Genomic DNA, 110,348 nt, shown 5'->3' with positions numbered 1-110,348 from the left:
GCCGCAACGATCCATGCCCCTGCGGCAGCGGCAACAAGTTCAAGAAGTGCCACGGCGCCTGAAGCGCGTCCTGACGCTCCCGTAGAAGGCCCGCCCAGCGCGGGCCTTCTGCTGTCTGTCGCAACGGACTGCCGGCCGCCGCAAATCCCGCCGTGCGTGGCTTGCATGCCCATCGTCAGCTCACTAACGTAGCGCCTTTCCCGCGACCCATTTGTGCAGGAGCACGCCCCTCATGGCCCCGCGAGCCTTCCGCCGGCTTCCCAGCTTCGGCCTTGCCGCCACCCTCAGCGCCGCCGTCAGCCTCGCCGGCTGCCAGAGCTGGCTGAACGACCACTACGCCGACAGCGTGACGCCAACCAGCGGCGTGCAGCCGATCAAGGGTCTGGCGGACAACGTTTCGATCCGTCGCAACAGCCTGGGCATGCCGCTGATCGAGAGCAGCAGCTTCCACGACGCGCTGTTCACCCTGGGCTATGTGCACGCCAGCGACCGCATCAGCCAGATGGTCGGCCTGCGTCTGATGGCCCAGGGGCGCCTGTCGGAAATGGTCGGCCCCGGCGCGCTGGAAACCGACCGTTTCATGCGCACGGTGAACCTGAAGAAAGCCGCCGATGCCCTTTATGCCGGCTCCTCGCCGCGCATCAAGCGCTTCTTCGAGACCTACGCGCGCGGCGTCAACGCCTACCTGTTCCGCTACCGCGACAAGCTGCCGATGGACCTGGCCGAGTCCGGCTACCGTCCCGAGTACTGGAAGGCGGAAGACTCCGCGCTGGTCTTCAGCCTGCTGAACTTCGGCCTGGCGGTGAACCTGCAGGAAGAAATCGCCTCCCTGGTACTGGCGCAGAAAGTCGGCGCCGACAAGCTGCCCTGGCTGACGCCGATCTATCCCGACGAGCCGCTGCCCTTCGAAGAGGCCGAGAAGCTCAAGGGCCTGCGCCTGGAAGGGAAAATCGCCGGCCTCGACGCCCTGGACCGCGCCGCCGGCCAGGTCGCCGCACTACAGATGATGGGCGTCGCCGCCTCCAACAACTGGGCCATCGCCCCGCAACGCAGCCGCAGCGGCAAGAGCCTCCTGGCCAACGATACCCACCTGCCGCTGTCCATGCCCTCGGTGTGGAACTACGTGCAGATCCGCGCGCCGAAATTCAGCGCCGCCGGCGTTTCCATCGCCGGCGTACCGGGCGTGGTGGCCGGCTTCAACGGCAAGCTGGCCTGGGGCATGACCATGGTCATGGGCGACAACCAGGACCTCTTCCTGGAACAGGTGAAGCGCCAGGGCAGCAAGCTCTACTACCTCGCCGACGGCCAGTGGAAACCGTCCGTCGAGCGCAACGAGACCTTCTTCATCAAGGGCCAGAGCCCGGTCCGCGAGACCATCTACGAGACCCGCCACGGCCCGCTGCTCAACAGCGCCCTGGGCGAGCGCAAGCACGACCTGCAGCCGCTGCCGCTGTCCAGCGGCTACGGCATCGCCTACCAGAGCATCCAGGGCGAGTCCGACCGCACCCTCGACGCCTTCTTCGACCTGTCCCGCGCCAAGAGTGTCGAGCAGGCTTTCGACGCCACCCGCGACATCCGCGCGATGGCGCTGAACATCCTGTTCGCCGACGAGAAGCACATCGGCTGGCAGGTCACCGGGCGCTTCCCCAACCGCAAGGAAGGTCGCGGCCTGCTGCCCTCCCCCGGCTGGGACGGCCGCTACGACTGGGACGGCTACGCCGATCCGATCCTGCATCCGTCCGACCAGGACCCGATGCAGGGCTGGCTGGGCACCGCCAACCACCGCAGCGTGCAGCCCGGCTACGGCGCCCAGCTGTCCAGCTCCTGGTACTACCCGGAGCGCTACGAGCGTATCGCCCAGCTCGCCGGCGCCAGCAAAAGCCACGACTACCGCAGCATGATCGCCATGCAGTACGACCAGACCACGCTCTTCGCCGGCAAGCTGCAGTCGATGCTGGACGCACCGGGCATGGCGCAGCCGCTGAAGAAGGCCATCGACGCGCTGCCCGACGACCCGCGAGCCCGCGCCCGCGAAGCGCTCGACCGGATCATGGCGTTCGACGGCAAGCTGGCCGCGACTTCCTCGGATGCGGCCCTGTACGAAGCCTTCCTGCAGGAAAGCACCAAACAGATTTTCCTCGACGAACTGGGCCCGGAAGGCAGCCCGTCCTGGAAGGCCTTCGTGGAGAACGCCAACCTCTCCTATTCGGCCCAGGCCGACCATCTGCTGGGCCGCGACGACAGTCCGTTCTGGGATGACACCCGCACCCCGCAGAAGGAAGACAAGCCGGCGATCCTCGCCCGCAGCCTGGCCGCCGCCACCGCCTTCTGCGAACAGAAGATGGGCAGCGACCGCCGCGCCTGGCAGTGGGGCAAGCTGCACACCTACGAATGGGTCAGCGACAGCACCAGGATGGCGCCGAACCTGAGCGCCAGCGAGCGCGCCAGCCTGGGTGCGATCAAGGGCTACCTGGACCGCGGCCCCTACCCGGCCGGTGGCGACCATACCACGCTGAACGTCTCCGCCTACCACTGGGGCCAGGACTTCGACACCTGGCTGATCCCGGCCATGCGCATCGTCGTCGACTTCGGCCAGAGCGAGCCGATGATGGGCCTCAACAGCAGCGGCCAGTCCGGCAACCCGGCCAGCCCGCACTACGCCGACGGTATCGATGCCTGGCTGAAGGGCAACTACATGAGCTTCCCCTTCCAGTCGCAGAACCTGGACAAGGTCTACGGTGTGAAGCGCCTGACTCTGGTACCGGGCAAGTAATCGACTGAAAAATTTCTCCGGGGCCGGGAACTTGTGTCCTACCCCGGAATCAGAACAGTCGACTTACTCCATGATCATTTTCAGGCACCTTCGGGTGCCTTTCTTTTTTCCGCCTCGCACCATCCCGGTACCCGACGCCTCACTCCCTCGCCCCAGCCAGGTGCGCACGCCCGAGTTGCCACTGCTATACCTGTTGCAGGACCGCGTCCGTCATCCCATTCCTATCGCTGGCGTCCGCCGCCCCGTGCCTGGTTCGAAAATTGCTGTCCTTGCGCTGTTGCACAGGTGTTTCCGTCATTTCCACCTGCTTGACCAACCTCTAAGGATTCCATTCGATGAAAAAAGCCTGGTTGACTCTCTCCGCCCTGGTCCTGATGGCCAGCGCCGGCGCCCTGCAAGCCAAGGAGTGGAAGGAAATCCGCTTCGCCACCGACCCTTCCTACGCCCCCTTCGAGTCCAAGGCCCCGGACGGTAGCCTGGTCGGCTTCGACATCGACCTGGGCAACGCCATCTGCGCACACCTGAAGGTGAAGTGCGTGTGGATGCCCAACGACTTCGACGGCATGATCCCCGGCCTGAAGGCGCGCAAGTTCGACGGCGTGATCTCCTCGATGACCGTCACCGACGCGCGCAAGAAGGAAATCGACTTCACCGACAAACTCTTCACCGGCCCCTCGGCGATGATCAGCAAGAAAGGGGCAGGCCTGGAACCCACCGCCGACTCGCTCAAGGGCAAGACCGTGGGCGTGGAGCAAGGCACCATCCAGGAGACCTTCGCCAAGACCAAACTGGAACCGGCCGGCGTCAACGTGAAGAGTTACCAGAACCAGGACCAGGTCTACTCCGACCTGGTATCCGGCCGCCTGGACGCCTCGCTGCAGGACCTGCTGCAGGCCGAGCAGGGCTTCCTCACCACCGACCAGGGCAAGGGCTTCGAGATCAGCAAGCCGGTGCACGACCCGCTGATGCCGGCGGATATCGCCATCGGCATCCGCAAGGGTAACGACGAGCTGCGCGCGATGCTGAACAAGGGCATCAAGGCCATTCACGACGACGGCACCTACGACAAGCTGCAGAAGAAATACTTCGGCGACCTCGACATCTACAACGACTGATCCGCCCCGAACGGGCCCGCCCCCACCGGCCGGGGCGGGGCCGTTACGGCAACGGCCGCATCACGGGAGCGCTGCGCGCATGCTCCAGGCATTCCTCGAAAGCATCAGCCTCAAGGGCTACGGGGCGATCCTGCTGGATGGCACCTGGATGACCGTCAAGCTGTCGATCTGCTCACTGCTGCTGTCGGTCCTGCTCGGCCTGATCGGCGCCAGCGCCAAGCTCTCCGGCTCCAGACTGCTGCGCTTCCCGGCGATCCTGTACACCACGCTCATTCGCGGCGTCCCCGACCTGGTACTGATGCTGCTGATCTTCTACAGCCTGCAGACCTGGCTGGCCGATCTCACCGACTACATGGAATGGGAATACATCGAGATCGATCCCTTCAGCGCCGGCGTGATCACCCTGGGCTTCATCTACGGCGCCTACTTCACCGAAACCTTCCGCGGCGCCATCCTCGCGGTGCCGCGCGGCCAGCTGGAAGCGGCCAGCGCCTTCGGCCTGAGCCGGGCCCAGCGCTTCCGCTTCGTGCTCTTCCCGCAACTGATGCGCTTCGCCCTGCCGGGCCTGGGCAACAACTGGATGGTGCTGATCAAGTCCACCGCGCTGGTCTCCATCATCGGCCTGTCCGACGTGGTCCGCGCCGCGCAGGACGCCGGCAAGAGCAGCTACCGGCTGTTCTTCTTTCTGATGGTGGCGGCACTGATCTACCTGGTCTTCACCACCCTGTCCAATTTCGTGCTCAACGCCCTTGAGCGCCGCTATGCCATCGGCGTGCGCGAGGCCCTGCGATGATCGAATTGCTGCAGCAGTACGGCAAAGCCTTCCTCTGGACCGACGGCTACCACATCACCGGCCTGGCCATGACGCTCTGGCTGCTGGTGGTGTCCATCGCCTTCGGCTTCACCTTCGCCATTCCCCTGTCCATCGCCCGCGTCTCGCGCAACCCGCTGGTGCGCTGGCCGGTGCAGTTCTACACCTACGTGTTCCGCGGCACGCCGCTGTATATCCAGCTGCTGGTCTGCTACACGGGCATCTACAGCCTGGCGGCGGTGCGCGAGCAGCCGGTGCTCGACGCCTTCTTCCGCAACGGCCTGAACTGCACCCTGCTGGCGTTCGCCCTGAACACCTGCGCCTACACCACGGAAATCTTCGCCGGCGCCATCCGCAACATCGCCCACGGCGAGGTCGAGGCCGCCCACGCCTATGGCCTGAGCGGCTGGCGGCTGTACCGCTACGTGATCATGCCCTCGGCGCTGCGCCGCGCGCTGCCGTACTACAGCAACGAAGTGATCCTCATGCTGCACTCCACCACCGTGGCCTTCACCGCCACCGTGCCGGACCTGATGAAGATCGCCCGCGACGCCAACGCCGCGACCTTCCTGTCCTTCCAGTCCTTCGGCATCGCCGCGATGCTCTACCTGGTGACCTCCTTCACCCTGGTCGGGCTGTTCCGCCTGGCCGAACGGCGCTGGCTGGCCTTCCTCGGTCCCAGCCATGGCTGACCTCCAGCCCAACGCAGCCCCCGTACCGCACTCCTGAGGCCCGCATGACCACACTGAAGATCGACTCGCTGCACAAGCGCTACGGCGACAACGAAGTGCTCAAGGGCGTATCCCTGGAAACCAGGACCGGCGACGTGGTGAGCATGATCGGCGCCAGCGGCTCGGGCAAAAGCACCTTCCTGCGCTGCATCAACTTCCTCGAACAGCCCGACGAGGGCCGGATGATCCTCGACGGCGAGGAAGTCCGCATGCTGCCCGGTCCCGGCGGCATGCGCGTCGCCGACCAGGCGCAACTGCAGCGCATCCGCACGCGCCTGGCGATGGTGTTCCAGCACTTCAACCTGTGGAGCCATCTGACCGTGCTGGAGAACGTCACCCTGGCGCCGCGCCGGGTGCTGGGCGTGGAGCGCAAGGAAGCCGAGGACCGCGCACGCAACTACCTGAGCAAGGTCGGCCTGCCGGCGCAGGTGATCGACAAGTACCCGGCCTTCCTCTCCGGCGGCCAGCAGCAGCGCGTGGCCATCGCCCGCGCGCTGGCGATGGAGCCGGAAATCATGCTGTTCGACGAGCCCACCTCGGCGCTCGACCCGGAGCTGGTCGGCGAGGTGCTCAAGGTCATCAAGGCGCTGGCCGAGGAAGGCCGCACCATGATCCTGGTGACCCACGAAATGGCCTTCGCCCGCGAGGTGTCCAGCCAGGTGCTGTTCCTCCACCAGGGCCGCGTCGAGGAACAGGGCCCGCCACAGGAGGTGCTGGGCAAGCCGAAGAGCGAGCGGCTGCGGCAGTTCCTCAGCGGCAACCTGAAATAGGCGCCTACGAGATATATCTGCGCTCGGGTTGGCCCTCACCCTAACCCTCTCCCTCAGGGAGAGGGGACCGTTCGGTGCAGGATGAAACCTAGGCGTCAGTCGGCTCGGACTGCTCCCTCTCCCTGAGGGAGAGGGCTGGGGTGAGGGGGATGCATCGGCACGGACTCCCCCAGACGAAGACAGTTGCTCCTACGGGTCTCCCCCTGTTGGGCCTGGCGCATGCGCTCCCAGTCGAAGCCAATTGGCTTACGCGGAACAAATCACAGGCAACAAAAAACCGGGCCAGGGCCCGGTTTTTCATGCACTGCGGAGTTATCAGGCCTTCGGCAGAGTCACGCCGGTCTGGCCCTGGTACTTGCCGCCGCGATCCTTGTACGAAACCTCGCAGGCCTCGTCCGACTGCAGGAACAGCATCTGCGCCACGCCTTCATGGGCGTAGATCTTCGCCGGCAGGTTGGTGGTGTTGGAGAACTCCAGGGTCACGTGGCCTTCCCACTCGGGTTCCAGCGGGGTCACGTTGACGATGATGCCGCAGCGCGCGTAGGTGCTCTTGCCCAGGCAGATGGTCAGCACGTCGCGCGGAATGCGGAAGTACTCGACGGTGCGGGCCAGGGCGAAGGAGTTCGGCGGGATGATGCAGACGTCGCTGTTGATGTCCACGAAGCTCTTCTCGTCGAAGTTCTTCGGGTCGACCACGGCCGAATGGATGTTGGTGAACACCTTGAATTCGGCGGCGCAACGCACGTCGTAGCCGTAGCTGGAGACACCGTAGGAGATCACCCGGCTGTCATCGGCACCGCGAATCTGGCGCTCGACGAACGGCTCGATCATGCCGTGCTCCAGAGCCATGCGGCGAATCCACTTGTCCGATTTGATGGTCATGGCGAGCGTCCTGTGAGGCGGATGGAAAAAGAAGCGCGAATCTTACCGACAGGCGCGCCGCCCGGCAAAGGGGCACGCCGGGCGGCGTTGTTGCGGCTCAGTCGTCGCTGATGGAAATGTTCGGCATCGCCGGCGCGGCCTTCTCGCTCAGGGCGATGCGGGCGCCGACGCAGCGGGCCATTTCCTGGTAGATCATCGCCAGCTGGCTTTCCGGGTCGGCGATCACGGTGGGCTTGCCGCCGTCGGCCTGCATGCGGATGGCCATGGACAGCGGCAGCGACGCCAGCAGCTCCACGCCGTACTGCGCCGCCAGCTTCTCGCCGCCACCCTCGCCGAACAGGTGCTCGGCATGGCCGCAGTTGGAGCAGATGTGCACGGCCATGTTCTCCACCACGCCCAGCACCGGGATGTTGACCTTGCGGAACATCTCCACGCCCTTCTTGGCATCCAGCAGGGCCAGGTCCTGCGGGGTGGTGACGATCACCGAGCCGGCCACCGGGACCTTCTGCGCGAGAGTCAGCTGGATGTCGCCGGTGCCCGGCGGCATGTCGATGACCAGATAATCCAGGTCGTTCCAGGCGGTCTGGGTGATCAGCTGGATCAGCGCGCCGGAGACCATCGGGCCGCGCCAGACCACCGGGGTGTTGTCGTCGGTGAGGAAGGCCATGGACATGACTTCCACGCCATGGGCTTCCAGCGGGATGAACCACTTCTGGTCGCGGATCTTCGGCCGGGTGCCCTCGGCGATGCCGAACATGATGCCCTGGCTGGGGCCGTAGATGTCCGCATCGAGGATGCCGACCTTGGCACCTTCGCGGGCCAGCGCCAGCGCGAGGTTGGCGGCGGTGGTGGACTTGCCCACGCCGCCCTTGCCGGAGGCCACGGCGATGATGTTCTTCACGTTGCTCATGCCCGGCACCTGGGCCTGGGCCTTGTGCGCGGCGATATGGGTTTCCACCTTCACCTGGGCCGAGTCGACGCCATCCAGCGCTTCCAGGGCCATCTGCACGGTCTGCGCCAGGCCGTTCCTGAACAGGCCGGCGGCGTAGCCCAGCTCCAGGGTCAGCGAGACGCGCCCGCCCTGAATGTCCAGCTCGCGCAGGTAGCCGGCGTCCATCAGGTTCTGGCCGGTGTGGGGGTCGGTGATCTGGCGGAGAAGGTTTTCTACCGTGGCTCGGTTGGCGGCGCCCATGGGTACTCCCGATGAAAGACTGAGCAGAATGGGCGGGTATCTTACGCCTCTCGTCGCAGCCTTGCTCGGGATCATCGGTCGCAGGAGCGGCCCGGGCTTACTCCCAAGCGGCCTACGGATGAAAATTTCGCCCCGCCCCTATATAGTTGCCGATTCCCTCGTTTTAACCGGAACGGCCGATCATCATGTCCGAAGCCCGCAAGATCCTCGTCACCAGCGCCCTGCCCTACGCCAATGGTTCGATCCACCTGGGTCACATGCTGGAGTACATCCAGACCGACATCTGGGTGCGTTTCCAGAAGATGCGTGGCAACCAGGCGGTGTACGTGTGCGCGGACGACGCCCACGGCTCGGCCATCATGCTGCGCGCCGAGCGCGAAGGCATCACCTCCGAGCAGCTGATCGACGCCGTGCGCGCCGAGCACATGGCGGACTTCGCCGACTTCCAGGTGAACTTCGACAACTACTACTCGACCCACTCGGACGAGAACCGCGAGCTGTCGTCGGCCATCTATGTGAAGCTGCGCGAAGCCGGCCACATCGCCACTCGTCCGGTGACCCAGTACTTCGACCCGGAAAAGCAGATGTTCCTGGCCGACCGCTTCATCAAGGGCACCTGCCCCAAGTGCGGCACCGCCGACCAGTACGGCGACAACTGCGAAGCCTGTGGCGCGACCTACTCGCCCACCGAGCTGAAGGACCCGAAGTCCGCGATTTCCGGCGCCACCCCGGTGCTCAAGGAGTCGCTGCACTACTTCTTCAAGCTCCCCGACTTCGACGCCATGCTCAAGCAGTGGACCCGCAGCGGCGCCCTGCAGGAGTCGGTGGCCAACAAGATCGCCGAATGGCTGGATTCCGGCCTGCAGGAGTGGGACATCAGCCGTGACGCGCCGTACTTCGGCTTCGAGATCCCCGATGCGCCGGGCAAGTACTTCTACGTCTGGCTGGACGCGCCGATCGGCTACATGGCCAGCTTCAAGAACCTCTGCGCGCGCCGTCCGGAACTGGACTTCGATTCCTACTGGAAGAAGGACTCCGACGCCGAGCTGTACCACTTCATCGGCAAGGACATCGTCAACTTCCACGCGCTGTTCTGGCCGGCCATGCTCGAAGGCGCCGGCTACCGCAAGCCGACCGCACTGAACGTGCACGGCTACCTGACCGTCAACGGCCAGAAGATGTCCAAGTCGCGCGGCACCTTCGTCAAGGCGCGCACCTACCTGGACCACCTGGACCCGGAATACCTGCGCTACTACTACGCCTCCAAGCTGGGCCGTGGCGTGGACGACCTCGACCTGAACCTCGAGGACTTCGTGCAGAAGGTCAATTCCGACCTGGTCGGCAAGGTCGTGAACATCGCCAGCCGTTGCGCCGGCTTCATCCACAAGGGCAACAACGGCCTGCTGGTGGACGCAAGCCCTGCGCCGGAGCTGGTCGAGTCCTTCAAGACCGCCGCGCCGAGCATCGCCGCCGCCTACGAGGCCCGTGACTTCGGCCGCGCCATGCGCGAGATCATGGCCCTGGCCGACCAGGCCAACGCCTGGATCGCCGACAAGGCGCCCTGGTCGCTGAACAAGCAGGAAGGCAAGCAGGACGAAGTCCAGGCCATCTGCGCCCTGGGCGTGAACCTGTTCCGCCAGCTGGTGATCTTCCTCAAGCCGGTGCTGCCGAAGCTGGCCGAAGCCGCCGAAGCCTTCCTCAACGTCGCCCCGCTGAAGTGGGCCGACCACGAGCAACTGCTGGCCAACCACCAACTGAACCCGTTCAACCCGCTTATGACCCGTATCGAGCCCGCGAAAATCGAAGCCATGATCGAAGCCTCCAAGGAAGACCTCGCCGCCGCCAACAAGCCCGCCGGTAATGGCGAACTGGTGAAAGACCCACTGGCCGCGGAGATCAACTTCGACGCCTTCGCCGCCGTCGACCTGCGCATCGCGCTGATCGAGAAGTGCGAGTTCGTCGAGGGCGCGGACAAACTGCTGCGCCTGTCCCTGGACATCGGCGACGAGAAGCGCAACGTGTTCTCCGGCATCAAGAGCGCCTACCCGGACCCGAGCAAGCTCGAAGGCCGCCTGACCCTGTACGTGGCCAACCTGGCCCCGCGCAAGATGAAGTTCGGCATCTCCGAAGGCATGGTCCTGGCTGCCGGCCCCGGCGGCGAAGAGATCTACCTGCTGAGCCCCGACAGCGGCGCCAAGCCGGGTCAGCGCGTCAAGTAAGACCCTAGCCTCCACGAAAACGCCGGCAGATTGCCGGCGTTTTCGTGTGCGACAGGCATCACTTCTGCCTGCGGTGGATAATCGCTAGACTCGCCCCTCAAGGACTCAACGCACGCGCAAGGACCTGCCGACGCTGCCTCCCCGCAGCGCCCTGGGCGCCCGACCATGAAGAAATCCAATCTCGTCTTCACCACCCTGCTCACCGGCGGGGTGCTCTACAGCGTGCTGCACCACAACCCGGTGTACCGCGACCTCTACGCCAACCGCGAAGACTGCCTGAAGGACTGGGGCACTACGCCCAACGCCTGCGAACCCGAGCCCTCCAGCAGCGGTGGTTCCGGCGGCTACAGCGGCAGCTCCGGCCGCTATCGCGGACCGAGCTACGAGGAAGGCTCGCGCCCGAAGACCGCGCAGACCTACCAGGTGCAGTCGCGCCAGTTGGTCACCCGCGGTGGCTTCGGCCACTCCGGTGCCCGCTTCTCCGGGGGTGGCTGATGCGCCGCCTGGCCATGACGCCGCGCGCCGACTGGCGCGAGCGCTGCGAGGCGGTCGGCTTCACCTTCCACAGCATCGACGGCCGTTACTGGGACGAGTCGGTGGCCTATGAATTCAGCCTCGAACAGATCGAGACGCTGGAGGCCGCCAGCGAGGACCTGCACCAGCGCTACCTGGAATGTGTCGAGTGGGTGATCCGTACCGGCCACTTCGAACCCTTCCGCCTGCCGCCGGGCGCACGTGAGGAAATCATCCGCTCCTGGCAGCGCCAGGACCCGAGCCTCTATGGCCGCTTCGACTTCGCCTGGAATGGCAAGGGCGAGCCGAAGATGCTGGAGTACAACGCCGACACCCCCACCGGCCTGCTGGAGGCCAGCGTGGTGCAGTGGCAGTGGCTGAATGACATGAACCCGGCCGCCGACCAGTTCAACTCGCTGCACGAGAAGCTGATCGAGCGCTGGAAGGCCATCGCGCCCGACGGCACACTGCACTTCACCGCCATCGACGGCCACGAGGAAGACACCGGCAACGTCCTCTACCTGCTCGACACCGCGCACCAGGCCGGCTTGCCGACGCGCTACCTGCCGCTGGAGTTCATCGGCCACCACGCCGCGCGCGGCACCTTCATCGACCAGTACGAGCAGGACATCCGCCACTGCTTCAAGCTCTACCCCTGGGAATGGCTGCTGCAGGACAGCTTCGCCGAGCACCTGGAGCGCAGCGGCATCCGCTTCCTGGAGCCGGCGTGGAAGCTGCTGATGTCGAGCAAGGCCATGCTGCCGATCCTCTGGAAGCTCAACCCCAGGCACCCCAACCTGCTACCGGCCAGCTACCGCCAGGACATCCCCGGCGCCTATGTGCGCAAGCCGCTGTATTCGCGCGAGGGCGAGAACATCCGCATCGTCGCCGGCGACCTGCAACTGGAAAGCGACGGCCCCCACGCCGACGCACCCTGCATCTACCAGGGCTACGCACCGCTGGCCAACCACGACGGCAACTACGCCGTGCTCGGCTGCTGGGTGATCGACGGCCAGGCCGCGGGCCTGGGCATCCGTGAGGACTCCAGCCCCATCACCCGCGACAGCAGCCGCTTCGTTCCCCACTATTTCGTCTGAGGATCCGCCATGAACCTGCTGCAGACCCTGCCCAACTTCCTCGCCTACTTCGCCTCGGCCATCGGCCTGTTCGGGCTGTTCACCCGCCTCTACCTGCGCCTGACGCCCTACGCGGAAATCCAGCTGATTCGCCAGGGCAACATCAGCGCCGCGGTGGCCCTGGTGGGCACCCTGCTCGGCTTCGCCCTGCCGCTCTCCAGCGCCATCGCCCACAGCGTCAGCCTGATCGACATGCTGGTCTGGGGCGTGATCGCCATGCTGGTGCAGGTGCTGGTGTTCCTCGGCCTGTCGCGCCTGGTGCCGGAACTCAAGGACGGCATCGCAAGCAACACCCTCGCCCACGGCGTGCTGCTCGGCGGCGCTTCGCTCAGCGTGGGGCTGCTCAACGCCGCCTGCATGACCTATTGAGCGACCTCGCAGTCCACGTCCCCGCCGCCCATGTGCTCGAAGCCTTCCAGATAGAGGCAGGAGCTGTCCGCGGCGCAGTCCTGCAGCGAGGCGTTGCTCAGGTTCGGCAGCGAGGTGGCGTCCTCCAGGTTCACCTCCGGGAAGATGTCCGCCACCTCCTCCGCCGTCATCAGCTTGTCGAAGGTGACGGTCACCGATTGCAGGCGACCGTACTCCCAGTCCAGCTGCACCTCCGAGATGCGCGGATTCAACTGCCTCACCGCCGCGGCCGGCAACTGCGGGCCGGCATAGCTGAGGTCCGTGCCATTGCAGGCATCGCCCCAGTTGCTCATCTGCTTGCTGGCGGCGCAGCTGAACTGCGGATCGGCCTGCCCGGTGCGCTGTTCCAGCAGGCAGGCGAAATCGGCCACGCCCACGCGCGGCCAGGTGACCAGGTCGGCGGTCGTGAATGGCGCGGCAGTGGCCAGGCCGCTGGAAAACAGCAGACAGAGGACGATGAAACTCCTGGGCAGGCTTCTGGGCATGGCAACTTCCATGAAGGGAACTGATTGATTCCACGGGCAAAGATACTCCTCCGGCCGGCCCCGGCCCCGCAACCGATTTCCGGGAGTTACAATTGTCCACCTCGCTTCTTGTACATGACCTATGCGCCCTCGCTGCCATCAACCTGCCTACCGCCGGTATCCGAGCATGAATCGCCTCCCTTCGCGCCCAGCCAGGAGGGCCCGGCGATGACCGAACTCGCCCTGATCCTGGTCAGCGCCATCCTGGTCAACAACTTCGTGCTGGTGCAGTTCCTCGGCCTGTGCCCGTTCATGGGCGTGTCGCGCAAGATCGAGACCGCCATCGGCCTGTCCCTGGCCACCACCTTCGTCCTCACCCTCGCCTCGGTGTGCAGCTACATCCTGCAACGCTACGTTTTGCAGCCGCTGGACCTGGAATTCCTGCGCACCATCGGCTTCATCCTGGTGATCGCCGTGGTGGTGCAATTCACCGAACTGCTGGTGAAGAAGAGCAGCCCGCTGCTGTACCGCGTGCTGGGTATCTTCCTGCCGCTGATCACCACCAACTGCATCGTCCTGGGCGTGGCGCTGCTCAACGCCAACAAGCCCGAATACGGTTTCCTGCAGTCCACCCTGCAGGGCTTCGGCGCGGGGCTGGGTTTCTCCCTGGTGCTGGTGCTGTTCGCCGCCCTGCGTGAGCGCATCGCCATCGCCGACGTGCCCAGGCCGTTCCAGGGCGCCGCCATCGGCATGATCACCGCCGGGCTGATGTCCCTGGCCTTCATGGGCTTCACCGGGTTGCTCAAGCCATGAGCGCGGTGCTGCTCGCCGTCGCCATCGTCGCCCTGCTCTGCCTCGCCAGCGGCGCGCTGCTGGGCTATGCGGCGGTGCGCCTGAAGGTGGAAGGCGACCCGGTGGCCGAACAGATCAACGCCCTGCTGCCGCAGACCCAGTGCGGCCAGTGCGGCTACGCCGGCTGCAAGCCCTACGCCCAGGCCATCGCGGCGGGCGACGCGATCAACAAGTGCCCGCCCGGTGGCGCCGCCACCATCGCCGCCCTCGCCGACCTGCTGGACGTCGAGCCGCAGCCGCTGGACGCCGCCGGGGAAACCCCGCCACGCGTGGCCTACATCCGCGAGGCCGAGTGCATCGGCTGCACCAAGTGCATCCGCGCCTGCCCGGTGGACGCCATCGTCGGCGCGGCCAAGCTGATGCACACGGTGATCATCGACGAATGCACCGGCTGCGACCTGTGCCTGGAACCCTGCCCGGTGGACTGCATCGAGATGCACGAGCTGCCGGTGCGCGTCAGCGACTGGAAGTGGCCGCTGCCGGACACCCGGCTGATCGCCAGCGATCGGGAGCAGGCGGCATGAATGCGCAGGTCTGGAGCTTCCCCGGCGGCATCCATCCACCGGAGAACAAGCAGCAGTCCACGGCAACGCCGATCCAGCAAGCGCCGCTGCCACGCCTGCTGGTGCTGCCGCTGCAGCAACACATCGGCGAGCCGGCGCGGCCCTGCGTGGACGTCGGCCAGCGCGTGCTCAAGGGGCAACGCATCGCCGAGCCGGGCAGCGCCATCAGCGCCGCCCTGCACGCGCCCACCTCCGGCACCGTGGTCGCGCTGGGCGAACAGCCTTACCCGCACGCCTCCGGGCTGACGGCGCCGGCCATCGTCATCGACAGCGACGGCCAGGATGAATGGGCTGAGCTCGCGCCCTGCCCCGAGTATGCGTCTCTCTCCGCGGTCGAACTGCTGGAGCGCATCCGCCACGCCGGCATCGCCGGGCTGGGTGGTGCCGGCTTCCCCACCGCCGCCAAGCTGGCCACGCGCCCGCAGGACGACCTGTACACCCTGGTCATCAACGGCGCCGAATGCGAGCCCTACATCAGCGCCGACGACCTGTTGATGCGCGAGCGCGCGACGGAACTGGTGCAAGGCATCGACATCCTCGTGCACATCCTCCAGCCCGATCAGGTGCTGATTGGCATCGAGGACAACAAGCCCGAGGCGCTGGCCGCCGTGCAGGCCGCCATCGGCGAACGCAAGGTCACCCTGCGGGCGATCCCGACCAAGTATCCGTCCGGCGGCGAACGCCAGCTGATCCAGATTCTCACCGGCCGCGAAGTCCCCTCCGGCGGCCTGCCGGCGGACATCGGCATGCTCTGCGTGAACGTCGGCACCGCGGTGGCCGTGGCCGACGCCGTGCTACGCGGCCGGCCGCTGATCTCGCGCATTACCACCCTGACCGGCGCGGCCCTGGAGCGCCCCTGCAACGTCGAGGCGATGCTCGGCACGCCGGTGGGCGAGCTGCTGGATTTCGCCGGCCTCGACCGTTCGAAGCTGGACCGCCTGATCCTCGGCGGCCCGCTGATGGGTATCAGCCTGCCGTCGCTGGACGTGCCGCTGATCAAGACCAGCAACTGCCTGCTGGCGGCCAGCCGCGCGGAACTGCCACCGCCACCACCGGCCATGCCCTGCATCCGTTGTGGCGACTGCGCCCAGGTCTGCCCTGCCAGCCTGCTGCCGCAGCAGCTGCACTACTTCGCCCTCGGTGCGGAGCACGAGCAGTTGCAGGCGCACAACCTGTTCGACTGCATCGAGTGCGGCGCCTGCGCCTACGTCTGTCCGTCGAGCATCCCGCTGGTGCAGTACTACCGCGCGGTCAAGGCCGACATCCGTGAGCTGCAACAGCGCCAGCTGAAGGCCGAACAGTCGCGCCTGCGCTTCGAGCAGCGCCAGGAGCGTCTACGCCGCGAGGAAGAACAGCGCGCTGCCGAGCGCCTGGCCCGCCAGGAGCGCGCCGCACAGGTACAGGCGAACGAGGCCAAGGTAGAAGCGACGGCTCCGGCGGCCCAATCGGTGATCGAGCGGGTGAAGGCCGAAAAGGCCGTAGGCAATGCGCCGGACCAGCTCAAGCGGTTGAAGATCGACGCGAGCATGGCCCAGGTCGCCCTGAAGAAGGCCGAGAAGCAACTGGCCGCCCACGACACCGAACAACTGCGCGCCCAGGTCGCCGAACTGCGCAGCGCTGCCGAGCAGGCCAAGGCGGCGCTGGCCACTGCCGAAGCCGCGGATGCGAGCCCCGCACCGGCGCCCGCCGCCCCGGCCGATAACGAAGCGGCGTTGAAGAAAGCGAAGATCGATGCCGCCATGGCCCGCGCCCAACTGAAGAAATCCGAAAAAGCCTTCGGCGAGACGCCCACAGACGAACAACGCGCCACCCTCGCCGCCCTGCGCGAGGACGTCGAACGCATTGAGCAGCGCCTGAGCGAGCTGCAATCCGCCGCCGTACCGGCCCCGCGAACCAGCGAACCCGCCGACGGCGTACTCGCCTTGCGCCAGGCCAAGCAGGATTACGTGGCCCAACGCGACGCCCTGCGCCAGGCCGAGCGCGACGGCGCCTCCGAGGAGGAACTGGCCTCGGTGCGCCAGACACTCGCTGCAGCAGAACAGGCCCTGCACGCCGCCGAAGACGCCAGCGGCAAGGCGCCGCCGGAGCTGGTACGCACCGACAAGCGCCCGGTCAGCGCCGCCCTGCGCGCCGCCAAGACCGAACTGGCCTACGCCCGCGCCGACCTGAAGAAACTCGAACGCGAAGGCGCCGGCGAAGACACCCTGGCCACTGCCCGCGTCCGCCTGCAAGCGGCCGAACGCGCCGTGGCAGATGCCAGCGGTGAGGAATCCCGATGAAGCTGCTCCGAATCACCTCGCCCCACGCCACCGGCAGCAACCGCACGCAGAAGGTCATGCTGACCCTGCTGGCCGCCTGCACGCCGGGTGCCCTGGTGCTGATCGGCCTGTACGGCGTCGGCACGCTGTTCAACCTGCTCTGGTGCAGCCTGATCGCGCTGGCCAGCGAGGCGGCGATGCTCAAGCTGCGCAACCGCCCGCTGGATTTCTTCCTCAAGGACGGCAGCGCACTGGTCACCGCCGTGCTGCTCGCCCTCGCCCTGCCGCCCTATGCGCCCTGGTGGTTGAGCGGGATCGCCACGGTGTTCGCCCTGGTGTTCGGCAAGCACCTGTATGGCGGCCTCGGGCAGAACCCGTTCAACCCGGCGATGGTCGGCTACGTGGTGGTGCTGGTGTCCTTCCCGCTGCAGATGAGCCAATGGCCGTCGCCGGACAGCGCGCCGGGCTTCGCCGAAGGACTGCGGCAGATCGTCGGCATCCCCAACCAGGCGCCGGATGCCTGGGTCGGCGCCACCGTGCTGGATGCGGTGCGCAACAACAACAGCCTGACCATGGACGAGCTGGTGGCGCAGTCCAGCGCCTTCGGCCATATCGGCGGGCGCGGCGTCGAGCTGGTCAACCTGGCTTTCCTCGCCGGCGGGCTGTTCCTGCTCTGGCGCAAGCTGTTCACCTGGCACGCGCCGCTGGGCATGCTCGGCGCGCTGTTCGTCATGGCCCTGCTGTTCTGGAACGGTTCCGGCTCGGATTCCCACGGCTCGCCGCTGCTGCATCTGTTCAGCGGCGCGACCATGCTTGGCGCCTTCTTCATCGTCACCGACCCGGTATCCGGCGCCACCAGCAACCGTGGCCGGCTGGTGTTCGGCATCGGTGTCGGCGTGCTCACCTACGTGATCCGCGCCTGGGGCGGCTACCCGGACGGTGTGGCCTTCGCCGTACTGTTGATGAACCTCGCCGCGCCGACCATCGATTACTACACACGCCCGCGCACCTACGGGCACAAGAAGCCCGAGCGCGGCTTCAAGGTGGGGGACTGACATGTCCGACGCCAACCGCTCGATGCTCAAGAATGCCCTGGTGCTCGGCCTGTTCGCCGTGGTCACGGTGGGCGTGGTGGCGCTGGTCCACCAGTTCACCGCGCAGCGTATCGACGACGCCCAGCGCGAAGCACGCGGCCGCGCCCTGCTGGAACTGCTGCCGGCGGGCAGCTATGACAACCACCCGCTGGACAGCCAGGTCGACGCCTTCGATCCCAAGCTGCTCGGCCGCAACGAGCCCGCGCCCGCTTTCGTCGCGCGCCGCCAGGGCCAGGCCACCGCCGTGATCCTCCAGGCCTCCGCGCCGGACGGCTACAGCGGCGCCATCCAGCTGCTGGTGGGCGTCACCGCCGAAGGCCGGCTGCTCGGCGTGCGCGTCGTGGCGCACAAGGAAACCCCGGGGCTGGGCGACAAGATCGAGCTGGGCAAGAGCGACTGGCTGCATGGCTTCGACGGTCGCTCGCTGAGCGATCCGGGGGATGCCGGCTGGCGAGTGAAGAAGGACGGCGGCCAGTTCGACCAGTTCGCCGGCGCCACCGTCACCCCGCGCGCGGTGGTGAAGGCCACGCACAAGGCGCTGCAATACTTCGACGCGCACAAGGCCGAACTGCTCGCGCCCGCCGCGCAACCGGCCGCAGGAGAGAGCCATGAGTGATCCCGGCTACCGCGAACTGGCCCTGCAGGGCCTGTGGAAGAACAACCCGGGCCTGGTACAACTGCTCGGCCTGTGCCCGCTGCTGGGCACCAGCAACTCCATGGTCAACGCCCTCGGCCTTGGCCTGGCGACGATCTTCGTGCTGGCCTGCTCCAATGCCGCCGTGGCGCTGATCCGTGGTTCGGTGAGCGAAGCCGTGCGCCTGCCCGCCTTCGTCCTGATCATCGCCGCGCTGACCACCTGCATCGAGCTGCTGATGCAGGCCTGGACCTATGAGCTGTACCAGATTCTCGGCATCTTCATCCCGCTGATCACCACCAACTGCGTGATCCTCGGCCGCGCCGAAGCCTTCGCCTCGCGTCACGGCGTGGCGCGCTCGGCCTTCGACGGCCTGATGATGGGCGCCGGCTTCGCCCTGGTACTGCTGGTGGTGGGCACGCTGCGCGAACTGCTCGGCCACGGCACCCTGCTGGCCAACATGAACCTGCTGTTCGGTCCGGCGGCGGCTGCCTGGAAGATCCAGCTATTCGCGGACTACCAGGGCTTCCTGCTGGCCATCCTGCCGCCCGGCGCCTTCCTGGTGCTGGGCCTGCTGATCGCACTGAAAAACCGTATCGATGAAAGCCTGGCGGAACGCGCCAAGGCGCAGGCGGGCGACGTACCCGCGACCGAGCGCCAACGCGTCCGCGTGACCGGAGTGATTGAATGAACGCCGCCAAGCGCGCGGAGATTTTCCGCCGACTGCGAGAAGACAACCCCAACCCCGAGACCGAACTGGCCTACAGCACGCCCTTCGAGCTGCTGATCGCGGTGGTGCTCTCCGCCCAGGCCACCGACGTCGGGGTGAACAAGGCCACGGCCAGGCTCTACCCGGTGGCCAACACCCCGGAAGCCATCTACGCCCTGGGCGTGGAGGGGCTGTCGGAGTACATCAAGACCATCGGCCTGTACAACAGCAAGGCGAAGAACGTCATCGAGACCTGCCGCATCCTCATCGAGAAGCACGGCAGCCAGGTGCCGGACAATCGCGAAGACCTCGAGGCCCTGCCCGGCGTCGGCCGCAAGACCGCCAACGTGGTGCTCAACACCGCCTTCCGACAGCCGGCGATGGCGGTGGACACCCACATCTTCCGCGTCGCCAACCGCACGGGGATAGCGCCGGGCAAGAATGTGCTGGAAGTCGAGAAGAAACTGCTGAAGTTCGTACCCAAGGAATACCTGCTCGACGCACACCACTGGCTGATCCTGCACGGGCGCTACGTTTGCAAGGCGCGCAAGCCTCAGTGCGGCAGTTGCCGGATCGAAGACCTGTGCGAGTACAAGCACAAGACCTCGGACGATTGAGCGTTATGGGAAAAATCCTTCAGCTTCATTGAAAAAATCTTTTTTACCGCCCGGTCCTTTGTCGCTATAAGGGGCGCCAACACACCCCGTGTTGTGGAGTGCACCGAATGGCAAACGACAAAGAAGACCTCGAACTCGAGGACGATGTCAGCACAGACGACAGCGATGACGGCGCCGAAGCCTCGGCAGAGGTCGCCAAGACCAACCTGACCAAGCGCCGCATCATCGACAATTACCTGGAAGAGCGTCGCCTGCAGCGCCAACTGTCCGATTACGATTTCGATCTGTAAGCCTTCTCCTGAAAGCAAGACCTGTATGAAAAAGCCCCGCATCCTGGCGGGGCTTTTTGTTTTTTGCTCTGTGCAGGAACGCGCCATGCGCGCATACGGGAATACGACCCCAACTCACGCTTTGGCTCCTGCAGCCTTCCAGAGAAACATCCGCACGCTCCGGAATGCCCCTTTCAGGAGGCCGAAGGTGATCGGAGTTTCAGGGGTTGAGCGACATGGATGTCGCGAGAGCCGCGATGGGCCAGGGATGGCCCTTCGCGGCGGGCCCCTGAAACTCCGAAGAACCGAGGGTATTTTTCGCGAAGCGAAAAACCGGATGTCGGGGCAAGACCTTTGCCTACTTTGGGTCTTTCCAAAGTAGGTCGCCCGAGTGGGCGAAACAGAATCTCTCAGCACACACCGAAGCGGCGCAGGACACCTGATCAAGGCATCGCCGGCAAAGTCGGGGAGGCTTAGACCGCGACTCCGGCGCGCTGCACCACCCGATAGCACGGCTCATACGCCGCGCCGCCCGGCAGCTTCATCCGATGCTGCTCGACGAAGGCCTGCAGCAACGCATCCAGCGGCTCCATGATCGCCGCGTCGCCGTTGATCTCGTACGGGCCGAACTCCTCGATCAGGCGGATACCACGGTCCTTCACGTTGCCGGCGACGATGCCGGAGAACGCCCGGCGCAGGTTCGCCGCCAACTCGTGGGGCGGCACGTCGCAGCCCAGGTCCAGGCCCGCCATGTTCTCGTGGGTCGGCTCGAACGGACGCTGGAAGCCTTCGTCGATCTTCAGCAACCAGTTGAAGTGGTAGGCGTCGTTGCGCTCGCGGCGGAACTGCTTGACCCGCTTCAGGCCGTTGCTCATCTCCCGCGCCACTTCCGCCGGGTCGTCGATGATGATGCGGTAGCGCTGCTGCGCCGCCTCGCCCAGGGTCGCGCCGACGAAGGCGTGCAACTGCTCGATGTAAGCCGCGGCGCTGCGCGGGCCGGTGAGCACCAGTGGGAACGGCATGTCCTGGTTGTCCGGGTGCATCAGGATGCCCAGCAGGTAGAGGAATTCCTCCGCCGTGCCGACGCCGCCGGGGAACACGATGATGCCGTGGCCGACGCGGACGAAGGCCTCAAGGCGTTTCTCGATATCCGGCAGGATCACCAGTTCGTTGACGATGGGGTTCGGCGCCTCGGCGGCGATGATCCCAGGCTCCGTCAGGCCCAGGTAGCGGCCTTCGGTGTTGCGCTGCTTGGCGTGGCCGATGGTGGCGCCCTTCATCGGGCCCTTCATCACGCCCGGCCCGCAGCCGGTGCAGACATCGAGGCTGCGCAGGCCCAGTTCGTGGCCGACCTTCTTGGTGTACTTGTACTCGTTGGTGCTGATGGAGTGGCCACCCCAGCACACGACGATCTTCGGCTCAACGCCAGGGCGCAGCGCGCGGGCGTTACGCAACAGATGGAAGACGTAGTCGGTGATGCCGGCCGAGCTCTCCAGGTCGAAGCGCCGGCTGTTGAGTTCGTTCTGGGTGTAGACGATGTCGCGCAGGGCGCTGAACAGCATCTCGCGGGTGCTGGCGATCATCTCGCCGTCGACGAAGGCGTCGGCCGGGGCGTTGAACAGCTCCAGGCGCACGCCACGGTCCTGCTGGTGGATTTCCAGTTCGAAGTCGCGGTAGGCGTCGAGGATGTGCTTGGCGTTGTCGATCTGCGTGCCGGTGTTGAGGATGGCCAGGGCACACTGGCGGAAGAGTTTGTAGCTGCTGCCCGAGCCCGCTTCGCTGAGCTGGTGCACTTCACGTTGGGAGAGGGTTTCGAGGCTGCCCTTGGGGCTGACCGAGGCATTGTTTACCGGTCTTGGGGACATACTGTATTCCTTGACTTAGGCTGCCGGACGCAGAGCGCCGGGCACCCGGAAAAATCGGTGCGGCCGTCCATCGGTCGTCATTATCGGAAGCGGTGCAGCGGGGATTGTCCGGCCCGTGCACGATGCTCCTCTGTCTCTGACAAGCAAATGGCGAAAACTGCTTCCGCAATCGACGCATCCGACGTCGATGCAAGATTGAGTATGACCGCTCCGGTGACTTTCTGATGACAGCCAATAAAGAAAAACCCCGCCTTCAAGGGCGGGGTTTCTCCAGAGACGAATCACAAGGAGCGGAAGATCAGTCCTTGCGCTGCGGCGAGAGCAGCTCGATCTTGTAGCCGTCCGGGTCCTCGACGAAGGCCAGGATGCTGGTGCCGTGCTTCATCGGGCCCGGCTCGCGGGTGATCTTGCCGCCGCGGGAGCGGATGTCCTCGCAGGCCTTGTAGACGTCCGCCACTTCCAGGGCGATGTGGCCGTAGCCGGTGCCCAGCTCGTACTGGTCCACGCCCCAGTTGTAGGTCAGTTCGATCACGCTGTTCTCGTCTTCGCTGCCGTAGCCGACGAACGCCAGGGTGAACTGGCCGTCCGGATAATCCTTGCGGCGCAGCAGGGTCATGCCCAGGACTTCGGTGTAGAAGGCGATGGATTTGTCCAGATCGCCGACGCGCAGCATGGTGTGCAGCAGTCTCATCGATTCTTCCTCTTCAGGCGCCCCGGATGCGGGGCCTATAAACGCAAACCCCGGCTCGTGGCCGGGGTTCGCTTGTCACGGGGTCACCAGCTTATCAGAACAGCTTGCGGCCCTTGTTCGCGGCGATACGCATGCGCAGCGCGTTGAGCTTGATGAAGCCCGCGGCATCGGCCTGGTTGTAGGCGCCGCCGTCTTCCTCGAAGGTCGCGATGTTGGCGTCGAACAGCGAGTCGTCGGACTTGCGGCCGACCACGATGACGTTGCCTTTGTAGAGCTTCAGGCGCACGACGCCGTTCACGTGCTCCTGGGAAGCATCGATCATCTGCTGGAGCATCTCGCGCTCCGGGCTCCACCAGTAGCCGGTGTAGATCAGCTTGGCGTAGCGCGGCATCAGCTCGTCCTTCAGGTGAGCGACTTCGCGGTCCAGGGTGATCGACTCGATGGCGCGGTGCGCCTTGAGCATGATGGTGCCGCCGGGGGTCTCGTAGCAGCCGCGCGACTTCATGCCGACGTAGCGGTTCTCGACGATGTCCAGACGACCGATGCCGTTGGCGCCGCCGATGCGGTTCAGCTCGGTCAGTACCTGGGCCGGGGTCATGTCCTTGCCGTCGATGGCGACGATGTCGCCCTTGCGGTAGGTCAGCTCGATGTAGGTCGCAGCGTCAGGGGCCTTCTCCGGGGAGACGGTCCACTTCCACATGTCTTCTTCGTGCTCGGTCCAGGTGTCTTCCAGCACGCCGCCTTCATAGGAGATGTGCAGCAGGTTGGCATCCATGGAGTACGGCGACTTCTTCTTGCCGTGGCGCTCGATCGGGATGTTGTGGGATTCGGCGTAGTCCATCAGCTTCTCGCGGGACAGCAGGTCCCACTCGCGCCAGGGAGCGATCACCTTCACGCCCGGCTTCAGCGCGTAGGCGCCCAGCTCGAAGCGAACCTGGTCGTTGCCCTTGCCGGTGGCGCCGTGGGAGATGGCGTCAGCGCCGGTGGCGTTGGCGATCTCGATCAGGCGCTTGGCGATCAGCGGACGGGCGATGGAAGTACCCAGCAGGTACTCGCCTTCGTAGACGGTGTTGGCACGGAACATCGGGAAGACGAAGTCGCGGACGAACTCTTCTCGCAGGTCCTCGATGAAGACCTCTTTCACGCCCATCTGCTTGGCCTTGGCGCGGGCCGGCTCGACCTCCTCGCCCTGCCCCAGGTCGGCAGTGAAGGTCACCACTTCACAGTTATAGGTATCCTGCAGCCACTTCAGAATTACGGAGGTGTCCAGGCCACCGGAATACGCCAGGACTACCTTCTTCACGTCCGCCATGCCACTCAACTCCACGGGGGTTGTCACGAAAGGGATCGATTCTACTGCCCGCCCAGGATAATTTACAGAGGCGCGACAGCTTTTGACGACAAAGCGACAAATACTATCGTCGGTGCGACTCGCTGCCGCAGGCTCAGCCCTTGGGCGCCGCCGGAGGTGTCGCAGGCGGTGTGGCAGCCTTGGTGGCGGGCGCCGCCGGAGCGGCAGGAGCCGCGGCCTTCGCCGGGGCACTGGCGCTGGGTGTCGGCGCGGCGGGCGCCGAGGCGGTGGGTGCAACAGGAGCCGTCGGCGCCTCGGCCGGTGACTCCTCGGGAATCACTTCGCGGGACAGGTTCACCGTCACCCGGCGATTGCGCGCCCGGTTGGCTTCGGAGTTGTTCTTCACCAACGGATAACGTTCGCCATAGAAGCGCACGACGATCTGCGACTCCGGCACGCCATTGGCCTTGAGATATTCCATCACTGCGAGAGCACGACGGCGCGACGTGTCGCGATTGACCAGGCGATTACCACTGTTGTCGGAATGACCGTCGATCTCGATGTGGTTCACGCTCGGGTCGGCCCTCAGGTACTGCAGGATGATGTCCAGCTTGGCGCGGCCCAGGGCGTCGAGTTCGGTGCCACCGGGGAAACCGATCTGGCTCTGCCGGACCTGGTCGAAATTGACCGGCAGCATCTTCGCCGAACAATCCTGGAACTGCGCGTAGCCGGCGGCGAAGCGCGTCGGCAGCAAGCGCACCAGCAAGCGATCGCCGTCCCGAGTACGGTGCCGCACTTCCGGCGTGCGCCCTTCCAGCAGGCCGCTGAGCAAGCGCCCGGCCTGCTGCTGGCTGCTGTTGAACGGCACCTCGCCGCCACTGACCTGCACCGCCCCCAGATTCAGGTCGCCCTGCCCCGGCCGCCACGGCGGCGCCGCGGCCAGCAGCGTTGCCGAGCCGCGCCCGAGCCAGTCCTGCGGTGACTTGAGACGGAAGATCGGCTGCTCGCCGGCGCGCCAGACGAACTCGCCCAGGCCGAAGCCCGCCACGCTCTGCGACAGCCGGCACTCGAACTGGTCGCCCGCCACCGTCCATTCGGCGCTTTCCAGACGCGGCTGGAACGTCAGCCCCCAGGCCGGGAGACTCGCGCAAAGTACGAGCAAGAGAAGAGATGGCTGGCGCACGGCGGTTCCACACAAGCAGAGATGGGGTCTCTGAATCTATCGGTCAGCCACGGCGAAACTTGATAGCGAGTGCCGCCGGCGGCCTTTTCCGGTAGCATTTCCCTACTTTCTCCGCTGCAACCGCCTCCCTGGAATCCGCATGTCCGACCGCCTGACACTCCTGCGCCCCGACGACTGGCACATCCACCTGCGCGACGGCGCCGCACTCGCGCAAACCGTCGGCGACGCCGCCCGCACCTTCGGCCGCGCCATCATCATGCCGAACCTGGTCCCGCCGGTGCGCAACGCCGTCGAAGCCGACGCCTACCGCCAGCGCATCCTCGCCGCCCGTCCGGCCGGCAGCCGCTTCGAGCCGCTGATGGTGCTGTACCTCACCGACCGCACCAGCGCCGAAGACGTGCGCACCGCCAAGGCCTCGGGGTATGTGCATGCCGCCAAGCTGTACCCGGCCGGCGCCACCACCAACTCCGACTCCGGCGTGACCAGCATCGACAACATCTTCCACGTGCTGGAAGCCATGGCCGAAGTCGGCCTGCCGCTGCTGGTGCATGGCGAGGTGACCCGCGCGGAGATCGACGTGTTCGACCGCGAGAAGCGCTTCATCGACGAGCACCTGACCCGTGTGGTCGAGCGCTTCCCGACCCTCAAGGTGGTTCTCGAGCACATCACCACCGGCGATGCCGCCGCCTTCGTCAAGGCCGCCCCGGCCAACGTCGGCGCCACCATCACCGCGCACCACCTGCTGTACAACCGCAACCACATGCTGGTCGGCGGTATCCGTCCGCACTTCTATTGCCTGCCGATCCTCAAGCGCAACACCCACCAGGAAGCCCTGCTGGATGCGGCCACCAGCGGCAGCCCGAAATTCTTCCTCGGCACGGACTCCGCGCCCCACGCGCGCCACGCCAAGGAAGCCGCCTGCGGTTGCGCCGGCTGCTACACCGCCTATGCCGCCATCGAGATGTACGCCGAGGCCTTCGAGCAGCGCAACGCGCTGGACAAGCTGGAAGCCTTCGCCAGCTTCCATGGCCCGGACTTCTACGGCCTGCCGCGCAACAGCGACCGCATCACCCTGGTGCGTGAAGAGTGGGAAGCCCCGGCGGCCCTGCCGTTCGGCGATTTCGAAGTGGTCCCGCTGCGTGCCGGCGAGAAGCTGCGCTGGCGCCTGCTGGAGACCGAGGCATGAGTGACGAGAACGAAATCTTCGAGGAAGAACTCGACGGTTCCTTCCCGCCCGGCCCGCGCCACCCGATGGCGCGCCGCTTCCGTGGTTACCTGCCGGTAGTCGTGGACGTGGAGACCGGTGGCTTCAACGCCGGCACCGACGCGCTGCTGGAAATCGCCGCCGTCACCATCGGCATGGACGAGAGCGGCTACCTGTTCCCTGAGCACACCTATTTCTTCCGTGTGGAGCCCTTCGAAGGCGCCAACATCGAGCAGGCCGCGCTGGAGTTCACCGGCATCAAGCTGGACCACCCGCTGCGCATGGCCGTGCCGGAAGAGCAGGCGCTGACCGAGATATTCCGTGGCGTGCGCAAGTCGCTGAAGTCCAACGGCTGCAAGCGGGCGATCCTGGTCGGCCACAACAGCAGCTTCGACCTGGGCTTCCTCAACGCCGCGGTAAACCGCAGCGGCGTGAAGCGCAACCCGTTCCACCCCTTCTCCAGCTTCGACACCGCGACGCTGGCCGGCCTCGCCTACGGCCAGACCGTACTGGCCAAGGCCTGCCAGACCGCCGGCATCGAGTTCGACAACCGCGAGGCCCACTCGGCGCGCTACGACACCGAGAAGACCGCCGAGCTGTTCTGCGGCATCGTCAACCGCTGGAAGGAATTCGGCGGCTGGATGGAAGACGAGGACTGATCCTCTCTTCCTGATCCCATGACAAAGCCCCGCTCAAGCGGGGCTTTTTCTTTCCTGCACGCAGGGCTTGCCGGCTTCCTGCGAAAAGCAATACTGCGCGCCCATGAAAAAGCCCCGCCGAAGCGGGGCTCTTTCATCACCGGGCAGCCTTACAGCTTGCTGGCATGCTGGGCCAGGTAGGCGGCAACGCCTTCCGGCGATGCGGTCATGCCGCTGTCGCCTTTCTTCCAGTTGGCCGGGCAGACTTCGCCGTGCTCTTCGGTGAACTGCAGGGCATCGACCAGACGCAGCAGTTCGTCCATGTTGCGGCCCAGCGGCAGGTCGTTGACGATCTGCGAACGCACCACACCATTCTGGTCGATCAGGAAGGCGCCACGGAACGCGACACCATCGGCGGACTCGACGTCATAGGCCTTGGCGATCTCATGGGTGATGTCGGCGGCCAGGGTGTACCTGACCGGGCCGATGCCGCCCTTGTCCACCGGGGTGTTACGCCAGGCGTTGTGGGTGAAGTGGGAGTCGATGGACACGCCGATCACTTCGACGTTGCGCGCCTGGAACTCGGGGATGCGACGGTCCAGAGCGATCAGCTCGGACGGGCAGACGAAGGTGAAGTCCAGCGGGTAGAAGAACACCAGGCCGTACTTGCCCTTGATGGCTTCGGACAGCACGAAGCTGTCGACGATTTCGCCGCTGCCGAGGACGGCGGCTACGTTGAAGTCGGGAGCTTTCTTACCTACGAGTACGCTCATTCCATGTCTCCTTCGGGGTGAGGACGTGAGGGAGTGCAAGATGCCCCGCCCAGTTCGAAGCAGCCGGACCGACGGGCCTTTCCACTCCAGTGGGCCGGCCATGATACACCGCCCTTTTCCGAGGCGCCCAGCGCTTTGCCCCATCGCCCCACAAGGCTAAGCCATTGACGGACATGACCATTTATCCGGTCATGGAAAAGCCCGCCCAGCAAACTTTGACAATCATTCTCATTAAGATTAGTATCGCCTCCAACAACCCCACAACGATGCGTAGTGCCCATGTACGTCTGCCTCTGCCAAGGTGTCACCGATACCCAGATCCGCGATGCGATCTACGAAGGCTGCTGCAATTACCGCGAAGTGCGTGAAAGCACCGGTGTCGGCACCCAGTGCGGCAAGTGCGCCTGCCTCGCCAAACAGGTCGTCCGCGAGACCCTGGGCGAACTGCAGAGCGCGCAGTCGATGAACTACTCCCTCGCCTACGCGGCAAGCTGATCGACGCGACTGACGGTCAATTCAGCAGAGATTCCGAAAAAAACCGGGCCATGCCCGGTTTTTTTATTCCTGAAATTCAGCGCCTTAACGCCGAATTGCGGAATGAAAACATTCGCATTCATATTCCTTTTTATAGCAAATTCAAGCACTTATGTTTGACAGTCAGTTATAAGAGGACCACACTTTCAGTCTCTCCCACTCCACACGGCAGGACACCGGCATGAAAGGCGACAAGAAAGTCATCCAGCACTTGAACAAGGTCCTCGGTAACGAGCTGATCGCCATCAACCAATATTTCCTGCACTCGCGCATGTGGAACGACTGGGGCCTGAAACGCCTCGGCGCGCACGAGTACCATGAGTCCATCGATGAGATGAAGCACGCTGACAAGCTCATCGAACGCATCCTGTTCCTCGAAGGCCTGCCCAACCTGCAGGACCTGGGCAAGCTGCTGATCGGCGAGAACACCCAGGAAATGCTGCAGTGCGACCTGAACCTGGAACTCAAGGCCTGCAAGGACCTGCGCGACGCCATCGTGCATTGCGAAAGCGTGCATGACTACGTGAGCCGCGACCTGCTCAAGAACATCCTCGAGTCCGAGGAAGAGCACATCGATTACCTGGAAACCCAGCTGGGCCTGATCCAGAAGGTCGGCCTGGAGAACTACCTGCAGTCGCACATGCACGAAGACGACTGATCAACGAAAAGGCACCGGCGCGGTTGTGGACGCCGGTGCCCTTCCCTCCTAGCCGTTCGCCTTCGGCGGGCGCCGCACCAGTGACGCCTTGAGCACCAGCCCGGCGCACAGCCCCACCACCACCAGCAATGACAGGCGCAGCCCCACGTGCTCGGCGAGGAAGCCGATCAGCGGCGGCCCCATCAGCAAGCCCCCGTAACCGAACCCCGCCACCGCCGCCACGCCTTTGGACGGTTCGATGCCCGGCCGATTGCCTGCCGCGCCGATCAGGATCGGTACCACCACCGACAGGCCTACGCCCACCAGGGCGAAGCCGGCGATAGCACTCGCTACCCAGGGGCTGAACAGCGCCAGCAACATGCCCGCGATGGCCAGCAACGCCAGGTTGCGCACCAAGGCCTCGTCGGCGAATCGTACACGCAGGCGATCGCCGAACAGCCGGCCCAGCACCATGGTCGCGGAGAACGCCGCGAAGCCCAGTGCCGCCAGACGCTCGGACGCGCCCATCACCTGATGCAGCAGCAAGGCGCCCCAGTCGGCGACCGCCCCTTCGGAAACGAACGCGCACGCCGTCAGCAATCCAAGACCGATCAGCGACAGTGGCGGCAGGCGCCAGCCACGTTGGGCTGGCGCCGCCTCCTCCGTGGGCTCCGGGCGCCCTTCGAACAGGTTGCGGGCAAAGAAGGGCAGTATTGCCACCGCGATCGCCGCCAGCAGGGTGAAATGCCACACAGGCGCCAGATCGGCGAAGGCCGCCGCGCCCACCGCACCGACCAGCCCGCCCAGGCTGTACATGCCATGCAAGCTGGCAATACACGGCCGGCCGAGGCGCCGCTCCACTTCCACCGCCTGGGTGTTCATCGCCACATCCATGGTGGCGAAGGTCAGGCCGACCACCAGAAAGCCCGCCGCCAGCTCCCACACGTTCTGCGCCAGGCCCAGCAGCGGGAAGCTGGCCATCAGCGCCAGACCGGAGACGACAGTGATCGCCCGGCTGCCGTAACGGCGCACCAGGGCGCCGGCGAAGATGAACGCCAGCAGCGCGCCAAAGCCCGCGCCCAGCAACGCCTGGCCCAGTTCCTGCTCGTCGACCCCGGTCATGCTCTTCAGGGCCGGTACCCGGCCCATCACGCTGCCGTGCACCATCCCGCCCATGGCGAAGCAGTATCCACAGGCCCAGCGGGCAGCGTTCGTCCGTGTTTGCTCAGTCATTTATTTCTTCCCAAAAACAAAGCCCCGCCGAAGCGGGGCTTTGTGCGACAGCACGAAAGACTCAGGCGTCGGCCTTGCCTACGGCGTCCTTGATCAGCGGCTGCAATTCGCCCTTTTCGAACATCTCGACCAGGATGTCGCTGCCGCCGACCAGCTCACCGCCGACCCACAGTTGCGGGAAGGTCGGCCAGTTGGCGTACTTGGGCAGGTTGGCGCGGATTTCCGGGTTCTGCAGGATGTCGACGTAGGCGAACTTCTCGCCGCATGCCATCAGCACTTGCGCAGCGCGGGCCGAGAAACCGCACTGCGGAGCGTTCGGCGAGCCCTTCATGTACAGCAGGACGGGGTTGTTGGCGATCTGTTCTTTGATGGTATCGATGATATCCATGAACTTCCTCGGCTGAACTATCAGATACTGACCCGGCATCGCCACAGGCGGCGTTTGGCCGGCACGGTTGCGCGCATTGTACTGCAAAGCCGAGCACTACGCTCGGCTTTGCAGGAGCACTGCGACAGCCTGTCAGGCCGCCTCGACCTCAACGGGCACGCCGTTCAGCGCCGTGTTGCCGGAGAGCGCATCCAGATGGCGCTCGTCGGTCAGGTCGTTGGCGCTGGCCCCGCCCTGCTCGCGAGCAATCGACAGTTGTACGCCCGGCCGCCCGTGCCCCCAGCCATGGGGCAGGCTGACCACGCCGGCCATTACCTCGTCGCTGGCCGCCACCTCGATCTCGATGCTGCCGACCCGCGAGCGCACCCGCACCTTCTGCCCGTCCGCCAGCCCGCGCGCCGCCAGGTCCCGCGGGTGCATGAGCAACTGGTGACGTGGCTTGCCCTTCACCAGGCGGTGATAGTTGTGCATCCAGGAATTGTTGCTGCGCACATGGCGGCGGCCGATCAGCAGCAGCTGGTCCGCTGTCGGCGCCTGGGTGTCGGCGAAGCGGCGCAGGTCGTTCAGCAGGATCTCCGGCGCCGCTTCGACCTGGCGGCTGGTGGTTTTCAGGCGCGCCGCAAGGTTGGGCTGCAGCGGGCCGAGGTCCAGCCCGTGGGGATGTTCCCGCAACCGCGCCAGGTTTAGCTTGTGCTCGGAGGCATCGCCATAGGGGCCGAAACGCAGGCCCATCTCGATCATCTGCTCCGGCGCCATGGTCGGTTTGAGTTCGCTGCCCATGCGTGCGGCATAGGCCTTGGCCAGCCCCACGAAGATTTCCCAGTCGTGCAGCGCGCCCTGCGGCTTGGGCAGCACCGCCTCGTTGAAGCGCGTGACGTTGCGCACCGCGAAGATATTGAAGGTGGTGTCGTAGTGATCGTGCTCCAGCGGCGCCGTGGGCGGCAGGATCAGGTCGGCGTAGCGGGTCGTCTCGTTGATATAGAGATCGACGCTGAGCATGAATTCCAGGCCATCCAGCGCCTGCTCCAGGCGCCGGCCGTTGGGCGTGGACAGCACCGGGTTGCCCGCCACCGTCACCAGCGCGCGGACCTGTCCGTCGCCGTCGGTGAGCATTTCTTCGGCCAGTGCCGCCACCGGCAGCTCGCCGCCGTACTCCGGCAGGCCGGAGACGCGGCTCTGCCAACGATTGAAGGCGCCACCGGAGGTGCTCGCCACCAGGTCCACCGCCGGCGTGGTGCACAGGGTGCCACCGACCCGGTCGAGGTTGCCGGTCAGCAGGTTGATCAGTTGCACCAGCCACTGGCAGAGACTGCCGAAGACCTGCGTGGAAACACCCATGCGGCCGTAGCAGACAGCCTTGTCGGCGGCGGCGAAATCCCGCGCCAACTGGCGGATGTCCTGGGCCGGCACGCCGCAGCGCTGCGCCATCGCCTCGACCTTGAATGGTTTCAGTGCCTCGCGCACGGCCGCAAGGCCGCTCACCGGCAGATGGCTCTCGCGGGTCAGCCCTTCGCTGAACAGCGTATCGAGGATACCCAGTAGCAACGCGGCGTCCTCGCCGGGACGGACGAACAGGTGCTGGTCGGCGATCGCGGCAGTTTCCGTGCGGCGCGGGTCGACCACCACGAGCTTGCCACCGCGCGCCTTCACGGCCTTCAGGCGCTTCTCCACGTCCGGCACGGTCATGATGCTGCCGTTGGACGCCAGCGGGTTGCCGCCGAGGATCAACATGAAATCGGTCTGGTCGATGTCCGGGATCGGGATCAGCAGGCCATGGCCGAACATCTGCTGGCTGACCAGGTGGTGCGGCAGCTGGTCCACGGAGGTCGCCGAGTAGCGGTTGCGCGTCTTCAGCTGGCCGAGGAAGTAGTTGCTGTGGGTCATCAGCCCGTAGTTGTGCACGCTGGGATTGCCCTGGTATACGGCGACGGCGTCGTTGCCATGGCGTTCACGGATATCCGCCAGTCGGGAGGCGACGAGTTCGAAAGCCTCGTCCCAGCCGATCGGTTGCCATTCACTGCCAACCCGACGAACCGGCTGACGCAGGCGGTCCGGGTCATTCTGGATGTCCTGCAGCGCCACGGCCTTGGGACAGACATGGCCACGGCTGAAGCTGTCCTGCGGATCGCCCTTGATCGAGAGGATGTGCTCGCCTTCGGTCTCGATGGTCAGGCCGCAGATGGCCTCGCACAGATGGCACGCACGGTGGTGGAGGGTCTTGCTCATGGCTCGCCTCGTCGTTGTTGTCGCCGGGGGCGCGTGGCACGCCGGTCGTCTTGTCGAGCAAGCACTATGGAGCGGGGATGCGACGAACGCCACTAGCGTCAGTCGGGTGAATCAGGGGGCATCAGAGGGGAGGATGGAAGGATTGCGCGGGGCCATGGCACCCGCGCAATGCGCCGACGGGATCACCCCGCCGGAGGGACGGATCAGTGAATGCTCTTGATCGAGCCCTTGTTGCCGGTGACCTTGACGTCGACCTTCTTGAAGAGGAAGTAATCCTGGACGTTCACTTCGTAGCGCGGCGCCACGATCAGGTCGGAGCCGGAGCTCTTCACCGCCTTGAAGGCAGCCGCCGCCTTGGCGCTGGAAATCGGATCGAAGGCGCCCAGGCCGAGGCCGCCGGACTCGCCGCCGTAGGTCACGCCGTCGGCGAACTGGGAGTCGCCGCCGAACTTCAGGAAACCAAACAGGATGTTGACCTGGGACTGACCACTGATGGTCTCGCCGACGGCGACATCGGCCTTCAGGCCGGTCTTGACCTCCTGGTCCAGCGCGGCGCTCGGCTGACTGATGTTGTAGGTGGTGCAACCGCTGGCAGTGGCGATCACGGCGGCGAAGGCAGCGGACATCCAGAACTTCTTCATGAAACAACTCCTTGAGGGATGAAACAGACAGGCCAACTTCCGAAGGCGGCGAAAAGCTATCAATCGCCCCAATGCCCCGTATGTCGGCCTCGTCCGTCCCCTCAGAGGGAAATTTCTGTGTCCACCCGATCCCTCTCCGGACGAAACTTGCGTAGATGCGTAATTTCCTTATAGGATCGCGCCTTCCCCCATTTTCCGCTCCATGCGGTCCCGCCGCAGGTTCAGCCGTTTTTTCTCACGAAATCCGGTCGCTACCTCGGCCCGATTCTGAGAATAAGTAGTAGGTACGAACCATGAGCGCACGGCACTTCCTCTCGATGCTGGATTACACGACCGACGAACTTCTCGGTCTGATCCGCCGCGGCAGCGAGCTGAAGGACCTGCGTGACCGAGGCGTGCTCTACGAGCCCCTGAAGAACCGCGTGCTGGGCATGATCTTCGAGAAGGCCTCGACCCGTACGCGGATTTCCTTCGAAGCCGGCATGATCCAGCTCGGCGGCCAGGCCATCTTCCTCTCCCCGCGCGACACCCAGCTGGGCCGTGGCGAGCCGATCGCCGACGCCGCGAAGGTAATGTCGCGGATGGTCGATGCGGTGATGATCCGCACCTTCGCCCACAGCAACCTGATCGAGTTCTCCGAGAACTCCCGCGTGCCGGTGATCAACGGCCTGTCGGACGACCTGCACCCCTGCCAGTTGCTGGCCGACATGCAGACCTTCCACGAGCATCGCGGCAGCATCGCCGGCAAGACCGTGGCCTGGATCGGCGACGGCAACAACATGTGCAACAGCTACATCGAGGCGGCCATCCGCTTCGACTTCCAGCTGCGCGTGGCCTGCCCGGAAGGCTATGAGCCGAACGCCGCCCTGCTGGAGCTGGCGGGCGAGCGCGTGAAGGTCGTCCGCGACCCGCGCGAAGCGGTGGCCGGCGCGCACCTGGTGAGCACCGATGTCTGGGCCTCGATGGGCCAGGAAGACGAAGCGGCCGCGCGCCTGCGCCTGTTCCAGCCATATCAGGTAACACGTGCGCTGCTCGATGGCGCGGCGGCGGATGTACTATTCATGCACTGCCTGCCGGCCCACCGTGGCGAAGAGATCAGCGAAGACCTGCTGGACGACGCGCGTTCGGTGGCCTGGGACCAGGCGGAAAACCGTCTGCACGCCCAGAAAGCCCTGCTCGAACTGCTGGTCGAGCACGCCCACTACGCCTGACAACCTGTCCATCCGCCGCCCGTGCCTGCCCGGGCGGCGTTGGAAGCAGGAACCGGCGTAGGCTGCGCTTCATTTCCTGCTTCCGCCCGGCCTGAACTGCGCTCGGCGAGAGGCCGAACAGGTTCCAAGCTCGATGACCCCACCACTGCTGCTCACCCTCGATAACCTTTCCTGTGGCTATGAACAGCAGCGCGTGGTGCAAGGCGTCAGCCTGCACCTGAACGCGGGCGACATCGGCTGCCTGCTGGGCCCTTCGGGCTGCGGCAAGACCACCACGCTGCGCGCCATCGCCGGATTCGAACCGGTGCAGGGCGGGCGCATCGAACTGGCCGGCGAAGTCATCTCCCGCCCCGGCTTCACCCTGTCGCCGGAGAAGCGCCGGATCGGCATGGTGTTCCAGGACTACGCGCTGTTCCCGCACCTGTCGGTGGCGGACAACATCGCCTTCGGCATTCGCAAGCATCCCGAGCGCAAGCGCATCGTCGACGAGTTGCTGCAGCTGGTGAAGCTCGATGCCCTGGGCCAGCGCTATCCGCACGAACTCTCCGGCGGCCAGCAGCAGCGCGTGGCCCTGGCCCGCGCGCTGGCCCCGCAACCGCAACTGCTGCTGCTCGACGAACCCTTTTCCAACCTCGACGTGGAGCTGCGCCGCCAGCTCAGCCACGAGGTGCGCGACATCCTCAAGGCGCGCGGCACCAGCGCCATCCTGGTCACCCATGATCAGGAAGAAGCCTTCGCCGTCAGCGACCATGTGGGTGTATTCCGCCACGGCCGACTGGAGCAGTGGGACACTCCGTTCAATCTCTACCACGAACCGCAGACGCCCTTCGTGGCCAGCTTCATCGGCCAGGGTTATTTCATTCGCGGCCAGATGCACGGACCCGACGCGGTGCAGACCGAACTGGGTGTGCTGCGCGGCAACCGCGCCTACAGCCTGCCCGATGGCAGCGCGGTGGATGTGCTGCTGCGTCCGGACGACCTGGTGCCTGCCGCCGAGGGTGCGCTCAAGGCGCGGATCGTCGGCAAGTCATTCCTCGGCGCTGCGACCCTTTACCGTCTTCAGCTGCCCACCGGCACCCAGCTGGAATCGATCTTCCCCAGCCATGCCGATCACCAGCCCGGTGACGAGGTAGGCATCAGCGTTGCCGCCGAGCACCTGGTACTGTTCCCCGCCCAGGGCAGCGTGGAAGCGCAGCAGGTCCTCAACCGCCAGCGTTGACCGTCAGATGACGATCCGGCCGCTGGCGATCAGCCGCGAATGGCCGGCGATACGCACCCGATCCCCCTCCAGGCGGCACCACAGCTCGCCGCCACGCGCCGAGCACTGGTAGGCGCGCATCTGCAGCTTGTTCAGGCGCTGCGACCAGTAGGGAATCAGGCTGCAATGGGCAGCGCCGGTGACCGGGTCTTCGTTGAGGCCGATGGCCGGGGCGAAGAAGCGCGAGACGAAGTCATAGTCGTCGCTGCGCGCGGTGACGATCACCCCCAGGTACGGCATGCGCGCCAGCGCCGCGAAGTCGGGCGAACAACTGCGCACCGCGTATTCCGACTCCAGCAGCACCAGCAGGTGCGCCTGGGTGCTCAGGGCGTCCACTACCGGCAGGCCCAGCGCCTGCTCCAGCTCCACGGTGCTGCCCGCCTCGCTCGGTGTCTGGGCGGGGAAGTCCAGGGCCAGTCGGCCTTCCTCGCGGAACACCCGCAGCGGCCCGGATTGCGAATTGAACTCCAGGGACTGGCCCGGCTCGCCGAACACCTCGAACAGCACATGGGCGCTCGCCAGCGTGGCATGGCCGCACAACGGCACCTCGGCGGTCGGGGTGAACCAGCGGATGCGCCAGCCGTCGGCCTCGTTCACCAGGAACGCGGTCTCGGACAGGTTGTGCTCGGCGGCGAGCTTCTGCATCAACTCGTCGGCCAGCCAGGCATCCAGGCGGTAGACCATCGCCGGATTGCCGGCGAAGGGGCGGTCGGTGAAGGCATCGACCTGATGGAAGTCGAGTTGCATGACAGTCTCCTGAAAAGTGATGCCCGAGCATGACAGAAGCCGCCGAACCGCGAACCGTACAGAACGGACCAGACAGTCGACTGCTTCGACCGTTCAGCTTCGACCGATCGGGGCGAACTTCGCGGCAGTCAGCGTGGCCAGCGTCCCGGCGCTCAGCTCCACTTCCAGGCCGCGCCGGCCGGCGCTGACATGGATGGTCGGGAAGCCCTGGGCGGATTCGTCGATGAAGGTGCGCAGGCGCTTCTTCTGTCCCAGCGGGCTGATGCCGCCGACCAGATAGCCGGTGGCGCGCTGGGCGGCGTTGGGGTCGGCCATGTCGGCCTTCTTCACCCCGGCGGCATGGGCCAGGGCCTTGAGGTCCAGGGTGCCGGCCACCGGCACCACGGCCACCAGCAGCTCGCCCTTCTCGCTGGCGGCGAGCAGGGTCTTGAACACCCGGGCCGGATCGAGGTTGAGCTTCTCGGCGGCCTCCAGCCCATAAGAGGGCGCCTTGGGGTCGTGCTCGTAGCTCAGCACCTGGTGTTCGGCGCGGTTCTTCTTCAGCAGGTCGATGGCGGGAGTCATGATCGGGCGGGCTTCTCGCAAGCGGCTTTCCAGCGCATAACAGTAAGCCAAGGTGTGGCGCGCTGCACGGAGTTCGCTTCACCGACGGGGATGAATCCCGTATGTTCTGCGCCATTCTCTTCTCGGCTCCACAGCCGGGATCGCCGAACGGAATCCGCACAAGGCCGCCGCCATGACGAACCTTACGAACAAGAAATACGTCGTTGCCCTCGACCAGGGCACCACCAGTTCCCGCGCCATCATCTTCGATCATGATGCCAACGTCGTAAGCGTCGCCCAGCGCGAGTTCGCGCAGATCTACCCGCAGCCGGGCTGGGTCGAGCACGACCCCATGGAGATCTGGGCGACCCAGAGCTCGACCCTGGTGGAAGCGCTGGCCCAGGCCAACATCGGCGTCGCCGAGGTGGCCGCGATCGGCATCACCAACCAGCGCGAGACCACCCTGGTGTGGGACAAGACTACGGGCCGGCCGATCCACAACGCCATCGTCTGGCAATGCCGGCGCAGCGCGGCGATCTGCGAGCAGCTAAGGCGCGACGGGCTGGAACAGCACATCCGCGACACCACCGGGCTGGTCATCGACCCCTACTTCTCCGGCACCAAGCTCAAGTGGATCCTCGACAACGTCGACGGCGCCCGCGCACGCGCCCAGCGCGGCGAGCTGCTGTTCGGCACCGTGGACAGCTGGCTGATCTGGAAGCTCACCGAAGGCGAGGTGCACGTCACCGACTACACCAACGCCTCACGCACCCTGCTGTTCGATATCCACACCCTTGACTGGGACGAGCGCCTGCTCACCGCCCTGGACATTCCGCGGGCCATGCTGCCGCAGGTGCGCGCCTCCTCCGAAATCTACGGCCACTGCAAGGTCGGCGGCCTGGGCGTGCACCGCACGCCGATCGCCGGGATCGCCGGCGACCAGCAGGCCGCGCTGTTCGGCCAGATGTGCGTGGAGCCGGGCCAGGCGAAGAACACCTATGGCACCGGCTGCTTCCTGCTGATGAACACCGGCGCCAAGGCGGTGAAATCCACCCACGGCCTGCTCACCACCATCGCCTGCGGCCCGCGCGGCGAAGTGGCCTATGCGCTGGAAGGCGCGGTGTTCAACGGCGGCTCCACCGTGCAGTGGCTGCGCGACGAGCTGAAGGTGATCAACGACGCCCACGACTCCGAATACTTCGCCACCAAGGTGAAGGACAGCAACGGCGTGTACTTGGTCCCCGCCTTCACCGGCCTCGGCGCCCCCTACTGGGACCCGTACGCCCGCGGCGCGCTGTTCGGCCTGACCCGCGGGGTGAAGGCCGACCACCTGATCCGCGCCACCCTGGAATCCATCGCCTACCAGACCCGCGACGTGCTCGACGCCATGCAGCAGGACGCCGGCGAACCGCTGCGCGCCCTGCGCGTGGACGGCGGCGCGGTGGCCAACAACTTCCTCATGCAATTCCAGGCCGACATCCTCGGCACCCCGGTGGAGCGCCCGCAGATGCGCGAAACCACTGCCCTCGGCGCCGCCGTGCTGGCGGGTCTGGCCTGTGGTTTCTGGGGCAGCCTTGCGGAATTGAAGAACAAGGCGGTGATCGAGCGGGTGTTCCAGCCGGCGTGTGACGAAGCGGAGCGCGCACGGCTGTATGCGGGGTGGAAGAAGGCCGTTGAGCGTACCCGCGGCTGGGCCGCGGAGGACTGACGCGACAGGCTCTTTGTAGGAGCGAGCTTGCTCGCGAACCGCCTGATGCCGACGTGCCAAGCGGGGTTCGCGAGCAAGCTCGCTCCGACAAGTTCATGACAGACCCTGCCCACTCCGGCATCCTTGCCCCTTCGGCCCGTCCCAGCGAGCACCGCGCATGAACCTGCCACCCCGACAGCAAAGCATCCTCGACCTGGTCCGCGAGCGCGGCTACCTGAGCATCGAGGAACTCGCCCAGCAGTTCGCCGTCACCCCGCAGACCATCCGCCGCGACATCAACCAGCTCGCCGAACAGAGCCTGCTGCGCCGCTACCACGGCGGCGCGGCCTGGGACTCGAGTGTCGAGAACACCGCCTACAACACCCGTGCCGACCAGATGCGCGACGAGAAGCAGCGCATCGCCGAAGCCATCGCCGCGCACATCCCGGACAACGCCTCGCTGTTCATCAACATCGGCACCACCACCGAAGCGATCGCCCGCGCCCTGCTCGGCCACAGCCACCTGAAGATCATCACCAACAACCTGCACGTGGCCAGCATCCTCGCCGGCAAGGCCGACTTCGAAGTGCTGGTCGCCGGGGGCACGGTGCGCAGCGACGGCGGCGTGGTCGGCCAGGCGGCGGTGGACTTCATCGAGCAGTTCCGCGTCGACTTCGCCGTGGTCGGCATCAGTGGCATCGACGACGACGGCAGCCTGCTGGACTTCGACTACCAGGAAGTGCGCGTCTCCCGCGCCATCATCGACAACGCCCGGCAGGTGTTCCTCGCCGCCGACTCCAGCAAGTTCGGGCGCAACGCCATGGTGCGCCTCGGCCCGATCGCCCTGGTCAACCGCGTGTTCACCGACAGCCCGCCGCCCGCCGCCGTGGCGCGCCTGCTGGCGCAGCACAAGGTCCAGCTCGAACTGGTCTGAGCCGACACCCCAGTCGACAGTTTCAATTTCGAAAAATCTGACGAACGCTTGCGCGATTTCGCGCCTCGGGGTGGTCATGTTTCGTTCATCGAACTAAGATATTTTCGAAAACGAACATAAACGCGTTCATTTCCAATGCCGAGGCGCCCCCATGAACCCAACCCGCTCACGCCACGCGCCCCTGGCCGAAGTCTATGACCTGGCCGTCGTCGGTGGCGGCATCAATGGCGTGGGCATCGCGGCAGACGCCGCCGGGCGCGGCCTGTCGGTGTTCCTCTGCGAACAGCATGACCTGGCCAGCCACACCTCCTCCGCCAGCAGCAAGCTGATCCACGGAGGCCTGCGCTACCTCGAACACCACGAATTCCGCCTGGTGCGCGAAGCCCTGGCCGAACGCGAAGTACTGCTGGCCAAGGCACCGCATATCGTCCATCCGCTGCGCTTCGTCCTGCCGCACCGTCCGCACCTGCGTCCGGCCTGGATGATCCGCGCCGGCCTGTTCCTTTACGACCACCTCGGCAAGCGCGAGAAGCTGCCAGGTTCGCGCGGCCTGCGTTTCGGCCCGGAAAGCCCGCTGAAAGCCGAGATCAGCCGCGGTTTCGAATATTCCGACTGCTCGGTGGACGACGCCCGCCTGGTGGTGCTCAACGCCATGAGCGCCCGCGAGCACGGCGCGCATATCCACCCGCGCACCCGCTGCCTCAGTGCACGGCGCAGCAAGGGGCTGTGGCACCTGCACCTGGAGCGCAAGGACGGCAGCCTCTACTCGGTCCGCGCCCGCTGCCTGGTGAACGCCGCCGGCCCCTGGGTCGACCGCTTTTTGCGCGAGGAACTGCGCCAGCGCCCGCCCTATGGCATCCGTCTGATCCAGGGCAGCCACCTGATCGTGCCGCGCCTCTACGACGGCGATCATGCCTACATCCTGCAGAACGAGGACCGCCGCATCGTCTTCGCTATCCCGTATCTGCAGCGCTTCACCCTGATCGGCACCACCGACCGCGAATACCAGGGCGACCCGGCGCAGATCCGCATCAGCGAGGAAGAGACCGATTACCTGCTGAACGTGGTCAATGCCCACTTCAAGCGCCAACTCGGCCGCGAGGACATCCTGCGCAGCTTCTCCGGGGTTCGCCCGCTGTGCGATGACGAGTCCGACGATCCGTCCGCCGTCACCCGCGACTACACCCTGGCGCTGGACAACACCCCCGGCGAAGCCCCGCTGCTCTCGGTGTTCGGCGGCAAGCTCACCACCTACCGCAAGCTCGCCGAAGCCGCGCTGGAGCAACTGGCACCCTACTTCGCCGGCGTCATGGGTCCGCGCTGGACCGCCAGCGCCCCGTTGCCCGGCGGCGAAGCGATGCTCGGCATCGAGGACCTGGCCATCCAATTGATGGAGCACCTGCGCCAGCTCGACCCCGCTCTCGCCCGGCGCTGGGCCAGCACCTACGGCAATCGCATCTGGAAGCTGCTGGACGGTGCCGCCAACCTCAGCGAGCTGGGCGAACACCTGGGTGGCGGGCTCTATGCCCGTGAAGTGGAATACCTGTGCCGCGAGGAGTGGGCGCGCGAAGCCGAAGACATTCTCTGGCGCCGCACCAAGCTCGGCCTGTTCCTCACCGACCGGCAGCAGGAGCGGCTGGAGCAGTTCCTGCACAGCGAAAGCCCGCTGGAGCCGAGCACGCAGGTGGCCTGAACGCACGCTCTGATTGACGGCCCGCCGCGCTCGCCGATAATGCCCGACGCCACCATTCCGGTGGCGTCGCTGTATCGAGAACTCCGTGGACCTGATTCTCAAGGCAACCCTCGGCGCCGGCGTGGTGCTGATCCTCGCCGCGCTGTCGAAGACGCGCAATTACTACATCGCCGGGCTGGTGCCGCTGTTCCCCACCTTCGCCCTGATCGCCCACTACATCGTCGGCAAGAGCCGCTCGCTGGATGACCTGAAGACCACCATCGCCTTCGGCATGTGGTCGATCATCCCCTACTTCGTCTACCTCGCCGCGCTCTACCTGCTGGTGGATCGCCTGCGCCTGGAGCTATCCCTGGCGATGGCGGCGCTGGCCTGGCTGGTGGCCGCCTCGCTACTGGTGGGCATCTGGGTGCGCCTGCACTGAATCAGGCACGTTCGGCCAGGCGGGCTTCCAGTTCCGCGATGCGCGCCTGCAGGCGGTCGCGTTCGGCGCGCTCGGCGCTGATGTCCTCGAACACGCTGATCAGGTGGTCGGGCAGGCCATCCTGGCGGCGGCGCTGCAGCGAGGTGCGCACGCGCACCCAGACATACGCGCCGTCGCGCCGGCGCACGCGCTTTTCCACCACGTAGCGGTCGAAATGGCCGGCCAGCAGTTGGCGCAGCAATTCGAGATTCTTGCCCAGGTCATCCGGGTGGGTGAGGTCCTGGAAGGTCATGGAGTACAGCTCCAGCGGGCTGTAGCCGAGCAGTTCGCAGAGGCTGCCATTGACCCGCTGCCAGCCGCCGTCCAGGCCGATGTAGGCCAGTGCGCCCCAGGTCAGTTCGAAGATCGCGCGGAAACGCTCCTCGCTGTTGCGCAGCGCCTCCTCGGTGATCATCCGCGCGGTGTTGTCCATGCTGATACCGACCATTTTCACCGGTCTTCCCGCCGCGTCCTGGACCACGGTGGCGCGGGAGGCGATCCAGCGCAGCGCGCCATCGGGCTGGAAGATGCGGAAGTCGCACTCGCAGGTACCGCCCTCGGCGATGGCGCGGTCGTACATGGACTGCATGGCGGCGACGTCCTCCGGCGGCAGATGGCGCCAGAAGTCCTTGTTGGAGGTGACCGGCCAGCCATAGACGGCCTCGACGTTGGGCGAGTAGGTCACTTCGTCGCTGATCAGGTTCCATTCCCAGGTGACGATGCGTGCGCCTTCCTGGGCCAGCTTCATGCGCGTCTCGCTTTCCATGATCTCGGCGGTGTAACGGCGGCGCAGGTCGGTCATCGGCAGTTCGATCGGCTCGGCCTGCTGCACGTCGCGCAGGGCTTCCTCGCCGTAGCGCAACCAGATCCAGTTGACCTTGAGGAAATCCGCCAGCTTGCGCAGGTTGTCGTAGTCGATCTCGCCACCCTTGGTCCACTTGTGCACCGCGGTGCGCGAGATGCCCAGGGCCGTGCCCACTGCCTGCAGGGTCAGCTTGTGGAGTTCGAGCAATTCCTTGAGACGGAAGGCGAAGCTGTTTTCCTGCATGGAAGGCGTGGTCCCTGAAAGTCGTCGAGGACCGCAGTATACACAGCTGTAAACTGGTGGATAACAGAGGCGTGGCAGTTACGGATAGATGGAACGTAGGGCGTATAACGTTCGACGTTATACGCCGTTTGACCGTAGCCCACCGCACTCCGGACGGGAGCCCGCAGCTCCATGCCAGAGCGCTTCGAGCGTAGTCGGAGCCGACGATGGAGCGCGGTGTATCGGCGTACAACCGCGAACGGTTGTACGCCCTACGCACGGATCAGAGATCGATCACCAGGCGCTCGCCACGGGCACGCGAGACGCAGAGCATCATGGTCTGCTGCGAGGCTTTTTCATCGTCGGAGAGGTACTGGTCGAAGTGCTCGACCTCGCCTTCGAGGATGGCCGTCTCGCAGGTGCCGCAAACACCTTCGCGGCACAGGCACTCCACCTTGGCGGCCTTCACGTTCTCGATGGCCTGGATGATGGTCATGCCCTCTTCCACCCGCAACTCGCGGCCGGAGCGGCCCAGCACCAGGGTGAAGGCGCCGCCGCTGGCCGGGGCCGCGGCGAACTGTTCGAAGTGCACGCGGGATTCGGCGATGCCGGCCTTTTTCGCACCGTCGATCACGGCATCGATCAGCGGCTTGGGACCGCAGACGTACACGTGGGCGTCTTCCGCCAGCGAGGCGAACAGCCCGGCAAGGTCCAGGCGGCGTTCCAGGCTGTCGATGTAGAAACGCACACTCTCGGCATGCGGGCCGTCGGCGAGGTCGCCCTGGAAGGCGCCGTGCTCCGGGCTGCGGAAGGCGTAGTGCAGTTCGTAGGGCACCGCGCCGCCTTCCAGCTCATGCAGTTGGGAAAGGAACGGGGTGATGCCGATGCCGCCGGCGATCAGCACATGGCGTCCGGCCTTGGGGTCCAGGCCGAACAGGTTGTTCGGGGTGGAAATGGTCAGCTCGCTGCCGACTTCCACCTGCTGGTGCATGAAGGCCGAACCACCCTTGGACTGTTCTTCCAGGCGCACGCCGATCTGGTAGTGGCTCAGGTCGCGCGGGTCGCTCATCAGCGAGTAGGCGTTGCTCAGGCCGTCGGTCATTTTCACGATCACGTGGCTGCCACCGGTGAAGGCCGGCATCGGCTGGCCATCGGTGCGCGCCAGGGTGAAGCGCTTGATCTGCGGGGTCGCCTGTTCTACCGCGGTCACCCGCACGCTGAACATCTCGTATGTGTTGGCCATCATTCACCTCAATTGCGACACGGGGCGGCGGCCTCGCCGCCCCGGCTATTCCTCGCCCGGCTCACACCGCCAGGCAGAGGTACTTGATTTCCAGGTAGTCCTCGATGCCGTACTTGGAGCCTTCGCGGCCCAGGCCCGACTGCTTGACGCCACCGAAGGGCGCGACCTCGTTGGAGATCAGCCCGGTGTTGACCCCGACCATGCCGTACTCCAGGCGCTCGGCGACCCTGAATACGCGGGCCAGGTCGCGGCTGTAGAAGTACGCGGCCAGGCCATAGAGGGTGTCGTTGGCCAGTTCAATCACTTCGGCGTCGGAAGAGAAGCGCACCAGCGCCGCCACCGGGCCGAAGATTTCGTCCTGCAGCAGGTCCATGCCGGGGCGGATGCCGCCAAGCACGGTAGGCTCGAAGAAGTTGCCGCCGCGCGCGTGGGGCTTGCCGCCCAGCACCAGCTCGGCGCCCTTGGCGGTGGCGTCATCGACCAGGCTCTGCACCTTGGCCACGGCCTTGTCGGTGATCAGCGGACCGATCTGGGTACCCTGCTCCGCGCCGTGGCCGACCGCCAGTTCGCGCACCCGCTCGACGAAGCGTGCGGAGAAGCGTTCGTACACCGCGTCATGCACGTAGAAGCGATTGACACATACGCAGGTCTGCCCGGCATTGCGGTATTTGGCGATCAGGGCGCCTTCCACCGCCGCCTCGATGTCGGCGTCCTCGAAGACGATGAACGGCGCGTTGCCGCCCAGCTCCAGGGAAACCTTCTTGATGGTCTCGGCGCACTGGCCCATGAGCAGGCGGCCGACCGGCGTGGAGCCGGTGAAGCTGAGCTTGCGCACCAGCGGATGGCCGGTGAGCTGGGCGCCGATGGCCGGCGCGTCGCCGGTGACCACGCTGAGCACGCCCGCCGGGATGCCGGCACGCTCAGCCAGTTCCACCAGTGCCAGTGCGGAGAACGGCGTTTCGTTGGCCGGCTTGATCACCATGGTGCAGCCGGCGGCGAGGGCCGGCGCGGCCTTGCGAGTGATCATCGCCGCCGGGAAGTTCCACGGGGTGATGGCCGCGCAGACGCCGATGCCCTGCTTGATCACCAGCAGGCGCTTGTCCGCCGCCGGGCTGGGAATCACGTCGCCGTAGATGCGCTTGCCTTCTTCGGCGAACCATTCGATGAACGAGGCCGCATAGCGGATTTCACCGAGGGCTTCGTGCAGCGGCTTCCCCTGCTCGAAGGTCATCAGCCGGGCCAGGTCTTCTTCGTGTTCGAGCAGCAGCTCGAACCAGCGACGCAGGATCTGCGCACGCTCCTTGGCGGTTTTCGCCCGCCAGCCTTCCAGTGCGGCGTTGGCCGCTTCGATGGCGCGCACCGCTTCGGCGCTGCCCATCAACGGCACGCTGCCCAGGCGCTCGCCCGTGGCCGGGTCATGCACGTCCAGGCTGCGGCCGTCGTCGGCGTCGCACCAGCGCCCATCGATGTAGGCTTGCTGGCGGAACAGGTTGGAATCGTTGAGTTTCACGCAAGGCACTCCGCGAGAGACCGCCGGCCGCAGGGGCCGGCGGCGATATGGATCAGTCGAGGTGGGCGACGGCGATCAGGTTGTGGAAGTGGGCGATGCCGTGCTCGCTGATACCGGAGCGCTCCTTGTCCACCATGATCCGGCCCTGGCCACGGTAGCCGCGGGACTTCAGGCCCTTCTGTACGCTCTCCACCAGGCGCAGGTCTTCCGGACGGAAGACTTCGCGGTACCAGTCGATCAGCTTCTGCTGCTCTTCGGTGATGTCCTTGTTGAGGAAGTAGATGTCGTAGTGCTGCAGGGTGGTTTCGGCATCGACCGGGAACTCATAGATCACGGTCATGAAGTTGGCGCCCGGCGGCACGTTGAACATGGTGCACGGCCAGGCCCAGAAGCCGGCGAAGGACGGATCGGAAATGCCTTCGTCGACCTTGAACGACTGCTCGGAGGACTTGGCGATGCCGTACTGCAGCGACCAGTTGCCGTGCAGGGTGTGGGTGTACTGGCCAACGTCCACGGAGTCGGCGAAGCTCGGGTGAGCCGGGCCGCAGTGGTAGCACTCCATGTAGTTGTCGACGATGGACTTCCAGTTGGCCGGGGTGTTGCTGACGAAGCGGGCGGCCAGGTGCAGGTCGTCGATCACGCCGCAGGCCTGGCGCATGCGCGCTTCCAGGCCCGGCAGCTGCTCTTCGACGCTGCCGGCATCGAGATCCATGTTGATGAAGATGAAGCCGGCGTACTCTTCGACCTTCACCGGCACCAGGCTGTAGTCGCCCTTGTCGAAGGCTTCCACCTGGTCGCAGTTGCGCACGTGGGTCAGCTCGCCGTCGAGCTTGAAGGTCCAGGCGTGGTACGGGCAGGCGATCACGTTCTTGGCGATGCCGCCGGTGCCTTCCAGCAGTTGGTGACCGCGGTGCGGGCAGACGTTGTAGAAGGCGCGCAGCACGCCGTCACGACCACGGACGACGATGATGCTCTCGCCGATCACTTCGCGGACGATGTAGGCGTTCTTTTCCGCCACTTCGCTGCGGTGGCCCATGCAGATCCAGCTATGGGCGAAGATCTTTTCCTTCTCGTGCTCGAACACGGCATCGCTGGTGTAGAACTTCGCCGGAATGGTGTAGGCGTGGTTGGGGTTGTTGCAGAAATCGGCGGGCAGGCGTTCGAAATCGGTCATCGTTCTATCTCCAGGCTTCATCGACTCGCGGCGAGGCGGTCGGTTTACTTATTGGTTAACTGCAACCTATTGGTTAACAAAACAGGCAAAAAAAAGCCTGCGTGGCGCCGCCCAGAGGCGGACGGCGCCACGCAGGAATTACTGGGCCATTGCCTCGGCCAGAGGCTTGCGCACCGGCGCGGGCTCGGCGCTTTCCGGCAGGGCCTCGTCGGCCATGGCGGCGGCTTCTTCCTCGATACGGTAGGCCGGCACCTTGGCGTAGTCCTCCAGCATCCACTTGATGAAGCCGTAGACCTTCACCAGCAGGATCAGGGTGAACGGGATCGCGGTGAGCACCACGGCGGTCTTCATGGTCGACAGCGAGGCCTTGGCGAACAGCATGGCCAGCGGCACCAGGGTCAGGGTGATGGCCCAGAACAGACGGTGAGTCGGAGTCGGGTCGTCGCCTTCTTCCAGGTTGCGGGTGCTGGTGGCGGCCACGGCGTAGGCGGCGGCGTCCATGTGCGAGGCGCAGAACACGGCCATGATGAACAGGTACACGGCGAGGAACACCTTGCCCCACGGCAGGCCTACCAGCAGCGCTTCCACCGCGCTCTCGCCACCCTGCTCGGTGAGGATCTTCGGTACGTCGATGGCGCCGGTGATGAACTGGTGCATGCTGTAGCTTTCCAGCGCGCCGAAGAAGAACCAGCAGCCGAAGCTACCGCCCAGCAGCAGGGCGAACACCACTTCCTTGATTTGCCGGCCACGGGATACGCGGGTCACGAACATCGCCACGCCCGGCGCGTAGGACACCCACCAGAGCCAGTAGAACACCGTCCAGTTGCGGGTGAACGCGCCATCGCCCGCCGGGTCGGTGAACAGGCTCATGTGCACGTAGTTCTGGATCATCAGGCCGATGCCGTTGGCGGTGTTGTTGATGGTGAACTGGGTCGGACCGACCAGCAGTACCACCGCGGCGAACACCAGGGCGCCGTAGCAGACGATCTTGCTCAGCTTCTGCAGGCCGCCGTCGATGCCGATGTAGGAGCTCAGGGAGAACAGCACGGCGATCATGCCAATCACCATGACCTGTACGGTGAAGGTGTCCGGCGTGCCGACCAGGCCGGAGAGGCCGCGGGTCAGGGTCGAAGCGGTGAGCGCCAGGGAGACGGTGAGCGCGCCCATCATGGTCAGCAGGAAGACCAGGTCGACCAGGCGGCCTACCGGGCCGGTGGCCTTGAAGCCGGTGACGGCTTCGACGATGGAAGCCAGGTTCAGGCCGCTCTTCTTGCGCACGTGGAAGTGATAGGCCATGGCCAGCGACGCCAGGGCATAGATCGACCAGGCGCTGATGCCCCAATGGAAGAACGAATAGCTGACGCTGTACTCCAGGGCCTCACGGGACTGCGGAGCGATGTTCAGGCCGGGCGACTGGTAGTAGTAGGCCCATTCCATAACGCCCCAGTAGAGGGTCGAGGAGCCCATGCCGGCGCAGATGAACATGAACACCCAGGTCGCGGTGGAGTATTCCGGCTTGCCACTGCCCAGACGGATGTTTCCGTACTTGCTGAAGGCGATGTACAGCACTGCCAGCGAACTGCCGAAGATCAGCAACTGGACCGCGGTACCGAAGGAACGGGTGGAGAACTCGAACAGCTGATTGGCCGCGTGTTCCGCCTCTGCCGGGAAGGCAGCGAGGCCGATCACGGTGAGCAGGACGGCAACCAGGCTCATGGTGATCAGGAATACATCGACCTTTTTATTCTTGTGGGACATCAGGCGTCTCCTGAGACGATTTTATTGTGCTTCACATCCCCGCCCAGGCAGGCGATGGGACATGAAGTGCAGCGCTAGGGCAGGTTGACGTTTCTCCTATCAATCAACCATTGGTTAACAACAATCTATTGGTTAACAGTGTGCGGTGATTTGCCACGCAACGCAAGAGCAGTCCATCGCCTCATGGCGGCGCCATACCCCGTCCAGGGCAGGCGCCAGCCCGAAGCGAAGGGATCAGCCGGCGACGATCTCGGCGATGGCCTGGCCGACCGCCTGGGTCGACAGCTTGCCGCCCATGTCGCGAGTGACGTTGCCGTTGGCGATGACCTGCTCGATGGCGCTCAGGATGTCGTCATGGGCGGCGCGGTAGCGCTCGTCGTCCTGGCCGAGGAACTCCAGCATCAGCGCGCCGGACCAGATCATGGCGATCGGGTTGGCGATGTTCTGGCCGAAGATGTCCGGGGCCGAGCCGTGTACCGGCTCGAACAGCGAGGGGAACTTGCGCTCGGGGTTGAGGTTGGCCGACGGCGCGATGCCGATGGTGCCGGCGCAGGCCGGGCCGAGATCGGAGAGGATGTCGCCGAACAGGTTGGAAGCCACCACCACGTCGAAACGCTCCGGCTGCAGCACGAAGCGCGCGCAAAGGATGTCGATGTGTTGCTTGTCCCAGCTGATTTCCGGGTAGTTGGCGGCCATCGCGGCGGTGCGCTCGTCCCAGTAGGGCATGCTCACGGCCATGCCGTTGGACTTGGTCGCCGAGGTGACGTGCTTGCGCTCGCGGGTCTGGGCCACGTCGAAGGCGTACTTGAGAATGCGGTCCACGCCACGGCGGGTGAACACCGATTCCTGCAGCACGAACTCGTTCTCGGTGCCTTCGAACATCCGGCCGCCCAGGGAGGAGTACTCGCCCTCGGTGTTCTCGCGGATCACCACGAAGTCGATGTCGCCGGGCTTCTTGTTGGCCAGCGGGCACGGCACGCCGGGGAACAGGCGTACCGGGCGGATGTTCACGTACTGGTCGAACTCGCGGCGGAACTTGAGCAGCGAGCCCCACAGGGAGATGTGGTCCGGCACCTTGTCCGGCCAGCCGACGGCGCCGAAGTACAGGGCGTCGAACTGCTGCAACTGCTCGAACCAGTCGTCCGGCATCATCTTGCCGTGTTCCAGGTAGTAGTCGCAGCTGGCCCACTCGAAGTGTTCGATCTCCAGATTAAGGCCGTGCTTGCGCGCCGCCGCCTGAACCACGCGCAGGCCCTCGGGAAGGACTTCCTGGCCGATACCGTCACCGGGAATGGCAGCGATTCTGTATGTCTTGCTCATGAGGGCACCCTTGCAGATGGGATGGGGAAGAAGTGGCCTTCATGCTATAAGCCGACAAATCAAACATAATCATCACTTCCGTGGATTCTTGGATCACGAATCGTGAACAATCTTCCCAACCTGGAGGACCTGCGGGTCTTCATCCAGGTCGCCCGCTGCTCCAGCTTCGCCAGCGCCGCCGCCGAGCTGGGCATGTCCACCGCCTTCGTCAGCAAGCGCATCCGCCTGCTGGAGGAGGACCTCGGCGTGCGCCTGCTGCACCGCACCACTCGTCGGGTATCGGTGAGCGAGGACGGCGAGCGCGTCTACCAGTGGGCGCTGCGCATCCTCGACGCGGTGCAGCGGATGGGTGACGACGTCTCCGCCCTGCACCGCGAACCCAGCGGCCAGCTGCGCATCGCCAGCAGCCTGGGGCTGGGCCGGCGCTTCGTCGCCCCCGCCCTGTCGGAACTGGCGACACGCCACCCGCAACTGGATATCCGCCTGGACGTGCAGGACCAGCTGGTGGACCTGATCGACGAAGGCTTCGACCTCGACGTGCGGGTGGGCAACGAGATCGATCCGCACCTGATCGCCAAGCCCCTGGCGCGCAACCGCCGGGTGCTCTGCGCCGCGCCCGCCTACCTCGAACGGCGCGGCACGCCGCGCACCCTGGCGGAGCTCGCCGGGCACGACTGCCTGGTGATCAAGGAGCGCGACCACCCCTTCGGCGTCTGGCACCTGCAGGGGCCCAATGGCGAGGAGAACGTGAAGGTGACGGGGCCGCTGTCGTCCAACCACGGCGAGGTGGTGCACCAGTGGTGCCTCGACGGACGCGGCATCCTGCTGCGCTCCTGGTGGGACGTGCACGACAGCCTGGCCGATGGACGCCTGCAGCGGGTGCTACCGGAATACCAGCAGCCGGCCGACATCTGGGCGGTGTACACCGCGCCGCTGGCCAGCTCGGCCAAGGTACGGGTGGCGGTGGAGTTCCTCCGCCAGTACTTCGCCGAGCGCTACAGCCTGCCGGAAACGTGACGGTCATAGGCCTGCGCGTCCCCGGGTTTTTGATCTCGTAGGAGCAACTGTCTTGTCCCGGCTGAATCTGTGCCAGGGCTTTCCCCCTCACCCCAGCCCTCTCCCCCTGGGAGAGGGTTAGGGTGAGGGCCAACCCGAGCGCAGATGCATCTCGTAGGAGCGGAGCTTCTCCGCGAAGTCCCGACCGGCGCGCCCTGAACGGCCCGGCGTGAATCGGACCATTTCGCGGACAAGGTCCGCTCCTAAGGGAGCCGTCCAAATCCGGAGGAGCGGGTCATGCCCGCGAAGAGCGCCTCCTACAGGCTGGCGCTACGCAGGATCAGAGCTGCGCGACGTGCCCGTTCCCCTGATGCGCCCGCAGGTAGGGCAACACCGCGCCGAGCAGCGGTTCCTTGAAGTCTTCCTGGAACCGATGCGCCATGCCGGGGATCAGCTTCAGCTCCGAGCCGCGGATATGCGCCGCCACATGCACCCCGTGCATCACCGGCAGCAGGGGATCGGCGGTGCCGTGGACCACCAGGGTCGGCACGTCCAGGCGGTTGAGCAGCTCCACCCGGCTCGGCTCGGCGAGGATCGCCAGCATTTGCCGCTGCACGCCCTCGGGGTTGAAGGCGCGGTCGTAGGAGCGCGCCGCCTGTTGCAGCAATTGCTGGCGGTCGTCGCGCACGTCGGGGCTGCCCAGTGCAGCCAGCAGATCGGCCTGCTGCTCGATGGCCTGTTCGCGGCTGGCCGCCTCGCGCCGGGCGAGCAGGCGCAGCAGCGACTCGCTGGGCGCCGGCAGGCCTTCGGCGCCGGAGCTGGTCATCACCAGGGTCAGGCTGATCACCCGCTCCGGCGCAAGGTCGGCGACATGCTGGGCAATCATCCCGCCCATGCTCGCCCCCAGCACGTGGGCACGCTGAATGTGCAGCGCATCGAGCAGACGCAGCGAATCACCGGCCATGTCGGTCAGGCTATAGGGCGCGCTCACCGGCAGGCCCAGGCGATAGCGGATCACTTCGTAGGTCAGGTTGCCGCTGGGCGTGGGAATGCGCCAGGCGGACAGGCCGACATCGCGATTGTCATAACGGATGACCCGGAAGCCCTGCTGGCAGAGCGCCTCGACCACCTCGTCGGGCCAGTGGATCAGCTGGCCGCCCAGGCCCATGATCAGCAGCAGTGCCGGGTCCTGCGGACGGCCGATGCTCTGGTAGGCCAGGCGCACGTCGCCCAGGTCGACCAGCTCGGTCGGCACCCAGGGATCGCAACGATCGCCGGCAAAAGTAAAGAACGGCAGTCCGCACAAAAGGGCGACCGCCAGCAGGAAGGCACGCATCATGAAAATCCGGAACGCAAAACCCCAGTGGAACGGGATTCTGATGAATTTCCGTCATTCGCTCTGCCACAGGTCCGTGACAATTTGATTAAAGGCGCTGAGCGGTCATGCCCCCGTCACAACGCGCGGCGTGACCGGGATCATGGGCGAGCCACAGCCCGCTGGCGAAGATAGCGGCTTCCCCTTCGGAACCCAGCGCCATGGCCTACCCGCTCCTGCTTACCCTGCACCTGCTCGCCGCGATCCTGTTCGTCGGCACGGTGTTCTTCGAAGTGCTGGTCCTGGAGAGCGTCCGCCAACACGTGCCGGCGCGGGCCATGAACCTGGTGGAAGCCGCCGTCGGGCGGCGCGCCCGGCGTCTGATGCCGTGGGCCATCCTCGTCCTGTTCGGCGCCGGCCTGGGCATGCTGCAGCTGCGCTACCTGCCGCTGCTGGCCGATCCGCTGGCGTCCACCTTCGCCACCCTGCTCAGCCTCAAGCTGCTGCTGGCTGCCAGCGTGCTCGGGCATTTCGCCTTCGCCATGCTGTCCTTCCGCACCGGCCGCATGACCGGCCAGCGCTCGCGGCGCATCCACTACAGCGTGTTCGTCCATGTGCTGGCCATCGTGGTGCTGGCCAAGGGGATGTTCTACCTGAGCTGGTGAGTTGCGCCGGAGCGCCTCAAGCGAACTCGCGGCGCAACTGGCGGGCCGCCGCGACCATATTGATCAGCGCCGCCTCGGTCTCGGGCCAGCCGCGGGTCTTCAGGCCGCAGTCAGGATTGACCCACAGGCGGGCGGCGGGAATCCGCTGCGCCGCCTTGCGCAGCAGGGCAACCATCTCCTCGGTCCCCGGTACCCGCGGCGAGTGGATGTCGTAGACGCCCGGGCCGATCTCGTTGGGGTACTCGAACGCCTCGAAGGCTTCCAGCAGCTCCATGTCCGAGCGCGAGGTCTCGATGGTGATCACATCGGCGTCCATGGCGGCGATGGACTCGATCACGTCGTTGAATTCGCTGTAGCACATGTGGGTGTGGATCTGGGTTTCGTCCCGCACGCCCGAGGCGCACAGGCGGAAGGCCTCGGTGGCCCAGTCCAGATAGGGTTTCCACTGGTCCCGGCGCAATGGCAGGCCCTCACGGAACGCCGCCTCGTCGATCTGCACGATACGGATGCCGGCGCGCTCCAGATCCGCCACCTCGTCGCGGATCGCCAGCGCCAGTTGGCGCGCCTGCACCTCGCGCGGCACGTCCTCGCGCGGGAAGGACCACATCAGCATGGTCACCGGGCCGGTGAGCATGCCCTTCATCACCTTGCCGGTGAGGCCCTGGGCATAGCGAATCCAGTCGACGGTCATCGGCCGCGGACGGCTCAGGTCGCCGACGATCACCGCCGGTTTCACGCAGCGCGAACCGTAGCTCTGCACCCAACCGAAGCGGGTGAAGGCGTAGCCATCGAGTTGTTCGGCGAAGTACTCGACCATGTCATTGCGCTCGGCCTCGCCGTGCACCAGCACGTCAAGGCCAAGCCCCTCCTGCAGCACCACGGCATGGCGAATTTCGCTGTGCATGGCCTCCGCGTAGTCCGCAGCCGACAGCGTGCCCTGGCGGAACGCCTGACGCGCCAGGCGAATCGCCGGGGTCTGTGGGAAGGAACCGATGGTGGTGGTCGGAAACAGCGGCAGGTCGAGCCCCGCCCGCTGCTTTTCGATACGCACGGCAAAGGGTGACTGGCGCTGTGCATCCTGGGTACGAACGCCCGCCACCCGCGCCTGCACCTCGGGCTTGTGAATGCGCGGCGAGGCGGCGCGACGCGTCTGCACGGCACGGCTCCTGGCCAGCGCGACGAGCACGTCCGGCGCTTCGGGCTGGTTCACCGCCCGCGCCAGCAGCGCTACCTCGGCGCACTTCTGCACGGCAAAGGCCAGGGAGTCCTTCAGCTCGGCGTCCAGTTGGTCTTCGCGGTCCAGATCCACCGGGCAATGCAGCAATGAGCAGGAGGGCGCCACCCACAGCCGCTCGCCCAGCCGCTCGTGGGCGTGACGCAACACCTCCAGCGCCGCCTCCAGGTCGCAGCGCCAGACATTGCGCCCGTTCACCAGGCCCAGGGACAGCACCTTGTAGGACGGCAGACGGTCAAGGATGGTCGGATACTGCTGCGGTGCACGCACCAGGTCGATATGCAGGCCGTCCAGCGGCAGGCTCGCGGCCAGGCCGAGGTTGTCTTCGAGGCCGCCGAAATAGGTGGCGATCAGTTTCTTAAGCGGTTCGCGCTGGAGCAGGTTGTAGGCGCGCTCGAAGGCGTTCTTCCAGTCCTGCGGCAGGTCGAGCGCCAGGATCGGCTCGTCGATCTGCACCCACTCCACGCCCTGGGCGGCCAGGCGCTGGAAAATCTGGCCGTAGACCGGCAGCAGCCGTTCCAGCAGTTCGAGCTTGTCGAAGCCGGCGTGCGCGCCCTTGAGCTTGCCCAGCCACAGGTAGGTGAGCGGGCCGATCAGCACCGGTTTGACGGCGTGTCCCAGCGCCAGCGCCTCATCCACCTCCTCGAACAACTGCTCCCAGTTCAGCTCGAACTGCTGGTCGGCGCTGAATTCCGGGACCAGGTAGTGGTAGTTGGTGTCGAACCACTTGGTCATCTCTTGTGCATGGGCGCCATTGCAGCAGACATCGCCGCGCAGGCCACGGGCCATGGCGAACAGGGTCTGCAGCGTCGGCTTGCCATCCTGCGGGCGGAAGCGCTCGGGAATCACGCCGAAGGTCAGCGAGTGGGTCAGCACCTGGTCGTACCAGGCGAAATCACCCACCGGCAGCAGTTCGATGCCGGCATCCTTCTGTGCCTGCCAGTTCGTGGCGCGCAGCTCACGTCCCACATTGCGCAGTCCGGCCTCGTCCAGCTCGCCTTTCCAGAAGGCCTCCAGCGCCTTTTTCAGTTCACGGTCGCGACCGATGCGGGGGAAGCCGAGGGTGTGGGCCAATGCCATGGCGAAATCTCCAAACCAATACGTCGATGCACGCATTGTCGACAGCAGGCCCTTCATGAGACAAACTCAATTCCTTCGCGTTGTAATCAAGTTTTCCTCATATTGAGGCCGAGGCCGGCACCATGCTTGAACTCCGTCACCTGAAAACCCTCCACGCCCTGCGCGAGGCCGACAGCCTCGTGGAGGCGGCCGAGCGCCTGCACCTCACCCAGTCCGCCCTCTCCCACCAGTTCAAGGAACTGGAGGACCGCCTCGGCCTGTCGCTGTTCATCCGCAAGACCAAGCCAGTGCGCTTCACCAGCGCCGGCCTGCGCCTGCTGCAACTGGCCGACAGCGTGCTGCCGCAACTGCGCGGCGCCGAACGCGACCTGGCGCGCCTGGCCGGCGGCACCGCCGGCCGCCTGCACATGGCCATCGAATGCCACAGCTGCTTCCAGTGGCTGATGCCGACCATCGACCAGTTCCGCGATGCCTGGCCGGAAGTGGAACTGGACCTCGCCTCGGGTTTCTCCTTCGCCCCGCTGCCGGCCCTGGCCCGTGGCGACCTCGATCTGGTGGTGACCTCCGACCCGGTGGACCTGGCCGGCATCACCTACGTGCCGCTGTTCACCTACGAGGCGCTGCTGGCGGTGGACAACCACCACGCGCTGGCCGGCAAGTCGTACATAGTCCCGGAAGACCTGGCCAGCCTGACCCTGATCACCTACCCCATCGAACGCGACCGCCTGGACATCTTCACCCGCTTCCTGGAGCCCGCCGACATCGAGCCGGCCCAAGTGCGGACCTCGGAACTGACGGTGATGATGATGCAGCTGGTGGCCTCCGGGCGCGGCGTCTGCAGCCTGCCCAACTGGGCGCTGCACGAATACAGCTCGCGCGGCTACGTCACCGCCAAGCGCCTGGGGGAAAAAGGCCTGTACTGCACGCTGTTCGCGGCGATTCGCGCCGACATGCTGGACGCGCCGTTCATGCGCGACTTCCTGCTGACGGCCAAGGACACCTCCTTCGCTACCCTGGAAGGCGTCAGCGCAGCGAAGAGCTGACACTGGAATCCCACAGGAAAGGCAAGTCTGACGAAAAGCCTCTGGTTCGCAGGGAAGCGTGCTCAACCGCCCAGCCCTGAGCGCCCTACACCGTCGCCCATAAAACCTGCATGGCCGTGCATAAAAAAGCCCGCCATTGCTGGAGGGCCAAGGACTAAACGATTGACTAGTCGATCAATCTTTAGGGCGCCCTGTAGGAACAGGGCGCGGAACATATGATCCAGCAGCTGACAGCCGTCTCCAAGCCCCAGATATCCACGTAAGAAAAGACCTAGGCCGATTTGAGATAATCAGCACATCGTCGGGCATTTCCCCGAGCTGCCTGCACCTCTCCCCTCCAAACTAAGGACCTTTCCGATTTCACCTGAGAAAGATCAGGCATGAAGGGCACCGGAATAGTGAACGAAAAAAAGCCCATCCTCGCGGATGGGCTTCGGGAGCTAACGGATGCAACGCTTTTATCGTCGTTATGCTGGAGCAGACGCCGCGAGATGGGGAGGACGCGGCGTTGGAGCCATCATTGATCAGCCCTGCAAGCCAGCAAAGAAAGCTACAAGCAGATAAGAAACCTCCCATGGGACTTGAGACCGTTTTCGCAGAACGCACTGCTCGGCATCAGGGCACCTTCACCCCGGCGCCCCGTGCATGCTCCGCCGCCCATTGTTCATCGCGCTCGCGTACGCGGGCGAAGGACGGCCGCGAGGTGATGAGCTCGACGTAGCGCTCGAACACCGGCAGCCTGGGCACCACGCCGAAACCGATGGTCCAGCTCAGCGCCGTCCCCCACAGCACGTCGGCCGCGGTCATGCGGCTGCCCAGCAGGAAGGGGCCGTTTTCCAGCTGCTCGGCGAGGGTGCGCATCACGCTGTCGTAGTCGCCGTAGGGGCTCATGGCCGGCGGCGGGGGGTCGCGCTTGAGCGCGCGATCGAGAATGGCCGGCTCGAAACTGGAGCCGTAGAACACCAGCCAGCGCAGGTAGGGGCCGCGCAGCGGGTCGTCCAGGGCGGGCGCCAGGCCCGCGCGGGGGAAGAGATCGGCGAGGTAGAGGAAGACCGCGCCCTGCTCGGTCACCAGCGCTTCGCCGTGGCGGATCGCCGGGACCTTGCCCATCGGGTTGATGGCCAGGTAGGCCGGCTTGCGCTGCTCGCCGGCCTTCATGTTGATCAGTTCGATGTCGTAGTCGGCGCCCAGCTCCTCCAGCAGCACCAGGGTGCCGCTGGAACGTGTCTGGGGCGAGTGATAAAGCGTGATGCGGGACATGGCGGGATCTCCTGTGGCACGCCACTGCTCGGAGCCCCCAGCATAGCCCCGCCCGGCCGTCACGCCTCCTCGAAGCTCATCTCCGGAGGCTGTTGGCGGAAGCCACCGGTGATTACCGCGAGGTAGATCACACCCAGAACCAGCCAGGTGGCGCCGAGCCAGATCGCCAGGTGGTCGAGGCTGACCATCAACCAGAGGTCGGCGACCAGGCCGACCAATGGGAACAGCAGGAACAGCACCAGCTCGCGCGGGCCGCGGCGCTCGGCGTTCAGGTAGTAGTGGAAGATCACCGAGAGGTTCACCAGGCTGAAGGCCAGGAAGGCACCGAAGTTGATGAACGAGGTGGAGGTGGTGACGTCCATGCGCAGCGCCAGCAGGGCCACCACGCCGCACAGCACGATGCTGTTCACCGGGGTTTCGAAGCGCTTGCTGATGCGACCGAAGAACGGGCGCGGCAGCACGCCGTCGCGGCCCATGGCGAACAGCAGGCGCGAGGCGCTGGCCTGGGCCGACAGGCCGGAGGTGAACTGGCCGACGATCAGGCCGATGAGGAAGAAGCTGACGAACAGGTCGCCGCCGATATTGCGGGCAATTTCGTAGGCGGCGGAATCGGCGTTCTGGAACTCCACCGACGGGTGCGCCAGTTGTACGAAATAGCTGGCGGCAATGAAGATGCCACCGCCGATCAGGGTGATCAGCAGGATGGCGCGCGGAATGGTCTTGCGCGGCTCATGGGTTTCTTCCGTCAGGGTACTGACCGCATCGAAGCCCAGGAAGGAGTAACAGGCGATGGCCGCGCCGCCCATGATCAGCGGCAGCTGGGTGCCCTCCTTGAGGAAGGGTTCCAGGGTCCACAGCGGACGACTGGCGTCGCCCATCACGTAGTGGATCGCCAGGCCGACGAAGGCGATCAGCACCAGGAACTGCACCAGCATCAGCACGCCGTTGACGTTCTTCGCCAGGCGCAGGCCGACGACGTTGATCGCCGTGGTCACGCCGATGAAGGCCAGCACCCAGAGCGCCTGGGGCACCGCCGGGAAGGCCGAGTGCAGGTAGGCCGCGCCGATCAGCCAGATGGCCATGGGCAGGAACAGGTAGTCCAGCAGCACCGCCCAGCCGGCGAGGAAGCCCAGTTTCGGGCTGATCGACTTGCGCACGTAGGTGTAGGCGGAGCCGGCCACCGGGAAGGCGGCGGCCATGCGTCCGTAGCTGAGCGCGGTGAAGAGCATCGCCACCGCGGCGACGAGGTAGGCCGAGGGCACTACGCCACGGGTGACGTCGGCGAGGATGCCGAAGGTGCCCAGGACGATGATCGGGGTCATGTAGGCGATGCCGAACAGCACCACCGAACCCAGCGACAGGGTTCGTTTCAGTTGAGCCATTACTGCTTACTCCGCGTTGTGTTTGTTATGGCAGTGCAGTGGCCTCCGCTCACCCGGAAGCCAACGAGGCCTGGGAGGCCCGTCTTTCTTGGAGAATCGCTGTGGTGGCGCGGCCCTGCGCCCCGGCCCGGAAAACACGGGCCGGAAGGAAACCTCAGGCCGGAATGATCAGCTCGCGCAGGCCGCCTTCGTGCTCGCGCATCTCGCCCGGCAACACGAAGCGGCGCTCGGCCAGGTAGCTGTAGTCGCGGCGCGCCTGTGCCAGGCGCTCGAAGTCCAGTTCGACGATCTGCCGGCACTCTTCGCGGCCGGCTTCGCAGAGCAGTTGGCCGAAGGGATCGACCACCGCGCTGCCACCGGCGAACACCAGGCCGTCGTCACCCTCGCCGACGCGGTTGACCATCACCGCGTAGGCCTGGTTTTCCATGGCGCGCCCCATGATCGCGGTGCGGTGGGTCGGGCCGTAGGGGTCCATGTTGCCGTTGGTCACGATGATCAGTTCCGCGCCCAACTGGCCGAGGGCGCGGACGCTTTCCGGAAACTCGATGTCGAAGCAGATCGCGATGCCGACGCGGATGCCATTCCACAGGCAGGTGGCGTAGCGATCGCCCGGGGTGAAGATGCCGCGATCCGACGCCCACAGGTGCGTCTTGCGGTACTGCATGGCGATGCCTTCGGGGGCGATCAGCAGCGTGGTGTTGTAGAAGCGGCCGTCGGCGGCGGCCTCGGCGAAGCCCACGGCAACGCTGATGTTCTTCTCCCGCGCGGCGCGCTGCACGGCCTGCACGCTGGGGCCGTCGAGCGGCTCGGCGATGGCGGCGATGTTCTGCTCGGTGGGGAAGCCGGTCAGCTGGGTCTCGGGGAACACCACAAGCTGGGTGTCCGCTGCGCAGGCATGGATGGCCTCCAGGGTGCGGGCCAGGTTCCAGGCCACATCGCCATCACGGCCGGCCAGTTGCACGAGTTCGACTTTCATGGGCTTCCTCAGATTCCTGTCTTCCGGTGACCGCGCGCTGCAAAAGGGTCAAACTGCACCCCGCGCCGGCTCAAGGTATCGGTCGAGTATGCCGGCGGCGCCCTCACCGGGTAATTACGCCCGCGTGGTAACCCAACGGGGGTAGAGTCATGGGCCTTTCCCTTCAGGACATCGCCTGGCACCGCTCGGTCGGGCAACTGATCGAGGCGTTGGACAAGCCGAATTTCTGGACCTTGCTGGTGCGTCTGCTGGGCCAGTATGTGCCTTTCGACAGCTGGGTCGTGCTGCTTTTCAGCAATGGCAGGCCACAGGTGTTCGCCGAATGCCCGGGCGAGGACGGCGGGCCGGACCCGCTGTTCCAGGACTACCTCAAGGGTCTCTACCTGCTCGACCCGTTCTACATCGCCAGCCGCGAGGCGCCCGGCAGCGGGCTGTTCCGCCTGGACGACGTGGCGCCGGAGATGTTCGAGCAGACCGACTACTACCAGCGCTACTTCAGCCTCAACGTGGTGGCCGACGAAGTGCAGATCAACGTGCAACTCGATGGCGAACGCACGCTGTGTTGCTCGGTGGGCAGCAAGGGCCGCTTCAGCCCGGAGCAGATCGCCCTGCTGGGCCTGGTGCAGCCCTGGGTGGCCGGGCTGATGCGCCAGCGCATGACCTTCGAGTGCGAAGTCCAGGAAGCGCCCCCGCCGCCGCGCTGGCAGAACCGTCTGGAAGCCACCGCCCAGCAGGTGGAAACCCCGCTCACCGCCCGCGAGCTGGAAGTGGGCCGGCTGATGCTCAGCGGCTGCTCCAGCAAGGAAATCGCCCGCAAGCTGGCGATCTCCGCCGAAACGGTGAAGGTCCACCGCAAGCACATGTACGCGAAGCTGGGGATCAAGTCGCAGTCGGAGTTGTTTTCGCTGTTTTTGCAGGCGCAGGGGTGAGGCACCAAAACGCTCCCATAGGATGGCGTGGAGCGTAGCGATACCCATCGCGGCGGATACCGCTACGCGTTATTGCCCTACAAAAAGCAAGAGCATCGCGGACAGAGTCCGCTCCTACGGATACATGCGGCTCTCGTAGGAGCGGACTCCGTCCGCGATCAGCCCCGGTTCGCGAGCAAGCTCGCTACGGGTTCTGGCGTCATGCTGAAATGCTTTCGCATTCCGTCGACATAGATTTCGCGGACAAGGTCCACTCCTACGAAAAAGCGGCTTCCAGAGAAATCTCCGCACGCACCGGAGCGCCCCTTCAGGAGGCCGAGTGGAATCGGAGTTTCAGGGGTTGAGCGGCATGGATGCCGCGAGAGCCGCGCTGGGCCAGGGATGGCCCTTCGTGGGGGGACGCCTAGTTCGTGCCCCTGAAACTTCGATGGAGCGAGGGAAACGAAGCGCAGCGAAGTAACAGCCGAAGGCTGGCCCGAAGGGTGAGCGAAGCGAATCACCCCGGCGAAGCCGGGGCCGGAGGCAGGGGCAAGACCTTTTGGTTACTTTTCTGGCGTTTGAGAAAAGTAACTCGCCCGAGGGGGCGAAACAAAATCTCCCAACACACGCCGAAGCGGCGCACAAACACCCAACCCCAGCAACAGCTGCTTCTGCTCCCGTAGGAGCGGAGCCTCTCCGCGATCACCGCGATAGCGGTGCAATCCCCAACCACCGGCCTGCCGGCCGGATCGCGGACAAGGTCCGCTCCTGCGAGGGCCGAGCCCTCACTGTAGGAGCGAGCTTGCTCGCGAACAGAATTTACCGGCACCGCCCCTGCCATGCGTTTCGCGAGCAGGCTCGCTCCTGCAAGAACGGCCAGCCGTCGAGCGGTCGGTGAGCATCCGTGCCGTTGCGGGTCCATGCTTGAGGACAGGAGGAATTCCCCATGAGCCTCAGCGTTTTCGACATGTTCAAGCCCGGCGTCGGGCCGTCCAGCTCCCACACCGTGGGGCCGATGCGCGCCACCCGCGAGTTCGTCGACCGCCTGCGGGCGGACGGCCTGCTGGAACGGGTGGAATCGGTGGAGGTGCATCTCTACGGTTCTCTCAGCGCCACCGGCAAGGGCCACGCCACTGACCGCGCCTGCCTGATCGGCCTGCTCGGCATCGACCCGGCGGAAGCCGACCCGACCGCGCTGGCGCCACAGGTGGACGACATCCTGTTGCGCCATCGCCTGCGCCTGGGCGGCCTTCAGGAAATCGACTTCGACCCGGCGCAACATCTGGTCTTCCACGACGACAGCCTGCCCGCCCACCCCAACGGCCTGCACCTGCGGGCGCTGGCGGCCAATGGCGAGCTGCTGGCCGAGCGCGTCTGCTATTCCGTCGGCGGTGGCTTCGTGGTGGACCAGGCCGACTTCAACACCGACCGCGCCCTGCCCGACAGCCCCATGCCCTACCCCTTCCATAGCGCCGAGGAGTTGCTGCGCCTGTGCCACCAGCAGGGCTTCACACGCATCAGCGACCTGATGTGGGCCAATGAACTCGCGGTGCGCAGCGAGGCGGAAATCCACGCCGGCCTTGCGCATATCTGGGAGGAAATGCAGGCCTGTGTGCGCCGCGGGCTGGAAACCGAAGGCACCCTGCCCGGCGGGCTCAAGGTGCGCCGCCGCGCGCCCATGCTCTACCGCCGGCTGAACGAGGCCGACAGCGGCAACCTGATCGCCAGCACCCTCGGCGCCATGGACTGGGTGGACCTCTGGGCGCTGGCGGTGAACGAGGAGAACGCCGCCGGTGGACGGGTGGTGACCGCCCCCACCAATGGCGCCGCCGGCATCGTCCCGGCGGTGCTGCACTACTACGCCCGCTACGACACCCAGGCCAGCGTGGACGCCATCGAACGCTACCTGCTCACCGCCGCTGCCATCGGCATCCTGTGCAAGCTCAACGCCTCGATCTCCGGCGCCGAAGTGGGCTGCCAGGGCGAAGTGGGCTCGGCCTGCGCCATGGCCGCCGGCGGCCTGGCGGAAGTCCTCGGCGGCAGCCTGGAGCAGGTGGAGAACGCCGCCGAGATCGGCCTGGAGCACAACCTCGGACTGACCTGCGACCCGGTGGCCGGACTGGTGCAGGTGCCCTGCATCGAGCGCAACGCCATGGCCTCGCTCAAGGCCATCAACGCCGCCCAACTGGCCCTGCGCGGCGACGGCCAGCACCTGGTCAGCCTGGACAAGGCCATCGACACCCTGCGCGACACCGGGCGCGACATGATGGACAAGTACAAGGAGACCTCGAAGGGCGGGCTGGCGGTGAATGTGATCGCCTGTTAGTTGGGTAGGGGGCGGTTCGCGAGCAAGCTCGCTCCTACGAAGAGCACGCGCCCTGCCCCCATTTCTTGCACCGCCTGAGACAAGCTTTCTCACCCCCAGAGAAAATCGTTAGCTAGCTTTCTTTTTTCCCGTCTTCGGACTAACGTCGCTCCGCCAACCCTAGAAATCGTCCGAAAGTACGTCGCATTGACCTCCGGCCAGGCGCATCCGTGCAACGGATGCCATGCTCTAGCGGTCCTTTCGACTCACCCTTACCGTGTTCAGCCCGACGACTGGAGACTCCATGAACCTGTCGCTCCTAAGCCGTTATGCCTTCTTTGCCGCGTGTGTCCTGTTCACCCTGTTCAGCCTGCCGTTCCTCGGCGATGTCTGGCCGCTGACCCTGCTCACCTTCGCCCTGAGCATCCTTGGGGTACTCGACCTCATCCAGGAACGCCACGCCGTGCGGCGCAACTATCCGATCCTGGGCAACATCCGCTACCTGGTGGAAGGCATCCGCCCGGAAATCCGCCAGTACCTGCTCGAAGGCGACAACGAGGCCCTGCCCTTCTCCCGCGCCCAGCGCGCGCTGGTGTATTCGCGGGCGAAGAACGAAACCGCCGACAAGCCGTTCGGCACCCTGATCGACGTCTACCAGTCTGGCTTCGAGTTCATCGCCCACTCCATCCGCCCGGCGCCGGTTTCCGATCCGCGCACCTTCCGCGTCGACGTCGGCGGGCCGGAATGCAAGCAGCCCTATTCCATCTCGGTGTTCAACATCTCGGCGATGAGCTTCGGTTCGCTGAGCGCCAACGCCATCCGCGCGCTGAACAAGGGCGCCAAGATGGGCGGCTTCATCCATGACACCGGCGAAGGCAGCATCAGCCCCTACCACCGCGAGTACGGCGGCGACCTGACCTGGGAACTGGGCAGCGGCTACTTCGGCTGCCGCAACGATGATGGCACCTTCAGCCCCGAGCGCTTCGCCAAACAGGCGGTCGATCCGCAGGTGAAGATGATCGAAATCAAGCTCAGCCAGGGCGCCAAACCCGGCCATGGCGGCATCCTGCCCAAGCACAAGGTGACCCAGGAAATCGCCGCCACCCGTGGCGTGCCCATGGGCCAGGATTGCATCTCGCCCTCCTCCCACAGCGCCTTCAGCACCCCCAGGGAGCTGCTCGATTTCATCGTCAGGCTGCGTGAACTCTCCGGCGGCAAGCCGGTGGGCTTCAAGCTGTGCATCGGCCACCCGTGGGAGTTCATGGGCATCGCCAAGGCCATGCACGAGACCGGCATCCTCCCCGACTTCATCGTGGTCGACGGCAAGGAAGGCGGCACCGGCGCGGCGCCCCTGGAGTTCACCGACCACATGGGCCTGCCGATGCGCGAGGGCCTGCTGTTCGTGCACAACACCCTGGTCGGCCTGGGCCTGCGCGACAAGATCCGCATCGGCGCCAGCGGCAAGATCGTCAGCGCCTTCGACATCGCCAGCGTGCTGGCCATGGGCGCCGACTGGGCCAACTCGGCGCGCGGCTTCATGTTCGCCATCGGCTGCATCCAGTCGCAGAGCTGCCACACCAACAAGTGCCCCACCGGCGTGGCCACCCAGGACCCGCTGCGCCAGCGCGCCCTGGTGGTGCCGGACAAGGCCGAGCGAGTGCTCAACTTCCACCACAACACCCTCAAGGGCCTGGCCGAAATGATCGCCGCCGCCGGCCTGCAGCACCCCTCGCAACTGGAAGCCAAGCACCTGGTGCGCCGCGTCTCGGCCACCGAGATCCGCCTGTTCTCGCACCTGCACTACTTCCTGAAACCCGGCGAACTGCTCTCGGGCAACATCGAAGGCGAGTTCTACGAGCGCATCTGGCGCATGGCGCGCAGCGACAGCTTCGAAGCGGCCGCCGGCTGACCCGCGCGGATCGTGCAGCCGCCTGATCGGCGGTTGCACGAATCTTCCAGACAGGGCAATTGGGCGCGCTATGCTGGCCAACCGGGCAAGCGAGGCGAGAATGGCCCATGCACAAGGACAACTGGATCGACCTGCTGCAGGATGCCGACACCGGCATCCAGAGCCTGCGCGCGCACTTCAAGGGCCACGCCTACGACCCGCACTGGCACGACAGCTACCTGATCGGCTTCACCGAGTCCGGCGTGCAGCAGTTCCGCAGCCGCAACCAGCGCCATATCAGCACCACCGGCAAGGTGTTCTTCCTCGAACCCGGCGACATCCATGACGGCGATGCGCCCACCGAGGGTGGCTTCACCTACCGCACCCTGTATCTCGACGCGCCCTGGCTGGAGCGGGAGATCGCCACTCTGTTCGAAGAAGCGCCGGGCAATTGCCAGTTGGCCGTACCCGAGCTGCTGATCGACGACCCGCAGCTCGCGCGGCGCATCGACAACGCCTTCCAGGCGGTGCACAGCCATGATTTGAAGATCGTCCGACAGAGCGCCATCGACGACCTGCTCGACGGCATGACCCGCCACCTGCACTGGCGCCAGCGCGGCACCACACAGGTGCACCTGCCGCTGGTGGCGCAGCGCGCGCGGGACTTCCTGCACGCCAACCTGACCACCGACATCGGCCTCGACGACCTGGCTCGCGCCAGCGGCTGCGACCGCTTCCGCCTGACCCGCGCCTTCAAGCAGGCCTTCGGCCTGCCGCCGCATGCCTACCTGATCCAGCTGCGTCTCGCCCGCGCACGCCAGTTGCTCGGTCGCGGCATAGCACCGGCGGACGTCGCCGCCGATCTCGGCTTCGCCGACCAGAGCCACCTGGGCCGCTGGTTCCGCCGCGCCTACGGAGTGACGCCGGCCTACTACCGCAAGCGCTGCTCAAAGCTTCCAGACTGAGCCCAGCCCCCTGGCGAAGATGAGGCTCCCACCGACTCAGCGGAGCCCTCGCCATGACCCTCGCGCAGATCAGCCAATGGCTGCCCTTCCTGCTTTTCGCCTTCGTCTCCTCCATCACCCCCGGTCCGACCAATCTGCTGGTGTTTAGCAACAGCGCGCGCTTCGGCTGGGGCGCGGCACTACCGATCATCCTCGGCGGTTGCGGCGCCGCCGCTGCACTGGTGCTGGCGGTGGGCAGCGGCCTGGGCGAGGCGCTGGGACGGCTGCCCGGCGTACAGCAGGCCATGAGCGCGGTCGGGGTGCTCTGGCTGAGCTGGCTGGCCTGGCAGATCTTCCGCAGCCCGCCGGCCCGCCTGGAACAGGACGCCGACGCCGCGCGGCTGGGCCTGCTCGGCGCCGCCGCGTTGCAACTGGTCAATCCCAAGACCTGGATGATGGCGCTGGCGGTGGTCAGCGTGTACGCCGGCCACGGCACCGATCGCCTGGATCGCGTGCAATTGCTGTCGCTGCTGTTCTTCCTGGTGTCGCTGCCCTGCATGACGGTCTGGGCCAGCCTCGGCATCGGCAGCCAGCGCCTGCTCACGCCCCGGCAGATGCAGCGGCTGAACCAGCTGATGGCGATCCTGCTGCTGGTCTCGGCCTGGGCCGGCGCGCTGCTCTGAGCGGCTCAGGCGATGCCATTGCTGTGCAGCGCCTCGCGCAGGTGCTCGATGAAGGCGTGGATCTTGCGCGTGGCCCGGCGGTTGCTCGGGTACACCGCGAGAATCTGTGCGCCGAAGGTGTCCGGTTCGAAGTAGAACTCATCCAGTACCGTGACCAGCCGCCCGGAACGCAGGTGCTCCAGCACGCTCCAGCGCGGGCACGGCAGCAGGCCGTGCCCCGTCAGGCAAGCCGCCAGCAGCACCGCCTGGTTGTCGCTGCTCAGGCGTCCATGGCGCGGCGTCGAATAGCGCTCGTCGCCCAGGTCGAACCACCAGCGTTCTTCCAGCGCCGGATGGCGGTAGATCAGGCAATCGTGCTCGATCACCTCGCGCGGGTACCGCGGCGTGCCGCGGCGCGCCAGGTACGCGGGGCTCGCGCAGACCACCAGGCGGCTGCCGGCCAGGGGCTGGGCGATCAGCCCCGGCAGGTCGCTGTTGCCCATGCGCAGCGCCAGGTCGTAGCGGCCGTCGAGCAGGTCGAGATAACTGTCGGAAAGGTCCACCTGCAGGCGCACATCCGGATGCAGGGCGAGGAAGTCCGCGCAGGCCTGGTCCAGGAAGGCCGGGCCGAACACCAGCGGTGCGGTGATGCGCAGCACACCGCGCAGGCTGTGATGCAGCTGGGCGATTTCCTCGGTGGTCTCGCGCATGCGCTCCAGCACTTCGCGGGCACCGTCCAGGTAGAGCTGGCCGGCTTCGGTCAGCGACATGCTGCGCGTGGTGCGCTCGAACAGCCGCGCGCCCAGCTCGCTTTCCAGCAGGCCGATGGCCTTGGTCACCGCCGACGGCGTCTTGCCCAGGCGCTCGGCGGCGCGGCTGAAACTGCCGGTTTCGGCACTGGCGACGAACATCTCGAGGCTGCTGAACTTGTCCATATTCGTTCCAAACGTTCACAAGTGTTATGAGCGAAGGCGCCTTCCGGGCCGCCGGCCGCCTCGATAGCCTCTTGCGCAGACCAATAAAAATCAACCGGCACACAAGGTAACCTCATGCACACGTGGCTCAAAGGCGCACTGGCAGTAGCGATCGCGCTCAGCACTTTGGAAGCACAGGCACAGAACGCAGACCTGATCCTGCTCAACGGCAAGGTCTTCACCGCCGAACCCGGCCAGGCGCTGCAGCAGGCCGTCGCGGTGGCGGACGGCAAAGTGCTGAAGGTGGGCTCCAACGACGAAATCCGCGCCCTGGGCGATGCCAGGAGCAAGGTCGTCGATCTGGGCGGCAAGGTGCTGATGCCGGGCTTCATCGACAGCCACTCGCATTCCGTCTTCGGCGGCCTGGAGCTGATCTCCGCCAGCCTGGTGGACGAGCAGATGGACCTCGACGCCTTCATGAAGCGCCTGGAGCAGGACCGCGACAGCGGCAAGGCGCGGGTCGGCGACATCGTGGTGATGAACGGCATGCACTCCAGCTACTGGTCCCAGGCCGATGGCCTGGCCAAGCGCCTGAACCACGGGGAGTGGGCCAATGTGCCGGTGGTGCTGGCCGGCAGCGACCACCACACCGCCTGGGCCAACGCCGTGATGCTCAAGCGCGCCGGTCTCGACGCCAAGCGCCTGCGCAGCCTGAGCAAGCTGGAACAGCAGAACATCGCCCACGACAAGGACTTCAACCCCACCGGTTTCGTCGTCGACTCCGGCTTCGACCTGGTCGCCGCCGCCATGCCGGCCGCCGACGCCAGGACCATGGACCGCGCGGGCCTGGCCGCCGTGAAGTACAACAACAGCTTCGGCATCACCGCCTGGATGGATCCGGCCGCCAACGGCAGCCCGGGCGAGGCGGTGTTCAACATCAAGCCCACCGAGAAGAGCGTCGGCGTACTGCCGGTGTACCGCAACCTGTCCCGCAACGGCCAGCTCACTGCCCACGTCGCCGCGCTGCAGGTGGTCAATCCGAAGAGCAGCCCGGCCGATCTGGACGTGATCGAAAAGGTCCGCCAGCAATTCCAGGGCGTGCCCAACCTGACCCTGCCGGGCATCAAGGTGTTCGCCGATGGCGTGATCGAATTCCCGGCACAGTCCGCCGCACTGCTGGAGGACTACAAGAACAGCCACAAGCCTGGCGAGCTGCTGATCGATCCGAAGCATTTCGGCGAGTTGGTCAGCGCCGCCGATGCCCGTGGCTGGCTGGTGCACATCCACGCCATCGGCGACCGCGCGGTGCGCGAATCGCTCAACGGCATCGAGCAGGCGCGCAAGGAGCGCCAGAGCGGCATCACCCACTCGATCACCCACCTGCAACTGGTCACCCCGCAGGATTACCCGCGCTTCAAGCAGTTGGGCGTAATTGCCTCGATGCAACTGGACTGGGCCGCCGCCGAACCCTACACCGTCGATCTGGTGAAGCCTTACATCGCCGATGACGCCTACCGCGGCATGTACCCGGCCAAATCCCTGCTGGACAACGGCGCCGAAATCGCCGGCGCCAGCGACTGGCCGGTGTCCACCCCGGACCCGCTGAAAGCCATCTACCAGGCCGTCACCCGCAAGGGCGAGCTGGGCGTGCTGGGCCCTGAACAGCGCGTCGACCGCGAAACCATGTTCTACGCCTACACCCGCAATGCCGCGCAGACCATCGGTCTGGACAAGCAGATCGGCACCCTGGCCCCGGGCAAGCAGGCCGACATGGTCGTCCTCGACCGCGACGTGTTCAGCGTGCCCGATGAGCAACTGGCCGAAGCACGCGTGCTGCACACCCTGTTCGAAGGTCGCGAAGTCTACCGCGCCGACGACGCTCCGGCTCTCTGACCGAGTCGGGCTCCTGCGCCGGGGTCTGAACACCCCCGGCGCCCTGCCCGCCAGCCCAGTGTTCTCTTCCAGTCCCTCGGCGACGTCGAGAGCGCTGGCGCTGCGCGGGCCTTTTCGCACTGCCCCACACACAATCACAACAAAGGGACATCCGCATGAACCGCCCGCAATGGCTCATCGGTGCGCTGCTCAGCTGCGCGCCGCTCACTTCGACTCTGGCCGTGGAGCTCAACCAGGACTTCCTCCTGCAGATCGACGCCGCGCTGGTCAGCGACTATCGCACCCGCGGCATCTCGCAGACCCAGGGCGACCCGGCCGCCCAGTTCGGCCTCACCCTGCAGCACATCAGCGGCCTGTACGTGGGTGCCTGGACCTCCAACGTCGATTACGGCTACGGCTACGACACCCGCCAGGAAGTGGACTACTACGCAGGCTACTACTGGCAGGCCAACGACGACGTCGCCCTGGACCTGGGTTACATCAAGTACACCTATCCCAAGTCGAGCGAGTTCAACCAGAGCGACGTGTACGCCATCCTCCACGCCTATGGCTTCGAGGCGGGGGTCTACTACGGCAACGACTACCCCAACTACTTCGGCGACAGAAACAGCAACCTCTACAGCTACCTGGCCTACAACGCCGAGCTGCCGGCCGAGTTCAAGCTGCGCACGCGCTTCGGCCACAACGACGCCAAGGACCCGCTCTACCTCTCCGGCAGCGGCGACACCCGCGACGGCTACAACGAGTGGGAAGTCAAGCTGAGCCATGAACTGGTGGGGCTGGACTGGTCGCTGAGCTACATCGACACCGACCTTTCGCAGAACGAGTGCTTCAACAACCAGGGTTACAAGGACGTCTGCACCGCCACCGTGGTGGCTGGTGTCTCGAAGACCTTCTAACGCAGGGCGTTCGAGCGGGGCGACCGCGCGCCCCGTTCGCCCTGCAGGGCGATCAGGCACAGCGCCAGCGCGGCGATATTGGTGGTGACCGGGTTGAAGGCGCCGAGCAGAAGCTCCGGTACGAACAACGCCACGTCCAGCAGCAGCGCCACCAGCGCCACGCTGGCAATCCACAAGGGCCAGCGGCTGCGGCGCAGCAGGAGGATGGCAAGCCCCAGGACCATCTCCGCGGCGCCGGCGGCCTGGGCGACGCGCAAGGTCGACAGCGGCCAGTCGTGGGCCTCGATCATGCGCACCTCGTCGGGACTGAGGAACAACAGCTTGGGCACCAGCCCGTGGTAGAGGAACACCACGCCCAGCGCCAGACGCGCGAGGGCAGCGCTAGCCATTGCCCAGGAAGCGGCCGCGGAATTCCGGCGAGGGCACCAGGCAGCGGTCCTCGCGACCGAACAGGCGGTAGCGGTTGAGGGCGATGCGGTCGTAGAGCGCGTCGCGCCACTCCATGGGCACCAGCCACAGCACGCGCAGCCAGCTCCACGGCGCCGGCAGCTGGCCGATCACGCGCAGGAAGGCTTCGCTGCGGTCGTAGCCGCAGTGGCCGTCGATGTACAGCATGGTGTCGAAATAGTCGGTCGGCAGCCCGAACCAGTCGAGGATCGCCTGGCCCTCCGCCGACTGCACGCTGCACAGTTTCATGCGTTGCTGGCGGTCATGGCGCAGGAGGAAGCGGCTCCAGCCATTGCACAGACGGCATGCGCCGTCGAACAGCACAACCTTGTCACCGGGAAGCATGTTGAGGGGCAGCGGCATGGCGTCGTCTCCGGAAGCCTGGTCCGCACACTGTGCCCGCCCTATGTGACAACTACGGGTTCTCATCGCTCACCCATTGGCCAATGAATACAACCGGTACTCCACCCAGCCTGGTCCCAGCCGCCCCTCGCCCACCGCAAGCAGATGGTTCAGCCAGCGGTACCGCTCATCCCCGACCTCGAAGCGCGGCTGAATCATGAAGTAGGTGTCACCGTACTCCGAGCTCTCGCCCCGGGACACCGCCGTGATGGTCTTCGGATTGGCCACCAGCAGACCGTTATGCTGCATCAGTATCCGCGCGCCGTCGTCGGTGCGCAGCACCAGGCGCACCTCCAGGTGCCAGCCGCCGTCGCTGTCCACCAGAATCCAGTCGCCCCCGCCGGGCAGGACTTCGCCGTTCAGGCGCTGGCCCTGGAAGGTTCCGCCGCCGGCCGCCGAGATCAGGCGTTGCCCGTGGGGCACCCGGCCAATCTCCAGCGGCACGCTCGCCTTCACGTGCATGTTCATCAGCGGCTCGAGTTTCATCGACAGCTCCTGCAAGACATCGTCATGGCCCCTTGAGTAAAGCAGCCGCGCCCCTCGCCAGCCACGCTCGGCCCGAGCGGCCGCGTTCAGCCGAACCGATAACGCAGCAGCCGGCCCATGCGCCGCAAGGGCGGAATCGCCAGGGTAATCCGGTACAGCAGGCGCACGCCCAGGGACATCCGGGCGATCTGCGCCTCGTCGTAGGGCTCGACCGCATCGACGAAGTGCAGGCCGGGCACCTGCGCCTCCAGCTCGGCAGCATCATCGATCCCCCAGCGCAGGATCGCGCCGGTCTTGCGGATCATCGGGTGGTACTGCATCCAGCGGATGCCTTGCCGGGTATAGCCGTCGAAGATCAGCTCGCCGCTGCCGCAATGCGCGAGCAGCGCACGCAGCAGCCAGGGCACCGCCTCGCTTTCCACGTAGGGCAGCACGCCCTCGGCGACGATCAGCACCGGTCGGCCCACCGGCACCACGCGCCACCAATCCGGCGTGGTCAGCGCGCTGGCCACCAGGTGACAGTTCTCCCGCGCCGGATACAGGCGTTCGCGCAGGGCAATCACTTCGGGGAAGTCCACCTCGAACCACTGCACGGAGGACGGCGGATCGATGCGCCAGACCCGGCTGTCGAGCCCGCAGCCCAGCTGCAGCACCACCGCCTGCGGGTGGCGCGCGAGGAAGTCGCGCACCCAGTCGTCGAACAGCTTGGCGCGCAGCGCCACGCCGATCCACCCGGAGCGACCGAGGTGCAGGCGGGCGAAGTCATAGTCGAGCCGATCCAGCACCCGCCGGGAGAAATGGTCGTGCAGCAGGCTGTCCGGCAGCTCGCTCTCCTTCGCCTTGGCGTAGAAGGTGATCAGCAGGGTTTCCGGCGTACCGCGCAGGCCGATGCGCTCCACGGTCACTCGTGCAGGTAGTAGAGCTTGTTGATGATCGACCACTGCGAACCGATGCGCAGCAGCGACAGGTAATCGGTGAAATGCATGCCGAGGAAATCGTCCGTCACCTTCGCCACCGCGCTGTCGCCGGTGATGTCCAGCGACTTCAGTTCCCATACCGGCGGCGCGCCGGACGACGGCGGCGATTCGGCCTTGATCGCACCGATGAAGTCGTCCAGCGAGGCCCATTCCAGCTCGCCGTGGTAGTTGCCGATGATCTTGCAGGACGGATGGAACGCCTGGCGCAACCTCGCCTCGTCGGCAAAGGTCATGCCCTCCACGTAATCCGTGAGAACCCGGTTGATGGCCGCGCTATCGGCCGTGTAGTTGCTCATCTGTGCAGCCCTCCCTGCCGGTGCGTCCGGTATCGGGGAAGGCTAGCACCCTGCCCCGGCCACGCCGTTTGCGGCGACGACCGGGGCCGACCCTCGGGTAGGGCTCAGACCACCGCCAGATGCCGCTTGCGCGTGGGCGGCGGGAAGGCGGCGTCGAGCAGTTCGAGGTCTTCGGCGCTCAGGCGCAATTGCAGCGCGGCGGCGTTGTCGCGCACGTGCAGCGACTCCACCGCCTTGGGAATGGCGATCACCCCCGGTTGGTGGATCAGCCAGGCCAGCGCCACGCGGGCAGGAGTGGCGTCATGCCGGGCCGCGATCTCGGCCAGCGCGCGGTGACGCAGCAGGCTGCCGCCCTGCCCCACCGGGCAGTAGGCCATCAGTGGCATGCGCTGCTCCTGGCACCAGGGCAGCAGGTCCCATTCGATACCGCGCTCTTCCAGGCTGTACTGCACCTGATTGGTGGCGCAGGCCGGCTCGCCGAGTTCCTGCATGTCGTCCAAGTCGAAGTTGGACACGCCCCAGCGGCGTATCTTGCCGGCCTCGCGTAGGCGCTCGAAGGCCTCGACGGTTTCCTCCAGCGGATACTGGCCGCGCCAGTGCAGCAGGTAGAGATCCAGACAGTCGGTGCGCAGGCGCCTGAGGCTGCGCTCGCAGGCTTCGGGGATGCCGCGCCGGCTGGCATTGTGCGGATAGACCTTGCTGACCAGGAAGACCTGCTCACGCAACCCGGCAATGGCCTCGCCGACCACCTCCTCCGAGCCGCCTTCGCCGTACATTTCGGCGGTGTCGATCAGGGTCAGGCCGCGCTCGATGCCTTCGCGCAGGGCGGCGACCTCGCGCTTGCGCTGGAAGCTGTCTTCGCCCAGGCGCCAGGTGCCCTGGCCAATGGCGGGAACGGCGGCGCCATCGGCGAATACCACTGTGTTCATCACGTGCTCCTTGTCGTTGGGTTGGGGATCACGGGGCCGACCGCCCGTCGGGGCAGCGAGCTGGACAGGGTAGCGCAGCCGACAGGTTTTCGCGTGGGGTCTCAGTGCCAGGGGTCGTAGGTACCGAAGCTCCAGATATGGCCTTCCAGGTCGCGGCAGGTGAAACCCTGGCCGCCGTAGTCCTCGTCCTTGATGTCGATGACGATCTGTGCGCCGCCGTCCACCGCCGCTCGGTACAGCACCTCGGCATCCTTCACCACGACATAGATGCTCTGGGTGCAGCCGCCAACCTCGTCGGGCTGGCGCATCAGCCGGCCGTACTCGTTATCGTGCAGAGAGCCCAGCATCAGCAGCCCGCTGCCATCCGCGAGCACCAGCTGCGCATGGGCGATGCCGCCGTGGTCATCGGCCACCACCAACTGGCGCCGGAAGCCGAAGATGGCGCACAGCCAGTCGATGGCGCGGGGCGCATCGCGGTAGCGCAGGCACGGGATGATGCTGGGGCGGATGGCGGGAACGGGCGTGGACATGGCGATCTCCGGCGGGGACGGGCGCAATCTTTCCAGCATAGCCGCCCGCTACTTCCACTCGGCAGGGGCATCCCGGCGACCCGATGAAGCCAATGCGCAGGTACTCGAAGCGCAATTTTCTGCAAGACCGGCTCCGAATGGAGCCGTAGTGTCAGGCGACTCATTTGAAGGAGCACAGCATGACCACGCGCCAACCCGTCAACTTGCAGGACAAGCTTTCGCGTATCCACGAAACCTGGCAGCCCCGGGTCATCGCGGAAATGAACGACTACCAGTTCAAGGTGGTGAAGCTGCACGGCGATTTCGTCTGGCACAGCCACGCCGATACCGATGAGACCTTCATCGTGCTGGACGGCGAGCTGCGCATCGATTTCCGCGACGGTCCGCTCACCCTGCGCGCCGGCGAGCTGTACGTGGTGCCCCGTGGTGTCGAGCACAAGCCGTACGCCGAGCACGAGGTGCAGGTGATGCTGATCGAACCGCGCGGAGTGCTGAACACCGGCGACGCCGGCGGCGAGCGCACGGCGCAGAACGATCGCTGGATCTGACCGTCGATCGACTGCACCGCGCACCGCCGATCAGCGGCCGTGGCTGGCGCCGGCCCGGCTGCTATGCCTGTGAGGAGGAAACCGCTCCCAGCCAGAGGCTGTAACGCCTGGGATACACGGGCGCGACCCTGGCAGCGGTGCCGATTCGGGTCCGCGAATCTTGCCTGCCCGGACCCGGGCCGGAGGTGCGACATGCTCTATCTGGTGCACTGGACCATTCCCATGGAAAACCGCGACAAGGTCATCCAGCGGTTCCTGCAGACCGGCGGCCTGCCACCGGCCAACGTCAAGCTGGTCGGCCGCTGGCATGCCATGGGCCACATGATGGGCTTTGGCCTCGCGGAAGCCGAGAACCCACTCGACCTGCAACGCTGGATGCTGCAATGGACCGACCTGATGAACCTGCAGGTGCACCCCGCCATGACCGACGCCGAATACGCCCCCTTGCTGGTGCAGCAGATGGAGGCGGCGACCTCGGTCAGTCCCTGACGGCGGTCTCCGCCTGCCTGGCGCCGAAGCGCTTGCGGTAATCGCTGGGCGACATCCCGGTGATCTTGCGGAAGGTGCTGCGGAACGAGCCCGGGTCGAGATAGCCGACCGTAAAGGCGATGTGATCCACCGTGCCATTGGTGAACTCCAGCATCTCCCGCGCCTTGCCCACCCGCAGGTGCTGGCAGTATTCGGTGGGTTTGAGCCCCGTGGCCGCCCGGAAGCGGCGGAGGAAGGTGCGCTCCTCCAGCCCGGCCCGGGCGGCCATCGCGGGCAGGCTCACGTCCACCGCGCCGTTGCCCTGCAACCAGTGCTGGACCTTGAGGATCGCCGCGTCGCCGTGACCGAGCAGCGGCGCGAAGTTGCTGCCGCACTGCTGCGCGCTGTCGCTGTGCTCCACCACCAGGAAGCGTGCGGTGCGCGAGGCGATGCTCGGCCCGAGCAGGCGGTCGACCACGCGCAGTCCGACTTCCGACCAGGCCATCAGGCCGGCGGAGGTGATCAGGTCACCATCGTCGACGATCGGCTTGTGCGCCTCCAGGCGCACCTTGGGGAAGCGCCGGGCAAACGCCTCGGCCCCGCTCCAGTGGGCGGTGGCGGAGCGCCCGTCGAGCAGGCCGGCCTCGGCCACCAGCAAACCGCCGATGCACACCGAGCCGACGATGGCGCCGTCCGCGTGGCGCGCGGCCAGCCATTGGGTGAGATGGCGCACCGGCGTGGCGTCCGGCAGGCCGAACAGCGACGGCGGTACCAGCACGGCGACCAGGGGGCTGGCCGCTTCGGGCGGCAGGTCCGGATGGGTATCGAAGATGCGCCTGAGCGCGGCGCCTTCCTCCCCGGACCAGTGGCTGACCCGCAGCGCCGGCAGCTGGTCGCCGGCCTCTTCGCTGGAGATGCGCTCGGCCACCGCGAACAGGTCGGTCAGCCCGTGCAGCGCCGCCGCCTGCACACCGGGATAGATCAGCAGGCCGATCTCGACGACGCGCCTTTGCCCAAGCATTGTCACTTTACCCCCTGTTATTGTCGTTCCGACTGATCCCGCACCGGCGCGGGATGGCCAATACTGGCTCCACTTCCCACTCACCGAGGATTCGGAAATGGCAAAGCAAGCGCTCATCCTAGTGGATATCCAGAACGACTACTTCCCCGCCGGCAAATGGCCGCTGGTTGGCATCGAGCCCGCCGCCAACCAGGCCGCCAAGGTGCTCGCCGCCTTCCGGGAGCGCGGTGACCTGGTGGTGCATGTCCGCCACGAATTCGCGAGCGATGACGCGCCCTTCTTCGCCCCCGGCAGCGAAGGCGCGCAGATTCACCCGAAGGTTGCCAATCTGCCCGGCGAAGCCGTGGTGCTCAAGCACTTCGTCAACTCGTTCCGCGGCACCGACCTCAAGGCGATCCTCGACCAGCACGGCATCGAGTCCGTCGTCGTGGTCGGTCACATGAGTCACATGTGCGTGGACGGCGCGGTGCGGGCCGCCGCCGACTTCGGCTACGAGGTGACCGTGCTGCACGACGCCTGCGCCACCCTCGACCTGGAATTCAATGGCGTGAAGGTGCCGGCCGCCCAGGTCCATGCGGCCTACATGGCAGCCTTCGCCTTCGCCTATGCGCAGGTGATCTCTACCGCCGAGTACCTCGATCGCTGATCCTCGCGCCACGCTGCAGGGGCCTCTTCGGAGGCCCTTCGTCGTTCAGAAAAGTGCCGCAGCAGCGCCAGCGAATCAACGCAGCCAGACGTGAGAAGTTACCCAACGCCGTGCCGGCTTTCCGCTATCATCGAGGCTCAATCGCCTGCCGATAAGGACATCCCATGAGCGTTTCGTCGATCGTCACCCTGGCCATCATCGCCGGCGTGGTCTTCCTGCTGATCAGCGTGTTCAACCGCCTGGTGGCGCTGCGCAACCGCTACCAGAACGCCTTTGCCCAGATCGAAGTGCAGCTCAAGCGCCGCTACGACCTGATCCCCAACCTGGTGGAAACCGCCAAGGCCTATCTCAAGCATGAGCGCGAGACCCTGGAGGCCGTGATCGCCGCCCGCAACGCCGCGGTCGCCGGCCTGAAGGCCGCCTCCGAACAGCCCGGCGACGCCGGCCGCATGGCGCAACTGGCCGCCGCCGAGAACGCCCTGGGCGGCGCCATGGGTCGCCTCAATGTGACCCTGGAAGCCTACCCGGACCTCAAGGCCTCGCAGAACCTGCAGCAGGTCAGCGAGGAGCTTTCCAGCACCGAGAACAAGGTGGCCTTCGCCCGCCAGGCCTACAACGACTCGGTGATGGCGTACAACACCTACCGCCAGTCCTTCCCGGCCAACTTCCTGGCCACCACCTACGGCCACAGCAAGGACGCCAGCCTGCTGGAGTTCGAGGACAGCAAGGAAATCCAGGCCGCGCCGAAAGTCGCCTTCTGACGCGCGATGAACTTCTTCGAACACCAGGACCGCGCCCGGCGGCAGACCGGGCGCCTGGTCCTGCTGCTGGCCGTCGCGGTGGTCTGCCTGGTGACCATCACCAGCTTTGCCCTGGGCTGGCTCTGGCGGCATTTGGGTGAGCCGGCGCTGCACCTGACCTCGCGCGCCTCCCTGCCCGACCCCGAGCTGTACCTGGCGGTGGCCGCCGTGATCATCGGCGTGGTCGTCCTCGGGGCGCTGTACAAGCAGGTGCAGTTGAGTGCCGGCGGCAAGGTGGTGGCCGAGAGCCTGGGCGGCCGATTGCTCAACCTCAGCGCCAGCAATACCGACGAGCGCCGGCTGCTCAACGTCGTCGAGGAAATGGCCCTGGCTTCCGGCTCACCGGTGCCGCCGGTCTATGTGCTGGAAGACGCCTCGATCAACGCCTTTGCCGCCGGCCTGAGTCCGCGCGACGCGGTGATCGGGATCACCCGCGGCGCCATCGAGCAGCTTGAGCGCAGCGAACTGCAGGGCGTGATCGCCCACGAATTCAGCCATATCCACCACGGCGACATGCTGCTCAACACGCGCCTTACCGCGCTGCTGCACGGCATCCTCCTGCTCGGCCTGATCGGCGGCATGCTGCTGCGTGGCTGGAACGAGACCAGCACCGGCATCCGCGTCGGTAGCCGCAGTAGCAGCAACGACAAGGACGGTGGTGGCAGCGCGGTGCTGCTGGTCATCGGCTGCGGCGTGGTGCTCTACGTACTGGGCTACGTCGGCACCTTCTTCGGCCAGTTGATCAAGGCCTCGGTCAGCCGTCAGCGCGAGTTCCTGGCCGATGCCTCGGCGGTGCAGTTCACCCGCGATCCCTCCACCATCGCTGGCGCGCTCAAGAAGATCGGCAGCAATCCCTTTGGCGCACTGCTCAGCGCCCCGCGCGCCGCGGAGTTCAGCCACATGTACTTCGGCGACGGCGTCGGCAGCAGCTGGTTCGACACCCACCCGCCGCTGAAGGAGCGCATCCGCCGCGTCGAGCCGGGCTGGGACGGGATCTACCCGAAATTCGAGCCGCGCCTGGACGTGGCGCTGATGAGCAAGGAAGCCTGGACCGCCGCCGTCACCGGCCAGGCCTATCAGCCCAGCGCCGTCGACGTGGCGGTCGCCGCCGTCGGCGCCCCTACGGTCGCTCATCTGCAGGAAGCCCGAGGCACCCTGCAGCGTCTGGACGAACGCCTGCAACGCGCCGCCCATGACACCGAAGGCGCCCAGGCGCTGATCTACGGTCTGCTGCTGGACAGCGAACCCGGCCTGCGCGGCCGCCAGCTGGAGCAGCTCAAGACGCGCCTGGACCTGAGCCTGGCGCTGCAGCTCGACCTGCTGGAAGAGTCGCTGCTGCACCTCGACCCCGGCCAGCGCCTGCCGCTGCTGGACCTGGCCATGCCGGCGCTGAAGCAGCTCGACACCCAGGGCTTTACCGGCCTGCGCGAAAACATGGCCCTGCTGATCAAGTTCGACGGCAAGGTGAAGTTGCTGGAATGGACCCTGCTGCGGATCGTCGAACGCAACCTGCGCCCCGGCAGCGCGAAGATCGGCAACGTGGCGCTGGCGGAACTGGAGGAGCCGGCCGCCGTGCTGCTGGCCTTCCTCGCCCGCGCCGGCGAAACCGGCGATGCACAGACCGAGCAGGCTTTCTCCGACGCCTGGAGCGGACTGCCCTTCACGCCTCGTTCGCTACCGGTCGCAGGTCAGTTGCGCGAACTGGAAGCCGCGCTGAAGAAACTGGAACAGTTGCGCCCGCTGCAGAAGCCGCAACTGCTCAAGGCCATGGCCCGTTGCGTCGAGCAGGATGGTCGAATCAACGTCAGCGAGGCGGAGCTGATGCGCGCGGTGGCGGATATCCTCGATTGCCCGATGCCGCCGTTGTTGGCTGCCTGAGGTTTGCTCGCCCTCCAACATCGATGTGGCCGGATAATCCTGTTCGCGAGCAAGCTCGCTCCTACGAAAAGCAGCCGCCTGACCGCCAGGTAAACGCACAAAAGAAAAGGGCCTCCGAAGAGGCCCTTTTCATTCACTCAACCGTCACTCACGCACGGCTGGCGGCACCGCCCTGCTCGGTCTTGGGGGCAAGGTTCAGCGCGTAGTACAGCACCGTCAGCAGCACCAGGAAGGCCGGGCCGATGTACAGCGCGATGCGGGTGTCCTCGAAGAAGGCCATCAGCACCACCACCAGCACCAGGAAGGCCATGGCGAGGTAGGAGCTGACCGGGTACAGCCACATCTTGAACTGCAGCTTGCCAGCTTCGGCGGCGGAGAGGCCGCGGCGGAACTTCAGCTGGGCCAGCAGGATCATCGCCCAGGTCCAGATCGCACCGAAGGTGGCGATGGAGGTCACCCAGGTGAATACCTTTTCCGGCACCAGGTAGTTCAGCAGCACGCCCAGCAGCAGCGCGGCGATGGACAGCAGCAGCGCGTTACGCGGTACGCCGCCCTTGGAGGTCTTGGCGAACACGGCCGGGGCCTGGCCATGCTGGGCGAGGCTGTAGAGCATGCGGCCGGTGCTGAAGATGCCGCCGTTGCAGGACGACAGCGCGGCGGTGATCACCACGAAGTTGATGATGCCGGCGGCGGTCTTGATGCCCATGCGCTCGAAGGTCATCACGAAGGGGCTGCCCTGGGTGCCGATCTCGTTCCACGGGTAGATCGACATGATCACGAACAGCGCGCCCACGTAGAACAGCAGGATGCGCCAGAACACCGAGTTGATCGCACCGGGGATGGTCTTCTGCGGGTTCTTCGCTTCACCGGCAGTCAGGCCGATCATCTCCACGCCCAGGTAGGCGAACATCACCATCTGCAGGGACATCAGCACGCCGGTGATGCCGTGGGGCATGAAGCCGCCGTTGCTCCAGATGTTGGAGATGCCGGTGGCGATGCCGTCGTTGCCCAGACCGAACATGATCATGCCGCCGCCGACCAGGATCATGGCGACGATGGTGACGATCTTGATCAGGGCGAACCAGAACTCGAACTCACCGAAGGCGCGCACCGCCACCAGGTTGATGGTGCCCATGCTCGCCAGTGCGGCCAGCGCCCAGATCCAGCGCGGTACGTCGGGGAACCAGATGCCCATGTAGATGGCCACCGCGGTGATCTCCGCGACGCAGGTCACCAGCCAGAGGAACCAGTAGTTCCAGCCGGTCAGGTAGCCGGCCAGCGGGCCGAGGTAGTCCTGGGCGTAGCGGGCGAAGGAGCCGGCCACGGGGTTGTGCACGGCCATCTCGCCGAGGGCGCGCATGATCACGAGGATGGCGAGACCGCCGATGATGTAGGAGAGCATGATGGCCGGGCCGGCCATCTGGATGGCCTTGGCGGAGCCGAGGAACAGGCCGACGCCGATGCAGGCGCCCAGGGCCATGAGACGGATGTGCCGCTCATTGAGATCCCGCTGGAGATCGTGGGACGACATGGTGATGCAACCTCATTTTGTTCTTGGGGAATATCAGCTGCGGACTCGAAGTGCAGTCGGGATGCGGAAACACCGGAAAAAAGCTTCGCCACCGCGCCGTTCGGCACAGGGGGCGGAAGATTCTGGTGATTCCAGGACGGCACACCGCAAGAGGCTGCCCGCTCTTGTGGAGTGGACGTGGGCATTGCGGGAGTGGACCACGGCTGAGGTCGCTGCCGAATTTACACAAGTCCGCCGGAGACGTCTGCCCCAAAAGGGTGCCTTTTGACCAAAGGCGTAGGGACGATTCGTCGCGCCAGGTGCAACCCGGTCGTACTCAGCCGGCCAGCGGTTGCAAGTCCAGCAGCAACGAGCAGGGCTTGCCGCTTTCCGGATGGCGCGGCTCGCGCAGTTGCCGCACACGCCAGCCAGTGGCGGCGAGCAGCGTCAGCCAGGATTCCAGGGTGCGGTAATACCAGGGCATCGGCGCGCTGAAGGCCTCGCCGAAGGCGGCGAAGGTCTCCAGCCGCCAGCCATCGGCGTAGGGTTCGTCGCCGCAGACGGACCAGGGATGCACGGTTTGGATCAGTAGGCGGCCGGCGGGTTCGAGGCGCTCGCGCAGGGCCAGGAGCAACGGCGCGATGGATTCGTCGAGCAGGGCGAAGTTGCAGACCAGCACATCGAAGCGGCCCAGGGACTCGCCCTCGGTAATCAGCCCGGCGTAGTCCATCACCTCGAAGCGCCCACCGCCCGACTGGCGGGCCGCCTCGATCAGCGGCGCGGAAGCGTCCACCCCCACGCATTCGCTGCCCCGCTCCGCCAGGGCCCGGCATAGCCAGCCCTCGCCACAACCGATGTCCAGCACGCGGCGTGCCGGCCCTGCGGCGACGGCGCCGAGTATCGCTGCGTCGGCCACCAGGCGCCGACTCTCGATGCGCTGTTCGCGTACGGCACGGGTCCAGGCGTCGGCATTGGCCTGCCAACTGTGGCGGATTCGGGCGCTCTGGTCGGTCATGGAATCCTCCTGTTGAGCATCCGGTGAGCCCTGCCTTACGAATCTCGACTGCGGCGTCAGGCGGTTCGCGAGCAAGCTCGCTCCTACGAAAAGCGCCGGGGCATACCTGTAGGAGCGAGCTTGCTCGCGAACCGCCCAGAGATCGAAGCAAGAAAAGTATCCCCTACCGCGCCTCGTCACTGAGTCTTCCAGGCCTTGGGCACTGCCAGCCCCTTGGGCGGCGGAGTCTGCGGCAGCATCTCGCGGCAGCCGGCGTCGCGGAACGGCCCGCCGATCTTCTGCCAGCCGTCCCCCGGCGAGGTCTGCTGGCAGGCATAGCGGCCGTCCAGCTTGCTCTGCCACTTGTAGAACGGCATGGGCGCGGCGACGGCGCTGAGCGATATCAGCAGCAGGGACGCGACGGGCAGAAAAAACGAACGCATGGCCGGAAAGTCCTGTCGAAGAAATCAGGGGCTGCCAAGGCCGGGGCGCAGTACGGCAAAAACCTGGCAGACCCGCCTATTGCACCTGCTGGCCATCGGCAAATCAATCCGACGGGCGCGGAAGTGTGCAGCGCGGCGCGCAGAATTTTCGCCGCCTACTACGCTGGAAATTAGGAAAGCCGCTATCTCAGGGCTTTCGCGGCGTCGGGAGGGGCGCCGGTCGTCACGTGGGCGGAGTCCGCTTACCTAGGCTGTGGTTTGAGCATGGGCAGGTCGTGAAATGGATAGCTCCAAGCATTCCGGTACGCATAATGCAGCTCAACCGGGTCGCTCGGAGCCCGGTATTTCCCCGACGAAAGTTCACCATCATCGTTTCCTGCTGCTATTTCTCTTCCTCTTGCCGCTGCTCGCCGCCATCGGCGCCGCACTGCTCTACGAGGCGCGCACGTCCAAGCTGCAGGCGCGCGAGCTGGCGCGCTACGCCGGCGAGCTGACCTGGCAACTGGCGCAGGGTCCCAGCAGCGCGGTGGTGTACCCGCAGAGCGGGCCGTTCGACCGCAGGCTCGGCTACCTGCAATTGCCGACCTTCCTCGACCGCCTGCACCAGCGCAACTTCATCACCCTGAGCCAGGCGCGCTTCTCCGAACCGCTGATGCAGTACGCCGGCCATGGCCTGTTCCCGCCGTATCCGGAGAAGATCCAGGCCGGCGTGGACATCGCCGACTGCCGCGGCCTGCCGATCTACGCCTTCCGCTACCCGCAGCGGTTGTACGCCAACTTCGACAGCATTTCCCCGATGATCGTGCAGAGCCTGCTGTTCATCGAGAACCGCGACCTGCTGGACACCCAGCGCCCCTATCTGAACCCGGCCATCGACTGGAGCCGCTTCACCCAGGCCTCGCTGGCCCAGGTGGGCAAGCTGGTCGGCATGGGCAACCACGCTCCCGGCGGCAGCACCCTGGCCACGCAGATCGAGAAGTACCGGCACTCCGAAGACGGTCGCACCAACTCCATCACCGACAAGCTGCGGCAGATGGCGTCGGCCAGCGTACGCACTTACCAGGGCGGTGCGGAAAACCTGGCGGCGCGGCGCAACGTGGTGCTCACCTACCTCAACTCGGTGCCGCTCTCGGCGCAGCCGGGCTATGGCGAAGTCAGCGGCCTGCCGGACGGCCTGTGGATCTGGTACGGCGCCGACTACCAGCGGGTCAACCAGTTGCTCAGCGCACCGCCCGCCAGCGGCGTTTCGCTGGCCGAACAGGGCAAGGCGTTGCGCCAGGTCATCTCGCTGATGATCGCCCACCGCCGGCCGTCCTGGTACCTGGCGCGCGGCCGCGACCAGCTGTCCGGGCTGACCGACAGCTACCTGCGCCTGCTCGCCCAGTCCGGGGTCGTCCCCGCCGCGCTGACCGATGCGGCGCTCAGGCAGCAACTGGTCTTCCGCGACCCGCGCAACCAGCCCACCGTCACCCCGCTGGAGAACAACAAGGGCGTGACCCTGGCGCGTACCCGCCTGGCCGGGATGCTCGACGTGCCGCTGTATGACCTGGACCGCTTCGACCTGTCCTTCACCACCACCCTGCAGCACGAGTTGCAGGAACAGGTCACCGCCTACCTGCGGCACCTCTCCGATCCGGAGTTCGCCGCGCAGATCGGGCTGTTCGGCGAGCACCTGCTCTCCGAGGACAAGACCAAGGACGTGCGCTACAGCTTCACCCTGTTCGAGCGCACCGCCAGTGGCAACCGCGTGCGCGTGCAGACCGACAACACCGAGCAGCCGTTCGACATCAACGAAGGCAGCAAGCTGGAGCTGGGTTCCACCGCCAAGCTGCGGGTGCTCTCCACCTACCTGGAAACCATCGCCGACCTGCACGACCAGTACGCGCCGATGAGCACCGCCGACCTGAAGAAGGTGCAGGTGGAGCCCATCGACTTCCTCAGCCGCTGGGCCATCGACTACCTGATCGCCGCCAAGGACCGCAACCTGCCCGACATGCTCAGCGCGGCCATGCAGCGCAAGTACTCCGCCAGCCCCTACGAGGCGTTCTTCACCGGCGGCGGCATCCACACCTTCAGCAACTTCCGCAAGGAGGACAACGGCCGCATTCCGACCATCCAGGACGCCCTGCGCGAGTCGATCAACCTGCCCTTCGTGCGCCTGCTGCGCGACCTGGTGCGCCACGACATGTACTCCAACGAAGGCAGCAAGGTCGCCGTGCTGGCCAACGACAAGGACCCGCGGCGCGAGGACTACCTCAACCGCTTCGTCGACAAGGAAAGCCAGGTCTACCTGCTGCGCTTCTGGCAGAAATACAAGGGCAAGACCACCGACGAGCGTCTCGACACCTTCCTCGACGGCCTGCGCGCCTGGCCGGTGCGGCTGGCGGCGATCCACCGTTACCTGCAACCGCAGGCGGACCTGCCGACCTTCACCACCTTCATCCAGGACCGCCTGAAGAAAGGCAAGTACGTCGGCGAGAAGCTGACCGACAAGCGCATCGCCGACCTCTACACGCACTACGGGCCGGGCGCCTTCGACCTCAACGACCAGGGCTACGTCGCCCGCGTGCACCCGCTGGAACTCTGGCTGCTCGGCTACCTGCAGCGGCAGCCGGCGGCCACCTTCAACGACGCGGTGGCGGCCAGCGTGGCAGAGCGCAAACAGGTCTATGGCTGGCTGTTCAAGTCGCGGCACAAGTACGCGCGCGACAAGCGCATCCGCATCATGCTGGAGGTGGAAGCCTTCCTCGACCTGCATGAGCAGTGGAAGCGCCTGGGCTATCCCTTCGACCACCTGGTGCCGTCGCTGGCCACTGCGCTGGGCAGCTCCGGCGACCGCCCGGCGGCACTGGCCGAGCTGATGGGGATCATCCTCAACGATGGCGTGCGCCTGCCGACCCTGCGCATCGACAGCCTGCGCTTCGCCGCCAACACGCCGTACGAAGCCAGCCTCGGCCCGCAGTCGAACACCGGCCGCCAGGTGATGCGCTCGGAAGTGGCCCAGGCCCTGCGCACCGCGCTGTCCCAGGTGGTGGACGCCGGCACCGCGCGGCGCCTGTCCGGCAGCTTCAAGCTGGCCGACGGCAGCGCCCTGGTGATGGGCGGCAAGACCGGCACCGGCGACAACCGCATCGAGAGCGTGACCCGCAGCGGCTGGGTGAAGAGTTCCAAGGCGATGAACCGCACCGCGACCTTCGTGTTCTACCTCGGCCCACGCCACTTCGGCACCCTCACCGCCTACGTGGCCGGCAGCGAGTCGGACAACTTCAAGTTCACCTCGGCGCTGCCGGTGCAGGTGCTCAAGGGCATGGCGCCGATGCTGGCGAGTTACCTGGAACCGGGGATCAGCACCGGGTGCCAGACGCCGATCGACAATCTGCGGGTGAGTTGGCGGTAGACACCGATGCCAGCCCTGTAGGAGCGAGCTTGCTCGCGAACAGCCGGACGCCATGAGTGTCCAGCCGGGGTTCGCGAGCAAGCTCGCTCCTACGAAAAGCTCTGAGTTCGCCGGCCGACGCCATCCACGTCAAGCACCCCGGCGCCGATACATCCCTGAACCCTACGAAAAGCCGCGCCGTTATTTGCCCTGGACGGTCTTCACGTACAGCCCCTCCACCTGCTCCCGCGCCCAGGGCGTGCGGCGCAGGAAGGTCAGGCTGGACTTGATGCTCGGGTCGTTCTTGAAGCAGCGGATATCGATGCGCTTGGCCAGCCCGTCCCAGCCGTACTGCTCGACCAGGCGGTTGAGGATGGCTTCCAGGGTCACGCCATGCAGCGGATTCTTCGGTTTTTCAGTCATGGTCCGGCTTCGACAGGTGGGAATCCGCCGCACCTTAACACCAAGCCGTCAGACCCGCAGCCCGACCACCCCGGCGATGATCAGCACCACCGACAGCAGCTTGGTCAGGGTCAGCGCCTCGCCCAGCAGCAGGAAGCCGAACATCACCGTGCCCAGGGTGCCGATCGCCGTCCAGATCGGGTAGGCGATACTGACTGGCAACTGACGCATCGCCAGGGTGAGGAAGAAGATCCCGCCGATCACCGCCAGCACCGTCACGGCGGTGGGCAACGGCCGGGTGAAGCCCTCGGCGTACTTCATCGACACGGCGAACATCACCTCGAACACCGCCGCCACCATCAGCATCGCCCAGGCCATCACGCCCTCACCCACTCGCTCTCGGCGAGATCGGCCAGTTCCCGCTCGGCCTGCTGGTAGGACGCCTGGAAGGCATCGGGATTGCCCTCCTCGCCTTCGGCGGCGATCACCCGTACATCCTCGATCCCGAGGAAGCCCAGCGCCACGCGCAGCCAGGCGTCGGCATGGTTCATCCACTCCAGCTCGCCGCCCGGGCCCATGCCGGCGCCGCCACGGCTGGTGACGATCAGCGCCTTGCGCCCCTTGAGCAGCGGTTCGTACTCGGCCCCGTCAGCATTCACGTGCAGGCCGAAGGTGCGGCCGAGACGGACGATCTGGTCGACCCAGGCCTTGAGGCCGCTGGGCACGCTGAAGTTGTACATGGGCGTGGAGATCACCAGCAGTTCGTGGTCGAGCAGTTCGTCCACCAACTGGTCGCTGAGCGACAGGTCGGCCTGCATGGTCAGCGGGCGATTGTTCGGCTCGGGATGAAAGGCCGCCGCGATGAAGGCTTCGTTGACGTGCGGCAGGCTGGCGCGGCCGACCTCGCGGCGCGTGACCTCGGCCTGCGGTAGTGCGGCGAGAAAGCTCTCGGCCAGGCGCCGGGAATGAGAACGCTCGGCGCGCGGGCTGGCGTGAATGGCAAGAATCCTGTTCATCTATAGCTCCTCGAGTGGGTATACACTGCAGAGGTCTCGAATTCACCTCTGCCTTACCGCCAAAGCTATTTTCCGGTCGCCTTGGGGACAACTGAGGGAAACTCCGCCGAGATGAATACAGCTCATCCATGGAGAGCCATATGTTCGTCAACCTGCCGCTGCCCGCCCTGCGCACCTTCGAATCCGCCGCGCGCCAGCTGAGCTTCAAGGCCGCCGCCCAGGAACTCTCGGTGACACCGACGGCGGTGTCCCATCAGGTCCGCGCGCTGGAGGACTGGTTGGGCCTGCCGCTGTTCGAGCGCCTGCCGCGCCAGGTGCGCCTGACCGAAGCCGGCGAACGACTGTTCCGCAGCCTGCACGGCGCGCTGCTGGAGGTTTCGCAGTCGGTGGACAGCCTGCGCCCACAGCGCAGCGCCAGCAGCCTGACGATCTCCACCACACCGGCCTTCGCCGCGCTCTGGCTGGTGCCGCGCCTGGGGCGCTTCTACGCCCGTTACCCGCACATCCGCCTGCGCCTGGACAGCCAGTGCGAGTTGCTCGACCTGCAACAGGACGCCAGCGTCGACCTGGCGATCCGCTACGGCTTCGGCGACTACCCGCGCATGCACAGCCAGTTCCTGCTCGGCGAGCGCTTCGCGGTGTACGGCGCACCGGCACTGGTGGCCACCGCCGATGTGGAGGTGCCGGAGATGATCAGCGTGCGCTGGTACAACTCCGAACTCTACGAACGCGGCTGGAAGGCCTGGTGCGCGGCGGCCGGCGAGGAATGCCTGCTGACCCAGGCGATACAGCGCGAATACGAGGAAGAGTTCTACGCCCTGCAGGCCGCCATCGCCGGCCAGGGGCTGGTGCTGGCCAGTTCGCTGCTGGTGTCCGAATGCGTAGAGAAGGGATTGCTGGTGCCCTACCGCCCTGAGATCAACGTGCCCGGCGCCCGCTATACCGCGCTCTGCGTGCCGGGACGCGAGCGCCATCCGCCGGTGCGCGCCTTCCTCGACTGGCTGGCCGAGGAAGCGGCCCAGGCAGCCGATCCGCTGATCGGCAACGCCGCCTAAGGCTGGTCGAGGCATTTGCCGCTGCGCCCGCACAGGTGGGCGTTCGCCGTGCACGGCGCGGCGGCCGTGGGTAGAATCACATCCGCCGCATCCCCCATACCTATAACGATTCCTCTTTGCCCGCCCGCACTCCGCCCCATCGGCTCCGGAGCGCACCGCGCATGGCCGGGGGACTCGGCCTGAGCCCCACCTCACCTCAGGATTCCCATGAGCAGCACGCAACCCACCCACACCGGCAGTTGGCTGAGCGTCATCGCCCTGGCCCTCGCCGCCTTCATCTTCAACACCACCGAGTTCGTTCCGGTGGGGCTGCTCAGCGATATCGGTCGCAGCTTCGACATGCGCCCGGAACAGACCGGGCTGATGCTCACCCTCTACGCCTGGGTGGTCTCCCTCACCTCGCTGCCGCTGATGCTGCTGACCCGCAACATGGAACGGCGCCGCCTGCTGGTGGTGATCTTCTGCCTGTTCATCGGCAGCCACCTGCTCTCGGGCGTCGCCTGGAACTTCAGCGTGCTGATGCTCAGCCGCTTCGGCATCGCCTTCGCCCACGCGGTGTTCTGGTCGATCACCGCCTCGCTCGCCGTGCGCGTGGCGCCGCCGGGCCAGCAGGCGAAAGCCCTCGGCCTGCTCGCCACCGGCACCATCCTGGCGATGGTGCTGGGCATTCCGCTGGGCCGTGTGCTGGGTGAGGCGCTGGGCTGGCGCACGACCTTCCTCGCCATCGCCGGTGTCTCGGTGGTGGTGGTGCTCTGGCTGGCGCGCTCGCTGCCGCTGCTGCCGAGCCAGAACTCCGGTTCCCTGCGCAGCCTGCCGCTGCTGCTGCGCCGCCCGGCGCTGGTGTCGATGTACGTGCTCACCGTGCTGGTGATCACCGCGCAGTTCACCGCCTACAGCTACATCGAGCCCTTCGCCCGGGAAGTCGCGGCGCTGGACAGCCAGCGCACCACCCTGCTGCTCCTGCTGTTCGGCGGCGCCGGGCTGTTCGGCTCGATCCTCTTCAGCCGCTACAGCGAGCGCTTCCCGCGGGTCTTCCCCTGCACCGCCATCGCCGTGCTCGGCGCCTGCCTGTTGCTGCTCCTGCCGCTGGCGCATTCGCCGGTGGCGCTGCTGGTCTTGAGCCTGTTCTGGGGCGCAGCGATCCTCTGCTTCGGCCTGGCGCTGCAGGCCAAGGTGCTGCAGTTGGCCCACGACGCCACCGATGTGGCCATGGCGATGTTCTCCGGCCTGTACAACGTCGGCATCGGCGGCGGCGCGCTGCTGGGCAGCCGCGTGGCGGCAGGCGCGGGACTGGAATGGATCGGCTACGTGGGCGGCGCGCTGGCGGTGGCCGGGTTGTTGCTTTGCCTGTTTGCCTGCTGGCGCTATGCGGCGGCGCTGAGTGGCGGGCACCCTTCACATTGAAAAAAACCGCTCCGAGGAGCGGCTTTTTTGTCTGCGTGAGATCATGGCGCGCTCCTACAAGAGACTCGGAGCCGAGGCTGAGCCTGTAGGAGCGAGCTTGCTCGCGAACCCAGCGGACACCCAAGGCACCAAGCGGTTCGCGAGCAAGCTCGCTCCTACGAAAAGCAAAAGGCCGCGCCCCTTTCGGGAGCGCGGCCTTTTTCATTCAGCGGAGACTCAGCGGCTGGTCACAGCAGTGCCGGCCGACTGAGTAGCCTCGGCGTATTCCGCCTCGGCTTCCTCGAAACGCTGGATCATCGCCTTGGACGGCGCGGTGCCGATCAGGCTGAACACCACGATCGAGACGCTGGAGAGAATGAAGCCCGGAATGATCTCGTACAGGCCGAGCCAGCCGAACTGCTTCCAGACGATCACGGTGACCGCACCGACGATGATGCCAGCCAGCGCGCCGTTGCGGGTCATGCCCTTCCACAGCACGGAGAACAGCACCAGCGGACCGAAGGCGGCGCCGAAACCGGCCCAGGCGTAGGACACCAGTCCCAGGACGCGGTTTTCCGGATTGGCGGCCAGGGCGATGGCGATCAGCGCCACCAGCAGCACCATGGCGCGGCCGACCCATACCAGCTCAAGCTGGCTGGCGTTCTTGCGCAGGAAGGCCTTGTAGAAGTCTTCGGTCAGCGCCGAGGAACACACCAGCAGCTGGCAGCTCAGGGTGCTCATCACCGCGGCGAGGATGGCGGACAGCAGCACGCCGGCAACCCACGGATTGAAGAGGATCTTCGCCAGTTCGATGAACACGCGCTCGTGGTTCTCGCCAACGGCGCCAGCCTGCTCCGGATGCGCCTGGAAGTAGGCGATGCCGAAGAAGCCCACGGCAACCGCGCCGCCCAGGCAGAGGATCATCCAGGTCATGGAGATGCGGCGGGCAGCGGGGATCGACTTCACCGAGTCGGCCGCCATGAAGCGCGCCAGGATGTGCGGCTGGCCGAAGTAGCCCAGGCCCCAGGCCATCAGCGAGATCACGCCGACGAAGGAAGCGCCCTTGAGCATGTCGAAATTGGCCGCGTCCTTCATTTCGATGGCAGCGAAGGTCGGCTCCACGCCACCGGTGGCGAACAGCACGATGATCGGAGTGAGGATCAGCGCGAAGATCATCAGCGAAGCCTGCACGGTGTCGGTCCAGCTCACCGCCAGGAAGCCACCGACGAAGGTGTAGGCGATGGTCGCGGCGGCACCGGCCCACAGGGCGGTCTCGTAGGACATGCCGAAGGTGCTTTCGAACAGGCGGGCGCCGGCGACGATGCCGGAAGCGCAGTAGATGGTGAAGAAGACCAGGATCACCAGCGCGGAAATCACCCGCAGGATACGGCTGTTGTCCTCGAAGCGGGTGCTGAAGTAGTCAGGCAGGGTCAGGGCGTTGCCGTTGTGCTCGGTGTGCACGCGCAGGCGGCCGGCGACGAACAGCCAGTTCAGGTAGGCGCCGCAGATCAGGCCGATGGCGATCCAGCTTTCGGAGATGCCCGACAGGAAGATGGCGCCCGGCAGGCCCATCAGCAGCCAGCCGCTCATGTCCGAGGCGCCGGCCGAGAGCGCGGTGACGAAGCTGCCGAGGCTGCGGCCACCGAGGATGTAGTCGGAGAAGTTGTTGGTGGAACGATAGGCGGCCAAGCCGATCAGAACCATGGCAGCGATGTAGATCACGAAGGTGATCAGTGTTGGCGTGTTGACGCTCATGGGGACTCCCCTACAGCTTGTTTTTATCCAGGCGCGCTGGGTAATGCGTGCCCTTGACTGGCAGCCGGCGTGGTTGACGCCGACCGGTTAGCGCTTGCTCACAGGCAAACCGGGTTGCGCGTGGCACCATCCGGCACCGAACCGCTACGCCTCCCGTCGCAGGCCCGCCCTCGTCCATGCTGGCGATCTCCTGCGGCCGCCGTCTCACCACGGCGACCGTCGTCCCGACCTCGCGGGTAAGCGAGGCGCGGGCCGTTTACCGGGCGACGCCCGGTGATCCTTCAGGCGCCGGAAATGACGCCTGCACTCCGATGAAGCCCTGCGCGCCACAGGATACGGGGCGGGCGGTGGCATTCACCGGGGTCGTTCAGAACTGTGCTCACGCGCGCATTGAGAAGCGGCAGGGGGTGGCCGGCGCACGAGGGCGCGGATTGTACAGAAAGCTGAGGAGTCGATTGCGCCGCTGGTCCGAGGGCGGACGGCGCGACACCACGGGCGGGCGCTGCGGGCCGAGCCGTGGAAAGAATGGCGCAGCCAGGTGCAGGCGCGCTACAGGCGAAGACAAAACCGGTGATGGGCATGCTGCCCTCCCGCGTATCGAGCTGGATGTTGTTCTTGGTCTGACCGGGTTGCACCTTGGGATACCAGCAACGCGGTTGGCGGACTCTATGGGTTGCACCTATGGATTTCTTGCTGAAAACTCCGGATTTATTGCAAAAGACTCCGACACTGGCAGAGCGCCAGCTGACCATTTGGTCAGCATTGGCATCGATTCAGATCGGAGACTTCAGCTGCGGCGCAGGTTGCCCGGGGTCAGCCCCAGGTAACGGCGCATGGTGGTGGTCAGCGCGCTCTGGCTGGAGAAGCCGCACTCCCCCGCCACCCGCACCAGCGGCAGATCACTCTCGCGCAGCAGACGGGCGGCCCGGTCCAGGCGCTGGCGCAGCAGGTACTGATGGGGCGTGAGGCCGACACGGTCCTTGAACTGCGCGTGGAACTGGCTGGGACTCAGGCAGGCGACTTGCGCCAGTTCGGCCACGGTGATGCGCCGGGCGAGGTGCTGGCCGATATAGGCATCCAGCCGTTCCAGGTCCAGGGGCCCGCCGCGTGGCGCCAACACCTCGCCGAACAGGCGCAGGTGCAGGGCGCGCAGCAACACACCGCCCAGGGCGCGGGCCAGCAGCGGGTCGTTGCCGTAGCGGGCGATCTCGGCGCCGGCATAACTGAGCAGGTTCTGGAAATCCGCATCCAGGGTCGGATAGCGCGGCGCCTCGAACAGACGCGCCAGCAGGTCACGGTCCTGCTCGCCGGTGCCGGCCTCGTCCAGGTCGACGATCAGCATATGGTTGTCACCCACGCCGGCGAATTCGTGTCCCACATCCCCCGGCACCAGGCAGGCGCGCATCCGGCAGACCTCGCCGCCCCGACCATTGACCTCGAACTCCGCACGGCCACTGAGCGACATCACCAACTGGTGATGGTCGTGGGCATGGCGATGAGTCTGGTCGGACAGACGGGCGAGGCGGGTTTCGAACATGGCGCATGACTGATCAAATTTTGAGCATGGTACGGGATTCGGCCGGGCCTGCCCAGTGCACGGGTGCAACCGGGCGCAACTCCAAAGACACACAAGCACTAAAGAATCTAAGCCTGGAAATATTGCTAACCAATAGATATGTTATGTTATAACAAATAACACATTCCCATTTCCCCTTCCCAGCCGCCTGACACATCCCTGACCAGGAGGGAGGGGTTCGCTTTGCCAGAAGAAAAACCAGGAGTTCGTCATGCCCCCATCCCTCCCCCGTTCGCGCTGGCGCCTCGCGCCGCTGGGTCTGGTCCTGTGCGCGGGCGCGCCCTCGCTCGCCGATGCCGCCCCCACCGAACTGGAACCCCAGTTGATCACCGCCAACCCGTTGGGTGATACCTCCCCCGCCACGCCCAGCAGCGTCCTGCAGGGCGACGAGCTGACCCTTCGGCAGAAGGGCAGCCTGGGCGAAACCCTCAACGGCACGCCCGGCGTGTCGTCCACCTGGTTCGGCCCCGGCGCCAGCCGCCCGGTGATCCGCGGCATGGACGGCGACCGCATCCGCCTGCTGCGCAATGGCGTGGGCGCACTGGACGCCTCCTCGCTGTCCTACGACCACGCCGTGCCGGAAGACCCGAATGTGGTCGAGCGCATCGAAGTGGTCCGTGGCCCGGCCGCCCTGCTGTACGGCGGCAACGCCATCGGAGGCGTGGTCAACAGCTTCGACAACCGCATCCCCAGCGAACCGGTGGACGGCATCCACGGCCAGGGAGAGCTGCGCTACGGCGGCTCGGACACAACCCGCAGCGCCGCCGGCGCACTGGAAGCCGGCGACGGCAGCTTCGCCCTGCACCTGGACGCCGGCTCCCGCGAGTTCAACGACCTGCGCATCCCCGGCTACGCCCACTCCAGCCGCCAGCGTGCAATCGACGATGACGACCGCAAGCATCGCGTCGACAACAGCGACGGCCGCCAGGACAGCGGTGCCATCGGCGGCAGCTATCACTGGGATCACGGCTATGCCGGTCTGTCCTACAGTGGCTACGACAGCAACTACGGCTCGCCCGCCGAAGACGACGTACGCCTGAAGATGCAGCAGGACCGCTACGCCTTCGCCTCGGAAATCCGCGATCTCGACGGCCCCTTCAGCTCGGTGAAGCTGGACGCCGCCCACACCGAGTACCAGCACAAAGAAATCGAGGGCGGCGAGACCGGCACCACCTTCAAGAACGACGGTTACGAAGCGCGCATCGAGGCGCGACACAAACCCATCGGCCCGCTGGACGGCGTGGTCGGCGCGCAGGTCGCCAACAGCCGCTTCTCGGCGCTGGGCGAAGAAGCCTTCGTACCGCACACCGAAACCGACAGCGCCGCGCTGTTCTTCCTGGAGAACTGGCAGGCCACCGAACGTCTCGCCCTGAACCTCGGCGGTCGTGCGGAACACATCCGCATCGCTCCGAATGCCAAGGACAACGAGCGCTTCGCCGAGAACGACAGCTCGCGCAGCTTCACCGCCGGCAGCCTGTCTACCGGTGCGGTCTACACCCTGACACCGATCTGGTCGCTGGCCGCCACTCTCGCCTACACCGAGCGCGCGCCGACCTTCTACGAGCTGTACGCCAACGGCGCCCACGCCGCCACCGGTACCTACGAAGTGGGCGACGCCGATGCGAGCAAGGAAAAGGCCGTCTCCACCGACCTCGCCCTGCGCTTCGACAGCGGCCGCCACAAGGGCAGCGTCGGCGTGTTCTACAGCCGCTTCGCCAACTACATCGGTCTGCTGGCCAGCGGACGCTACCGCGACGAGGAAGGCGCAGTGGTGGATGCCGGCGATGACGAGGCACTGCCCGAGTACCTCTACAGCGGCGTGAAGGCGGACTTCTACGGCGTCGAGGCGCAGGACCGCATCCACCTGCTGGACAGCCCCTACGGCCGCTTCGACCTGGAGCTCTCCGGCGATTACACCCGCGCCAAGAACAAGGACACTGGCAAAGCATTGCCGCGCATCGCCCCGCTGCGCCTGAACAGCGCGCTGCTCTGGGAGCTGCAGCAATGGCAGGCGCGGCTGGAAGTGGAATACGCCGCCGACCAGAACCGTGTGCCGGAGAACGAGCTGCGCACCGAGGGTTACACCACCCTCGGCGCCAGCCTCGGCTATAGCTTCGACCTGGGCGACAGCCGCTGGCTGGCCTTCGTCAAGGGCGAGAACCTCACCGACCAGACCGTGCGCTACGCCAGCTCGATCCTGCGCGACAGCGTGCCGGCCGGTGGGCGCGGCATCCAGGCCGGGGTGAAGGTCGCGTTCTGATGCTCTAAAGCTAACGTCCGGCGTAATCCCGAGCGAACTGCGCGGCGATCCGTCCGGAACGCGATCCGCGGTGGGTCGCCCAGCGGATCGCCGCCTGCTCCCACTCGGCCTGCTCCACACGGCCCAGGCCGTGGTATTCCAGCCAGCGCGCGACCGCCTCCAGGTACTGCTCCTGGCTGAAGGCATAGAAGGATATCCACAGGCCGAAACGTTCGGAGAGCGACACCTTCTCCTCTACTGCTTCGCCGGGATGCAACTCGCCGCTTTCGCTGCGCTGGAAGGCCAGGTTGTCCTCGGCGCGCTCGGCCAGCAGGTGGCGGCGGTTGGAGGTGGCGTAGATCAGCACGTTGCCCGACTGCCCGGCCACCGAGCCGTCGAGCACGGTCTTCAGGCCCTTGTAGCCGGTCTCGCCATCCTCGAAGGAGAGGTCGTCGCAGAACAGGATGAAGCGCTCCGGGCGATGACGCAGCAGGTCGATGATCTGCGGCAGGTCGGCCAGGTGCTCCTTGTCCACCTCGATCAGGCGCAGCCCTTCGGCCTGGAAAGCGTACAGGCAGGCCTTCACCAGCGAGCTCTTGCCGGTGCCGCGCGCGCCGGTGAGCAGCACGTTGTTGGCCGGGCGGCCGGCGACGAACTGGCGGGTGTTCTGCTCGATCAGCGCCTTCTGCCGGTCGACGTTGCGCAGGTCGTCGAAGGCGATCAACGCCGGCTCCCGCACCGGCGTCAGGCGCGGCAGGCCCTGGCGGTATTCCCACAGGTGGGCGATGGCGCCCTCCTCCAGCGCCAGCTCGGAGCGCGGCGGCAGGGATTGTTCGAGCAGGCGGGCGATGCGCGCAAGTTGTTCGGCGATGGCGGACATTTCGGTCATGGCGAAGATCATCGAGACGGGAATGGGGACTGGCCAGCAGCCTAGCGATGGGTGAAAGTGGCCGTCTAACGATAAACAGGCAGCCAGATGCGCAAAAAGGACATCCCCACCGACTCGGTGCTCGACCATGGCGACGAGCGGGCCGCCAGCCCGGTAGCGGCCGTCGCCCTGGACTTCCCCGATGGCCATGAAGTGCCGGCTCACAGCCATCACCGCGCGCAGTTGCTCTATGCGGTGCGCGGCGTATTGGTGGTGGGCAGCGCCAGCGGCCAGTGGGTGGTGCCGGACAATCGCGGCCTGTGGATACCCGCCGGCGTCGAGCACTGGACGCGGATGGTCGGCGACGTGCAGGTGCGCACCCTCTACGTGGAGCCGGACAGCGCGCCGCACCTGCCGCAAAGCTGCTGCGTGCTGGCGGTGTCGCCGCTGTTGCGCGAGCTGATCCTGGCCGCGCTGTCGATCAGCGGCGAAGTGACGCCGGACTCCCGCGACGGCCGCGTCCTCGGCCTGCTGCTGGACGAACTGCGCGAAGAACCCGTGCTGCCGCTGCACCTGCCGCTGCCGGCGCACCCGCGCCTGCGCGCGCTCTGCCAGGCCATCCAGCGCGACCCCGGCGAGCACGCCGGCCTGGCCGACTGGGCGCGGCAGGCGAACGTGGACGCCAAGACGGTGCAGCGCTGGTTCCTCCGCGAAACCGGGCTGACCTTCGGCCAATGGCGCCAGCAGGCGCGCCTGCTGGCGGCCCTGGAGCGTCTGGCACTGGGCGAGAGCGTGCTGAGCGTGGCGCTGGAAGTCGGCTACAGCACGCCCAGCGCCTTCAGTGCCATGTTCAGCCGCCAGTTCGACCGGCCGCCCAGCGACTTCCTGCGGCCGCGCCCGCTAATCCGGCGGTAAGCAATCTCCTGCAACATCGACTCGAAACATCCACTCAAAACATGGGATTGAAACCCCGCTCCGGCTTCCCCATCTAGACTGTCATGTCCAATCAGTCAGGTGCCTCATGAGCGACCACGACGAGATTCACGATATCAATAGCGCCGAAGAGGTCAGCAACACCGGGCTCGTGCTGCCCGGCCAGAGCCTGCCGACCACGGTCTATGTCATTCCGATCCACAACCGCCCGTTCTTCCCGGCGCAGGTGCTGCCGGTGATCGTCAACGAGGAGCCGTGGGCGGAAACCCTTGAGCTGGTGGCCAAGACTGAGCACCACAGCCTGGCGCTGTTCTTCATGGACAACCCGCCGGACGACCCGCGCCATTTCGATCCCAACAGCTTGCCCGAGCACGGCACCCTGGTGCGCGTGCACCATGCCAGCCGCGAGGGCGGCAAGCTGCAATTCGTCGCCCAGGGCCTGTCGCGGGTGCGCATTCGCGGCTGGATCAAGCGCCACCGCCCGCCCTTCCTGGTGGAAGTGGAGTACCCGCATACCCCCAGCGACCCGAGCGACGAGGTGAAGGCCTACGGCATGGCCCTGATCAATGCGATCAAGGAACTGCTGCCGCTCAACCCGCTGTACAGCGAAGAGCTGAAGAACTACCTGAACCGCTTCAACCCGAACGATCCGTCGCCGCTGACCGACTTCGCCGCCGCACTGACCACCGCGCCGGGCGCCGAACTGCAGGAAGTGCTGGATACCGTGCCGATCCTCAAGCGCATGGAGAAGGTGCTGCCGCTGCTGCGCAAGGAAGTGGAGGTCGCGCGACTGCAGAAGGAGCTGTCCGCCGAGGTGAACCGCAAGATCGGCGAACGCCAGCGCGAGTTCTTCCTCAAGGAACAGCTGAAGATCATCCAGCAGGAACTGGGCATCACCAAGGACGACAAGAGCGCCGATTCCGACGAATTCCGTGCCCGCCTGGAGGGCAAGGTCCTCCCCGAGCAGGCGCAGAAGCGCATCGAGGAGGAGCTGAACAAGCTGTCGATCCTGGAGACCGGCTCGCCCGAGTACGCCGTCACCCGCAATTACCTGGACTGGGCCACCTCGGTGCCCTGGGGCTTGCTGGGCACCGACAAGCTCAACCTCAAACACGCGCGCAAGGTGCTCGACAAGTACCACGCAGGCCTCGACGACGTGAAGGAGCGCATCCTCGAGTTCCTCGCCGTGGGTGCCTTCAAGGGTGAGATCGCCGGTTCCATCGTGCTGCTGGTCGGCCCGCCCGGCGTAGGCAAGACCAGCATCGGCAAATCCATCGCCGAGAGCCTGGGGCGGCCGTTCTACCGTTTCAGCGTCGGCGGCATGCGCGACGAGGCGGAGATCAAGGGCCACCGCCGCACCTACATCGGCGCCCTGCCCGGCAAGCTGGTGCAGGCGCTCAAGGACGTGCAGGTGATGAACCCGGTGATCATGCTCGACGAGATCGACAAGCTCGGCAGCAGCTACCAGGGCGACCCCGCCTCGGCACTGCTGGAGACGCTCGATCCGGAGCAGAACGTCGAATTCCTCGACCACTACCTGGACCTGCGCCTGGACCTGTCCAAGGTGCTGTTCGTCTGCACCGCCAACACCCTGGATTCGATCCCCGGTCCGCTGCTCGACCGCATGGAGGTGATCCGCCTGTCCGGCTACATCGCCGAGGAAAAACTGGCCATCGCCAAGCGCCACCTGTGGCCCAAGCAACTGGAAAAGGCTGGCGTGCCGAAGAACCGCCTGTCGATCAACGACGCCGCCCTGCGCGCGGTGATCGAGGGCTACGCCCGCGAGGCCGGCGTGCGCCAGCTGGAAAAACAGCTCGGCAAGCTGGTGCGCAAGTCGGTGGTGAAGCTGCTGGAAGACCCGGAGTCGGTGGTGAAGATCGGCGCAAAGGACCTGGAGGATTACCTCGGCACACCGGTGTTCCGCACCGAACAGCTGCTCTCCGGCGTCGGCGTGATCACCGGCCTGGCCTGGACCAGCATGGGCGGCGCCACCCTGCCGATCGAAGCGACGCGCATCCACACGCTCAATCGCGGCTTCAAGCTCACCGGCCAGCTGGGCGACGTCATGAAGGAGTCGGCGGAGATCGCCTACAGCTACATCAGTTCGCACCTGAAGAAGTATGGCGGTGATCCGACCTTCTTCGACCAGGCCTTCGTCCACCTGCACGTGCCGGAGGGTGCGACCCCCAAGGACGGCCCCAGCGCCGGCGTCACCATGGCCAGCGCCCTGCTGTCCCTGGCGCGCAACCAGGCGCCGAAGAAAGGCGTGGCCATGACCGGCGAGCTGACCCTCACCGGCCAGGTGCTGCCGATCGGCGGCGTGCGCGAGAAGGTGATCGCCGCGCGCCGGCAGAAGATCTACGAGCTGATCCTGCCGGAAGCCAACCGTGGTGACTTCGAGGAGCTGCCGGAGTACCTCAAGGAAGGCCTGACGGTGCATTTCGCCCGTCGTTATGGCGATGTGGCGAAGGTGTTGTTCCCAGCCTGACGCCTGACGGATCGCGGATGGGATCCGCTCCTGCGAGAGCCGAAACGCCCTGCGGGAGCGGACCTTGTCCGCGAAATCCGACGCGGATGAATCCATTCCCACAAACGAACTTCAGCGTTCTGCGCCCGCAAGGAATGCGCCCTACCAGGCCTCGGCACATTTCCTTCTCCCCCGATTGCGATATCCTGCGGCCAGTCTGGTCCCCACCCCAGGAGTCGTCATGCCGTCGTACCGCCTGTTGCTCCCCCTCTCCCTGGCCCTGCTCGCCGGCTGCGCCGGGCAGTCCAAACCCGTGGTCACCCTGGAAGACGCCAGTGACTGCAAGCCCCTGAAGCTGCACGAAGGCCAGGAGCTGGTCCTGATCCTGCCGAGCAACCCCACCACCGGTTTCCGCTGGGAAATGCGCAACGCCGCCAATGGTCTGCTGCGCAGCCTGGGCCCCGAGGTCTACAGCAACCCGGAAGACGCAGGCCTGGTCGGCAGCGCCGGCGAATCCACCTGGCGCTTCCGCGTGACCGGCACCGGCGAGGACAAGCTGGAACTGGCCTATCGCCGCCCCTGGGAGCCGGAAGTCGCGCCTGCGCAGACCTTCGTCTGCCCCATCGCCGTACGCTGACCCGGCGCCATAAGCCGCTCGCGCTGACGCCTGCGGCCTGTGGAGGTAGCGCGTACTGCGGCACAGTGGACGCTCATTTCCAAGGGAGGGAACCCCATGCGCTGTGCATTTCTGGCACTCATCGGCGGCATCGCCTACCTGCTTGCCGTCACCTTCGACCTGCCGCCCTTGCGCATGCTGTGCAAGCCGCTGCCCGTGCTCGCACTGCTGCTTTGGGTGCTGAGCACGCCGGCCGACACCTACCGTCGCTGGATCGCAGCGGGACTGGCGCTGTCGATGCTCGGCGACATCCTGCTGGAATGGCCGGTCAATGCCTTCGTCCCGGGGCTCGCCGCCTTCCTGCTGGCCCACCTGGCCTATCTGGCCGCCTACCTCGGCGATACCCGGCGCCTGGCTCCGGCAGGCCTGCTGTTCGCCGCCCTGGTCGGTGGCGGCCTGTTCGCCCTGCTCTACAGCCGGGGCCTGGGCCCGCTGCTGCTGCCGATCGCCCTCTACAGCCTGACCATCAGCTGCATGCTCTGGCGCGCCATCGCCCGCCTCGGCTGCGCCGAGCTGCCGGCCGCCAGCCGCAACCTCGCCGCCGTCGGCGCCCTGCTGTTCGTCAGCTCGGATTCGATGATCGGCATCAGCCGCTTCGTCGGCGCCTTCGACGGCTCCTCCTACGCCATCATGCTCACCTACTGGCTGGGCCAGTTCGGCATCGCGGCATCCGTCACAAGTCGTCATCAGGCTCTGCCATACTCATCGGGACAGCCCACTACCCGAGTCTGACATGCTGCGTTTCGCTGTGCCGGCTCTGCTCCTGTGCATCTCTCTGATCGCTTCGGCGGAGCCACTGCGCCTGGCCGGGGACGATTGGTGCCCCTATATCTGCCCGGATAACCCGGACAAACCCGGCTACCTGCTCGAAGCCCTGACCCGCATCCTCAACCAGCCCCCGGCCTTCGAACCCCTGCCCTGGCCACGCGCCCTGCAGATGGCCCGTGAAGGGCTGGTGGACGGCGTGGTCGGCGCCTACCCGGAAGAATCGGAAAGCCTGGCGATCGGCCAGGAGCCCATCGGCTGGGTGACCATGCGCTTCTACACCCGTGCCGACAGCCAGTGGCGCTACCAGGGTCCGGCGTCGCTGGACGACCAGTCCATCGGCCTCGCCCAGGGCTACTCCTACGGCGCGCAGCTGGACGCCTGGCGTGACAGCCACCTGGACGATCACGAGCAGGTACAGGTGCTCAGCGGCGAGCGGGTGCTGGAGCGCAACATCCAGAAGCTGCTGCTCGGCCGCATCAGCGTGCTGCTCGAGGACAGCCAGATCGTCGAGCACTACCTGCATCGCCACCGCTTGTCCGGGCAGGTTCGTGCCGCCGGGCAACTGGCCGATAAACGTCCTATGTACGTCGCTCTCAACCCGCGCCTGGAGTCGGTCAGGGAGCGCCTCGCCGAGCTCGATGACGGCCTGCGCGAGTTTCGCCGGAACGAACAGTGGAAACCGCTGATGCAAGGATACGGAGTGGCTGTGGAATAGGCTTTCCAGTGCGTGAGAAAAGTCCGGCACAGCGCTTGGGCATCGGCTATAGATCAATTACAAGAGACCGCGATTAAGGGGAGCTCCATGCGTGCAGTAGTTCGCTCGATGATGTTGCTGGGAGCGTGCGTGATGCTCTCGGCTTGTGGCAGCCTGCTGCCCAGCGAACGTGCGGAAGTGCAGTCACCTTTCCTGGACTACCAGGATGCACAGAGCCGCTTCAACCAGGTCGAGACGGGCAAGACCACCAAGTCGCAGCTCTACGCGCTGGGCTTCGATCCGCTGTCCCAGGGCAACGCCAAGATGCTCTCGTTCATCGACGTGCGGTTGATGTTCGTGCAACCCAACATTCCCATCGACTACCTGCCTGACGGCCTGATCACCTGCCTGCAGGCCAAGGATCGCTGCGTCGGCTATGCCTTCGATTTCAGCAAGACCGACAGCCAGCGGGTGGGCAGCTTCTGGGCGGACATCTTCAACTTCCGCAAGCGCCGGGAGGTCCAGGGCTGGTCGTTCCGCCCGGTATTCGTGCTGATCGACGACGTGGTGGTGCACAAGACCAGCAACGGCGAACCGAACATCCGCCGCCGGGAAGACAAGAAGAATCCGCTCGGCCCGCTGCAGGGCGCCGGCGAATACTTCTCCGACCAGCTCAAGTGACCCTTATCGGCTGAAGCTTGGGCGCACTGGGCGCCTCGGCTACAATGCGCGCCCCGGCAGACCGGGCGCGCCGCGCCCTGTTGCCCGTTTCAGCGTAACGAGGCCCCATCCAGCGTGAGCGAATCCGACCGCATCTTCGCCCAGCCGCAAGCCCAGGTTCCCGACTTCACCTTCAACGAGGACGTGGTGCGCGTCTTCCCGGACATGATCAAGCGATCGGTGCCGGGCTACCCCACCATCGTCGAGAACATCGGTGTGCTCGGCGCGCGCTTCGCCGCACCCAATAGCGTGCTGTACGACCTCGGCTGCTCCCTCGGCGCGGTGACCCAGGCGCTGCGCCGCCATGTGAGGACCGAAGGCTGCCGAGTGATCGGCGTGGACAACTCCGCCCCGATGATCGAGCGCTGCGGCGAATACCTGCGCGCCCAGGACGCCATGTATCAGGAACTGCTGCCGGTCGAGCTGATCGAGGCGGACATCCTGAGCATGGAGCTCAAACCCTGCTCGCTGATCGCGATGAACTTCACCCTGCAGTTCATCGCCCCCGAACAACGCCTGGCGCTGCTCACCCGCCTGCACGACAGCCTGTTGCCGGGCGGTGCGCTGATCCTCTCGGAAAAGCTGCGCTTCGCCGACGAGCAGGAGCACGAGTTGCTCACCGACCTGCACATCGACTTCAAGCGCGCCAATGGCTACAGCGAACTGGAAATCGCCCAGAAGCGTACCGCCATCGAGAACGTCATGCGCCCCGACACCCTGGAGACCCACCGCGAACGCCTGTTGGCCGCGGGATTCTCCAAAGTCGTGCCCTGGTTCCAGTGCCTCAACTTCGCTTCCCTGATTGCCCTGCCATGATCGAACGCTTCGACCTCGACCGCCTTAGCCGCGAACTGGCCGGCACACCGCTGGAATCCTGGGCCGCCTCGCTGCCCGCACAACTGACCGCCAAGGTCGACGACGGCCATGGCGACCTGGAACGCTGGCTGGCGGCGGTGGATCGGCTGCCGCAGCTGCATGCCGCCGCCGTCGAACTGCGCGAGCGCTTCAACCTCGAAGGCGCCTGCGACGAGGGCACCCGCGAGCAGCTCAAGCTCGCCCTGCAAGGGCTGATCCCCTGGCGCAAGGGCCCCTTCCACCTGTTCGGCGTGCACATCGACACCGAATGGCGTTCGGACTGGAAGTGGCAGCGCGTCTCGCCGCACATCGACCTGGTGGGCAAGCGCGTCCTCGACGTCGGCTGCGGCAACGGCTACTACCAGTGGCGCATGCTCGGCGCCGGTGCGCGTAGCGTGGTGGGTGTCGACCCGAACTGGCTGTTCTTCTGCCAGTTCCTCGCCATGAAGCGCTACCTGCCGGACCTGCCGGCCTGGCACCTGCCCTTCGCCCTGGAAGACCTGCCGGAAAAGCTGGAAGGCTTCGACACCGCGTTCTCCATGGGCGTGCTCTACCACCGCCGCTCGCCCATCGACCACCTGCTGGCGCTCAAGGACTGCCTGCGCCGGGGTGGCGAACTGGTGCTGGAAACCCTGGTGGTGGAAGGCGACGTGAACACCGTGCTGGTGCCCGAAGACCGCTACGCGCAGATGCGCAACGTGTGGTTCCTGCCGTCGGTGCCGGCGCTGGAGCTGTGGCTGCGCCGCGCGGGCTTCACCGACGTACGCAGCGTGGACATCAGCCGCACTTCGGTGGAAGAGCAGCGTGCGACGGAATGGATGCGCTACCAGTCGCTGCCGGACTTCCTCGATCCGAACGACCATAGCCGCACCCTCGAAGGCCTGCCGGCGCCGCTGCGCGCCACGCTGGTGGCGCGCAAACCGTAAGTCTCGACAGGTTCGCGAGCAAGCTCGCTCCTACGAAGAGCAGTGCTCCTTGTAGGACCGAGGGGGGCGCCTAGCCCTTGCTCGCGAACCACCCTCAATCAGCGGTTGGCCGCCGCCACGATCAGCGCCTTCATCTCCGCCACCGCCTGCTTGAAGCCCACGAACAGCGCATGGGCGACGATGGCGTGGCCGATGTTCAGCTCGTTGATCCCGGTAATCGCCGCCACCGGCTCGGCATTGTGGTAATGCAGGCCATGGCCGGCGTTGACGATCAGCCCGTGGGACAGACCGAACTCCACGCCGTCGCGGATGCGCGCCAGCTCATGGGCAGCTTCGGCGGGGGTGTGGGCATCGGCGTAACGGCCGGTGTGCAGCTCGACGGCCGGCGCGCCGATACGCGCAGAGGCCTCGATCTGCCGCTGGTCCGGGTCGATGAACAGCGACACCTCGCAACCGGCGGCGGCCAGCCGCTGTACCGCCTCGCGGATGCGCGCTTCCTGGCCGGCGACGTCCAGGCCACCCTCGGTGGTCAGCTCCTGGCGAGTCTCCGGAACCAGGCAGACGTGGGCCGGACGGATGATCTCGGCGAACTTCATCATCTCTTCGGTGACGCCCATTTCGAAGTTCATGCGGGTCTGCAGCACTTCGGCGAGCACGCGCACATCGCGGTCCTGAATGTGCCGGCGATCTTCGCGCAGGTGCACGGTAATGCCGTCGGCGCCGGCTTCCTCGGCGTCCAGCGCAGCTTTCACCGGGTCGGGATAGCGGGTGCCACGGGCCTGGCGCAGGGTAGCGACGTGATCGATGTTCACGCCCAGCAGGATACGATTGGCTTCAGTCACGGGAGTTGTCCTTGCGATTCATGAATAACTCGCGGCTGACCAGTGGCCGGCCGCCCAGATGGGGCGCCAGGGCCTGGCGCATCAGACGTTTGGCTGCCGCCAGCGCGCCCGGAGCGCTCCAGTCGGCCTCGGCCATCGCCAGCAGATCGGAGCCATGGAACAGCCCCGGTTGCAGGCTGCCGACCGGCTCCAGGCCGGAATCCGGCAGCAGGCGGTAAAGACCGTCGGGGGCCACCGGCTGGCCGACGATATCGCTGTCCAGAGAGAAACCATAACCCAGTTCGTCCAGCAGCCGCCATTCGAAGGCACGCAGCAGCGGCTCCAGCGGGCTGCCGGCGGCCAGCAACGGCAGGGTCGCGCGGTAATGGTCGAACAGCGCGGGATGCGGGTCTTCCGCCGGCAGCAGGCGGATCATCAGCTCGTTCAGGTACAGGCCGCTGAACAGCGCCTCGCCGCTGAGCAGATTGGGAATGCCATTGGCCTCCAGGCGCACGACATTCTTCAGGTCAGTGCGCCCGCGGAACTCGGCTTCCAGCGGGACGAAGGGCCGCGCCAGCGCGCCGGCCTTGCCCCGCGCACCGCGCAACACGGCCCGCAGCCGGCCTTGCGGCGTGAGGAAGTCCACCAGCGCACTGGTTTCCTTGTAGGCGCGGCTGTGCAGGACGAAGGCGGCTTGGGCGGGAGAAGCGAGGCTCATGGCGCTGCGCCTGGAGTGGGAGTCGGGAAGCGGGCGCACTCAGGCGCCGGAAGCTGTGCCCCGCGAGCGGCTCGCGGGGCAGGATCGGTCAGAGGTCGCCGTAGCCCAGCGAACGCAGCGCGCGCTCGTCGTCGGACCAGCCGCCCTTCACTTTCACCCAGAGGTTGAGCATGACCTTGGAGTCGAACAGCACTTCCATGTCCTTGCGGGCGTTCTGGCCGATGCTTTTGATGCGCTCGCCCTTCTCGCCGATGATGATCTTCTTCTGGCCATCGCGCTCGACCAGGATCAGCGCGTGGATGTGCAGGATCGGGCCGTCCTGCTTGAACTCTTCGATCTCTACCGTGACCTGGTACGGCAGCTCGGCGCCCAGCTGGCGCATGATCTTCTCGCGCACCAGTTCGGCGGCGAGGAAGCGGCTGCTGCGGTCGGTGATCTGGTCTTCGGGGAAGAAATGCTCGCTTTCGGGCAGCCGCTCGGCGACCAGCCCCTCGAGAACATCCAGGTTCTGCCCGTGCTGGGCGGAAATCGGCACGACTTCAGCGTTGGGCAGTTGCTCGGCCAGCCACTGCAGATGCGGCAGCAGCTCACCCTTGTCTTCCATGCGGTCGACCTTGTTCACCGCCAGCAGCACCGGGCAGCTCACGTACTTGACCTTGTCGTAGACCATCTGGTCTTCGTCGGTCCAGCGATTGCGGTCGACGACGAAGATCACCACGTCGACATCCTTCAGCGCGGCACTGGCCGAACGGTTCATGTAGCGGTTGAGCGCCTTGTCGTTGTCCTTGTGCAGACCGGGGGTGTCGACGTACACCGCCTGCACGTCACCTTCGGTCTTGATGCCCAGCAGGGTGTGGCGGGTGGTCTGCGGCTTGCGCGAGGTGATGGCCAGCTTCTGGCCGAGGATGTGGTTGAGCAGGGTCGACTTGCCCACGTTGGGGCGGCCGACGATCGCGACATAGCCGCAACGAACGACTCCCGCTTCATCGTGCTCGGATGGGTCGTGCTGGTCTTGCTCGTGATCACTCATGGCCATTCTCCACGCCCAGGGCTGCCAGGGCGGCGGCAGCGGCCACCTGCTCGGCGATACGGCGGCTGCCGCCGTGGCCATGGGTCTTGTCATTCAACAGGGCAACCTCGCACTCGACGAAGAAGGTGCGGCAATGCGGTTCGCCCTGGATATCCACCACGTCATAGCGCGGCAACTCGCACCCGCGCGATTGCAGGAACTCCTGCAGGCGGGTCTTGGGGTCCTTGTTGGTATCCACCGGGGTCAGCTCGCGCAGCTGCGGGCCGAGCCAGGCCATGATCCGCTCGCGGGCGGAGTCCATGCCGGTATCCAGGTAGATGGCGCCGATCAGTGCCTCCATGGCATCGGCCAGGATCGACTCACGGCGGAACCCGCCGCTCTTCAGCTCGCCCGAGCCCAGGCGCAGGTAATCCCCGATTTCGAAACCGCGGGCCAGCAGGGCCAGGGTCTCGCCCTTCACCAGGCGTGCGCGCAGGCGCGACAGTTGGCCCTCGCGGGCCTGGGGGAAGTGGGTGAAGAGGGCTTCGCCGATGACGAAGTTGAGGATGGCGTCGCCCAGGAACTCCAGGCGCTCGTTGTTGCGCCCGGCGAAACTGCGATGGGTCAGCGCCAGGACCATCAGGTCCTGGTCGCGAAAGGTATAGCCAAGCTTGCGCTCGAGTCGATCCAGACTGTTACTCACGGCATTCGTACACGGAATTCTTTGTCAAATTTCACCACCAGGTCGATGTTCTGCACCAGCGGCTCACGTTTTTCGTATTTCAGGTGGGCGCGGAATTCGTTGTTCTCGAGCTTCACGTCCAACGCGTCATCCAGCTTGAGGTCGCGGATGTTGTTGAGCATCAGCGCCTTGTCCACGTAAGAGTAGAACTCCGGAACAGTGCGCACTTCGGCGGCCTTGTCGGTTTCCACCGAGGTGATGGCCTTCTCGATGGCGTAGTAATCCATGTAGTGCGGGAATACCTTGAACGCTGCGCTGGCCAGGAACGCCACCACGGCGAGGACCACCAGCCAGCTCAGCAACGACATGCCCTTCTGCGAACGTGCGTACTTCATATCGACCTCATGTCGGTATCGTTCTTATTGTCCGCCAACCGCGGCGGGTCCAAGTGCAAGCGGGGCTGCCTCGCTCCCCGCGTGCAGCCCCGCCCGGGTTTCTAGCACTGTTCGCCGCCCGAAGGCTTCGAACATCTCACAACTTTAGTGGATCACGCCCACTCGCGAGAAATTCGGCAGATTGCGCTGCTTGGGCTCCGGCCAGCTCATCCACACCGCGAACGCCTTGCCGACGATATTGCGGTCCGGAACCATGCCCAGCAGGTCCTTCGGGATCTTCGGGTCGTTCCAGTAGCGGCTGTCGTTGGAGTTGTCGCGGTTGTCGCCCATCATGAAGTAGTGCTCGGCCGGCACCTTCCACTGCCTGCCCGGCTCGACGCGATAACGGGTCATTTCCTTGCGGATCAGGTGCTCGACGTCGCCCAGTTTTTCCTTGTACAGCGTCACGCTGCCCAGGCTGCCCGGCTCCTCGCCCATGAGCTTCTCGGCGACCAACTGATCGTTGACGTAGAGGCGCTTGTCGCTGGTATAGCGGATGGTGTCGCCGGGAACGCCGATCACACGCTTGATGTAGTTGATGTTCGGGTCGCTGGGGTAGCGGAACACCATGACATCGCCGCGCTGCGGATCACCCACCGGGATCACCTTGGTGTCCAGCACCGGCAGGCGGATACCGTAGGCGAATTTGTTCACCAGGATGAAATCGCCCACTTCCAGGGTCGGCTTCATCGAGCCGGACGGAATCTGGAATGGCTCGACCAGGAAGGAGCGCAGCACCAGCACGATGAACAGCACCGGGAAGAACGACTTGCCGTACTCGACCAGCACCGGTTCCTTGTTCAGTTTTTCCAGCACTTCCGGATCAGGCTCGCCGACCGTGCCTTCGTAGGCGGAAATGGCTGCCCGGCGGCGCGGTGCGAACAACACCAGGTCCACCAGGGCGAGAACGCCGCACACAGCAACGGCAATCACCAGCAACAGCGGGAAATTCAGCGTCATAGGGTTCAACTGTCCACTTTGAGCACAGCGAGGAAGGCTTCCTGCGGAATCTCCACGCTACCGACCTGCTTCATCCTTTTCTTACCGGCCTTCTGCTTCTCCAGCAGCTTGCGCTTACGGCTCACGTCACCACCGTAGCACTTGGCCAGCACGTTCTTCCTGAGCGCCTTGACCGTCGAACGGGCGATGATCTGCCCACCGATGGCCGCTTGAATCGCGACGTCGAACATCTGCCGCGGAATCAGTTCTTTCATCTTCTCCACCAGCTGACGGCCCTTGTAGGGGGCGTTGTCGCGGTGGACGATCAGGGCGAGGGCGTCGACCTTCTCGCCGTTGATCAGTACGTCGAGACGGACCAGGTTGGCCGGCTCGAAGCGATCGAAGCTGTAGTCCAGCGAAGCATAGCCGCGGCTGGTGGACTTCAGGCGATCGAAGAAGTCCAGCACCACTTCGTTCATCGGCAGATCGTAGATCACCTGGACCTGGCCGCTGAGGAAGTGCATGTCGCGCTGTACGCCGCGCTTTTCGATGCACAGGGTAATGACGTTGCCCAGGTGCTCCTGAGGCACAAGGATGGTGGCGCGGCAGATCGGCTCACGCATCTCGTCGATGGACGAGAGGTCGGGCAGCTTGGACGGGTTGTCGACATAGAGGATGTCGCCGTTCTTCTGCACGATCTCGAAGATCACGGTCGGCGCGGTAGTGATCAGGTCCAGGTCGTATTCGCGCTCCAGGCGCTCCTGGATGATCTCCATGTGCAGCATGCCGAGGAAGCCGATGCGGAAGCCGAAGCCCAGAGCCTCGGAGCTTTCCGGCTCGTACTGCAGCGCGGCGTCGTTCAGGGTCAGCTTCTGCAGCGCTTCGCGGAAGTCCTCGAAGTCATCGGAGCTGACCGGGAACAGGCCGGCGTAGACCTGCGGCTTGATGCGCTTGAAGCCCGGCAGCACTTCCACGTCCGGGGTGTTGGACAGGGTCAGGGTATCGCCCACCGGCGCGCCCAGGATGTCCTTGATACCGGCGATGATGAAGCCCACTTCGCCGGCCTTGAGGTCCGGAGTCTCGGTGTGCTTCGGGGTGAAGACGCCGACGCTGTCCACCTGGTGGATCTTGCCGGTGGACTTCACCAGGATCTTGTCGCCTTTCTTGACGCGGCCATGCTTGACGCGCACCAGGGAGACCACGCCCAGGTAGTTGTCGAACCAGGAGTCGATGATCAGCGCCTGCAGCGGTGCCTCGATCTCGCCCTCGGGCGCGGGAATCGCGCTGACCAGACGCTCCAGCACGTCTTCCACGCCCATGCCGCTCTTGGCCGAGCAGGCCACGGCGTCGGTGGCGTCGATGCCGATGATGCTCTCGATCTCGTCCTTCACGCGGTCCGGATCGGCCTGCGGCAGGTC

At 65.9% G+C, this 110,348-nt stretch carries 105 protein-coding genes (2 of these 105 cut by a window edge); 55 read left to right on the top strand and 50 right to left on the bottom strand.

What is annotated here, in order from left to right:
- From ACAW63_RS11740 to ACAW63_RS11715, 6 genes are all read left to right on the top strand, one after another.
- Window positions 1-62 carry the 3' end of an SEC-C metal-binding domain-containing protein gene (locus ACAW63_RS11740; protein WP_207885179.1) on the top strand. It extends 139 nt beyond the left edge of the window, so only the last 62 of its 201 coding nucleotides appear in the window; the start codon falls outside the window, past its left edge; it ends in the stop codon at window positions 60-62.
- Window positions 63-232: 170 nt separating this feature from the next.
- Complete coding sequence (locus ACAW63_RS11735) at window positions 233-2,773, top strand: penicillin acylase family protein (RefSeq protein ID WP_371233828.1); 2,541 nt, start codon at window positions 233-235, stop codon at window positions 2,771-2,773.
- Between the two features lie 335 nt (window positions 2,774-3,108).
- Window positions 3,109-3,888 carry an ABC transporter substrate-binding protein gene (locus ACAW63_RS11730; protein WP_371233825.1) on the top strand — a complete coding sequence of 260 codons (780 nt, stop codon included), beginning with the start codon at window positions 3,109-3,111 and terminating at the stop codon, window positions 3,886-3,888.
- 79 nt (window positions 3,889-3,967) lie between these two features.
- The gene (locus ACAW63_RS11725; protein WP_371233823.1) at window positions 3,968-4,681 is read left to right on the top strand and encodes an ABC transporter permease; all 714 of its coding nucleotides are present in this window, start codon (window positions 3,968-3,970) and stop codon (window positions 4,679-4,681) included.
- Complete coding sequence (locus ACAW63_RS11720) at window positions 4,678-5,391, top strand: ABC transporter permease (RefSeq protein ID WP_275610633.1); 714 nt, start codon at window positions 4,678-4,680, stop codon at window positions 5,389-5,391. The genes ACAW63_RS11725 and ACAW63_RS11720 overlap by 4 nt, the downstream gene beginning before the upstream one ends.
- A gap of 44 nt (window positions 5,392-5,435) precedes the next feature.
- The gene (locus tag ACAW63_RS11715) at window positions 5,436-6,200 is read left to right on the top strand and encodes an ABC transporter ATP-binding protein (RefSeq protein ID WP_275610632.1); all 765 of its coding nucleotides are present in this window, start codon (window positions 5,436-5,438) and stop codon (window positions 6,198-6,200) included.
- A gap of 315 nt (window positions 6,201-6,515) precedes the next feature.
- Here ACAW63_RS11715 and dcd read toward each other — a convergent pair whose 3' ends face one another.
- Together dcd and apbC are read right to left on the bottom strand one after the other, a co-directional pair.
- A complete protein-coding gene (gene dcd, locus ACAW63_RS11710) occupies window positions 6,516-7,082 on the bottom strand; it encodes a dCTP deaminase (protein ID WP_153917269.1) in 567 nt (188 codons plus the stop codon).
- Between the two features lie 97 nt (window positions 7,083-7,179).
- Window positions 7,180-8,274 (bottom strand): iron-sulfur cluster carrier protein ApbC, encoded by a 1,095-nt coding sequence (gene apbC, locus ACAW63_RS11705; protein ID WP_371233821.1) that lies wholly within the window; start codon window positions 8,272-8,274, stop codon window positions 7,180-7,182.
- A 185-nt stretch (window positions 8,275-8,459) separates the two neighbouring features.
- Here apbC and metG point away from each other — a divergent pair, with 185 nt between their 5' ends.
- The 4 genes from metG (at window position 8,460) to ACAW63_RS11685 (ending at window position 12,511) form a co-directional block, all read left to right on the top strand.
- Entirely contained in the window at window positions 8,460-10,493 is a 2,034-nt protein-coding gene (gene metG, locus ACAW63_RS11700; protein WP_371233819.1) for a methionine--tRNA ligase, read from the top strand.
- A gap of 165 nt (window positions 10,494-10,658) precedes the next feature.
- Window positions 10,659-10,988, top strand: coding sequence for a hypothetical protein (locus tag ACAW63_RS11695; RefSeq protein WP_275610629.1), 330 nt, complete (start codon window positions 10,659-10,661; stop codon window positions 10,986-10,988).
- A complete protein-coding gene (locus ACAW63_RS11690; RefSeq protein WP_371233817.1) occupies window positions 10,988-12,103 on the top strand; it encodes a glutathionylspermidine synthase family protein in 1,116 nt (371 codons plus the stop codon). Before ACAW63_RS11695 ends, ACAW63_RS11690 begins: the two co-directional genes overlap by 1 nt.
- A 9-nt stretch (window positions 12,104-12,112) precedes the next feature.
- Window positions 12,113-12,511, top strand: coding sequence for a DUF350 domain-containing protein (locus ACAW63_RS11685; protein WP_371233815.1), 399 nt, complete (start codon window positions 12,113-12,115; stop codon window positions 12,509-12,511).
- Here ACAW63_RS11685 and ACAW63_RS11680 read toward each other — a convergent pair.
- Entirely contained in the window at window positions 12,505-13,035 is a 531-nt protein-coding gene (locus ACAW63_RS11680; protein ID WP_371233814.1) for a hypothetical protein, read from the bottom strand. The two genes, ACAW63_RS11685 and ACAW63_RS11680, sit on opposite strands and share 7 nt — an antisense overlap.
- Before the next feature lie 207 nt (window positions 13,036-13,242).
- Here ACAW63_RS11680 and rsxA point away from each other — a divergent pair, with 207 nt between their 5' ends.
- The 8 genes from rsxA (at window position 13,243) to ACAW63_RS11640 (ending at window position 20,031) form a co-directional block, all read left to right on the top strand.
- Window positions 13,243-13,827 (top strand): electron transport complex subunit RsxA, encoded by a 585-nt coding sequence (gene rsxA / locus ACAW63_RS11675; RefSeq protein ID WP_371233812.1) that lies wholly within the window; start codon window positions 13,243-13,245, stop codon window positions 13,825-13,827.
- Window positions 13,824-14,390 (top strand): electron transport complex subunit RsxB, encoded by a 567-nt coding sequence (gene rsxB, locus ACAW63_RS11670; RefSeq protein WP_371233810.1) that lies wholly within the window; start codon window positions 13,824-13,826, stop codon window positions 14,388-14,390. Before rsxA ends, rsxB begins: the two co-directional genes overlap by 4 nt.
- Window positions 14,387-16,708, top strand: a complete 2,322-nt coding sequence (gene rsxC, locus ACAW63_RS11665) for an electron transport complex subunit RsxC (RefSeq protein WP_371233807.1) — start codon at window positions 14,387-14,389, stop codon at window positions 16,706-16,708. The genes rsxB and rsxC overlap by 4 nt, the downstream gene beginning before the upstream one ends.
- Window positions 16,705-17,742, top strand: a complete 1,038-nt coding sequence (locus tag ACAW63_RS11660) for an RnfABCDGE type electron transport complex subunit D (RefSeq protein WP_371233805.1) — start codon at window positions 16,705-16,707, stop codon at window positions 17,740-17,742. Before rsxC ends, ACAW63_RS11660 begins: the two co-directional genes overlap by 4 nt.
- Window position 17,743: 1 nt before the next feature.
- Window positions 17,744-18,397, top strand: coding sequence for an electron transport complex subunit RsxG (gene rsxG, locus ACAW63_RS11655; RefSeq protein WP_371233803.1), 654 nt, complete (start codon window positions 17,744-17,746; stop codon window positions 18,395-18,397).
- Window positions 18,390-19,106 carry an electron transport complex subunit E gene (locus ACAW63_RS11650; RefSeq protein ID WP_371233801.1) on the top strand — a complete coding sequence of 239 codons (717 nt, stop codon included), beginning with the start codon at window positions 18,390-18,392 and terminating at the stop codon, window positions 19,104-19,106. The genes rsxG and ACAW63_RS11650 overlap by 8 nt, the downstream gene beginning before the upstream one ends.
- The gene (gene nth / locus ACAW63_RS11645; protein WP_275610620.1) at window positions 19,103-19,741 is read left to right on the top strand and encodes an endonuclease III; all 639 of its coding nucleotides are present in this window, start codon (window positions 19,103-19,105) and stop codon (window positions 19,739-19,741) included. Before ACAW63_RS11650 ends, nth begins: the two co-directional genes overlap by 4 nt.
- 107 nt (window positions 19,742-19,848) lie before the next feature.
- Complete coding sequence (locus tag ACAW63_RS11640) at window positions 19,849-20,031, top strand: PA3496 family putative envelope integrity protein (RefSeq protein ID WP_081517714.1); 183 nt, start codon at window positions 19,849-19,851, stop codon at window positions 20,029-20,031.
- Between the two features lie 452 nt (window positions 20,032-20,483).
- Here the strand turns inward: ACAW63_RS11640 and ppnN are convergent, their stop codons facing one another.
- From ppnN to ACAW63_RS11620, 4 genes are all read right to left on the bottom strand, one after another.
- A complete protein-coding gene (ppnN, locus tag ACAW63_RS11635; RefSeq protein WP_371233799.1) occupies window positions 20,484-21,875 on the bottom strand; it encodes a nucleotide 5'-monophosphate nucleosidase PpnN in 1,392 nt (463 codons plus the stop codon).
- Window positions 21,876-22,173: 298 nt separating this feature from the next.
- Entirely contained in the window at window positions 22,174-22,566 is a 393-nt protein-coding gene (gloA, locus tag ACAW63_RS11630) for a lactoylglutathione lyase (RefSeq protein WP_275610619.1), read from the bottom strand.
- A gap of 94 nt (window positions 22,567-22,660) precedes the next feature.
- Window positions 22,661-23,878 carry an argininosuccinate synthase gene (locus ACAW63_RS11625; RefSeq protein WP_275611901.1) on the bottom strand — a complete coding sequence of 406 codons (1,218 nt, stop codon included), beginning with the start codon at window positions 23,876-23,878 and terminating at the stop codon, window positions 22,661-22,663.
- Window positions 23,879-24,011: 133 nt separating this feature from the next.
- A complete protein-coding gene (locus ACAW63_RS11620; protein WP_371233797.1) occupies window positions 24,012-25,040 on the bottom strand; it encodes an OmpA family protein in 1,029 nt (342 codons plus the stop codon).
- A 139-nt stretch (window positions 25,041-25,179) separates the two neighbouring features.
- Between ACAW63_RS11620 and pyrC the strand changes: the two genes are divergently transcribed.
- Window positions 25,180-26,226 (top strand): dihydroorotase, encoded by a 1,047-nt coding sequence (gene pyrC / locus ACAW63_RS11615; protein ID WP_371233795.1) that lies wholly within the window; start codon window positions 25,180-25,182, stop codon window positions 26,224-26,226.
- Window positions 26,223-26,903: a ribonuclease T gene (gene rnt / locus ACAW63_RS11610; protein ID WP_275610616.1), complete on the top strand. Its 681-nt coding sequence runs from the start codon at window positions 26,223-26,225 to the stop codon at window positions 26,901-26,903. Before pyrC ends, rnt begins: the two co-directional genes overlap by 4 nt.
- A gap of 149 nt (window positions 26,904-27,052) precedes the next feature.
- Here rnt and ACAW63_RS11605 read toward each other — a convergent pair whose 3' ends face one another.
- Window positions 27,053-27,655, bottom strand: coding sequence for a peroxiredoxin (locus ACAW63_RS11605; protein ID WP_371233792.1), 603 nt, complete (start codon window positions 27,653-27,655; stop codon window positions 27,053-27,055).
- Between the two features lie 279 nt (window positions 27,656-27,934).
- Here ACAW63_RS11605 and ACAW63_RS11600 point away from each other — a divergent pair, with 279 nt between their 5' ends.
- A complete protein-coding gene (locus tag ACAW63_RS11600; RefSeq protein ID WP_275610614.1) occupies window positions 27,935-28,150 on the top strand; it encodes a bacterioferritin-associated ferredoxin in 216 nt (71 codons plus the stop codon).
- 220 nt (window positions 28,151-28,370) lie between these two features.
- Window positions 28,371-28,847, top strand: a complete 477-nt coding sequence (gene bfrB, locus ACAW63_RS11595; protein WP_275610613.1) for a bacterioferritin BfrB — start codon at window positions 28,371-28,373, stop codon at window positions 28,845-28,847.
- 48 nt (window positions 28,848-28,895) lie between these two features.
- On the opposite strand, the gene ACAW63_RS11590 is transcribed toward bfrB, so the two are convergent.
- The 4 genes from ACAW63_RS11590 to ACAW63_RS11575 all read right to left on the bottom strand — a co-directional run bounded on the left by ACAW63_RS11590 (window position 28,896) and on the right by ACAW63_RS11575 (window position 33,314).
- Window positions 28,896-30,059 (bottom strand): MFS transporter, encoded by a 1,164-nt coding sequence (locus ACAW63_RS11590; protein ID WP_371233791.1) that lies wholly within the window; start codon window positions 30,057-30,059, stop codon window positions 28,896-28,898.
- 61 nt (window positions 30,060-30,120) lie between these two features.
- Window positions 30,121-30,447, bottom strand: a complete 327-nt coding sequence (gene grxD / locus ACAW63_RS11585; protein ID WP_275610611.1) for a Grx4 family monothiol glutaredoxin — start codon at window positions 30,445-30,447, stop codon at window positions 30,121-30,123.
- Window positions 30,448-30,579: 132 nt separating this feature from the next.
- A complete protein-coding gene (locus tag ACAW63_RS11580; protein ID WP_371233789.1) occupies window positions 30,580-32,673 on the bottom strand; it encodes a molybdopterin oxidoreductase family protein in 2,094 nt (697 codons plus the stop codon).
- A 203-nt stretch (window positions 32,674-32,876) separates the two neighbouring features.
- The gene (locus ACAW63_RS11575; protein WP_371233787.1) at window positions 32,877-33,314 is read right to left on the bottom strand and encodes a hypothetical protein; all 438 of its coding nucleotides are present in this window, start codon (window positions 33,312-33,314) and stop codon (window positions 32,877-32,879) included.
- A gap of 293 nt (window positions 33,315-33,607) precedes the next feature.
- On the opposite strand from ACAW63_RS11575, the gene argF reads away from it, so the two are divergent.
- Both argF and ACAW63_RS11565 read left to right on the top strand, forming a co-directional pair.
- Complete coding sequence (argF, locus tag ACAW63_RS11570; RefSeq protein ID WP_371233786.1) at window positions 33,608-34,525, top strand: ornithine carbamoyltransferase; 918 nt, start codon at window positions 33,608-33,610, stop codon at window positions 34,523-34,525.
- A 133-nt stretch (window positions 34,526-34,658) separates the two neighbouring features.
- Window positions 34,659-35,744, top strand: coding sequence for an ABC transporter ATP-binding protein (locus tag ACAW63_RS11565; RefSeq protein WP_371233784.1), 1,086 nt, complete (start codon window positions 34,659-34,661; stop codon window positions 35,742-35,744).
- Between the two features lie 3 nt (window positions 35,745-35,747).
- Here the strand turns inward: ACAW63_RS11565 and ACAW63_RS11560 are convergent, their stop codons facing one another.
- Both ACAW63_RS11560 and ybaK read right to left on the bottom strand, forming a co-directional pair.
- Window positions 35,748-36,530: a PhzF family phenazine biosynthesis protein gene (locus ACAW63_RS11560; RefSeq protein ID WP_371233783.1), complete on the bottom strand. Its 783-nt coding sequence runs from the start codon at window positions 36,528-36,530 to the stop codon at window positions 35,748-35,750.
- A 93-nt stretch (window positions 36,531-36,623) separates the two neighbouring features.
- Window positions 36,624-37,094, bottom strand: coding sequence for a Cys-tRNA(Pro) deacylase (gene ybaK / locus ACAW63_RS11555; RefSeq protein ID WP_275610605.1), 471 nt, complete (start codon window positions 37,092-37,094; stop codon window positions 36,624-36,626).
- 172 nt (window positions 37,095-37,266) lie between these two features.
- On the opposite strand from ybaK, the gene glpK reads away from it, so the two are divergent.
- From glpK to ACAW63_RS11535, 4 genes are all read left to right on the top strand, one after another.
- The gene (gene glpK, locus ACAW63_RS11550) at window positions 37,267-38,781 is read left to right on the top strand and encodes a glycerol kinase GlpK (RefSeq protein ID WP_371233781.1); all 1,515 of its coding nucleotides are present in this window, start codon (window positions 37,267-37,269) and stop codon (window positions 38,779-38,781) included.
- 157 nt (window positions 38,782-38,938) lie between these two features.
- Window positions 38,939-39,694, top strand: coding sequence for a DeoR/GlpR family transcriptional regulator (locus tag ACAW63_RS11545; RefSeq protein ID WP_371233779.1), 756 nt, complete (start codon window positions 38,939-38,941; stop codon window positions 39,692-39,694).
- Window positions 39,695-39,845: 151 nt separating this feature from the next.
- Window positions 39,846-41,387 (top strand): glycerol-3-phosphate dehydrogenase, encoded by a 1,542-nt coding sequence (glpD, locus tag ACAW63_RS11540; RefSeq protein ID WP_371233777.1) that lies wholly within the window; start codon window positions 39,846-39,848, stop codon window positions 41,385-41,387.
- A gap of 94 nt (window positions 41,388-41,481) precedes the next feature.
- Window positions 41,482-41,808 (top strand): GlpM family protein, encoded by a 327-nt coding sequence (locus ACAW63_RS11535; RefSeq protein WP_371234648.1) that lies wholly within the window; start codon window positions 41,482-41,484, stop codon window positions 41,806-41,808.
- A gap of 1 nt (window position 41,809) precedes the next feature.
- Here the strand turns inward: ACAW63_RS11535 and ACAW63_RS11530 are convergent, their stop codons facing one another.
- The 6 genes from ACAW63_RS11530 to ACAW63_RS11505 form a co-directional block, all read right to left on the bottom strand.
- Window positions 41,810-42,895 (bottom strand): PAS domain-containing protein, encoded by a 1,086-nt coding sequence (locus tag ACAW63_RS11530; RefSeq protein WP_343574322.1) that lies wholly within the window; start codon window positions 42,893-42,895, stop codon window positions 41,810-41,812.
- Window positions 42,896-43,157: 262 nt separating this feature from the next.
- Window positions 43,158-44,117: a PDR/VanB family oxidoreductase gene (locus ACAW63_RS11525; protein ID WP_275610600.1), complete on the bottom strand. Its 960-nt coding sequence runs from the start codon at window positions 44,115-44,117 to the stop codon at window positions 43,158-43,160.
- A 61-nt stretch (window positions 44,118-44,178) separates the two neighbouring features.
- Window positions 44,179-45,627, bottom strand: a complete 1,449-nt coding sequence (gene gabD, locus ACAW63_RS11520; protein ID WP_371233775.1) for an NADP-dependent succinate-semialdehyde dehydrogenase — start codon at window positions 45,625-45,627, stop codon at window positions 44,179-44,181.
- A 52-nt stretch (window positions 45,628-45,679) separates the two neighbouring features.
- Window positions 45,680-46,801 (bottom strand): aromatic ring-hydroxylating dioxygenase subunit alpha, encoded by a 1,122-nt coding sequence (locus ACAW63_RS11515; protein WP_371233773.1) that lies wholly within the window; start codon window positions 46,799-46,801, stop codon window positions 45,680-45,682.
- 138 nt (window positions 46,802-46,939) lie between these two features.
- Window positions 46,940-48,559 (bottom strand): BCCT family transporter, encoded by a 1,620-nt coding sequence (locus tag ACAW63_RS11510; protein WP_275610597.1) that lies wholly within the window; start codon window positions 48,557-48,559, stop codon window positions 46,940-46,942.
- 234 nt (window positions 48,560-48,793) lie between these two features.
- Window positions 48,794-49,879, bottom strand: a complete 1,086-nt coding sequence (locus tag ACAW63_RS11505) for a tartrate dehydrogenase (protein WP_275610596.1) — start codon at window positions 49,877-49,879, stop codon at window positions 48,794-48,796.
- A 102-nt stretch (window positions 49,880-49,981) separates the two neighbouring features.
- On the opposite strand from ACAW63_RS11505, the gene ACAW63_RS11500 reads away from it, so the two are divergent.
- Window positions 49,982-50,896, top strand: a complete 915-nt coding sequence (locus ACAW63_RS11500) for a LysR substrate-binding domain-containing protein (protein ID WP_371233770.1) — start codon at window positions 49,982-49,984, stop codon at window positions 50,894-50,896.
- A 319-nt stretch (window positions 50,897-51,215) separates the two neighbouring features.
- Here ACAW63_RS11500 and ACAW63_RS11495 read toward each other — a convergent pair whose 3' ends face one another.
- Window positions 51,216-52,211 (bottom strand): alpha/beta fold hydrolase, encoded by a 996-nt coding sequence (locus ACAW63_RS11495; RefSeq protein ID WP_371234646.1) that lies wholly within the window; start codon window positions 52,209-52,211, stop codon window positions 51,216-51,218.
- 200 nt (window positions 52,212-52,411) lie between these two features.
- Here ACAW63_RS11495 and ACAW63_RS11490 point away from each other — a divergent pair, with 200 nt between their 5' ends.
- Window positions 52,412-52,855, top strand: coding sequence for a CopD family copper resistance protein (locus ACAW63_RS11490; protein ID WP_371233768.1), 444 nt, complete (start codon window positions 52,412-52,414; stop codon window positions 52,853-52,855).
- Window positions 52,856-52,871: 16 nt separating this feature from the next.
- Here ACAW63_RS11490 and metE read toward each other — a convergent pair whose 3' ends face one another.
- The gene (gene metE, locus ACAW63_RS11485; RefSeq protein WP_371233767.1) at window positions 52,872-55,169 is read right to left on the bottom strand and encodes a 5-methyltetrahydropteroyltriglutamate--homocysteine S-methyltransferase; all 2,298 of its coding nucleotides are present in this window, start codon (window positions 55,167-55,169) and stop codon (window positions 52,872-52,874) included.
- A gap of 122 nt (window positions 55,170-55,291) precedes the next feature.
- On the opposite strand from metE, the gene metR reads away from it, so the two are divergent.
- The gene (gene metR, locus ACAW63_RS11480; protein ID WP_343574339.1) at window positions 55,292-56,212 is read left to right on the top strand and encodes a transcriptional regulator MetR; all 921 of its coding nucleotides are present in this window, start codon (window positions 55,292-55,294) and stop codon (window positions 56,210-56,212) included.
- A 615-nt stretch (window positions 56,213-56,827) separates the two neighbouring features.
- Here the strand turns inward: metR and ACAW63_RS11475 are convergent.
- From ACAW63_RS11475 to ACAW63_RS11465, 3 genes are all read right to left on the bottom strand, one after another.
- The gene (locus ACAW63_RS11475) at window positions 56,828-57,472 is read right to left on the bottom strand and encodes a glutathione S-transferase family protein (RefSeq protein WP_371233764.1); all 645 of its coding nucleotides are present in this window, start codon (window positions 57,470-57,472) and stop codon (window positions 56,828-56,830) included.
- A 59-nt stretch (window positions 57,473-57,531) separates the two neighbouring features.
- On the bottom strand, window positions 57,532-58,854 hold the full coding sequence (locus ACAW63_RS11470; RefSeq protein ID WP_371233762.1) for an APC family permease: 1,323 nt from the start codon (window positions 58,852-58,854) through the stop codon (window positions 57,532-57,534).
- Window positions 58,855-59,008: 154 nt separating this feature from the next.
- Window positions 59,009-59,830: a carbon-nitrogen hydrolase family protein gene (locus tag ACAW63_RS11465; protein ID WP_371233761.1), complete on the bottom strand. Its 822-nt coding sequence runs from the start codon at window positions 59,828-59,830 to the stop codon at window positions 59,009-59,011.
- 149 nt (window positions 59,831-59,979) lie between these two features.
- Between ACAW63_RS11465 and ACAW63_RS11460 the strand changes: the two genes are divergently transcribed.
- From ACAW63_RS11460 to ACAW63_RS11440, 5 genes are all read left to right on the top strand, one after another.
- On the top strand, window positions 59,980-60,759 hold the full coding sequence (locus ACAW63_RS11460; RefSeq protein WP_371233759.1) for a response regulator transcription factor: 780 nt from the start codon (window positions 59,980-59,982) through the stop codon (window positions 60,757-60,759).
- A gap of 925 nt (window positions 60,760-61,684) precedes the next feature.
- A complete protein-coding gene (locus ACAW63_RS11455) occupies window positions 61,685-63,064 on the top strand; it encodes an L-serine ammonia-lyase (protein WP_371233757.1) in 1,380 nt (459 codons plus the stop codon).
- A 283-nt stretch (window positions 63,065-63,347) separates the two neighbouring features.
- Window positions 63,348-64,952, top strand: coding sequence for an FMN-binding glutamate synthase family protein (locus ACAW63_RS11450; protein WP_371233756.1), 1,605 nt, complete (start codon window positions 63,348-63,350; stop codon window positions 64,950-64,952).
- A 107-nt stretch (window positions 64,953-65,059) separates the two neighbouring features.
- Window positions 65,060-65,896: an AraC family ligand binding domain-containing protein gene (locus ACAW63_RS11445; RefSeq protein ID WP_371233753.1), complete on the top strand. Its 837-nt coding sequence runs from the start codon at window positions 65,060-65,062 to the stop codon at window positions 65,894-65,896.
- A 53-nt stretch (window positions 65,897-65,949) separates the two neighbouring features.
- Window positions 65,950-66,558, top strand: a complete 609-nt coding sequence (locus ACAW63_RS11440; protein ID WP_371233751.1) for a LysE family translocator — start codon at window positions 65,950-65,952, stop codon at window positions 66,556-66,558.
- A gap of 5 nt (window positions 66,559-66,563) precedes the next feature.
- Here ACAW63_RS11440 and ACAW63_RS11435 read toward each other — a convergent pair whose 3' ends face one another.
- On the bottom strand, window positions 66,564-67,472 hold the full coding sequence (locus ACAW63_RS11435) for a LysR substrate-binding domain-containing protein (RefSeq protein ID WP_371233749.1): 909 nt from the start codon (window positions 67,470-67,472) through the stop codon (window positions 66,564-66,566).
- A 114-nt stretch (window positions 67,473-67,586) separates the two neighbouring features.
- Between ACAW63_RS11435 and ACAW63_RS11430 the strand changes: the two genes are divergently transcribed.
- Both ACAW63_RS11430 and ACAW63_RS11425 read left to right on the top strand, forming a co-directional pair.
- The gene (locus ACAW63_RS11430) at window positions 67,587-69,344 is read left to right on the top strand and encodes an amidohydrolase (RefSeq protein ID WP_371233747.1); all 1,758 of its coding nucleotides are present in this window, start codon (window positions 67,587-67,589) and stop codon (window positions 69,342-69,344) included.
- Between the two features lie 155 nt (window positions 69,345-69,499).
- A complete protein-coding gene (locus ACAW63_RS11425) occupies window positions 69,500-70,243 on the top strand; it encodes a TorF family putative porin (protein ID WP_371233746.1) in 744 nt (247 codons plus the stop codon).
- Here ACAW63_RS11425 and ACAW63_RS11420 read toward each other — a convergent pair.
- The 7 genes from ACAW63_RS11420 to ACAW63_RS11390 form a co-directional block, all read right to left on the bottom strand.
- Window positions 70,240-70,632 carry a DoxX-like family protein gene (locus ACAW63_RS11420; RefSeq protein ID WP_371233745.1) on the bottom strand — a complete coding sequence of 131 codons (393 nt, stop codon included), beginning with the start codon at window positions 70,630-70,632 and terminating at the stop codon, window positions 70,240-70,242. The genes ACAW63_RS11425 and ACAW63_RS11420 overlap by 4 nt on opposite strands.
- Complete coding sequence (locus ACAW63_RS11415) at window positions 70,625-71,053, bottom strand: thiol-disulfide oxidoreductase DCC family protein (RefSeq protein ID WP_371233744.1); 429 nt, start codon at window positions 71,051-71,053, stop codon at window positions 70,625-70,627. Before ACAW63_RS11415 ends, ACAW63_RS11420 begins: the two co-directional genes overlap by 8 nt.
- Before the next feature lie 69 nt (window positions 71,054-71,122).
- Window positions 71,123-71,578 (bottom strand): DUF3237 domain-containing protein, encoded by a 456-nt coding sequence (locus tag ACAW63_RS11410; protein WP_371233743.1) that lies wholly within the window; start codon window positions 71,576-71,578, stop codon window positions 71,123-71,125.
- 86 nt (window positions 71,579-71,664) lie between these two features.
- On the bottom strand, window positions 71,665-72,477 hold the full coding sequence (locus ACAW63_RS11405) for a class I SAM-dependent methyltransferase (RefSeq protein WP_371233742.1): 813 nt from the start codon (window positions 72,475-72,477) through the stop codon (window positions 71,665-71,667).
- Window positions 72,478-72,479: 2 nt separating this feature from the next.
- Window positions 72,480-72,851, bottom strand: coding sequence for a nuclear transport factor 2 family protein (locus tag ACAW63_RS11400; RefSeq protein WP_331316490.1), 372 nt, complete (start codon window positions 72,849-72,851; stop codon window positions 72,480-72,482).
- Window positions 72,852-72,955: 104 nt separating this feature from the next.
- Window positions 72,956-73,780, bottom strand: coding sequence for an aldo/keto reductase (locus ACAW63_RS11395; RefSeq protein WP_371233740.1), 825 nt, complete (start codon window positions 73,778-73,780; stop codon window positions 72,956-72,958).
- 101 nt (window positions 73,781-73,881) lie between these two features.
- Window positions 73,882-74,310: a VOC family protein gene (locus tag ACAW63_RS11390; RefSeq protein ID WP_371233739.1), complete on the bottom strand. Its 429-nt coding sequence runs from the start codon at window positions 74,308-74,310 to the stop codon at window positions 73,882-73,884.
- A gap of 179 nt (window positions 74,311-74,489) precedes the next feature.
- Here ACAW63_RS11390 and ACAW63_RS11385 point away from each other — a divergent pair, with 179 nt between their 5' ends.
- Window positions 74,490-74,858 (top strand): cupin domain-containing protein, encoded by a 369-nt coding sequence (locus ACAW63_RS11385; protein WP_371233737.1) that lies wholly within the window; start codon window positions 74,490-74,492, stop codon window positions 74,856-74,858.
- Between the two features lie 192 nt (window positions 74,859-75,050).
- Window positions 75,051-75,347, top strand: coding sequence for a DUF3303 domain-containing protein (locus tag ACAW63_RS11380; RefSeq protein ID WP_371233735.1), 297 nt, complete (start codon window positions 75,051-75,053; stop codon window positions 75,345-75,347).
- On the opposite strand, the gene ACAW63_RS11375 is transcribed toward ACAW63_RS11380, so the two are convergent.
- Window positions 75,337-76,347: a GlxA family transcriptional regulator gene (locus ACAW63_RS11375; protein ID WP_371233733.1), complete on the bottom strand. Its 1,011-nt coding sequence runs from the start codon at window positions 76,345-76,347 to the stop codon at window positions 75,337-75,339. The two genes, ACAW63_RS11380 and ACAW63_RS11375, sit on opposite strands and share 11 nt — an antisense overlap.
- 97 nt (window positions 76,348-76,444) lie before the next feature.
- On the opposite strand from ACAW63_RS11375, the gene ACAW63_RS11370 reads away from it, so the two are divergent.
- From ACAW63_RS11370 to ACAW63_RS11360, 3 genes are all read left to right on the top strand, one after another.
- Window positions 76,445-76,993, top strand: coding sequence for a cysteine hydrolase family protein (locus ACAW63_RS11370; RefSeq protein ID WP_331316501.1), 549 nt, complete (start codon window positions 76,445-76,447; stop codon window positions 76,991-76,993).
- Window positions 76,994-77,157: 164 nt separating this feature from the next.
- A complete protein-coding gene (locus ACAW63_RS11365) occupies window positions 77,158-77,754 on the top strand; it encodes a LemA family protein (RefSeq protein ID WP_371233731.1) in 597 nt (198 codons plus the stop codon).
- A 6-nt stretch (window positions 77,755-77,760) separates the two neighbouring features.
- A complete protein-coding gene (locus ACAW63_RS11360) occupies window positions 77,761-79,671 on the top strand; it encodes a M48 family metallopeptidase (RefSeq protein WP_371233730.1) in 1,911 nt (636 codons plus the stop codon).
- 148 nt (window positions 79,672-79,819) lie between these two features.
- Here the strand turns inward: ACAW63_RS11360 and ACAW63_RS11355 are convergent, their stop codons facing one another.
- The 3 genes from ACAW63_RS11355 to ACAW63_RS11345 all read right to left on the bottom strand — a co-directional run bounded on the left by ACAW63_RS11355 (window position 79,820) and on the right by ACAW63_RS11345 (window position 82,618).
- Window positions 79,820-81,202, bottom strand: a complete 1,383-nt coding sequence (locus tag ACAW63_RS11355) for an amino acid permease (RefSeq protein WP_343574392.1) — start codon at window positions 81,200-81,202, stop codon at window positions 79,820-79,822.
- A 316-nt stretch (window positions 81,203-81,518) separates the two neighbouring features.
- A complete protein-coding gene (locus ACAW63_RS11350; protein ID WP_371233728.1) occupies window positions 81,519-82,196 on the bottom strand; it encodes a trans-aconitate 2-methyltransferase in 678 nt (225 codons plus the stop codon).
- Window positions 82,197-82,372: 176 nt separating this feature from the next.
- Complete coding sequence (locus ACAW63_RS11345) at window positions 82,373-82,618, bottom strand: hypothetical protein (RefSeq protein WP_371233725.1); 246 nt, start codon at window positions 82,616-82,618, stop codon at window positions 82,373-82,375.
- 280 nt (window positions 82,619-82,898) lie between these two features.
- Between ACAW63_RS11345 and ACAW63_RS11340 the strand changes: the two genes are divergently transcribed.
- Entirely contained in the window at window positions 82,899-86,015 is a 3,117-nt protein-coding gene (locus ACAW63_RS11340; protein WP_371233724.1) for a transglycosylase domain-containing protein, read from the top strand.
- 180 nt (window positions 86,016-86,195) lie between these two features.
- On the opposite strand, the gene ACAW63_RS11335 is transcribed toward ACAW63_RS11340, so the two are convergent.
- Genes ACAW63_RS11335 through ACAW63_RS11325 form a run of 3 tightly spaced genes read right to left on the bottom strand, consistent with a single transcriptional unit; the run spans window position 86,196 to window position 87,412 of the window.
- On the bottom strand, window positions 86,196-86,417 hold the full coding sequence (locus ACAW63_RS11335) for a VF530 family DNA-binding protein (RefSeq protein WP_371233723.1): 222 nt from the start codon (window positions 86,415-86,417) through the stop codon (window positions 86,196-86,198).
- A 48-nt stretch (window positions 86,418-86,465) separates the two neighbouring features.
- On the bottom strand, window positions 86,466-86,774 hold the full coding sequence (locus ACAW63_RS11330; RefSeq protein ID WP_371233722.1) for a multidrug efflux SMR transporter: 309 nt from the start codon (window positions 86,772-86,774) through the stop codon (window positions 86,466-86,468).
- Window positions 86,774-87,412: an FMN-dependent NADH-azoreductase gene (locus ACAW63_RS11325; RefSeq protein ID WP_371233721.1), complete on the bottom strand. Its 639-nt coding sequence runs from the start codon at window positions 87,410-87,412 to the stop codon at window positions 86,774-86,776. The genes ACAW63_RS11330 and ACAW63_RS11325 overlap by 1 nt, the downstream gene beginning before the upstream one ends.
- A 140-nt stretch (window positions 87,413-87,552) precedes the next feature.
- Here ACAW63_RS11325 and ACAW63_RS11320 point away from each other — a divergent pair, with 140 nt between their 5' ends.
- Both ACAW63_RS11320 and ACAW63_RS11315 read left to right on the top strand, forming a co-directional pair.
- Window positions 87,553-88,467, top strand: a complete 915-nt coding sequence (locus ACAW63_RS11320) for a LysR substrate-binding domain-containing protein (RefSeq protein WP_371233719.1) — start codon at window positions 87,553-87,555, stop codon at window positions 88,465-88,467.
- Between the two features lie 207 nt (window positions 88,468-88,674).
- A complete protein-coding gene (locus ACAW63_RS11315) occupies window positions 88,675-89,871 on the top strand; it encodes a sugar transporter (RefSeq protein ID WP_371233717.1) in 1,197 nt (398 codons plus the stop codon).
- A 216-nt stretch (window positions 89,872-90,087) separates the two neighbouring features.
- Here ACAW63_RS11315 and putP read toward each other — a convergent pair whose 3' ends face one another.
- Complete coding sequence (putP, locus tag ACAW63_RS11310) at window positions 90,088-91,605, bottom strand: sodium/proline symporter PutP (RefSeq protein WP_371233716.1); 1,518 nt, start codon at window positions 91,603-91,605, stop codon at window positions 90,088-90,090.
- Window positions 91,606-92,392: 787 nt separating this feature from the next.
- On the bottom strand, window positions 92,393-93,142 hold the full coding sequence (locus ACAW63_RS11305) for a helix-turn-helix domain-containing protein (RefSeq protein WP_371233714.1): 750 nt from the start codon (window positions 93,140-93,142) through the stop codon (window positions 92,393-92,395).
- A 250-nt stretch (window positions 93,143-93,392) separates the two neighbouring features.
- Here ACAW63_RS11305 and ACAW63_RS11300 point away from each other — a divergent pair, with 250 nt between their 5' ends.
- Complete coding sequence (locus ACAW63_RS11300; protein ID WP_371233713.1) at window positions 93,393-95,441, top strand: TonB-dependent receptor; 2,049 nt, start codon at window positions 93,393-93,395, stop codon at window positions 95,439-95,441.
- 10 nt (window positions 95,442-95,451) lie between these two features.
- Here ACAW63_RS11300 and ACAW63_RS11295 read toward each other — a convergent pair whose 3' ends face one another.
- Window positions 95,452-96,309: an ATP-binding protein gene (locus ACAW63_RS11295; RefSeq protein WP_371233711.1), complete on the bottom strand. Its 858-nt coding sequence runs from the start codon at window positions 96,307-96,309 to the stop codon at window positions 95,452-95,454.
- A gap of 87 nt (window positions 96,310-96,396) precedes the next feature.
- Here ACAW63_RS11295 and ACAW63_RS11290 point away from each other — a divergent pair, with 87 nt between their 5' ends.
- The 8 genes from ACAW63_RS11290 (at window position 96,397) to cmoB (ending at window position 104,327) form a co-directional block, all read left to right on the top strand.
- Window positions 96,397-97,203 (top strand): helix-turn-helix transcriptional regulator, encoded by an 807-nt coding sequence (locus tag ACAW63_RS11290; protein WP_371233710.1) that lies wholly within the window; start codon window positions 96,397-96,399, stop codon window positions 97,201-97,203.
- Window positions 97,204-97,309: 106 nt separating this feature from the next.
- Window positions 97,310-99,709 (top strand): endopeptidase La, encoded by a 2,400-nt coding sequence (gene lon / locus ACAW63_RS11285; RefSeq protein ID WP_371233708.1) that lies wholly within the window; start codon window positions 97,310-97,312, stop codon window positions 99,707-99,709.
- 220 nt (window positions 99,710-99,929) lie between these two features.
- A complete protein-coding gene (locus ACAW63_RS11280; protein ID WP_371233706.1) occupies window positions 99,930-100,325 on the top strand; it encodes a protease inhibitor I42 family protein in 396 nt (131 codons plus the stop codon).
- A 96-nt stretch (window positions 100,326-100,421) separates the two neighbouring features.
- Window positions 100,422-101,096, top strand: a complete 675-nt coding sequence (locus tag ACAW63_RS11275) for a lysoplasmalogenase (protein ID WP_371233705.1) — start codon at window positions 100,422-100,424, stop codon at window positions 101,094-101,096.
- Between the two features lies 1 nt (window position 101,097).
- Window positions 101,098-101,847, top strand: coding sequence for a substrate-binding periplasmic protein (locus ACAW63_RS11270; protein WP_371233702.1), 750 nt, complete (start codon window positions 101,098-101,100; stop codon window positions 101,845-101,847).
- An 87-nt stretch (window positions 101,848-101,934) separates the two neighbouring features.
- Complete coding sequence (locus ACAW63_RS11265) at window positions 101,935-102,507, top strand: hypothetical protein (RefSeq protein WP_275610549.1); 573 nt, start codon at window positions 101,935-101,937, stop codon at window positions 102,505-102,507.
- A 114-nt stretch (window positions 102,508-102,621) separates the two neighbouring features.
- Window positions 102,622-103,362, top strand: a complete 741-nt coding sequence (gene cmoA / locus ACAW63_RS11260) for a carboxy-S-adenosyl-L-methionine synthase CmoA (RefSeq protein WP_371233701.1) — start codon at window positions 102,622-102,624, stop codon at window positions 103,360-103,362.
- Entirely contained in the window at window positions 103,359-104,327 is a 969-nt protein-coding gene (gene cmoB / locus ACAW63_RS11255) for a tRNA 5-methoxyuridine(34)/uridine 5-oxyacetic acid(34) synthase CmoB (RefSeq protein ID WP_371233699.1), read from the top strand. The genes cmoA and cmoB overlap by 4 nt, the downstream gene beginning before the upstream one ends.
- Before the next feature lie 98 nt (window positions 104,328-104,425).
- Here cmoB and pdxJ read toward each other — a convergent pair whose 3' ends face one another.
- The 7 genes from pdxJ to lepA all read right to left on the bottom strand — a co-directional run.
- Complete coding sequence (gene pdxJ / locus ACAW63_RS11250; protein ID WP_371233697.1) at window positions 104,426-105,169, bottom strand: pyridoxine 5'-phosphate synthase; 744 nt, start codon at window positions 105,167-105,169, stop codon at window positions 104,426-104,428.
- A complete protein-coding gene (recO, locus tag ACAW63_RS11245; RefSeq protein WP_371233695.1) occupies window positions 105,162-105,866 on the bottom strand; it encodes a DNA repair protein RecO in 705 nt (234 codons plus the stop codon). Before recO ends, pdxJ begins: the two co-directional genes overlap by 8 nt.
- Window positions 105,867-105,954: 88 nt before the next feature.
- Window positions 105,955-106,896: a GTPase Era gene (era, locus tag ACAW63_RS11240; protein WP_275610544.1), complete on the bottom strand. Its 942-nt coding sequence runs from the start codon at window positions 106,894-106,896 to the stop codon at window positions 105,955-105,957.
- Window positions 106,889-107,578 carry a ribonuclease III gene (gene rnc / locus ACAW63_RS11235; protein WP_207887202.1) on the bottom strand — a complete coding sequence of 230 codons (690 nt, stop codon included), beginning with the start codon at window positions 107,576-107,578 and terminating at the stop codon, window positions 106,889-106,891. The genes era and rnc overlap by 8 nt, the downstream gene beginning before the upstream one ends.
- A complete protein-coding gene (locus ACAW63_RS11230; protein ID WP_275610543.1) occupies window positions 107,575-107,952 on the bottom strand; it encodes a DUF4845 domain-containing protein in 378 nt (125 codons plus the stop codon). Before ACAW63_RS11230 ends, rnc begins: the two co-directional genes overlap by 4 nt.
- A gap of 144 nt (window positions 107,953-108,096) precedes the next feature.
- Window positions 108,097-108,951, bottom strand: coding sequence for a signal peptidase I (lepB, locus tag ACAW63_RS11225; RefSeq protein ID WP_371233693.1), 855 nt, complete (start codon window positions 108,949-108,951; stop codon window positions 108,097-108,099).
- Window positions 108,952-108,956: 5 nt separating this feature from the next.
- Window positions 108,957-110,348 carry the 3' portion of a translation elongation factor 4 gene (gene lepA, locus ACAW63_RS11220; RefSeq protein ID WP_275610541.1) on the bottom strand. Its footprint extends 408 nt past the window's final position, so the window shows 1,392 of its 1,800 coding nt (coding positions 409-1,800); its start codon lies beyond the right edge, outside the window — the gene reads right to left on this strand; the stop codon is at window positions 108,957-108,959.

Source organism: Pseudomonas sp. QE6 (assembly GCF_041379005.1).
Taxonomy (GTDB): domain Bacteria; phylum Pseudomonadota; class Gammaproteobacteria; order Pseudomonadales; family Pseudomonadaceae; genus Pseudomonas.
The sequence above is the reverse complement of the archived record's forward strand: the minus strand, read 5'-3'. Positions and strand labels throughout refer to the sequence as shown.

What these genes read in the sequence shown, in the direction of transcription:
- ACAW63_RS11735 (WP_371233828.1), top strand. Translation starts at nt 233, where the DNA reads ATGGCCCCGCGAGCCTTCCGCCGGCTTCCCAGCTTCGGCCTTGCCGCC.
- ACAW63_RS11730 (WP_371233825.1), top strand. Translation starts at nt 3,109, where the DNA reads ATGAAAAAAGCCTGGTTGACTCTCTCCGCCCTGGTCCTGATGGCCAGC.
- ACAW63_RS11725 (WP_371233823.1), top strand. Translation starts at nt 3,968, where the DNA reads ATGCTCCAGGCATTCCTCGAAAGCATCAGCCTCAAGGGCTACGGGGCG.
- ACAW63_RS11720 (WP_275610633.1), top strand. Translation starts at nt 4,678, where the DNA reads ATGATCGAATTGCTGCAGCAGTACGGCAAAGCCTTCCTCTGGACCGAC.
- ACAW63_RS11715 (WP_275610632.1), top strand. Translation starts at nt 5,436, where the DNA reads ATGACCACACTGAAGATCGACTCGCTGCACAAGCGCTACGGCGACAAC.
- dcd (WP_153917269.1), bottom strand. Translation starts at nt 7,082, where the DNA reads ATGACCATCAAATCGGACAAGTGGATTCGCCGCATGGCTCTGGAGCAC.
- apbC (WP_371233821.1), bottom strand. Translation starts at nt 8,274, where the DNA reads ATGGGCGCCGCCAACCGAGCCACGGTAGAAAACCTTCTCCGCCAGATC.
- metG (WP_371233819.1), top strand. Translation starts at nt 8,460, where the DNA reads ATGTCCGAAGCCCGCAAGATCCTCGTCACCAGCGCCCTGCCCTACGCC.
- ACAW63_RS11695 (WP_275610629.1), top strand. Translation starts at nt 10,659, where the DNA reads ATGAAGAAATCCAATCTCGTCTTCACCACCCTGCTCACCGGCGGGGTG.
- ACAW63_RS11690 (WP_371233817.1), top strand. Translation starts at nt 10,988, where the DNA reads ATGCGCCGCCTGGCCATGACGCCGCGCGCCGACTGGCGCGAGCGCTGC.
- ACAW63_RS11685 (WP_371233815.1), top strand. Translation starts at nt 12,113, where the DNA reads ATGAACCTGCTGCAGACCCTGCCCAACTTCCTCGCCTACTTCGCCTCG.
- ACAW63_RS11680 (WP_371233814.1), bottom strand. Translation starts at nt 13,035, where the DNA reads ATGCCCAGAAGCCTGCCCAGGAGTTTCATCGTCCTCTGTCTGCTGTTT.
- rsxA (WP_371233812.1), top strand. Translation starts at nt 13,243, where the DNA reads ATGACCGAACTCGCCCTGATCCTGGTCAGCGCCATCCTGGTCAACAAC.
- rsxB (WP_371233810.1), top strand. Translation starts at nt 13,824, where the DNA reads ATGAGCGCGGTGCTGCTCGCCGTCGCCATCGTCGCCCTGCTCTGCCTC.
- rsxC (WP_371233807.1), top strand. Translation starts at nt 14,387, where the DNA reads ATGAATGCGCAGGTCTGGAGCTTCCCCGGCGGCATCCATCCACCGGAG.
- ACAW63_RS11660 (WP_371233805.1), top strand. Translation starts at nt 16,705, where the DNA reads ATGAAGCTGCTCCGAATCACCTCGCCCCACGCCACCGGCAGCAACCGC.
- rsxG (WP_371233803.1), top strand. Translation starts at nt 17,744, where the DNA reads ATGTCCGACGCCAACCGCTCGATGCTCAAGAATGCCCTGGTGCTCGGC.
- ACAW63_RS11650 (WP_371233801.1), top strand. Translation starts at nt 18,390, where the DNA reads ATGAGTGATCCCGGCTACCGCGAACTGGCCCTGCAGGGCCTGTGGAAG.
- nth (WP_275610620.1), top strand. Translation starts at nt 19,103, where the DNA reads ATGAACGCCGCCAAGCGCGCGGAGATTTTCCGCCGACTGCGAGAAGAC.
- ACAW63_RS11640 (WP_081517714.1), top strand. Translation starts at nt 19,849, where the DNA reads ATGGCAAACGACAAAGAAGACCTCGAACTCGAGGACGATGTCAGCACA.
- ppnN (WP_371233799.1), bottom strand. Translation starts at nt 21,875, where the DNA reads ATGTCCCCAAGACCGGTAAACAATGCCTCGGTCAGCCCCAAGGGCAGC.
- gloA (WP_275610619.1), bottom strand. Translation starts at nt 22,566, where the DNA reads ATGAGACTGCTGCACACCATGCTGCGCGTCGGCGATCTGGACAAATCC.
- ACAW63_RS11625 (WP_275611901.1), bottom strand. Translation starts at nt 23,878, where the DNA reads ATGGCGGACGTGAAGAAGGTAGTCCTGGCGTATTCCGGTGGCCTGGAC.
- pyrC (WP_371233795.1), top strand. Translation starts at nt 25,180, where the DNA reads ATGTCCGACCGCCTGACACTCCTGCGCCCCGACGACTGGCACATCCAC.
- rnt (WP_275610616.1), top strand. Translation starts at nt 26,223, where the DNA reads ATGAGTGACGAGAACGAAATCTTCGAGGAAGAACTCGACGGTTCCTTC.
- ACAW63_RS11605 (WP_371233792.1), bottom strand. Translation starts at nt 27,655, where the DNA reads ATGAGCGTACTCGTAGGTAAGAAAGCTCCCGACTTCAACGTAGCCGCC.
- ACAW63_RS11600 (WP_275610614.1), top strand. Translation starts at nt 27,935, where the DNA reads ATGTACGTCTGCCTCTGCCAAGGTGTCACCGATACCCAGATCCGCGAT.
- bfrB (WP_275610613.1), top strand. Translation starts at nt 28,371, where the DNA reads ATGAAAGGCGACAAGAAAGTCATCCAGCACTTGAACAAGGTCCTCGGT.
- ACAW63_RS11590 (WP_371233791.1), bottom strand. Translation starts at nt 30,059, where the DNA reads ATGACTGAGCAAACACGGACGAACGCTGCCCGCTGGGCCTGTGGATAC.
- grxD (WP_275610611.1), bottom strand. Translation starts at nt 30,447, where the DNA reads ATGGATATCATCGATACCATCAAAGAACAGATCGCCAACAACCCCGTC.
- ACAW63_RS11580 (WP_371233789.1), bottom strand. Translation starts at nt 32,673, where the DNA reads ATGAGCAAGACCCTCCACCACCGTGCGTGCCATCTGTGCGAGGCCATC.
- ACAW63_RS11575 (WP_371233787.1), bottom strand. Translation starts at nt 33,314, where the DNA reads ATGAAGAAGTTCTGGATGTCCGCTGCCTTCGCCGCCGTGATCGCCACT.
- argF (WP_371233786.1), top strand. Translation starts at nt 33,608, where the DNA reads ATGAGCGCACGGCACTTCCTCTCGATGCTGGATTACACGACCGACGAA.
- ACAW63_RS11565 (WP_371233784.1), top strand. Translation starts at nt 34,659, where the DNA reads ATGACCCCACCACTGCTGCTCACCCTCGATAACCTTTCCTGTGGCTAT.
- ACAW63_RS11560 (WP_371233783.1), bottom strand. Translation starts at nt 36,530, where the DNA reads ATGCAACTCGACTTCCATCAGGTCGATGCCTTCACCGACCGCCCCTTC.
- ybaK (WP_275610605.1), bottom strand. Translation starts at nt 37,094, where the DNA reads ATGACTCCCGCCATCGACCTGCTGAAGAAGAACCGCGCCGAACACCAG.
- glpK (WP_371233781.1), top strand. Translation starts at nt 37,267, where the DNA reads ATGACGAACCTTACGAACAAGAAATACGTCGTTGCCCTCGACCAGGGC.
- ACAW63_RS11545 (WP_371233779.1), top strand. Translation starts at nt 38,939, where the DNA reads ATGAACCTGCCACCCCGACAGCAAAGCATCCTCGACCTGGTCCGCGAG.
- glpD (WP_371233777.1), top strand. Translation starts at nt 39,846, where the DNA reads ATGAACCCAACCCGCTCACGCCACGCGCCCCTGGCCGAAGTCTATGAC.
- ACAW63_RS11530 (WP_343574322.1), bottom strand. Translation starts at nt 42,895, where the DNA reads ATGCAGGAAAACAGCTTCGCCTTCCGTCTCAAGGAATTGCTCGAACTC.
- ACAW63_RS11525 (WP_275610600.1), bottom strand. Translation starts at nt 44,117, where the DNA reads ATGGCCAACACATACGAGATGTTCAGCGTGCGGGTGACCGCGGTAGAA.
- ACAW63_RS11515 (WP_371233773.1), bottom strand. Translation starts at nt 46,801, where the DNA reads ATGACCGATTTCGAACGCCTGCCCGCCGATTTCTGCAACAACCCCAAC.
- ACAW63_RS11510 (WP_275610597.1), bottom strand. Translation starts at nt 48,559, where the DNA reads ATGTCCCACAAGAATAAAAAGGTCGATGTATTCCTGATCACCATGAGC.
- ACAW63_RS11505 (WP_275610596.1), bottom strand. Translation starts at nt 49,879, where the DNA reads ATGAGCAAGACATACAGAATCGCTGCCATTCCCGGTGACGGTATCGGC.
- ACAW63_RS11495 (WP_371234646.1), bottom strand. Translation starts at nt 52,211, where the DNA reads ATGCGTGCCTTCCTGCTGGCGGTCGCCCTTTTGTGCGGACTGCCGTTC.
- ACAW63_RS11490 (WP_371233768.1), top strand. Translation starts at nt 52,412, where the DNA reads ATGGCCTACCCGCTCCTGCTTACCCTGCACCTGCTCGCCGCGATCCTG.
- metE (WP_371233767.1), bottom strand. Translation starts at nt 55,169, where the DNA reads ATGGCATTGGCCCACACCCTCGGCTTCCCCCGCATCGGTCGCGACCGT.
- metR (WP_343574339.1), top strand. Translation starts at nt 55,292, where the DNA reads ATGCTTGAACTCCGTCACCTGAAAACCCTCCACGCCCTGCGCGAGGCC.
- ACAW63_RS11475 (WP_371233764.1), bottom strand. Translation starts at nt 57,472, where the DNA reads ATGTCCCGCATCACGCTTTATCACTCGCCCCAGACACGTTCCAGCGGC.
- ACAW63_RS11470 (WP_371233762.1), bottom strand. Translation starts at nt 58,854, where the DNA reads ATGGCTCAACTGAAACGAACCCTGTCGCTGGGTTCGGTGGTGCTGTTC.
- ACAW63_RS11465 (WP_371233761.1), bottom strand. Translation starts at nt 59,830, where the DNA reads ATGAAAGTCGAACTCGTGCAACTGGCCGGCCGTGATGGCGATGTGGCC.
- ACAW63_RS11460 (WP_371233759.1), top strand. Translation starts at nt 59,980, where the DNA reads ATGGGCCTTTCCCTTCAGGACATCGCCTGGCACCGCTCGGTCGGGCAA.
- ACAW63_RS11455 (WP_371233757.1), top strand. Translation starts at nt 61,685, where the DNA reads ATGAGCCTCAGCGTTTTCGACATGTTCAAGCCCGGCGTCGGGCCGTCC.
- ACAW63_RS11450 (WP_371233756.1), top strand. Translation starts at nt 63,348, where the DNA reads ATGAACCTGTCGCTCCTAAGCCGTTATGCCTTCTTTGCCGCGTGTGTC.
- ACAW63_RS11445 (WP_371233753.1), top strand. Translation starts at nt 65,060, where the DNA reads ATGCACAAGGACAACTGGATCGACCTGCTGCAGGATGCCGACACCGGC.
- ACAW63_RS11440 (WP_371233751.1), top strand. Translation starts at nt 65,950, where the DNA reads ATGACCCTCGCGCAGATCAGCCAATGGCTGCCCTTCCTGCTTTTCGCC.
- ACAW63_RS11435 (WP_371233749.1), bottom strand. Translation starts at nt 67,472, where the DNA reads ATGGACAAGTTCAGCAGCCTCGAGATGTTCGTCGCCAGTGCCGAAACC.
- ACAW63_RS11430 (WP_371233747.1), top strand. Translation starts at nt 67,587, where the DNA reads ATGCACACGTGGCTCAAAGGCGCACTGGCAGTAGCGATCGCGCTCAGC.
- ACAW63_RS11425 (WP_371233746.1), top strand. Translation starts at nt 69,500, where the DNA reads ATGAACCGCCCGCAATGGCTCATCGGTGCGCTGCTCAGCTGCGCGCCG.
- ACAW63_RS11420 (WP_371233745.1), bottom strand. Translation starts at nt 70,632, where the DNA reads ATGGCTAGCGCTGCCCTCGCGCGTCTGGCGCTGGGCGTGGTGTTCCTC.
- ACAW63_RS11415 (WP_371233744.1), bottom strand. Translation starts at nt 71,053, where the DNA reads ATGCCGCTGCCCCTCAACATGCTTCCCGGTGACAAGGTTGTGCTGTTC.
- ACAW63_RS11410 (WP_371233743.1), bottom strand. Translation starts at nt 71,578, where the DNA reads ATGAAACTCGAGCCGCTGATGAACATGCACGTGAAGGCGAGCGTGCCG.
- ACAW63_RS11400 (WP_331316490.1), bottom strand. Translation starts at nt 72,851, where the DNA reads ATGAGCAACTACACGGCCGATAGCGCGGCCATCAACCGGGTTCTCACG.
- ACAW63_RS11395 (WP_371233740.1), bottom strand. Translation starts at nt 73,780, where the DNA reads ATGAACACAGTGGTATTCGCCGATGGCGCCGCCGTTCCCGCCATTGGC.
- ACAW63_RS11390 (WP_371233739.1), bottom strand. Translation starts at nt 74,310, where the DNA reads ATGTCCACGCCCGTTCCCGCCATCCGCCCCAGCATCATCCCGTGCCTG.
- ACAW63_RS11385 (WP_371233737.1), top strand. Translation starts at nt 74,490, where the DNA reads ATGACCACGCGCCAACCCGTCAACTTGCAGGACAAGCTTTCGCGTATC.
- ACAW63_RS11380 (WP_371233735.1), top strand. Translation starts at nt 75,051, where the DNA reads ATGCTCTATCTGGTGCACTGGACCATTCCCATGGAAAACCGCGACAAG.
- ACAW63_RS11375 (WP_371233733.1), bottom strand. Translation starts at nt 76,347, where the DNA reads ATGCTTGGGCAAAGGCGCGTCGTCGAGATCGGCCTGCTGATCTATCCC.
- ACAW63_RS11370 (WP_331316501.1), top strand. Translation starts at nt 76,445, where the DNA reads ATGGCAAAGCAAGCGCTCATCCTAGTGGATATCCAGAACGACTACTTC.
- ACAW63_RS11365 (WP_371233731.1), top strand. Translation starts at nt 77,158, where the DNA reads ATGAGCGTTTCGTCGATCGTCACCCTGGCCATCATCGCCGGCGTGGTC.
- ACAW63_RS11360 (WP_371233730.1), top strand. Translation starts at nt 77,761, where the DNA reads ATGAACTTCTTCGAACACCAGGACCGCGCCCGGCGGCAGACCGGGCGC.
- ACAW63_RS11355 (WP_343574392.1), bottom strand. Translation starts at nt 81,202, where the DNA reads ATGTCGTCCCACGATCTCCAGCGGGATCTCAATGAGCGGCACATCCGT.
- ACAW63_RS11350 (WP_371233728.1), bottom strand. Translation starts at nt 82,196, where the DNA reads ATGACCGACCAGAGCGCCCGAATCCGCCACAGTTGGCAGGCCAATGCC.
- ACAW63_RS11345 (WP_371233725.1), bottom strand. Translation starts at nt 82,618, where the DNA reads ATGCGTTCGTTTTTTCTGCCCGTCGCGTCCCTGCTGCTGATATCGCTC.
- ACAW63_RS11340 (WP_371233724.1), top strand. Translation starts at nt 82,899, where the DNA reads ATGGATAGCTCCAAGCATTCCGGTACGCATAATGCAGCTCAACCGGGT.
- ACAW63_RS11335 (WP_371233723.1), bottom strand. Translation starts at nt 86,417, where the DNA reads ATGACTGAAAAACCGAAGAATCCGCTGCATGGCGTGACCCTGGAAGCC.
- ACAW63_RS11330 (WP_371233722.1), bottom strand. Translation starts at nt 86,774, where the DNA reads ATGGCCTGGGCGATGCTGATGGTGGCGGCGGTGTTCGAGGTGATGTTC.
- ACAW63_RS11325 (WP_371233721.1), bottom strand. Translation starts at nt 87,412, where the DNA reads ATGAACAGGATTCTTGCCATTCACGCCAGCCCGCGCGCCGAGCGTTCT.
- ACAW63_RS11320 (WP_371233719.1), top strand. Translation starts at nt 87,553, where the DNA reads ATGTTCGTCAACCTGCCGCTGCCCGCCCTGCGCACCTTCGAATCCGCC.
- ACAW63_RS11315 (WP_371233717.1), top strand. Translation starts at nt 88,675, where the DNA reads ATGAGCAGCACGCAACCCACCCACACCGGCAGTTGGCTGAGCGTCATC.
- putP (WP_371233716.1), bottom strand. Translation starts at nt 91,605, where the DNA reads ATGAGCGTCAACACGCCAACACTGATCACCTTCGTGATCTACATCGCT.
- ACAW63_RS11305 (WP_371233714.1), bottom strand. Translation starts at nt 93,142, where the DNA reads ATGTTCGAAACCCGCCTCGCCCGTCTGTCCGACCAGACTCATCGCCAT.
- ACAW63_RS11300 (WP_371233713.1), top strand. Translation starts at nt 93,393, where the DNA reads ATGCCCCCATCCCTCCCCCGTTCGCGCTGGCGCCTCGCGCCGCTGGGT.
- ACAW63_RS11295 (WP_371233711.1), bottom strand. Translation starts at nt 96,309, where the DNA reads ATGACCGAAATGTCCGCCATCGCCGAACAACTTGCGCGCATCGCCCGC.
- ACAW63_RS11290 (WP_371233710.1), top strand. Translation starts at nt 96,397, where the DNA reads ATGCGCAAAAAGGACATCCCCACCGACTCGGTGCTCGACCATGGCGAC.
- lon (WP_371233708.1), top strand. Translation starts at nt 97,310, where the DNA reads ATGAGCGACCACGACGAGATTCACGATATCAATAGCGCCGAAGAGGTC.
- ACAW63_RS11280 (WP_371233706.1), top strand. Translation starts at nt 99,930, where the DNA reads ATGCCGTCGTACCGCCTGTTGCTCCCCCTCTCCCTGGCCCTGCTCGCC.
- ACAW63_RS11275 (WP_371233705.1), top strand. Translation starts at nt 100,422, where the DNA reads ATGCGCTGTGCATTTCTGGCACTCATCGGCGGCATCGCCTACCTGCTT.
- ACAW63_RS11270 (WP_371233702.1), top strand. Translation starts at nt 101,098, where the DNA reads ATGCTGCGTTTCGCTGTGCCGGCTCTGCTCCTGTGCATCTCTCTGATC.
- ACAW63_RS11265 (WP_275610549.1), top strand. Translation starts at nt 101,935, where the DNA reads ATGCGTGCAGTAGTTCGCTCGATGATGTTGCTGGGAGCGTGCGTGATG.
- cmoB (WP_371233699.1), top strand. Translation starts at nt 103,359, where the DNA reads ATGATCGAACGCTTCGACCTCGACCGCCTTAGCCGCGAACTGGCCGGC.
- recO (WP_371233695.1), bottom strand. Translation starts at nt 105,866, where the DNA reads ATGAGCCTCGCTTCTCCCGCCCAAGCCGCCTTCGTCCTGCACAGCCGC.
- era (WP_275610544.1), bottom strand. Translation starts at nt 106,896, where the DNA reads ATGAGTGATCACGAGCAAGACCAGCACGACCCATCCGAGCACGATGAA.
- ACAW63_RS11230 (WP_275610543.1), bottom strand. Translation starts at nt 107,952, where the DNA reads ATGAAGTACGCACGTTCGCAGAAGGGCATGTCGTTGCTGAGCTGGCTG.
- lepB (WP_371233693.1), bottom strand. Translation starts at nt 108,951, where the DNA reads ATGACGCTGAATTTCCCGCTGTTGCTGGTGATTGCCGTTGCTGTGTGC.